This is a genomic window from Kitasatospora sp. NPDC001603, from assembly GCF_040298365.1.
Classification (GTDB): domain Bacteria; phylum Actinomycetota; class Actinomycetes; order Streptomycetales; family Streptomycetaceae; genus Kitasatospora.
Map to the genome: position 1 here is coordinate 1 of NZ_JBEPAA010000026.1, position 103,874 is coordinate 103,874.

Consider the following 103,874-nt stretch of genomic DNA (forward strand, 5'->3'; position numbering starts at 1 on the left):
GACGAGATCGCCCAGGTCACCCGGCTTGCCACAGCCCAGCTCAACGCACGTGCCCGTCCCTGGATATGGGGCCGTCCAGCTCCGCCAATCCGACAACTACGACGCCGCTACGTATACCTGCTTTGAGGAACGTAGCACTAGTATTGATTTTCAGCCACTCGCGCCCTACGCTCTGGCCGCCTTCTCCCCCGGGACCCCCCGTTCCCGTCCCGGGGCCGGGGCGCCGCACCACGCCCCGCCCTTCGGCCGGTGACGTGCCGCCCGGGTCCGCTCGAATTCCGGCGTACGGAGATCAACCTGCCGGACACGGACGGCGGGACGGGCTTACCACAGGTCTTTCCATCGACCGTCGCGCCGGCCTTCCGGTCGGCCGGGCACAGCGGGTCGCGCCGCCGGGCGCGGCCGCCGCGGGCCGGTCGGGGTCAGCTCCGGACGCGGCTGACCCGCCCCTCGTCCCAGACCGGTTCGTCGGCCTCGACCACCCGGCCGTCCGCCCGGAAGACCAGGAAGCGGCTGAACACCCGGGCGAACCAGCGGTCGTGGGTGACCGCCACCACCGTCCCGGTGAACGCCGCCAGGGCCTCCTCCAGCGCCTCGGCCGAGATGAGGTCGAGGTTGTCGGTCGGCTCGTCCAGCAGCAGCAGCGTCGCCCCGGCCAGCTCCAGCAACAGGATCTGGAACCGCGCCTGCTGGCCGCCCGACAGGGTCTCGAAGTTCTGCCGGCCCGCGCCCGCCAGCCCGTACCGGCTCAGGGCCGACATCGCGCGCTCCAGGTCCAGCCCGGGGCGGTCGCCCTCGCCGGCGCCCAGGATCTCGGCCGGCGTCCGGCCGGCCCACTCCGGGTGCCGGTGCGTCTGGGCGAACAGCCCGGGCCGCACCCGTGCGCCCAGCCGGCACTCGCCGGTGTGCGCCACCGTACCGGCCGCCTCCCCGCCGGCCTCGTCCAGCAGGCGCAGGAAGTGGCTCTTCCCGGACCCGTTCGACCCGAGCACGCAGACCCGGTCCCCGAAGAACACCTCCAGGTCGAACGGCCTCATCAGGCCGCTGAGTTCGAGCCCCTGGCAGGTGATCGCCCGGACGCCCGTCCGGCCGCCGCGCAGGTCCGGCGCGACCCGCTGGCGGCGCGGCGGCGCGGGCGGCGGCCCGGCCTCCTCGAACTTCGCCAGCCTGGTCTGCGCGGCGTGGTAGCGCGAGGCCATCTCGTCGCTGATCGAGGACTGCTGACGCAGCGTCCGGACCAGCTCCTTGAGCTGCTCGTGCTTCTCGCTCCAGCGCTGCCGCACCTCGGCCGCGCGCTGCCAGCGGGCCTCGCGGGCCTCGGCCCAGGTGGCGAACCCGCCGCCGTGCGTCCAGGCCGTGCCGCCCTCCAGGGTGACCACCTGGCCGGCCGTGCGGCTCAGCACCTCCCGGTCGTGGGTGATCAGCAGCACGCCCTGCCGGGTCTGGGCGAGCTGCTCCTCCAGCCAGCGCTTGCCGGGCACGTCGAGGTAGTTGTCCGGCTCGTCCAGCAGCAGCAGTTCGGCCGGGCCCCGGAGCAGCGCCTCCAGGACGAGCCGCTTCTGCTCGCCGCCGGACAGCGTCGCCACCTCGCGGTACTGGGCCACCTGGAAGGGCGTGCCGAGCGCGGCGACCGTCACGGTGTCCCAGAGCACCTCGTAGTCGTAGCCCCCGGCCTCGCCCCAGTCCACCAGCGCCTGCGCGTAGCGGAGTTGGGTGGGCTCGTCGTCGGCCTCCATCATCGCGAGCTCGGCCGCGTCGAGGGCGGCGGCCGAGGCCCGCAGCGGCGGTGGCGCGACGGTGAGCAGGAGGTCCCGGACCGTCCGGTCGTCGCGCAGGCTGCCGATGAACTGCGGCATCACCGCGACCGCGCCCTGGCTGCGGAACGACCCCCGCTGCGCGGGGATCTCTCCCGCGAGTATGCGCAGCAGGGTGGTCTTGCCCGCGCCGTTGTCGCCGATGAGCGCGACGGTTTCGCCCGCCGGTACACGGAACGAGACGTCGTGGAAGAGCTCGCGACCGTCGGCGAGAACATGACCGAGACTGGCGGCTTCGAGGTAGCCCATGCGCGGATTGTAGCGGCCGGACACTCGGTGGGCGATCCATTTTCGGTGCCGCTCCGGAGCGGGCACGGCCGCCCTGGTGGATCATCAACTCCCGTTCATCGGATCATCGTTAGTCGCTCGATCGCGCAATTCACTCGCAAGTCGGAATGCCGGATAAAGGCCTTGTGCCATTCCGTGATCTGCGGAACGGTTGTACCCGAAGGAAGCGGAACCGCAGGGCGGGCGTGATCTCCCTCCGACGTTCCCCGTGTTCGTCCGCGCCGCCGCGCTCCTTCCGATTCCGACCCTGCCGGCCCTGCCAGGAAGGCGAGAGATATCCCATGCCGTCCGATCTCGCTTCGCACTCCGACCACCACAGCTCGCGGTCCGGTCCGGCCACCGTCGCACTCGTCGGCGCGGAATTCGGCTGGGGCAGCTCGGGGAAGCTCAGTGCCGTGCTCTCCGCCCTGCGGGACCGGCCCACCCCTCCCCTGCGGTTCGTCGGGCTGGCCTCGGGGCTGGGCCGCCCGCTGCTCGCCGAGCACGCGGTGGACGCCTGGCACGACCTGCCCGCCGATCCCGGGCGACTGGCCCCGGCCGTCGAGGAGTTCGTGCGGTCCCAGGGGGTGCGGGCCGCCGTGGTCGTACTGGACGGCGCCGCCGCGACGGCCCTGCTGGCGGCCGGGGTGCCCACGGTGTTCGTCGACAGCCTGCCCTTCCTCTGGTCCGAGGGCGACCGGGCCGCGCTGCCGCTGGACGCCACGGTGTACTGCGCGCAGAAGAGCGTCGAGCTGCCGCCCGAGTGCCTGGACGTGCTGGCCGACGCCCGGGCGCTGCGCTGGGTCGAGGCGGTCATCGCCGGGCCCCGCGGCCCGGATCCGGCGACCGGCCACCGCCGCGCCGGCCCCCGCCGCCCGTACCGGAGGGCGCTGGTCAGCCTGGGCGGGCTGCGCGCGCCGACGCTCGGCGATCCGGAGCACTACCCGCGCCTGGTCGTCCCCGCCGCCCTGGAGGCCCTCGCCGCCCACGGGGTCGAGGAGGTGCACATCGCCGGCAACCTGCCCGCCGAGCTGGCGGGCCGGCTGGTCGACGAGTCGGTCGCCCCGCCCCGGACGACCACCGGCCCGCTCGGCCACGGCGCCTTCCTGGAACGGCTGGCCGACAGTGACGTCCTGCTGACCTCGCCCGGGCTGACCACCCTGCTGGAGGCGGGCGGCCTGCGCGTCCCCACCGTCTGCCTGCCGCCGCAGAACCTCAGCCAGATCTTCAACGGCCGCTACCACGGCCAGGCGCTCGGGGCCCCGTTGCGGGTGCTCTGGCCCAAGGACGTGCTCGTCGAGGAGGAGGCGCTGGCGCTGCGCTCCGAGGGCGAGGACCACGCGCTGGAGCTGATCTACGACTCGATCGGGCGGGCCGCGCTCGGCGACGACCGCCCGGCCGTCCGCCACGCCCTGCGCGACGGCGTCCTGGCGGCGCTGCGCCGGTCCACCGCGGTCGACGACTGGGGCGCGCTCACCACCGCGGTCGGCACCGGCGGAGCGGTCCAGGTGGCCGACGCCCTGCTCGGCGTCCTGGCCGCACCGGACCGGCCCGTCTGACCGCCCGTCCCGGGCGCACCGCCCGTCACCCGCCCCGCCTGTCCCGTGAGTCGTCTGGAAGGTCCCCCCTCCGTGCGTGCACGTGATCGCTACCTCTTCATCCGGATCCTGGAAGCCTGCAACGCCGACTGCTTCATGTGCGAGTTCGCACTCTCCCGCGACACCTTCCGCTTCTCCCGCGAGGACTTCGACGACCTGCTGCCCAAGGCCCGGGCGGCCGGCGTGGGCTACGTCCGGTTCACCGGCGGCGAGCCGCTGATGCACCCGCACGTGGTGGAGCTGGTCCGCTCGGGCGCCGCCGCCGGGATGAGGATGTCCCTCATCACCAACGGGTCGCTGCTGCCCCGGATGGCCGCCCCGCTGGCCGCGGCCGGCCTGGCGCAGGTGATCGTCAGCCTGGACGGCTCCTCGGGCGCCACCCACGACGTCTACCGGCGCTCGCCCGGGATGTTCGACAGCGGGCTCGCCGGTCTGCGCGCCGCCGCGGAACTCGGCGTGCTGCCCCGGGTCAACACCGTCGTCGGGCCGCACAACTACACCGAGATGCCCGCACTGCAGGAGGTCCTGACCGGGGCGGGGGTGCGCCAGTGGGAGCTGTCCGCCCTCAAGCTCGACCGCAGCATCACCTACCCCGACGCCGACCACGTCCGCAGCGTCTGCGATCCGGTCTACGACGCCGATCCGGCCGCGCTGCTCGTCCCGATGGGCAAGCGCTTCTACGGCGACACCCCGCAGGAGCAGGAGCGGTACTTCGCCGACTCCGTCACCCCGCGCGCGGCCGAACCGCTCTGCCACGTCGCGGACGACGTCATCTACGTCGACGGCAAGTACGGGCGGATGTACGCGTGCAGCTGCATCCCGCACCGGGAGGGCGACGACGGGCCGGGTGGCGCCCCGCTGCGGGAGCAGGGGGTGATCCAGCTGGACACCCCGGTCTTCCGGGCCCACGCCGAGTGGTTCCGCGAACGCGGTCCCGCGGTGTGCAACGGGTGTTCCACCACCGCCGCCGGATACAGCGACGACGTGGCGCGGCTGGGGGCGGTGGGCCCGTGGCACTACTGAGCTCCGGTCGGCAGGCTCCGGCCGCACCCGACCGACCGGCACCCCTGGACACCGGCACCGACCCGGTCACGCCCGCCCGGCGCGCGCCCGACCGCCCGGATTCGGCGGCGGCCCAGGGCTCGCCGCACGGCCCCCGCGTGCTGCTGAGCGCCCGGCCGGACCAGCTGGACTCGACGCTCGCCCTGCGGCGGGTGGCCGCCCACCTCGGCGACCTCCGTCCGGTCGGCGCCGAGGACGTCGATCCTCCGCCGGTCGCCGCACTGGTCTGCGACGACGTGGCGAGGACGAAGCACCTGCTGGGCCTGGGCGTGCCGGTGGTGCACCTGATCTCGGGCCACCCGGCCGCCGGGGTGCCGACCGAGCGCCTGCCGACCGGCACCCCGGCGGCCGACAGCCCGGCGGCCGACAGCCCGGAGACCGACGCGCCACCGGAGCACGCCCTGGGGCGGGTCCACCGGCCCGGGTGGCTGCCGGCGGCCGGGCCCGCCGGCCGGGGCGTCCGGCCCACCGGAGTGCTCGCGCCGCAGCGCACCGGCCGGAGCCGGTCCCGCTCGGGCACCCTGCTGCTGCTCTCGCTCTGGCGCGTCCCCGCCGCCGAGGCGGCGGCCTTCGCCGAGGCGGCGCTGCCCGCCCTGGTGGCGGCCGCGCTGCACCGCACCGGGAGCTGCACCGTGGTCGCCGACACCGGGCTCGACCTGCTGCGATCCGCACTGGGCGGCCTCACCGGGCGTCCGGGCCTGCGGCTGGGCCGGGCCGCCGAGGCCGACCCGGACGCGCTGCACGCCGAGGCCGCCGTGTTCCTGGCCTCCCCGGTGCTCGGGGCGCTCGCCCTCGCCCAGGCGCGGCGGGCACCGCTGGCCCTGCTACCGGCGCTCGGACCCGCCCAGCGCGCGCTGGCCGAGCAGCTCGCCGGCGTCCTGCCCCTGCCCTCGGCCGAGGATCCCGCGGATCCGGGCCTGTGGGCGCAGTCCGGCGCCGGCGGCGCACCCGCCGCGGGCCCGTGGCACCTGCTCGACCCGGCCCTGGACGACCTGCGCGGCGCCCAGCGGGTCGCCCGCACGCTGCGCCAACTCGCGCTGGCTCCGCTGTGAGCCGCCGCCCGCCCCGATCCGCGCACCGATCCGCGCACCGATCCGCGCCCCGGACCCCACCCGGGCCCCGGCCCCGTCCTGATCCCCACACCCAGTCCGGCCGCCGGTCCGGCCCCACCCGTCCCGGCCACCTCCACAGCCCCACCCTCAGCACCCTCAGCACCACCCTCACACCCGTCGACCGCGTCGTACTGGAGCCGCCATGTCCGACACCCTTCGCGAACCCACGGCTGTCACCCGCCCCGAACTGATCCGTCCCAGGGTCCCGGAGAGCGACTGGGACGACTGGCGCTGGCACATGCGTCGGCGCATCACCACCCTCGACAAGGCCCGTCAGTGGATCAACCCGAGCCCCGACGAGGAGAAGGCCATCGCCGGGGTGGCGGGCAAGTACCGCTGGAGCGTCACCCCGTACTACGCCTCGCTGATGGACCCGGACGATCCCAGCTGCCCGGTCCGGCAGCAGGCGGTGCCCGCGCTCGGCGAGCTGATGGAGTTCCCCGGCGCCGAGGTCGACCCGGTCGGTGACACCTTCTACCGCAAGACCAACCGGGTGGTGCACAAGTACCCGGACCGGGTGATCATGCTGATCACCGAGGCGTGCCCGGTCTACTGCCGCCACTGCACCCGCAAGTTCCACACGACCGACGTCGACGGCACCTACTTCCGCGACGACGAGGGCGGTTCCTACGACGAGGACCTCCGCTACATCGCCGACCACCCCGAGATCCGGGACGTCCTGCTGACCGGCGGCGACCCGCTCTCCTACCAGGACGGCAAGCTGGAAGAGATCATCGCCGGTCTGCGGGCGATCCCCAGCGTGGAGATCATCCGGATCGGCAGCCGGTTCCCCGTGCTGCTGCCCCAGCGGATCACCGACGACCTCTGCGCGATGCTCGCCAAGTACCACCCGGTCTGGCTGAACACCCACTTCAACCACCCGAAGGAGATCACCCCGGAGGCCGCGGCGGCCGTCGACCGCCTGCTGCGGCACGGGATCCCGGTCGGGAACCAGACGGTGCTGCTGCGCGGGATCAACGACGACGTCGCCACCATGCGCACGCTGATGACCGAGCTGCTGCGGATCCGGGTCCGGCCGTACTACCTGTACCACTGCGACAACGTCACCGGGGTCTCGCACTTCATGACGTCCGTCGAGAAGGGCTGGGAGATCATGGCCGGCCTGCAGGGCCACATCACCGGGTTCGGCGTCCCCCAGTACGTCCTCACCACGAAGATCGGCAAGATCCCCATCCCGCCGCCCTCCTACACCCAGATCCCCGAAGGCCTGCTGCTCCGCAACCACCGAGGCCAGGAGATGGTCGTCGACGGTTCCGCGCAGCCGATCACGGAGTCGGACACCGCATGAGCTCACTCGACAAGCGGCTCGGGCAGCGCTTCCTGCCCTACGGCGCGAACTACCTCGACTGGTCCGACATGTCGGAGCTGCGGAAGGTGATCGAGCACCAGGTCCTCTTCCGCTACCAGACCGAGACCGAGAGCATGGCCTCCCGGCTGGAGCGGACGGCGGCCGAGCGGCTGGGCGCGGGCCACGCGCTGGCCGTCCACAACTGCACGGAGGCGCTGCGGCTCGCGCTGATCTCCACCCGCCCCGCCGTCGGGGACCTCGTGTACATCCCCGCGGTCACCTTCGTCGCGGTGGCCGGCGCGGTGCTGTCCTGCGGCCTGATCCCGGTACTCGTCGACGCCGACGACTCGCTCTCGATGGACCCGACGCTGGTGCCGCCCGACGCGCAGCGGGTGGTCGTCGCCCACATGGAGGGCACCGTCGCCCCGCTGCCGGCCGGGGTGCCGTACCTCGTCGAGGACTGCGCGCAGTCGCTCGGCGCCCGCTTCCCCGACGGCCGGCAGGTCGGCACGGCGGGATACGCCGGGACGTTCAGCTTCCACCACAACAAGGTCCTCACCTCGGGCGAGGGCGGCCTGCTCGTCACCAACGACGAGGGCGCCTGGTCGACCATGCGCTGCTACCACGACCACGGCTCGGCCCGGGTGCCGGGCCACTACCCGACGTGGAACCAGGACGCCCACTTCGGTGAGAACTTCGTGACCAGCGAGCAGGTCGCGGCCGTCCAGTGCCAGCAGTTCCGGCACCTCGACGAGCTGCTCGCGGGGCTGGAGCGGATGTACGCCATCGCGATGGGCGAGCTGCCCGACCGGCCCGACCTGGAGGTCCGGCCGCGGGCCGCCGGCGACGTCAAGGTCAGTCTGCGGTTCCGCTGCGAGAGCCGGGAGTTGCGGGACGCCGCGGTGGCGGCGCTCAGCGCCGCCGGCATCGCCAACTGGACGCTCGGGAAGTACCTGCTGCCCGACCACCCGGTGCTCACCGGCCGCCGTTCGCTCTACCGCGACGGCTTCCCGTGGAACCACGCCCCCGACGCCCCCCTGGCCCTCAGCCACGACGGCTTCGCCCGGACCAGGGACGTCCTGGACCGCACGCTGTGCGTACCGCTCTCCCCGGAACTGCCCGAGGAGGAGCAGGCCCTCGCGGCCAAGGCCGTCCGCCAGGTGCTGGAGTCGGTGTGAACGACACCGAGGTGCTGCTGATGGTGGACGACCGGCCGTCCTCCTTCACCCGCTACGCCGCCCGGGAACTGGCCGACCGGCTGGTCCTGCTGCGGTTCGCCGAGACGCGCCAGGACCTCTCGGAGGACTACCTCCTCGAAACCGCGCACCTGCCGGCCTTCTGGGTGCGCGAGGGCGCGGCGCCGGCCCAGGAGGCGCAGCGGTACCGGCAGTGGGCGGCGGGGCTGCCGGTACCGCCCACGCGGTTCTGCAACCCGTCGGAGCCCCGGCAGGCGGTGGCCCAGCGGTTCGCGGCGCTCGCCGGCCTCCCGCACCTGACGGAGCAGCAGGTGACCCTGGTCCGGGACAAGGCCGTCATGAAGGAGCGCTTCCGGCAACTCGGGCTGCGGACAGCGGAGTTCGCCCGGGTACGGTCGGGCGCCGAGATCGGGCGGTTCGCCGACCGGCACGGCTGGCCGGTGGTGCTCAAACCGGTGGACTCGTTCGCCTGCGTGGACACCTACCGGCTGGCCGGGCCGGGCGACCTCGCCGGGATCGACCTCGGCGCCCGGCGCTGGATGGTCGAGGAGCACCTCGGCGGCACCGAGTGGGAGGTGTGCGCGATCGTGCTCGGCGGCGAGGTGCTGGACGCCTGGCCGAGCGCGATGCCCTGCCGCCCGCTGGACATCGTCGACGGCGCGATGAACGCCAACATCAGCGTCGGCACCGGCGACGGGCCGGCGGTCGACGTGCGGGCGCTGGTCCAGCGCGTCATCACCGGGATGGGCATCGACCACGGGTACGCCCACATGGAGTTCTTCCTGATCGACGGCGAGGTGTACGCGGGCGAGATCGGTGTCCGGTTGGCGGGCTGCGAGATCCCCGCCAACCACGGGCACGCGTACGGCTTCGACGTGTTCGGCGCGACGCTGGCGGTCTACCTCGGCCGCCGGCCGGAGCTCGACTACCGCGAGCGCCGCTGCGCGGGCGACCTGCTGCTGCCGCTGCCCGGGTCCGGGACGATCCGGCGGATCACCTCCCGGGAGGAGCTCCTGGGCCTGCCCGGGGTGGTCGACGCGGTCCTCAAGGTCGGTGCCGGTGACCGGGTGGCGGCCCGCCGGGCCTCGCACAACGCCTCGGGGTACGCCCATGTCGTGGGAGGGTCGGTCGCGGAGGTGGAGACCCGGATGCGCGAGGTGCTCGACCGGTTCACCATCGAGGTGGTACCGGCCCGGGAGGCCGATGCCGTCCCCAGCTGACCCCCGCCGGGCCGGCCGCCCGCGCAGCGGCCCGGCGCCCGACTCCGCCGCCCCGTACGGTTGTTGAACGGAGACCGACCGCGTGACCCTCCCCCCCGGCGGCCTGCCCCGTCGCTTCCTCGACCTGCTCACCCGACCCCTGGTGGCCGGGCCGGCCTGGTGGAGCGTGGTCTCCAGGCTGCCGGTCTACCTGATGTCGCTGGCCCTCGTCCTGACGGTCCGTGAGCAGGGCGGCGGCTACGCCCAGGCCGGCCTGGTGGCCGCGCTGTACACGCTGGGGATGGCGCTCGGCAGTCCGCTGATCGCCCGCCACCTCGACCGGCGCGGACGGGCGGCGGTGCTGACCGCGACCGCCCTCGCGTACCCGGCGGCGCTCACCGTGCTGGTGTGGTTCACCCACCCCGGTGGCTGGGCCCAGCCCGCCGCGGCGGTCGTCGCCGGGGCGGTGCTGCCGCCGGCGAACGCCTGCATGCGCTCGCTCTGGGCGCGGCTGCCGCTGCGGGAGGAGGAACGCGAGACGGCCTACCTCTGGGAGGCCCTGCTGACCGAGGTGCTGGTGATCAGCGCGCCACTGATGCTGGCGGCGCTGATGCTGGTCGGCTCCGCGGGCCTGGCGCTCACCACGGTCGCGGTGATCGGCGGCCTCGGCACGCTGGGGCTCGCGCACACCCGGCTGCCGGTCGGTACCGAAGCCGCCGTCACCGAAGCCGCCGTCACCGGAGGCCGCGGCCCCGAAGCGCCCGGTACCGAAGGCCCCGGCGCCGCCGGCACCCGTGCCGACGGCGCCGGCACGGCCCACCATGACACCGGCCCGTCCCGGTCCCCGGCCGCCGGGGGACCCGCCGACCGGAGTGACCCGCGCCGGCTGCTGGGCCCCCTGCGGGAGCCGGCGCTGCTGGCGCTGACCGCCGTGATGGCCCTGTCCGCGGTGCCCATCGGCCTGCTGACCCTGGCCATCCCGGCCTTCGTCGACCGGCACGGGGCTCCCGGCGGCGCCGGCGTGGTCTACGCGTGCTGGGGGGTCGGCAGCGCCGTGGGCGCCCTCTGGCTCGGCCGCTCGCAGTCCGAGGTGGCGCCGCAGACGCGCTTCCCCCGGCTACTGCTGGCCTACGCCCTCGGGACGGGTCTGACCCTGCTCGCCGGTTCCCAGCTCGGCCTCGCCCTGGCGCTGGCCGTGGGGAGCGCACCCATCGCGCTGGTCTCCGCCACCGAGATGACCCTGGTGAGCACAATCGCCGACGGCCGGTCCCTGGCCGAGGCGTTCACCTGGGCCTCGCTCGCCACCGTTCTCGGTGACGCGCTGGGCCAGCAGGCCGGCGGGCTGCTGATGGACCCGCTCGGGCCGCGCGCGGTGTTCGCCGTGGCGACCGGCACCGCCCTGGCGGCCGCCGCACTGGCCTTCGCCTGCCGGGGGTTGCTGACCCGGCGGGCGGCGCCGATGGTGGAGTGCGCGGTATGACCGCCGGACCCGCCGGCCGCGGCCCCCCGGCCGCCCGCGCAGCGGTCCGCCGGTCCGCCGGCCCGTCGCACCCGCCGTCCCATCCGTCCTTCCCACGCCCCAGAGGTGGTCCACCATGAACGCCGCCCCCGCCGACCAACGGCCCGACCGACGGCCCGACCGACGGCCCGACCTGCCCGGTCCGGCCGCCCTGTTCCGCACCGTCACCCGGCACCAGTTACCGCGAGCCGTGCGGGAGTTCCTGGACTCCCCGCAGCTCCTGCCGGTGCCGGTGCCCACCGACGACCGCGCCGACCTGGCGCAGAGCGTCGAGCTCGCCGGCCGGCTGTACGGCGGCCGGCGGCAGCCGCACCCGCTCGACTTCGGGATCGTCCTCGGCGCGGCCGAGCTGCCCGAGGGGCTCGCCGAGCTGGCCCGACCGCTCGCCCGGACATGGGTGGCCGAGGAGGAGTTGGCGGACGTCGCGTCGTTCCGGGCGCGGCACAGCGGTTCGCTGCTGCTCGTCGGCCGCTACGACCGGCTCACCCTCGACCCCGTCCGGGACCTGCTGCTGGACACCTACCGCGGCCGACGCCACGGGCTGACGCTGCTGAGCGGCCGGGACGACGCCTCGGTCGGCTGGAACATCGCCAAGCAGTACGCCGAACCGGCCCTCGACGTCGACGCGCTGGGCCTGTTCACCGACACCGACCGGCCGCCCCGGCTGCCCGGGGTCCAGGTCTTCGACGACCGCGACTTCGAGCGCGAGGACATCCAGGCCCGGATCCTCGGCACCCGGTGGCGGCGGGTGGCCTTCCAGGGGCACGGCAAGGACGACAGCGTCAACCTCGGCGAGTTCACCATCTGCGGCCTCAACGGCACGGCCGCGGCCGTGCCCGGGCTGCTCGGCCCGCGCTGCGCCTACGGACTGCCCTGCTACAAGCCCGAGGACAAGCTCGTCCCGCTCAACCGGGTGGAGGCCGTGGAGCTGGTGCTCAGCGCGTGCAACAGCGGCCCGCTCGCGGACCTCGCGCTGTACGACCCCAAGTACCAGCTGCTGCTGAACGCGCTCGACGGCCCGGCCCGCACGGTGGTCTCGGCCGTGTCGGTGCACGACTCCGACCGGCCGGAGAACGTCGCCTGGATGCACGGCGCCCTGGTCGGCGCGGACTCCGTCGACACCCTCAACGCCAGCCTGGCCGGCTCGCACCCGTACCCGGCGTTCATGCGCTTCGGGCTGCCGGCGGCGCCGGAGGACACCCCGCCGCCGCCCGCCCCGGCGGACCACCGCCCCGACCCGCTGCTGCTCACCGTGGGCGCCCGGCTCACCGCCTACCTCGGCTCGGAGCTGCTGCCGCACAACCACCCGCTGCGGCCCCGGCTGACCAGGCTCGCCCGGAAGGTCGACCTCTGGGTGGCGCGGCCGACCCATCTCGCCGACCAGTCGCCCGAGCAGATCCACGGCTCGCTGACGGCCGACCTGCAGTCCCTCGACCACGTGATCACCGAACAGGTCGCGGCCAACCCCGAGCACGAACTGATGAACTACCCCGCGCACTTCGGTGACCGCAGCAGCCTGGACCCGCAGGTGCGCGAGGTCACCTGCCACTGCGGCCGCCCCGCCCAGGAGTTCACCCGGCGCGGCCTGCTCCCGCACATCCTGGACACCACCTGCGCCGTCTGCATGCGCTGCGGCGACGTCACCTTCCGGCTCCCGGACTCCCCCGCGCTGCTCGCCCACGCCCCCGACGAGGTCGAGCAGGGCGGGGTGCTGGAGATCCGGGCCGTGGTCACCGCGGCCCGGAGCGGCCCCGTCCGCCTCGGCCTCTTCGTCCCGAGCTACCTGCGCGAGGACACCACGGTCGAGCCGGTCACCACCCGGCTCCGGCTGACCGGCGGCCGGCCCGAGGAGGTGGGGTTCCGTGTGCGGTTCGCCGCCGACACCGCCCCGCAGGCCTACTACTTCACGGTGTTCGCCGTGCAGGACCTCGCCGTCTCGACGGCCCGGCGCCACTTCGGGGTCGTCCCCCGCAGCGCCTGACCCACCGCACAACGCAAGGAGAACCATGGAGAGCCAGACCAAGCCGGCGATCGAACTGATCGAGCAGAACGGCGAGGTGACCCTCAGCATCGGCGGCGAGCAGGCCATGCAGGCCTGGGAGCGGGACCTGATGTGGGCCAGCGCGGACATGCTCTGCGAGTACGGCCAGGACTTCTACGAGGTGGGGCTGGGCCTCGGCCTGTCCGCGCTGCGGATCGCGGGCAACCCGGCGACCCGCCGGCACACCGTGCTGGAGCTCTTCGACGAGGTCGAGGACCTCTTCCGGGCCCGCCACCCCGAGCTGCCCGGCAACCTCACCATCGAGCGCGGCAACTTCTTCCAGCGGATCTTCGAGCTGCCGTCCGAGAGCATCGACGGGATGTTCTTCGACCCCGCCCTCGACATGGACGTCTGGACCGACGCCGAGCTGTGGGCCAGGACCATGCCCGAGGTCGTCCGGGTGCTGCGCCCCGGCGGAGTGTTCATCCCCTTCTTCAGCACCAAGCCGGAGCTGCGCTGGCAGTACCTGCCGCACTTCCGCTCGATCCGGGTCGAGCGGCACCCCTTCGTCGCCTACGACACCACCGAGTACACCCACGGCGGCACCAGCGGTGACGCCTTCATCCAGTGCTTCCTCAAGGACTGACCGGTCCACCGCTCCCCCTCGGCCGGTCCGGCCCGTGACCGCCCCGCCGGCCGGCCCCCACCCACCCCGCGCACCGGCGCTGTTCCGGAGGTACCTCCCCCATGAGCATCACCCTGACCAACGGCTCCCGCCCCGACCTGGGCATCCGGTCGGTGTTCCTCGCCGGCCCGTTCATCCAGCTCCTGGACCCGGAGACCGGAGAGATGTCCGCCGAGTCGCGGGCCCCGTTCGACATCCTGATCAAGCACTTCGAGTCGCAGGGGCTCGCCGTTCACAACGCCCACCGCCGCGAGGCCTGGGGGGCGGAGCTGATGCGGCCGGAGCAGTGCACGAAGCTCGACCAGGACGAGATCCGCAAGGCCGACGTGTTCGTCGCCCTGCCCGGCCACCCGGCCTCGCCGGGCACCCACATCGAGATCGGCTGGGCCAGCGCCTTCGACAAGCCGATCGTGCTGCTGCTGGAGCGCGACCGGGAGTACACCTTCCTGGTCCAGGGCCTGCACACGGTGGCCTCGGTGGAGTACGTGGTTCACACGGACCTCGCCGCCGGCCTGGCGGCCGTCGACCGGGCGGTCGACCTGGCGGTACTGCGGCAGCGGGAGGGCAGCGGCGCCCGGTGACCGTCCTCCGACCGACTCCCGGTCCCGTCCCGTCCCGCCCCCCGGGCCGGGACGGGACCCGTCCGGCCGTGCCGCCGCACCGCCCGGCCGGACGGCCGCCGTCCGCCGGCGCCCCGGGCCCGTCCGTGGGGCCGTTCGCAGACCCGTCCCCAGACCCGTCCCCGGGCCCGTCCCTGGGCCACGGCTCCCGGGCGGCCCCCGCGGGCCGCCCACCGGGCCGGCCGCCGGGCCGGCTGCTGGCCGCGCTGCTCGCCTGCCTGGCGCTGGTCGCCACCGCGACGGGCTTCGCCCCGCCCGGCCGGGAGCGGTCCGCCGAACCGGCCGGCACACCGGCGGCGGCCGCCTACACCGTCGCGCTGACCGGGGACTCCTCGGGCGCCCGCTGGACCGGCCACGAGCGGGTGAGCTTCACCAATGTCTCGGCGCAGCCCCTCCCCGAGGTCCACCTGCGGCTGTGGGGCAACGCCCACGGGGGCTGCCCGGCGCCGGCCGTCACCGTGACGCGCCTGGTCGGGGGCACCGCGGCCACCCTGTCGGCCGACTGCACGGTGCTGCGGGTCGCCCTGCCGGCCCCGCTGCGCCCCGGGGGGCGCCACAGCATCGGCTTCGACCTCGAGCTCAGGGCACCGGAACTCGCGGACAAGGCCGGGCGGTTCGGGCGGCACGGGGCGTACAGCCACTTCGGCAACGCCCTGCCGGTGCTCGCCGTGCGGGACGCCGACGGCTGGCACCTCGACCCGTTCACCGACACCGGGGAGTCCTTCTACGCGCTGGCCGCCGACTTCACCGTGGTGCTCGACCACCCGGCGGCCCTAGGGGTCCCGGCCTCCGGAAGCTCGGCCGACGGCCCGGGCGCCGCCGGACGGACCGTGACCACGGCGACGGCCCGGCAGGTGCGTGACTTCGCCTGGTCCGCGGGCCCGTTCGAGAGGAGTTCCGCGGTCTCGGCCGGCGGGGTCAGGGTCGCCGTGCACGCGGTGGCCGGAGTCGGCGCGGCGGACGCCCGGACCATGCTCGACGTCGCCGTGTCCGCGCTGGACACGCACGCCCGCGCCTTCGGCGGCTACCCGTACGCGGAGCTGGACGTCGTGCTGGACGACGACCTCTGGTTCAGCGGCATGGAGTACCCGGGCTTCGTCCTGGACCGGGTGAAGACGACCGCCCTCGTCCACGAGATCGCGCACCAGTGGTGGTACGGCATCGTGGGCGACGACCAGTACCACCAGCCCTGGCTGGACGAGTCCTTCGCCGAGTACGCCACCGACCTCGCCCTCGGCCGGGACGGCGCGGACTGCTGGAGCCGCGTCGCCTGGTCCGCCCCCGAGGAGCGGATCACCAACGGCATGGCCTACTGGGACGAGCACCCCGACCGGTACGGGGTGGTGGTCTACGACTACGGCGCCTGCGCGCTGCACGACCTGCGGCGGCTGATCGGCGCGGACGCGATGGCCCGCCTGCTCCGCGGCTACACCCGCGCGCACTGGTACGGCGTGAGCGGCACCCCCGCGTTCCTGGCCGCCGCCGGGGCCGCCGCTACGGAGGACCTGGCCCCGTTCTGGGCGGCGCACCGGATCGGCGCCTGAACGGCCCCGGCGCTCCGGAGCCGCTCAAGCAGGAGCCCGGGACCGCTCGGCAGGAGCCCGGAGCCGCTCAAGCAGGAGCCCGGAGCCGCTCGGCAGAAGCCCGGGCCGCGCCCGGGCTCCTGCCCGGCCACGGTCAGGAGACCAGGCTCTGCTCCTCCAGCTCCGTCAGCGTCACGGTGCACAGGCCGCCGCGCTCGGCCTTCACGTTCGTCACCTTGAGCTGGGTGCCCGGCAGCAGGATGAACTCCTCCTCGCCGGTGAACGCGGAGTAGCGCTGGATGCCCGCGGCCCGGACGGGGAGCACCTCGAACAGCGTCCGCCTGCCCCGGCTGCCGAGGAACCCCTTCGCCACGCCGAGCTCCGAGGTGCAGGAGGAGACGCCCCACCAGGTGACGGTCCGTCCGAGCGGGTACTGGGCGCGCAGGTCCAGCGAGACCCCGCGCCAGAGCGGCTCGGTGCGGGCCGGGAGCTGCGACACCGCCGAGAACAGCAGCCGCAGGTACGGGAGGTACGGCACGACCCGGCTCCGGTCCGGTGCGCGCAGGATGGCGTTGATCTCCCGGTAGAACGCGGACTCGCAGGTGTAGAGGTAGAGCGCCGAGATGGCCTCGGCGGAGAGCCCGCCGGCCGCCGCCTCCTCCGCCCGCCCGCGGCCGAAGGCGTGCGACCGCTCGACGTGCCGGTCCAGACCGGACAGCAGCGCGGCCACCGGGGCGACGGCCTCGCGGAAGTCCATCAGCGGGGTGTCGAACACCCCGGTGATCGCGGGCAGGACGAGCCCCTCGTCCTTGACGCTCGCGAGCCGCTCCAGGTAGAGCTGGTGCAGCTCCATCGTGGAGGTGATGAACGCGCCCATGCGTTCGGCGAGATCGCCGCCCACCCCGCCGCCCTGCGCCGCGCCCTCGTTCCACCCCTTGGCCGGCAGCCAGTCGATCCCCTCGGCGCCCAGCGAGGCGAGCGCCGCGTTCACCATGGCGAAGTGGTCGCCGTCGCAGAAGATGTCGCCCTGCGCGGCCGGGTTGGCGTGGTCGATGTGCCGGACCTCGACCCCGGGGTACTTCTGCTGGAGCCGGAGCACGACCTTCTTCAGGCTGCGGGCGTGCGCGCCCCACCACGCGAAGACGACGCCCCGGTCCTCCTCGTCCTCGGCGTCCTGCTTGGCCCGGAGGATCTCCTCGACGATCCGCTCGGCGACCGGGCGCCAGAACGCGGTGTGCCGGTCGGTCGCCGTCGACCCGTCGCTGCTCGCGGTGAGTGCCGCGTTCAGCAGCAGCACGCCCTGGGTGAGCATCGCCTGGAACCACTCCGGCGGCTGCACGGTGTCCTGTTCCTTCAGCAGCCCGCGTATGTCGGCGATCGGCGTCTTCTTGGGGATGCCGTGCTTCCACATCGCCGCCGCCTTGATGATGCAGCGGATGCTGACCACCCGGCCGAACTGGCTGTCCTTCCAGTCGTGGAAGGTGTTGTCGAACATGGCGATGCCGGTGGCGCTCTCCGGCCGCGGGTAGGGGTTCTGGCCGAAGACGACGACCTTCCACTTGTGCGGCGCGTTGGGCTTGAGCGCCTGGAAGGTCAGCTCGCGGACGGGGACGACCTCCGGGCCGCGCCCCGGGCCGATGAACGCGGCCGCGTCCGGCTGGGCCTCGATGACCGGCTTCAGCAGCGGAAGCCACGGTTCGCCGCCGCCCTTGAAGAGCTCCGCGAGCGCCAGCGGGTCGCTCGGGTCGCTCGGGTCGGTCGGGGCGGACGGCGCGGGGGCGTGGGCATCGCTCATGGTGGTGTGACTCCGTACAGCCGTGGTTCGGCGGACGTGACGGGGCGGCCGGACGGACCACCGCCGGGTGCCGGCGGTCGTTCGATGAGGGCCCGTCACCTCTGCGGCGGACTCCACTGTTGTACCTGCCCGGTCCGACAGTCGGCCGTCCGGTCCCGCCCGGCCCGCCTCCGCGCACCGCCGGTGCGGCACGCACCCGTTGTCGCCCTGTCAGTGGTCGGCGATAGCGTCGTCACCAGTTCGAGGAACCGTGTCCCGAAGGGGAGTGGAGCATGACCACCGATCGCCCGCAGACGCCGCTCAGGGTCGTGTTGACCGACATCAACGCGCCGGTCGTGGAGGCCTGGCGAGCCGCGTTCGCCGACACTCCGGAGATCGAGATCCGCCAGGGGTCGATCCTCGACGAGGTCGTCGACGCCTGGGTCAGCCCGACCAACTCGCGCGGCCGGATGGACGGCGGGGTCGACGCGGCCGTCAAGCGGCACCTGGGCGCCGGCATCCAGTTGCGCGTGCAGCGGGCGATCCGGGACCGCTTCGCCGGGGCGCTGCCGGTCGGGAGCGCGGTGTGCGTGCCCTCCGGCGCCACGAATCCGAAATTCCTGATCTCCGCTCCGACCATGCAGGAGTCCTCGCAGAACGTGAGCGAGACCCTGAACGTGGCCCTGGCCTGCGCCGCCGCCTTCCAGGCCGTCCACCGGCAGAACACGGCGGCGCCGGGCAGCATCCGCTCGGTCGCCCTGGTCGGCATGGGCGCCCGGACCGGCCGGGTACCGGCCCGCGTCTGCGCCAACCTGATGTGGACGGGTTACACCCTGTTCAACGACCACGCCTTCGAGGACGACGACGACCTGCGCGCCACCATCACCGCACAGCTCCACGACCTGGAGAGCGCGCCCCCCGCGCAGCGGATACGCATCACCCCGCCCGCCCGCCGCACCGGCCGCCGCTGACGGGGGCGCCCGGCTCCCCTGCACCCTCCGTGACGACGAGCGCCCGGACGGGCCGCCGGGCCGGCCCGGTCCGCCCCGCCGCGCTCGCGGAGTCCGGCCGACCCCGGCAGGCTGGAAGGGGGGACCGAATGGCGTCGCACCGTTCAGGAGGAGCCATGGACGCGGCCGAGCTGACCGGGACCTACACCTACCGGAGCTTCCTGGAGCTGCCGGACCCGGTCCAGGACTTCAACAGACTGCGGTTCGCGCAGTTGGAGCTGAGACTGACGGCCGCGCCGGACGGCACCGTCAGCGGCCTGCTGGTCTTCCCGGCGCCGCCGGGCACCGAGGCCGAGGCCATGGTCATGACCGGCCAGGTGTCGGGCTCCTCGCCGGTGGCCTTCACCCTCACCGGCAAGGGCCGGCCCGGCACCCCGATCTCGGACTTCCACTACGACTACGACGGCATCATCCTGCACCACTGGGACACGGGGGTGAACCAGCGGACCACCCTCGCCGGCACCGTCCTGCGCGCCGAGCCCCACGGCACCGGCGAGAACCTGGCCCCGGCCGGCCAGACCGCCGGCTTCCTCGCGGTCAAGCGCAACGCCTGACCCTCCTCGGCCGGGTCCGGCAGGACCTGCCCCCACCACGGCCGGACCGATCTGCCACCGGCCCCCGCCGTTCGAGGGCCGCTCATCCAACTCCCTCCGCCCACAAGACAACTGAATGACCGCCAGTCATGCTCATGCTCGCAGGAGCTGTCCAGGCGCAGGCCCTACTATCGGTGGCGACACACGACTGACGCCGCGTCGGCGAGTCGTCCACCGTCACGCCTGCCCCACCAGCCACCCCTGCAAGGGAGCACCGTATGCCCCGGAGCCGGAAGCTCCATCGCCTCAGCAATCCCGACACCAGCGAGCGGCACGCCCAGCGGATGCTGTTCCGCCACCTCCGCGACGACACCAACGCGAACCGCGGCCGGATGGCCAAGCGGGTGCGCGAGCTCCAGCTTCTCCTGGCGATGGACCCGGTCGAGTTCGAGCAGCTGATAGCCCGGCTGATGGAGGCCATGGGCATGAAGGTCGAGCTCACCGCCCGCTCGCGGGACGGCGGGGTGGACGTGCGCGGGATCGACACGGATCCCTTCCGCGGCGGAAACGTGATCGTGCAGGTCAAGCGGTACCGGGACACCGTCACGCCGTCGGCCGTGCGGGACCTCTACGGCACGCTCCAGCACGACCGGGCCGCGACGAAGGGCGTCCTGGTCACCACCAGCCGGTTCGGCCCGAGCTCGCACCAGTTCGTGGCGGGCAAGCCCATCACCCTGATCAACGGCGCCGAACTGGTCGGCCTGCTCAAGCACCACGGTTTCCACGAGGTGTTCGCGGCCGCGCACCACGACTGCGCCGATGAGGGTGCCGGTGACCAGGGCGGCGACGGCCTGTCCGGGATCGAGCTGGCCACCGAGCCCGCCCGGCTCCTCCTGCACTGGACCGGCGAGGAGGAGTACGACATCGCCGCCCTGGTGTGCCAGGGGAACAGGGCGCTGTCGGACGAGCACCTGGTCTTCTACAACAACGCGTCCACGCCGGACGGTTCGGTCCGGCTGGTGACCGGCTACGGCGACGCGAACGCCTGTCTGATGGTGGACTTCGACGCGCTCCCCGCCGACGCCGACCGGCTCGTCATCGTCGCCGCGGCCGACACCGCGAACCGTCCGAGCGCCACCATGGCCGGGTTCGCCGGACCGGCGCTGATCCTCGAAGCCGGCGCCGACCAGGCCCCGGCCGTCGTGCACCTGGCCGACGGCGCCGAGACCAACACCGCGATGCGCCTGGGCCGCTTCGACCGCGACACCGTCGGGAACTGGGACTTCACCCCCGCCCTCGCCGGCTACCAGGGAGGACTGCACCAGGCCGTCGTCGCCTACGGCCTGGAGGTCGAGGACGCGTAGCCCCCGCCCGCCTCCGCCCCCGCCTCCGGCGTCACGCCGACAGGTGGGCCTGGGCCACCAGGGCCGCGACCAGGGCCGCCGTGGCCAGCAGGAGGAGGGCCGCCGTCCAGGGGCGGCGGGCCCAGGCGGCCACGGCCGCCAGGACGAGGACGGTGGCCGTCTCGTAGCCGATGAAGTCGCCGTCCCGCCGGTGCAGGCGGCGGATCGCCTCCTGCCCGGCCGGGCCGTCGTACGACCGGGCCCAGCCCTCCATGCCGGAGTCGAAGAGCCGGGCGACGAGCGCCCCGGCGACGAGCAGCAGCAGGAGGAGGCCCAGGGCCACATCGGCCCCGGTGCCGGTGCGCGCGGGCCGCCGCAGGCGCCCGGGGCGGGAGGGGGTCTCGTCCATCCGGCGATTCTGCCAAGCCGCCCGGCCGGATTCCTGAGTACCCGTACTCATCTCCGGGCGCGGGCGGGATCATGGCCGGATCCGCCGGGCGGGGCTGCCGCGACGGGCATCGTTTCCCTACGCTCAACCGTCATGCGTATACCCGCCCCCGCACTGAGGCGCGTGCGCCTCATCGCCGTCATCGCCCTGTTCCTCGGCCTGCTGGGCTTCGGCCACCCGGCCTCCGCCGCCGAGCCCCCGCCGTCGTTCACCCTGAGCGTGGACCACCCCGTCGTGACTCCCGGCCAGGTCGGCACGCTGACCGTGACCTTCACCAATCACCAGTCCAGTGACGTGCGGTTCCTCTACGTGACGACCTACGCCTCCGAACAGACCTCACCGACCCCGGCCGGCTCGCGTCCGGAGTTCGTCTCCTGCACCGGTGACGCCAGCGCGTGCGGGTTCGAGCAGACCCAGTCGTACTTCAACATGACCGCCCCCGTCGTGCCCATCGCCCCTGGCGAGAGCCGCAGCGTGCGGCTCGCCTACCGGTTCACCCCCGAGTCCGACTGCCACAGCCCCTCCGTCGTCGCCTTCGGCGTCCTCTACTTCTACTACGAGTACGCGCAGGGCACGCAGACCTACGAGGGCAGGCAGTGGATCGAGGCGGGCGGCAGCCCGACCATCGCCATGACCTGCCCGGCCGCCGCGTAGCACGGACGCCGCGTAGCACGGACGCGCCCCCGGGGGCGGACCCGAGTCGGGTCCGCCCCCGGGGGCGCGGGCGGGGTCAGGGCCGGATCGCGGACCAGGTCGCGGGCAGCGGGTCGAACCAGCCGATGACGCGGCCGCCGGGGTCGTGAACCGACCGGGTGTTCGCGACGGGCGCGACGTACAGGTCGTCGACCCGGCGGGCCAGGGCGGCGACGGCGACCTGGAGCTGCATCCGGGCGAGGGCGGCGCCCGGGCAGTGGTGGGTTCCCATGCCGAAGCCGAGGTGGGCGTTCTCGCCGCGCCCGATGTCGAAGCTGTCCGGGTCGGTGAACGCGCGCTCGTCCCGGTTGGCCGCGCAGAGCGCTCCCACCGCGACCTCGCCGCGGCGGATCAGCGTGCCGCCGACCTCGATGTCCTCTGAGGCGTAGCGGGGGAAGGTCGAGGTGCTGTGGAACGGCGTGAAGCGGATCAGTTCCTCGACGGCGGAGGGTACGAGGTCCGGGCGGTGGCGCAGCCGCTCCAGCTCGGAGCGGTGGTGCATCAGCGCGCGGACGAAATTGGACAGCATCAGGACGGTGTTCTGGAGCCCGGGCAGGAGCAACCGCAGTGCGGCTGTGACCAGTTGGCGGTCGGAGAGCCGCTCCTCGCCCTCGCCGCGGGCCCGGATCATGGCGCTCAGCAGGTCGTCGGCGCTCCGCCCGGCCGGGTCGCGGGCGGCGATCAGCTCCGCCAGCCGGCGGGCGAGGGCGCGCCGGTCCTCGTGGTCCGCCCCGGACGGGGGCGACGCGGTGGTGGCCGCTCCCAGCAGCCTGGCCCGCACCCCGGGGCGTTCCCCGGCGGGTATGTCGAGCAGTTCACAAAGGACTTCGGCGGCAAGGGGTTTGACGAATCCGGCCATCAGATCGGTGGTCGCCCGGGCACCGGGCGGCCCGCCAGGGTCGAGCCGGCCCAGCCGGTCCAGCAGCTCGTCGGCGGTCTTCTCGGCCGCCCCGCGAAGCCGCTCGATCTGCCGGGGCTTGAGGCCGCCCCTGGTCACCCTGGTCACCTGCGCGGAGGTCGGCGCCGGCTCCCGCCCGGGTGCTGCCGCCGTGTTCGCGCCGGTGGCGGCGACCGGGCAGCGCGCGGCCGCGTCGGCGGCCGGACCGGCTCCGTCGGGCGGGGTCGCCGGGTCGGCCGGCGGGGTCAGCCCGAAGCGGCTGTCGGTCAGGATCCGGCGGACGTCGGCGTACCGGGAGCAGAGCCACGCCGGACCGAGGTCCCTGACCTCGACCCGGCCGAGCCCCTCGGTGTCCCGCAGGCCGGCGTAGCGTTGGTCGAGGTCGAGGAGGTGGGGCTCCCCGAAGGGGTAGCGAAGCACCTCCGGTGCGGATTCGGGGTGAGTCACCGTTCGTTCCTTCCTGCGACGCGACGGGCTCGGGCGGCGTGCGTGAGGCGTGCGTGAGGTGCGCGGACCGCGGGCGTTCAGGAGCGCGGCGCGACCTGCCAGCCGAAGCCGTCGTCGTCGCCCGAGGCCCCGCGGCTCCCGGCGGCCGGGGCGGCGGCGGTCGCCGCGAGGCGGGCGGGCGACCGCCGCATGTCCGAACCGGCCTTGGTACCAGCGAAGTTGCTCATGGTCCTGCCTCCGGGGGGGGTGCGGCATGGGTGTCGGAAACCTGTATACAGGGGCTTTCCGGGCTGGTCAGCAGATTGCACCGGCCTCGGGCCGACATGGCAGGGACAGTCCGTCCGGGCGCCGGGAGGCCGGTTCAGGCCAGGCCTTCGGGGGTGCAGGAAGTGACCACTACCGCCCGCTCCGACCCGGGCCACAGCATGGGACCAGTCAGCAGCCCGCTGACGACCACCAGCCGAAGGAGACTGCGATGTCCGCGTTCGAGGAGCTTGAGGAACTGGTCAACACGATGGCTGCCGCCGAGCCGGCCGAGGTCGACGAGGACGGCCTCGGCGACGTGGCGTGGAAGGTCTCGTACTCGACCTTCTACAACAACTAGCAGTGCCGGCAGGGGCACTCGCCGCACCGCGCCGGAGGATCTCCTCCGGCCGGGCGACGGGTGCCCCTGCCTCGTCCGCCGCACCGTACCCCTACCGTCCGTGCGCGATGTGCGCCTGCGGATCCGCCCGGCGGGTCCCCGTCGATCCGAGGAGCTCGACCATGAACTTCGTCATTCCGGACGAGAAGGTCCAGCAGGGCGTCAAGGTCCTGCTGGACGACTACGTCCTCGTCAACAGCACCGACACCTTCGTCATCACCTACACCCCGGACAGCCGCGACCCGGCGGCCTGGCTGGCGCTCGCGCTCCGGCACCGGGGCTTCACGGCGCCGATCGTCCCGATGCGCAAGCTGGAGGACCCGGAGTTCGCCGGGCGCCTGGAGGCGGTGCTCCCCGACCCGGAGACGCTGCCGGGCCGTCTGGTGATCCTCACCCTGGAGCGCGACACCATGTCGCACTTCAACGTCTTCGAGAACGCGATGCGGAGGTTCGGCGGCGACCGCACGATGATCCTGCGGATCATCAGCGCCTCCACCGCGTTCTTCACCAAGTCCCTCAACCTGGCGCCGGCGCAGCTGACCCGGTTCAACGCGACGCTGCTGGAGCGGGTGAAGCCGGCCCGCAAGGTGCGGGTCACCAGCCGGGGCGGCACCGACCTGACGATCGAGCTGGACGCGGACAAGTACCACTGGATCAGCAACCGGGGCGTCTGGCGGCCCGGCGGCTTCACCATCCTGCCGGCCGGCGAGGTCGCGACGTACCCGGTCACGGTCGACGGCGTGCTGGTCGCGGACGGCGCGTTCAACGCCAACATCATCACCCCGCTGAACGCCAGCCTGGCGGCCAATCCGGTCCGGGTGGAGATCGAGAACGGCCAGGCCATCTCCCTGACCTGCGCCGACCCGGAGCTCGACGCGATGTTCCAGCTCTGCCTGAACAGCCCCTACGGCCGCAACGTCGGGGAGTTCGGCCTGGGCACCAACCGGGGCATCGACGAGTTCATCACCGCCAACTCGCACATCAACGAGCGGCGTTGCGGTGTCCACCTGGGCTTCGGCCAGCACAACCAGCGGGTCAGCAAGGTCCCGTACATCGCGGACGTCCACCTCGACCTGATCACCGCCGGCGCGCTGGTCTGGGTCGACGACGATCCGGAGCCGATCGACCTGGAGACCTTCACCGCGACCGACGCGGAGCACCCGGCGGACGCCCTGGACGAGGACATCACCGGCGACTGCTGCGGCCTGGGCTACGGCCAGCTCGAAGGCCTGGCCGCGTGCGTCGTCCCCGGCAGCCCGGTGCGGGTCCAGCGATGACGGCGGCGAACGGCACCGCCACGGTCGCCCCCGCGCCCGCCGCCGGAGCGTCCGCCGAGGTCTCCGCCGAGGACTTCGCCCGGCGCGGCTACGTGATCCTGCGCGGCGTCCTGGACGCCCCGGAGGTCGAGCGCGCCCGGGCCCTGTGCTCCGGCTACCTCACGGGCACCGGCTCGCAGGAGATGCTCACCAGCGACTTCCTCGCCGACGACTTCCTGGCCGGCATCGTGCTGCGCGAGCGCGTGGTGCGCGCCGCCAAGGAACTGCTGGGCGAGGACCACCCCGTGCTGTACCCGAACTGCACGGCGCGCAAGAACGTGTACGTCCCCTGGCACGTCGACGCGACCTTCGTCGGACCGACCGCCTCGTACGTCTGGGAGCCCGGGTTCGCCCACGTCCAGTGCGGGCTGTACCTCCAGGACAACGACCCGGTCGGCGGCGGCGGCATCGACGTGGTGCGCGCCTCGCACCTGATGTCCTTCGACGGATACGGCACCACCGAACCGGAGTTCGACATCCCGGCGCGGACGGTGGGCGAGTCGGATCTCCGCGAACGCGTCGATACCCGAGCGGGCGACGTCGTGATGTGGAACGCTCGTCTGATGCACACCAGCACCACCGTCCTGCGGGACCCGGGCCGGGAGAAGTTCGGGGTCTTCTTCAGCTACGCCCGGCCCCATGTGCGCGACAACCACCGCTTCCTGAGCCAGATCGCCGTGGACTCGATGCGGACGATGAACGGCGTCTCCCGGCTGATCCCCCGGCTGGCCGAGATCGCCCGGATGCGCTACCCGGAGAGCTTCCCGGCCTGGTTCGCCCAGGGAGCCACCGACGCGGGCGTCCGCATCCCCACGCTCTGAGAGGACCGGCGTGAAAGGACGAGCGACGTGACGACGACGGCACTGGCCGGCGGGGGTGAGCAGACCGCGGACCCGCCGGTCTTCCCCGACCGGCCGTTCCGGGCCCTGTGGGCCGCGACCGGTCTCTCCCAGGTCGGTTCGGCGGTCAGCAACGTCACCATCCCGATGTGCGCGGCGGTCACGCTGGGCGCCTCGGCCCTGGAGATGACCTCGCTGGCGGTGGTCGAGGTGCTGCCGTCGCTGCTGATCAGGCTCCCGGCGGCGGCGTGGTCCGACGGGCTGCGCCGTCCGCGCGCGCCGATGATGGCGGCCTGCAACCTGGTGCAGGCCGCCATCATGGGGTCCGTACCGCTGCTCTGGTGGCTCGGGGCGCTGCACATCGTGCTGCTGCTGGCGCTGACCGCGGTGGCCTCGGCGGCGCTCGGGGTGTACTCCGCGCTGTCCAGTCCGCTGCTGGTGCAGATCGTCCCGAAGGCGAACCTGGTGGAGGCCAACGGGAAGATCTCGGCGACCCGCAGCGTCGCGGACATCAGCGGGCCCGCGCTCGGCGGCGCCCTGCTCGCCCGGGTCGCGGCGCCGTACGTGGTGCTGGTCGACGCGCTCTCCTTCCTGGCCTCCGCGGCCCTGCTCACCCGGGTCCGGCCCGCGAGTGCCGACACCGGGCCGGCCGACGCGGTGGCCGGTGGGCCCGCGGGCTCCGCCGAACCCACCGGAACCGCCGAAGGCGCCGTGCCCGCCGAGCCCGTGAAGACCGCGAAGACCGCGAAGACCTCCACGACCTGGAAGCAGCGGCTCGGCGCCGCCGCCAACGTCCGCCTCGCCCTCGCGATGGGCCGGCAGTCCGGGGTCCGGGCGGTGGTCACGGTGTCCTTCGTCAACGGGGTCACCCAGCCGGTGCTCGTGCTCTTCCTCGTGCACGCCGTGCACATGGGCCCGTCGCTGATCGGCTCGCTGCTGGCACTCGGCGCGGTCGGCGGGGTGACCGGCGGCATGCTCGTCGGCCGCGCGCAGAAGCGGTTCGGGTCGGGCCGCACGCTCGCCCTGGGCACCGCCGTCAGCCTGCTCTCGCTGGCCCTGCTGCCGTTCGCCTCCGCCGGGCCGAGCGCGATGGCCGGGCTGGTGCTGCTGGAACTCGCGGGCAGCTTCGGGGGGACGCTACTGATCGCCAGTGTCTTCGGCAGCCTGCAGGCCGCGGCGCCGAAGGACCGGATCGCCCAGGTGATGGCGATGGCCTTCGTGCTGTTGCAGGCCGCCAGCCTGATCGGGGTGCCGGTCGGCGGCGCCCTGGCCGTCGCCTTCGGGACGCGGTGGGCGATGATCGCCGCGTTCGCGGTGATGGCCGCCGCACTGGGCCCGCAACTCGTCCGCTGGGCCCTGACCCGGTGGGCCCCGGATCCGCCCGTCATCCTCTGACGGTCCTTCGGGAGCCGGCCCCCGCCCGGGGGCCGGCTCCGGGGGCCGGGCCCTGAACTCCGGCCCCCGGTACCGGTCCGGCCGCCCACCCACCGCGGTTCCGGTTCCTCGGAGCCGCGGTGACCGCGCGGCGGAACCGGCCCGGGACCGGCTCGCAACGACGTACGTGAAGGGGTCGGCGTGAGAACGCGACGCGTGAGGTCTGACCAGCCGGCCGGAAGGGGTCCGGGGCGCGACGGCGCCCGAGCCCCCCGGACCGGACCGCACGCCCCGGCCGGGAGCGGGTCCACCCATGTACTTGACCAAGACCACGGTTGACACCCCGGGCGCCGCGCCGCAGTCCGCGCGCGAGCTGCACCGGCACCTGCTGTGCAGCAGGGCCGGTACCGACTGCCTCCAGCACGCGCGGATCGACGTGCACGAGGGCTTCGTGGTGTTCAACCTCTATGTGCAGGCCCGCGACCTGCTGGACGCGGCGCGGGTGGCCGAGCAGCTCTGCTGCCGGACCATGGCCGGCGCCGGAACCTGCCCGAGCTGGGCCGTCCGCTCCACCGAGGTGGGGCCCTGAGGCCGCCGGGGACCGCGTTACTCCAGGTCGTCCGGGGTGATCCAGGCCCGCGAGACGGCCTGGGCGCCGGCCTGGAACCTGCTGCGCGCACCGAGCCTGGTGTGCAGGTCCGAGGCGACCCGGCGGGCCGTGCGGACCGAGACGCCCAGCTGCCGGGCGATCGCCTCGTCGGTCAGCCCCGCGGCCAGCAGCCTGAGCACCTGGCGCTCCTGGCCGGAGAGCCCGACGTCGTCGCGCCGGCGCGCGGCGCCGAGCACGGTCGCGGACCGCCAGACCGAGTTGAACAGCGCGGTGAGGGCCGTGATGATCCCGACGCTGGAGATCACGACCGCCGCGGTGCCCTGCTCGTCGGCCGTGTCGAGCGGCACCACGGCCACCCGCCGGTCGACGATCAGCATCCGCAGGGGCAGCGACGCGGTGGTGCGCACCTCGCTGCCGAGCCCGCTGAGCCACTGGGCGTACTCCAGCGTCGGCCGGTGGTTGCGGACACTGTCCTGGTAGACCGTGCGCAACCGCACCCCGCGGTCGATCGCCTCGGCGTCCAGCGCCCGGCTGGCGTTGATGTTCTCCTCCGACTGGGCGCCGCCCGGCATGAAGGAGCTGGCCTCCCACTCGCAGCTGCGCGCGAGCTCGCTCAGCCGGTCGCGGATCGCCTCGATGCCGGACAGCCGCTCGATGCCCGGCTCGGTCTCGGCCGGGCGGCTCTCCGCGCGCTCGGCCAGCAGGGTGGACAGCGCGGCCGTCCCCTCCTCGATCTGCTGGTGCCGGCGGGCCATCTCGGCCTGCTGACGGGCCACCAGCGCCGAGAGTCCGATCTCCGGCCGGACGGCTCTTGGCCCGGGCCGGCCCGGGAACACCTGGAGCAGCGAGATGCCGGTGAGCTCGTCGAGCGCGACCCGGATCTGGGCGTGGTCCACGTCGAGCCGGCGGGCGAGGACGTCGAGGCTCTCGTCCGGGTGCTGGAGCATCGCGAGGTACACGGACTCGGCGAGGCTGCTCAGCCCAAGCCCTTCGAACATTGACCACTCCCTCCAGGGCTCGTCCGACCGTCCCGCCGGGACGCGGGTCGACCGTCCCGGCGGGGCGCGAATTCCGGACATGCCCTGACTCGGTCCGGCGGCTGACGTCGGCGCACAACCCCTGCTCTCGACGTGCACGCACTGAGTCCGGCAATTGACTTTCACAGACTGGCACTTGACGTGGCCACCCACAAGTGAGCCTGCGACAGCAGGCCGACGGCGGCGGCGCCGGCGGCCGGTGCGCCCCCCGCCGCGCCCGCCCCGGGACGGCCCGGCCCGGCGGCCCGTCCGGCATCGTCGCGGGTCAGCGGCGCTCCGGGGGCGGTCCTCGGCCGGGCCCGGGGCGGGCCGGTGGCGGGCCCGAACGCCCGGTGGCAGGTTCCGGCCGGGCCGCGGCGCACCGGCACGGGCTCCGGCGCACTCACTCCGGCACCGGCGCACGGCCACGCGCCCGGCGCCCTGTCGTACCACCCTCGGCCGCCGGTCCCGGCCGGCGGTGGTCACCACCGCGTTTCCGGCCTCCGCGCGGTGCGGTCCCCGCGTGCTTCCAGCCCTGCGCGCTTCGGTCCCCCGCCCGACCGCCGGCCGGTACGGCTACCGGGGCGCGGCGCCGCGCCGGGCCACCAGATGGAAGAGCCGGGCGAACCCGCGGTAGGGATCGCGCAGTCCGGCCTGCCACTCCAGCTCGCAGAGGTCCGCGAACTCCTCCGGTGACGGCTCGTCACGGCGGTGGTCGGAGAAGACCCGCACGCCGAACCACTCCACCGCCGGAGCGCCGAGCCCGGCCAGCCGCCGGCCGAGGTCCTGCGGGGTGTCCGGCCGGGTCGGCAGGTACTGCCCGCCCCGCTCGCCGGACTCCAGCAGGGTCGCCAGCGCGCCCCGCCAGTCGCCCTGGAGCCCGTCGCGCATCGCCTGGGAGTCGCGGTTCACGGTGAGCAGCGAGAGCAGGCCGCCGGGCGCGGCCAGCCGGACCAGCGCGTCCAGCATCGGGCCCGGGTCGGTGAGGTAGAGCAGGACGCTGTGGCAGCAGACCAGGTCGAAGCCCGTCCCGACCAGGTCGGGCGCCGCTTCGCCCAGCCCCTGGACCAGGGTCACCCGCCGGCCGACCTCGGGGGGCTCCGCGGCGACCAGGTCGGCGGCGGCCCGCAGCAGGGTCTCGTCGTTGTCCACCACGGTCACCTCGTGCCCGGCCCGCGCCAGGAGGACCGCCTGCCGGCCGAAGCCGCCGCCGATGTCGACCACCCGGCAGGGGCGCCGCGGCAGGTGCCGGGCCAGCGCGCGGGTGACCAGGTCGAACCGGACCTCGCCGCGGATGCTCCGGGCGTGGTCGAGGTAGGCGTCGGCCCGCGCCTGCGCGGAGTCCGTCCAGAGGTTCCGCTCCGGCCAGGCGGCGGGTTTCGTCATCGGGGGTCGGTCCCTTCCTGGATGCCGTCGTGGGGCGGGCGCCGCGGGACCTCGGCCGGCCGGTCCCGGTGAGGCGCCGCGCAGCCAGTGTGCGGCGCCCGACGGGCCGTTGTCCCGGGCCGGCCGGTGGCCGAAACCTGCACCGGCATGAACCGGCCCGTTCCGCCCGGTCCGGCCGCTTCCGCCCGGCCGGGCCCGGCCGGAAACCGCCCCGGACGCCGGTTCCGGGCGGCAGCAACCGACCACTTGCGCAACGCGCACCGGGCCCCGCCCCGCGCCCCCGCCGGCCCCGACCGCGCCCCCGCCCCCGACCGCCCTCAGGACTGCTGCGCCGCCAGCGCGCAGAGCTCGGACCGGTTCGGCAGCCCGGTCTTGGCGATCAGACTGGCGACGTGCTTCTCGACGGTGCGCGGCGAGATGTAGAGCCGGGCGGCGATGTCCTTGTTGCTGAGCCGGTCGGCCAGCAGCTGGAAGATCTCGTACTCACGGACCGTCATGCCCTTGAGCCGCAGCTGCGCCGGGATCCGGTTGCTGCCGGTGCGGTGCTGGCGGACGGGCGCGCCGATGGCCCGGAGCAGCGTCCGGCAGGCGCCGACGACGGCGGTGGCGGAGGTCTCCCGGAAGTGGTGCTCGGCCTCCCGGAGCCATCCCTCCGGGTCGCCCCAGCCCAGGGCGTGCGCCTCCTCGGCGATCAGCCGCTGTCCGAGGTGGCGGGCGGTGGGGTAGGGCGCACCGACCTCCTGGGCGAGCTGGGCGGCCCGGCCGGCCGCCTCGGGATCGCCCTCGCGGCCGAGCAGCACGGCGTCGGCGAGCAGGACGAAGTGCCGGTTCCACCGCATCCGGCCGGCCGAGCTGGCAGCCACCCGGTCGAGGCGGCCGCGGTCGAGGCGGCCGTCCAGCAGGTCGAGCAGCAGGCCGAGGCCGTGCCGGCCGCCGAGGTGGAAGGTGCTCGGGTTCTCGGCCTCCAGGGCCTGGAGGCCGGCCATGTCCCGGGCGGCCCGGTCCCGGTCCTCCTCCAGGAGGGCGCAGAACACCCGGGCCAGCCCGAGGGCGAGCGGCTCCTCGGGCGAGCCGCTGCCGCCCCAGCGGCCGAACTCGGTGAGCGACTCCTCCATGGCGGCCCGGTCGCCCTGATGGGCCGCCAGGACGGAGCGGGTCATCAGCAGGTAGCGGGCGACCGGGGTCAGCCGCAGCCGGGCCGCCATGGTCAGCGCCTCGTCGCCCAGCACCCGGGCCTCGGCGAACCGGCCGCAGAGCACGTCGTGCAGGGCGAGGATGCCGTCGAGGGTGTAGACGACGGTGACGGCGCCCAGGCGGCGGGCCTCGGTCCGGGCCTCGTCCAGGGTGGCGGTGCCGCCGTCGGCCAGCCAGCGGCTGCCGCCGAGCCGGGTGAGCGCGTACATCCGCTGGAGCGGCAGGCTGTGCCGCTCGGCGGTGTTCATGGCCCGTTCCAGGTAGGTGACCGCCTCGGCCGGATCGCGCTCGCGGGCGACGACGCCCAGCAGCTCCCAGGCCTGGCAGGCGACCAGCGGCTGGTCGTGCTTCTCGGCGGTGGCGATCGCGGCGCGGGCCAGCCGTTCGGCCCGCTGGGTGCGGTCCTGGCCGGGGGTGTCGAGGCACAGGTAGGCCTCCACCACGTCGGTCAGCGCGGTGTGCGCCTCGTCCGGGTCCGGTCCGAGCAGGGCGCGGGCCCGCTCGATCTGGTTGTTGCCGTCGGCCCAGCGGCCCGCCATGTAGGCCACCTGTGCGAGCCGGGTGTGCAGGGCCGCCAGCCGGGGCGCGCCCAGACCGGCGCCGACCAGCTCCCGCAGGCTGCTCGCGAGGCTGAGCGCGCGGGTCAGCTCGCCGGTCTCGGCGAGGGCGGGCAGCAGGGCCTCCAGGGCCTCGGCGCGGGCGGCCGAGTCGGTGCCCCCGGCCAGCAGGGTCTCGGCCCGGTCGAGCAGGGTGACCGCGGAGCCGACCGTGCCGTTGGCGAGGGCGCGGCGGCCGGCCTCGGTGAACAGCCGGCCGGCCCGGACGGGGTCGCCGGCGTCGGCGCGCAGGGTCGCGGCCAGCGGGCACCAGTCGCCCTGGAGGTCGGGGTGGAGGGCCTCGATCGCGTCGGCGGCCTGGTGGGACAGGGCGGCCCGGGCGGTCGGGGTGAGCTGGGCGAGCAGCGCCTCGGCGGTCAGCGGGTGCTGGAAGGCGTACCAGTCGGGGGCGGGCTCGTCGGCCGCGACCAGCCGGGCGGTGACGCCGGCGTGCAGGTGGCTGAGCAGGCTGCGGTCGTCGGCACCGGTCATCAGCTGGAGCACCGACAGGGGGAAGCGCCGGCCGAGCACGGCGGCGGCGGAGAGCAGGGTCTGCCCCTGCGGGCCGAGTTCGTCGATGCGGTGGATGGCGCCTTCGAGGAGCGCCCTCGGCACGTTGCGGCGCAGGTTCCCGGCCACCCGCCAGGCGGTGTTCTCGCGGACCAGCGCGCCGCCGGTGACGGCGCCCTGGAGGAGTTCCTCGACCAGGAACGGGATGCCGGCGCTGTCCTCCCGGATCTGCGTCAGCACTTCGGCGGGCACCAGGCCCGGCTCGGTGTCCAGGCAGGAGGCGATCAGGCGGTTCACCTCGTCGTCGTCCAGCGGCGCCAGTCGGAAGACCGTTCCGCTGCGGCGGCGCCCGGCCGACTCGGCGAGCAGGAGTGCTTCGCCCGGTTCCGACCGGACGGTCGCCACCAGCATGACCGGCTGCTGTTCGAGGTTGTCGACGAGGTACTCGACGACGGCCAGCGTCTCGGTGTCGGCGTCGTGCAGGTCCTCCAGGACCAGCAGGCAGCCCTGGTCGCGGCCCGCGGAGGAGAGCAGCCGCAGGACGGCCTCGGCGAGCACCACGGTCGATCCCTGGTCCGGGGTGCCGGTGCTCCAGTCCGGGATGAGCCGGCCGAGCACCGGGCGGTAGGGGCCGAGGCTCGCTTCGTCCGGGGTCTCCCCGCCGCGTGAGAGCGGCATCAGCGCCTCGGTGAGCGGCCGGAGCGGCACCATCGGTCCGATGGTGCTGCTCCGGCCCCGCAGGACGCGGACTCCTGCGTCGACCGCCTCGCCGATCAGCTCGGCGACCAGTCGCGACTTACCGATTCCGCCCTCGCCGACCAGGAATGTGGTACAGCCGCGCGAGCGGCGGAGATCCCGCAGTGATTCGCCGAGTCCGGCGACTTCGGCATCACGGCCGATGAGATGGGCTGCCCGCACACGCATAGCCCCGGATAGTAGTCGCTCTCCCCGCGGAGCGTCGTGCTCATGTTCGGATCGGCCCTACGTGAGTGCAGGTCAGAACGGCACCGAGACAGTGGTGGTGATGGAGCCGAGGCCCACGACCACGCCGCTGCCGAGGCTCATTCCGGCCAGGGCCCGGGTCCGGGCGCAGGCCCCGTTCCGGCGGACCAGGCGGATCTCGCCGGCCGGGTCCGGGGTGGTCGCGGCCTGGTTCGTGGCCTCGCTGCGGACAGCACCGTTGTACAGGGAGTGGGACATGGGGCTTTCCTTTCCATTCGGGAAGCGGTGCGTGGTGATAAGTGGCGCTGTTCTCTGCTGTCTTGTTTTCGTTTCAGGTGGTCTTGTGCTATTCGGTCCTGTTTGGTTCTCTTCGGTTCTCTTCGGTTCTCTTCGGTTCTCTTCGGTTCTCTTCGGTTCTCTTTGGTTCTCTTCGGTTCTCTTCGGTTCTCTTCAGATGGTCGAAGGGGCCGGTGGGGGGCCGGGGGCCGCGTCCAGCAGCAGGACGGAGGGCACGGTGTCGGCGAAGCCCAGCCGGAGCAGCGCGTAGCCGATCCCGGAGAGCCCGGTGAGCAGCCCCGGCGTCGGCACCTGTCCGGGGGTCCCGCAGCGGGGTCCCCAGTCGTGGAGCTGCCCGAGGACCGTTCCGGCCCGGCCGGTCAGGCTGTCGCGCGCGCCGCGGTGGCCGCGCTCGGCGAGCGCCGCCAGCGCCTCCGCGGTGCCCAGCTCTCCGTGGCAGAGGCTGAGGTCCGCCACCGGCGGCTGTCCGGTGAGCCGGTGCACGGCGTCCCGCAGCGGGCTGTCGGGCTGCTCGGCGCACAGGCCCGCGTCGGCCGCCGCCAGCACGGTGCCGGCCGTCCCGGAGCACCAGCCGCCGGTGAGCCGGTCCGCCGCCAGGGCGGCGGTCAGCCGGGCCCGGCCGGCGGCGGCGAACCGCGCGCCGCGCGGGCCGCCGGTGAACCGGGCGTGCCGGGTGAGCGCCCAGCCGATCCCGGCCTCCCCGAAGGCGAAGCCGACCCGGTCCGGCGCCGCGGCGCCGAGCGGACCGGGCGGCGGCAGGCCGAGCAGCCGCTCGGCGATCCGGTCCGCGAGCTCGGCGGCCCGCTCCAGCCCGCGCTCGCGGTGCACCGCGTGCAGGGCCGCGAGCGCCCCGGCCAGGCCCGCCGAGACGCCGGGCCGGGCCTCCTCGTCGAGCGCTGCCACGGCCAGCGCGTCCAGGGCGGCCGGCAGGCAGTCGGCGAGGCCCTCGTCGACCAGGCCGGCCAGCCGGGCGAGGGAGTAGCAGAGGCCGCCCAGGCCCTCGAAGCCGCCCGGGCCCACCGCCAGGCTCAGCTCCGGGTCGGCGGCGGCCGCGGCGACGAGATCGGGCAGCGGGGCGACCGCCGCCCGGGCCAGACCGGTGTGGCGGGCGGAGCCGGTCAGCGCGCCGAGCTGGGCCAGGAACAGCGCCACCCCGCAGTAGCCCTGGGCCAGCCCGGCGCCCATCGGCAGCACCGTCCAGTGCTCGTCGACGGCCTCCAGGCCGATCCAGTTGACCCGCCCGTGGCCGCTCACGGAGCGGCCGGCGATCTCGTCGGCGATCCCGGAGGCGGCGGCGAGCAGCGCGGACGGCTCCGGGACGGCGGCGGGCGAGGGGCGGGTGCGCCCGCCCGCCCGGTGCCGGGGGCCGGTGGCGTCCGGGCCGACGGAGGCCAGCGTGGCCGAAATGATCCACTCCTGGTCGTGGCGGTCGACGGTGTTCATGCCGTCGAGCTTCGCCCGCGCGGTGGCGAGGCCGGAGGTGTCCAGGACGCCGGGCACCGGGCTCCCGTCCGAGGCGAACACCGCGGGCTCGCCGGGCCGGTGGAAGAAGACCGGGACGTCGCCGTCCCACAGGTCGGCGATCTCGTGCTCGATCAGGGCCTGCCGGGCCGGGTCGCCCTGCGATTCGGCCCAGAGCACCGCGAACAGGGCGTCGCGGTCGAGCCCGTCGCCCAGCAGCTGCGGGTGGGTCGCCTCGGCCAGCAGGGTGGCGTAGAGCATCGTCGGGCGGATCACAAGGCGGCCGACGGCCGCCGCCCCGGTGGCCAGCAGCCCGGCCGGGTCGGCGAGTTCGGCCCGGTGCCGGACGACGGCGTCGTACCCGGCGCGGAACCCGGCCAGCGTCGCGGAGAGCCGGTCCGCGCTGCCGGCTCCCGGCACGACGCCGTACGGCCGGTTCTTGGCACCGGTGAACGGCGCCCCGCGGCGCACCAGGCGCATCTCGTCGGTGCCGGTGTCCTCCCAGACCATCCGGGTGTTGGGGAACTCCCCGCCCGGCGCGGCGCCGAGGGCGGAGACGTCGACCGCGCCCAGCTCGCCGACCAGCAGCTGGGGCAGCAGGCAGGTGCGGTGCACCGAGGCGGCGTGCGCCGCGGCCGCCGGGTCCGGCAGGGTGGTGCTCCCCTCACCGAGGACGGGGTGCAGCAGCGTCTCCACGTCGACGAGCACCGGCTGGTCGCCGTGCGCGAGGAGGTTCTCGCAGTGCAGGTCCACCCCTTCGAGGGTGTAGGCGAGGGCGAGCAGGGCGCCCTGGCGGCGGTGGAACCGGTCGATCTCGACCAGCGAGCGGCAGGGCCGGTGCTCGATGAACTCCAGCCAGCCGTAGCCGTCCCCGCCGACCCAGCGCGGGGTGCGCGGCGCCAGGCCCGGCACCTTGGCGTCCAGCCAGTCCGTCATGGCGTCCAGGAGCGCGTGCTGGCCGATCGGCCGGGGCTTGTACACCGCGGTGGCGCCGGCGGCGAACCGCAGCACCGCCACCGACCGGCCCTGCTGGTGGAGGTCCCCGCGGCCCAGCTCGACGGCGGCCAGCGGGCCCTGGTCCCGGCCGTCGAACAGCCCCGCGGTGAGCGCCGGCCGGTCAGCGGCGAGCCGGGTCAGCAGCTCCGCGCCGGAGCGGGCGGTGTGACGGGACGTCCGGGCCATCAGCCGGGCGAGCACCGGGTAGCGGGTGAACAGCCGGGCCAGTCCGGCCCGGGTGCCGGTGCGGGCCGCGAAGTCGGCGAACCGGTCCGCGCCGGTGGCGCCGGCCAGGCCGCCCGCGTCCCGGGCGGCGGCGAGTTCCACGACCAGTGTCCGGGCCGCCTCGCCGGCGAGGCGCTCGGCCAGCCAGCGCGCGTACGCCGGGGCGAACACCGCCAGGTCGGCCGGCTCGGCGCCGCCCGCCAGCGCCCGCGCGGTCAGCTCGGCGGTGGCGGCCGCCACCAGCGGGCGCAGCAGCGGGGCGAACACCGTCGCCCCCTCGCCCGCTTCGAGCGGCACGCCCCCGGGGCGCTCCGGCGCGCCGGCGACGGCCCGCTCCGCGAAGACCGCCCACGACGGCTTGGCCAGCCGGCCGGCCAGGCGCTCCGGCGCCTCGGCGGCGAGCGCCGCGGCCAGCCCCGGGTCGACGCCCAGCCGGGCCAGCCGGGCGGCCTCGCAGGCCTGCTCGACCGCCGAGCGGGTGCGTGCCCCGGCCGTCGGGCCCGCCGCCGACGCCACCGGCGGGTGCGGGGCCGACAGCCGTTCGCGCAGCGTCGCGGCCGGCGCCCACCAGGAGGGCGCCGGCCCTGAGGCCCGGGAAGCGGTGTCGGTTGTGGTCACGTCCGCCACCCTTCCAGCGGCACGACCCTCCGTACAGGGGAGCACCACCCGTAGATTTCGCCGCGCACTACCCAGACGCCGTACCCGGCGTGCCCCAGCTTTGCGCGCCCGGGTGGTCGGACGGGTCGCGGGGGCGGGCGCCGGGTCGGCCCCGGGGGCCGCCGGGACCGCGCGGAGCTGCGGCGGAGCAGGCCCGTGGCCACCCGCGGCGCCGCCCCGCCGCCCCCGGTCGCGGCGGGGCGGCGGCGGGTGCGGCCGGGGGCGGGGGTCCGCGGTCGCACGGGCGCGCGCCGCCCCCGGTGGGCGGCGGCGGGCCGCCCCCACCCTTCGGGCCCGCCGCCCCGTACCGGACGGACCGGGACGATTCGCCGGCGGATCCGGACGGGGCGCCCGGCGCCGTCCGCGCGACGGGGGCCGTCCGGACCGGCCCCGGCGCCCCCCGCGGCGGGGAATGCGGGTGATCGCGCCCCATGCGGCAGGGCGCACCGGAAGCGAAGACTCCTCGCCGAGAGGCTCACCCCGCTGACCGAGGAGTGCACATGGGCAACCCCCTGCCGCTTTGTGTCGTGGCCCTGGACCCGGTGCTGGAAGCCGGCGCCGTCAGCGCGCTGTCCGGCAACCCGGACATCGCCCTGGTCCAGCCCGAGGAGAAGGCCGATGTCGCCGTCGTCCTGGTCGACCGGGTGGACCGTCAGGAGCTCGACCTGGTGACCGCGACGCGCACCGGACCGCACCGGCCCGCCGTCGTCGTGATCGCCGCCGACCTGTCCCCGGCCGAGGCCGCGGACGCCATCAACGCCGGGGCCCGCGGCCTGCTGCGCCGGCGCGAGGTCAACGCCGACCGGCTGGCCCGGACGGTGCTCACCGTGGCCGGCGGCGACTGCACGGTGCCGCCCGACCTGATAGACGGGCTCCTCGACCACGGCACCGACCTCGACCCGCACCCCGGTGCCCGCGGCCACGGCCCCGGCTGGGGCCTGGACGAACGGGAGCGCGCCGTCCTGCGGCTGGTGGCCGACGGCCACGAGACCGACGAGATCGCCCGGGCGCTCTGCTACTCCGCACGGACCGTCACCACCGTGGTCCGCGACATCACCCAGCGGTTCCGGCTGCGCAACCGCGCCCACGCGGTGGCCTACGCCCTGCGGGCGGGTCTGCTGTGAGCGCCCTCGCCCTCGCCACCAGGCCCGAGACCGAGCGGCGGCCCGCCACCGCCCTGCGCGTCCACCTCGGCCCGGCGGGCGGGCCGGCCCGCGAGAAGGTGGCCGCCAACCTGCGCCGGGCCGGCATCGAACTCGCGGCCGGCCACTCCGGGGCCACCGTCCGGGTGGCCGCCGGGCCGACGCCCGGCGCCGCGCTGGACGGCTGGCCGGAGCCCGACGGCCGCCCGCTGCTGCTGGTCGCCGACACCTTCACGGCCGACGGGGTCCGGCGGGCCGTCCGGGCCGGGGCGGTGGCCATGCTGCAGTCCACCGAGGCCACCCCGGAACGCCTGCTCACCGCCGTCCGCTGCGCCCGGCACGGCGAGGGCCGGATGCCCTACGGCGTCCTGGTCGGCCTGCTCGGCCCGGCGGAGGACGGCGCGCCCGCCCCGCGCCGGCCCGCTCCCGACTCCCCGCTGACGGCCCGGCAGACCGCCGTGCTCGGCCTGGTCGCCGAGGGCCACGGGAACGCGGCCATCGCCCGCGAACTCTCCTGCTCCGAGCACACCGTGAAGAACGTCATCTACGACCTGATGGCCCGGCTCCAGGTCCGCAACCGGGCCCACGCGGTGGCCCACGCCGTCCGCACCGGGCTGATCTGACCCGGCGCCGCCCCGGCCCGCCGCGGCCGGAGCCGCCGAACAGAGACATTGACGCAGCAAAAGCGGCGCCCCGCGCTGCCGCTCCTTCCCTACTCCCCCGCCGCACCCGACCGGCAAGCTCCGGTTGTGCCCCGACCACCCGGGGCGCGCGACGTTCTGACTACCCCTTGGAGGTGAGCCGGTGGACCGCGGTGACGTCCGGACGACATCGTTCTCGCAGCAACGGCTGTGGTTCCTCGACCAGCTGCGGCCCGGTACGGCGGATCATCTGCTGCCGCTGGCCCTGCGCCTGCGCGGCGGCGTCGACGCCGCCGCCCTCGCCGCCGCCCTGACCGCCGTGGTCGCCCGGCACGAGGTGCTGCGCACCCGGTACGCGGCCGCCGACGGCGAGCCGGTGGCCCGGGTGGCGCCCGCCGTCGAGGTCCCGCTGGAGACCGTCGAGGCGCCCGCCCCCGGCGAGGCCGGCATCACCGCCGTCCTCGACCTGGTGCTGCACCGGCCGATCGAGCTGACCACCGCGCCGCCGCTGCGGGCCACCCTGGCCCGGCTCGCGGCCGACGACCACCTGCTGGTCGTCGTGGTGCACCACATCGCCTTCGACTTCTCCTCCTGGAACGTCTTCACCCGCGAGCTGGCGGCCGCCTACCGCGCGGCGACCACCGGCGGCCCCGACGGCCTGCCGGACCTCCCGCTCCAGTACGCCGACTTCGCGGCCCGCCAGCACGAGCGCACCACCGGACCCCGGCTCGCCCGGCAGCTCGGCTACTGGGGCTCCCGGCTGGCCGGACTGCCGCCCCTGGAGCTGCCCACCGACCGCGCCCGGCCCGCCGAGTGGGACGGCGCCGCCGCGGTGGCCCGGTTCACCCTCCCCGCCGAGCTGGTGGCACGCGCCGACCGGCTGGCCCGGTCCCGGCGCGCCACCCGGTTCATGGTGCTGCTGGCCGCCTTCCAGGCGCAGCTGGGCCGGTACAGCGGGCAGAGCGACTTCGCCGTCGGCACCCCGGTCGCCGGCCGGGGCCAGGCCGCCACCCGGGACCTCATCGGCCCGTTCGTCAACACCGTGGTGCTGCGCGCCGACCTGTCGGGCCGGCCCAGCTTCGGCGAGCTGGTGGACCGGGTCCGCAGCGGCTCCCTCGCCGACCTCTCGCACGCCGAGACGCCGTTCGAACGCGTCGTCACCGAGCTGGCCCCGGACCGCGACCTCAGCCGCAACCCGCTCTTCCAGGTCTCCTTCCTGACCCTCGACTCCCAGGCCGAACCGCCCGCGCTGCCCGGCCTGGACGTCGAGCTGGTGCCCACCCCCGTCGCCGGGACGCCGTTCGACCTGGCGCTGGACCTGCTCGGCCGCCCCGACGGCAGCCTGGGCCTGCGCCTGCAGTACGCCACCGCGCTGTTCGCCCCCGAGACGGCGGCCCGCCTCACCGAGGACTACGTCGGGCTGCTGCGCGAGGTGCTCGCCGCCCCGGACGAACCGCTGGCCCTCGCCACCGCCCGGCTGGCGCCGCTGCCCTCCGGCGAGCGCCGCCGCCGGCTCGCGCTCGGCCTCGGCGCCGCCCGCGAGGTGCCCTCCCCCACCGTCACCGACCTCTTCGAGCGGCAGGCCCGCAGCACCCCGGACGCCGTCGCCGTCCGCTCCACGGACGGCGAGCTGAGCTACGCCGGACTCGACGCCCGGGCCGACCGCCTGGCGCACCGGCTGCGCGGCCTCGGCGTCGCCCGCGGCGTCCGGGTCGGCGTCCTGCTGGAGCGCGGCACCGGCCTGCTCACCGCGTTGCTCGCCGTCCTCAAGGCGGACGGCGTCTACGTCCCGCTCGACCCGATGCACCCGGTGAAGCGGATCGGCTACCTGGTCGAGGACACCGGGGCGGCCGTGGTGGTCACCACCGGCGCGCTGGCCGGCCGGGTGGCGGACACCGCCGCGACCACCCTGCTGCTCGACGGCGACGGCCCGCAGGCCGGCCCGGTGACCCGGCCGGACCGGCTCGACCGGACCACCGGCCAGGACGACCTCGCCTACGTCTTCCACACCTCCGGCTCGACCGGCATGCCCAAGGGCGTGCAGATCCCGCACCGGGCGCTGACCAACTTCCTCCGGTCGATGGCCGCCCGGCTGGAGCTGCCGCCGCACGCCACCGTCCTCGGACTGACCACCGCCTCCTTCGACCCCTCGATGCTGGAACTCTGCCTGCCGCTGCTCACCGGCGCCCGGCTGGTGCTCGCCGACACCGAGCAGGCCCGCGACCCCGAGCGGCTGATCCGCCTGATCGGCGAAGCCCGCCCGCACGTCGTCCAGGCCACCCCCTCGATGCTGCGAATGCTGACCGACACCGGCTGGCTGCCCGCTCCCGGCCTCACCGTGCTCTCCGGCGGCGAGAAGCTGCACACCGAGCTGGCCGCGACGCTCGCCGCCGGCGGCGCCCCGGTGTGGGACCTCTACGGGCCGACCGAGGCCACCATCTGGACCAGCGTGGCCCGCCACGGCGCCGACGGACAGGTGCTGACCTGGGCCGCGGTGGACAACACCAGCGTCCGGGTGCTCGACGACCGGCTGGAGCCGGTGGCCGAGGGCGGCACCGGGCAGGTCTGCATCGGCGGCGACGGCCTCGCCTGGGGCTACCGCGGGCGGCCCGGCCAGACCGCCGGCGCCTTCCTCCCCGACCCGCACGCCACCGTCCCCGGCGGCCGGCTCTACACCACCGGCGACCTCGGCCGGCTGCGCCCGGACGGCTCGCTGGAGATCCTCGGCCGCAGCGACCACCAGGTGAAGATCCGCGGCCACCGGATCGAACCGGGCGAGATCGAGGCCGCGCTGCTCGCCCTGGACGGCGTGCGCTCCGCCGTCGTCCACCCGACCCCGGACGGCTCCGGCGGCCGCCAGCTCACCGCCTACCTGGTCGCGGAGGACGCCGAACGGCCGCCCACCGGCGAGGAGCTGCGCGCCGCCCTGCTCGACTCGCTGCCGCACCACCTCGTCCCGGCCGCGTTCGTGCTGCTGGACGCCATCCCGACCGCGGTCAGCGGCAAGGTCGACCGGCACGCGCTGCCGGTGCCGGAGCCCCGCACGGCCGCCGCCGCCTCCGCCGCCCCGCGCACCGCGCGGGAGCGGGCCGTCGCCGCGGTCTGGGAGGAGGTCCTCGGCAGCACCGGGATCGGCGCCCACGACGACTTCTTCCGGCTCGGCGGGCACTCGCTGCTCGCCACCCGGGTGGCCGTACGGCTGCGCGCCGCCCTCGGGGTGGACGTGCCGGTGCGGGCGCTCTTCGACCACCCCACCGTCGCCGCCCTCGCCGCGGCCCTGGACGGCTACCCGCGGACGGCCGCGGACGGCCCGCTGCCCCGGCTGACCGCCCGCCCGCGCGGGGACCGCGCGACCGCGGGCCGCTGACCCCTCCTTACCCTCCTCGCCCCAAGGAACCCCCATGACCACCGCCACCACCACCGACACCTCCGTCTTCGAGAAGCTCGAATCCGAGGTGCGGTCGTACTGCCGCACCTTCCCCGTGGTGTTCGAGCGCGCCAAGGGCGCGCTGCTGCACACCGACGACGGCCGGGCCTTCATCGACTTCTTCTGCGGCGCCGGCAGCCTCAACTACGGGCACAACGACGACGCGGTCAAGCAGCGCGTCCTGGACTACCTCGCCGCCGACGGCGTGATGCACGGCCTGGACATGCACACCGTCGCGAAGCGCGAGTTCCTCACCCGCTTCAACGAGATCGTCCTGCAGCCGCGCGGGCTCGACTTCAAGGTGCAGTTCACCGGCCCGACCGGCACCGACGCGGTGGAGGCGGCCCTCAAGCTGGCCCGCCGGGCCACCGGCCGCACCGGGCTGACCGCCTTCACCGGCGCCTACCACGGCATGTCGCGCGGCTCGCTGGAGGTCACCGGCAGCCGCCGCGCCCGCCGGGCCGGCGCGGTGAGCGGCGGCGACGTCACCTTCGTGCCCTTCGAGGACGGCCCGCTCGGCCCGTTCGACTCGATCGACCTGATCGAGCGGCTCTGGGCCGACCCGTCCTCGGGCACCGAGCCGCCGGCGGCGGTCGTCGTCGAGCCGGTGCAGATGGAGGGCGGCGTCTACCCGGCGAGCCGGGAGTGGCTGCGCCGCCTGCGCGGCGTCACCGAGCAGTACGGCGTGCTGCTGATCCTCGACGAGATCCAGTCCGGCTGCGGCCGCACCGGCACCTTCTTCGGCTTCGAGGACGCCGGGATCGTGCCGGACATCGTCACCGTCTCCAAGTCGCTCAGCGGCTACGGGCTGCCGCTCTCGCTCACGCTGTTCCGCCGCGAGCTGGACCTGTGGCAGCCCGGCGAGCACACCGGTACCTTCCGCGGCAACCAGCTGGCCTTCGTCGCGGCCACCGCCGCCTGCGAGTTCTGGCAGCAGGACGCCTTCCTGACCGGACTGGAGCGGAACTCGGCCCGGCTCGACCGGTTCCGGACGGAGCTCGCCGCGCTGGACCCGGAGCTGGTGCTGCGCGGCCGGGGCATGGTGCTCGGCATCGACACCGCCCCGGCGGGCGGCGCCGACCGCGCCGAGCGGGTCCAGCGGTACGCCTTCGACCACGGCCTGATCATCGAGCGCTGCGGCCGGCACGACGAGGTCCTCAAGGTGATGCCCCCGCTGACCATCGCGCCCGAGCTGCTGGACGAGGGCCTCGGCGTCCTGCACGACGCCCTGCGCGCCAACTGACGGTCCGCCACCCGAGCCACCGAGCACCCGAGGAGGAACCCCCGATGCCCCGACCGCCCCGCCGCCACCTGGTCTCCCTGGACGACCTCTCCGACCGCGAGCTGCGCTGGATCGCGTACCGCGGCGCCCAGTACGCCGCCGGCGCGTGCGAGAGCGCCCGGCCGCTCTCCGACGCCGTCGTCGGCGTGCTGTTCCGCAAGACCTCCACCCGCACCCGCACGGCGTTCTCCGCCGGCGCGCTGCGGCTCGGCGCCCGGCTGATCACCTACGGTCCCGACGACCTCCAGGAGAACACCGGCGAGACCACCGAGGACACCGCCGAGGTGCTCTCCCGGATGCTCGACGTGCTGGTGGCGCGCACCGCCGGCAGCACCGAGGAACTCCGCGCCTACGCCGCCCAGCAGCGGATGTCCGTCGTCAACGCGATGAGCGCCGCCGAGCACCCCACCCAGGCGCTCACCGACCTCACCACCATGCTCGGCCACTTCGGGCGGATCGAGGGACTGCGGGTGCTCTACGCCGGGGAGGGCAACAACACCGCCTCGGCGCTCGCCCTCGCGCTCGCCCGCTTCCCCGGCGCCGAGCTGCACCTGCGGACCCCGGCCGGCTACGGGCTCGACCCGGCCTACCTCGACCGCGCCCGCACCCTCGCCAAGGAGGCCGGCGCCCTGGTCGAGGAGCGGCACGACATGGCCGACCTGCCGGAGGCCGACGTCGTCTACACCACGCGCTGGCAGACCACCGGCACGGCCAAGGCCGACCCCGACTGGCGGCGCGACTTCGAGCCGTTCCGGGTCGACTCATCCGTGCTCGCGGCCTGCCCCGGCGCCGTCTTCATGCACGACCTGCCGGCGCACCGCGGCGACGAGGTGACCGGCGACGTGCTGGACGGCCCCGCGAGCATCGCGTTCCAGCAGGCCGAGAACAAGTACCACAGCGCCCGCGCGGTCCTGGAGTGGTGCCTCGGCGGCATCCCGGCCGAACAGGCCTGACGGCCGGTCGGTTACCGGCGGACGACCCGGCGCACGTTTCCCAGGGAGGTAGCTCAGCAATGTCCGACACCATACGAATGCCCGGCGGTGGGTGGCGCCTGTGGCCGCACTTCGCACTCCGCGGGCCGGGCTTCCCCGCCGCCGGGGTGCTCCGGCTGGCGCCGGAGGGCCTGGCGACGGCCGCCGACAAGTTCACCCCCGGCGAGGTACCGGCGAAGGCCGACTGGGAGGCCTTCGAGGAGGCCTTCACCGCGGCCGCCGTGCAGACCGCGCGGGACCTCCAGGAGATCGCCGCCTCGGGACCGTTCCGGGCCGCGGTGGCCTGGCAGAACCGGGCGGTGCTGGGCACCGGCATCAAGTCGTTCCTCGACTGGACGCCGTCCGCCGAGGGCCGCACCAGCATGCCGCGCCAGCGCGAGGAACTGGTCGCCCACTACTGGCAGCGGTTCTGCGTCAAGAACGACACCATCGGCTTCTTCGGCCCGGTCGGCTGGGGCACCTTCGACACCGACCGGCGCGGCGTCGAGGTCCACCCCGGCACCGGCCTGGTCGCCGACTCCCAGGTGTACTTCTCCAGCTGGTCGATGGACGCGCTGGCCAAGGCGATCGACCGGGACCCCCGGGTCCGCGACTGGACGCCGCCGCGCCCGGTGCCGTTCGTCCGGGCCGCCGAGGGCACCGTGCTGGTGCCCGGCCGCCCGCCGCTGCCGGTCTCCGAGGCCGCGCTCGCCGTCTTCCGGCTCTGCGACGGCCGCCGGACCCCGGCCGGGATCGCCGAACTGGCCGGCCGGGAGCTCGGCCGGCCGCTGCCCGCCGCGGAGGTCACCGCCGCGCTGGAGTGGCTGGTCGCCCGCCGGCTGGTGCTGTGGAAGCTCGACGTCCCGGCCGGCACCTACCCGGAGCGGGAACTGCGGGCGATGCTCGACCGCATCGGCGACGCCGAGGTGCGCGAACCCGCGCTGGCCCGGCTGGCGGTCCTCGAAGAGGGCCGCGACCGGGTGCAGCGGGCCGGCACCGACCCCGAGGAGCTGACCGCCGCCCTCGCCGCGCTGGAGGGCGCCTTCGCCGAGATCACCGAGGTCGCGGCGGTCCGCGAGAAGGGCGCCCGGACGGCGCCCAACCGCGCCCTGGTCTACTCCGACACCCGCCGCTCAGCCACCGCCACCGTGGGCACCGCCGTCCTGGAACAGCTCGCCCCGCTGGAGCTGTGCATGACCGCCGCCCGCTGGATGACCAACCGGTACGCGGAGGCGGTCGGCGAGCGCATCCGCACCGCCTACCGCGCCCTGCGCGAGCGCGGCGGCGGCGGCCCGGTCGACCTCGGCTCGCTCTGGTTCGCCTGCCTGCCCGCCCCGCACCCGGAGTCGATCGCCGACATCGACCGGATCCAGGCCGACCTGCGCGAGCGCTGGCGGCGGATCATCGACGCGCCGGACGGCGCCCGGCGGGTCCACCTCGCCGCCGCGGACATCGCCGAGCAGGTCCACGAGGCGTTCCCGGAGGGCGGCCGGGGCTGGTCGCTCAGCCGGTACATCAGCCCCGACCTGATGATCATCGCCGAGGACCTCGACGCCGTCGGGCGCGGCGAGTTCGAGCTCGTGATCGGCGAGCTGCACGTCGCGATGAACACCCTCGGGCAGTCCCTCTTCGTCCACCAGCACCCGGACCGCGAGCAGCTGATCGACGAGACCAGCCGCGACTTCCCCGGCCCGCGCCTGCTCCCGATGCTGCCCAAGGAGCTGCCGCTCAAGTGGTCCGCCCGCAGCCGGCAGGCGCTCGGACGGCCGCAGGACCACTACGTCGCCCTCACCGACCACACCTCCGACCCGCACCGCCCGCGCACCGTGCGCTCCGGCGACGTCCTGGTGGAGGAGCGCGACGACCGGCTGGCCGCCGTGCTGCCCGACGGCTCCGAGTTCGAACTGCTCGACGTCTTCTGCCACGCGCTCACCAACCGGGTGATGGACCGCTTCACCCTGCGCTCGGACGGCGACCACTCGCCGCGGATCACCATCGACTCCACCGTGGTCGCCCGGGAGACCTGGCGCTTCGCCGGAGCCGCCCTGGACTTCGCGGACGAGAAGTCCGAGGCCCGGCGGTTCGTCCGGGCCCGGCAGTGGCGGGACGCCCACGAGCTGCCCCGCTTCGTCTTCGTGGTCTCCCCCACCGAGCCCCGGCCGTTCTTCGTCGACTTCGACAGCCCGGTCTACGTCACCATCCTCGCCAAGGCCGCCCGCCGGCTCGCCCGCAAGGACCCGGACGCCCGACTGACCGTCAGCGAGATGCTCCCCACGCCCGAACAGGCCTGGCTCACCGACGACCAGGGGCAGCGCTACACCTCCGAACTGCGCCTCGTCGCCGTCGACCGGACCACCGGGACGGAGGAACCGGCATGAGCACCCCCGCCGGGGCCACCTTCGTCGACGCCATCCGGGCGCACGCCGACCGCGCACCGCAGGCCCCCGCCCTGCTGACCCCCGGCGGACCGGTCGGCTACGGCGAACTCGCCGAGCGGATCGACCGGCTGGCCGCCCACCTGGCCGCCCACGGCCTCGGGCCGGAACGGGTCTGCGCGGTGGCGCTGCCACCCGGCGCCGACGCCGTGGTGGCGATCGCCGCGGTCGTCCGCACCGGCGGGGCGTTCCTCGCCCTGGACACCGAACTGCCCGACGGGCGGCTCGCCGCGCTCGCCGCCGGCGGCGCGGCGGCGCACCTGCTCACCACCGCGGCCCTGGCCGACCGGCTCGGCCCGCTCGTCGGCGCGCCCGCCCTGCTGCTCGACCGGCTGCCCGCCGACCCGCCGGCCGCCCCCGCGTTCCCCGCCCCGCACCCGCGTTCGCTCGCGTACGTCAGCCACACCTCCGGCTCGACCGGAGCGCCCAACCCGGTGCTGATCGAGCACCACGGCCTCGGCACCTACCTGCGCGCCGTCGCCCGCGACAACCACCTCGGCCCCGGCACCGTCACCCTCCAACTCGCCCCGCCCGGCTACGACGCCTCGATCCGGGACACCTTCGCCCCGCTGACCGCCGGCGGCTGCGTCGTCCTCGTCGACCGCTCGCGCCTGCTGCGCGCCGAGGCCTTCGCCGACACCGTCGCCGAGTACGGCGTCGACACCGTCCTCAGCACCACCCCGTCCTTCCTGACCTTCCTCTCCCAGCACCCGCGCGCCGCCGAACGGCTGCGCTCCCTGCGGCTGCTCTGCTCCAGCGGCGAGTCGCTGCGCCCGTTCCTCGCCGCCGGCGGCCGCGCCCTGGTCGGCGGCCGGCTGGTCAACCAGTACGGGCCCACCGAGTGCACCATGACCTCCACCCGCTACGAGGTGCCGACCGACCCGGACACCGCCACCGACACCGTCGGCACCCCGATCGAGGGCACCGTCGTACGGCTGCTCGACCCGCGGGGCCGCGAAGTCCCGGGCGGCCAGGTCGGCGAGGTGCACATCGGCGGCGCCGGGGTGGCCCGCGGCTACGGCGGACTGCCCGGCCTGACGGCCGACCGCTTCCCGCCCGACCCGCACGGCCCGCCCGGCACCCGGCTGTACCGGACCGGCGACCTCGCCCGGCGCGGCCCCGACGGCACCCTCGACTACCTCGGCCGCGCGGACCGCCAGCTCAAGATCCGCGGCCACCGGGTCGACCCGGCCGAGATCGAGGGCGCCCTGCTCACCCACCCCGACGTCACCGGCGCCGTGGTGACCGCCGAGACCGACGACCGGGGCCGGACCTGGCTCGACGCCCACGTCACCGGCCCGCTCGCCGCCACCCCCGACGCCCGGCTGCGCGCCCACCTCGCGCTCACCCTGCCGCCGCACATGATGCCCCGGCGCTTCACCCGGCTGGAGCGGCTGCCCGTGACGCACAGCGGCAAGACCGACCGCCGCGCCCTGCGCGCGCCCGTGCCGGAGGCCGTCGCGTGACGGCCGCCGACACCCGCCCGCTGACCGGTCTCGCCACCGGCACCGGCCTGCCCGGGCCGGCCGACGTCCTGGCCGCCGCCGAGCGGATCGCCCCGCACGTGCGGCACACCCCGCTGCTGCGCCACGACACCCTGCCCGGCCTGCTCGTCAAGGCCGAACACCTGCAGCACAGCGGGTCGTTCAAGCTGCGCGGCGCGGCCAACGCGATGCTCGCGCTCGGCGCCGACGAGGTGGTCGCCGGCTCCTCCGGCAACCACGGCATCGCGGTGGCCACCCTGGGCCGGATGCTCGGCGTCCGGGTCACCGTGGTGATGGCCGCCGGCGCCGCCGAGGCCAAGGAGCGGGCGATCCGGGCGCTCGGCGGCCGGGTCCTGCGGGTGCCCGGCGGCGTCGCCGAACGCGACCGCCACGCCAGGGACCTCGCCGCCCGCACCGGCGCCGCGCTGGTGCCCTCCTCCGACCACGGACTCGTGATCGCCGGTCAGGGCACCGTCGGCCTGGAGGTGTTCCGGGACGCCCCCGACCTCGAATCGATCTTCGTCCCGGTCGGCGGCGGCGGCCTGCTGGCCGGCGTCCTGCTGGCGGCCGCCCGGCTGCCGAGGCCGGTGCGCGTCATCGGCGTGGAGCCCGACCGGGCCCGCCGCTACGCCCGCTCGATGGCCGCCGGCGAACCGGTCGAGCTGCCGCCCAGCGACACCGTCGCGGACGGGCTGCGCGGCCAGCGGCCCGGTGAGCTGACCTTCCCGATCGTCCGGCGGCGGGTCGACGACCTGATCGGCGTCGACGACGCGGCGGTGCTGCGCGCCATGGACCTGCTGCACCGCGCCGGCATCGCCGCCGAACCCAGCGGCGCCGCCGCGCTGGCCGGCGCGCTGGGCTCCGGCGCCCTGCGGCCCGGCGCGGCGGGCCGCACCGCGGTCGTCGTCTCCGGCGGCAACTCCGCCGCCGTGCTGGCCGCCGCCGCGGCGCGCTGAGCGCCCCGCGCCCCTCCCGTTCCCCGTACACCCCACCCCTTCGGAAGGACCCACCATGACCACCATCGACACCGCCGAACTCGCCGGGCAGATCGCCGGCTTCTACCGCGAGACGCTCGGCGACGACAGCCTGGACACCGACAGCGACTTCTTCGAGGCCGGCGGCGACTCGCTCGCCGCCTTCCAGATCGTCGACCGGCTCCAGGAGCTGGTCGGCGCCGAGATCGCCGTAGCCCTGGTCTTCACCTACCCGTCCCCCGCGGAGCTCGCGGAGGTCGTCGTCGACGACCTGTCCCTCGCTCCCGCCTCGGCCTAGGGGGCACCGGCATGCACGAGGAATCCGTCTCCCTGAGCGGCCGGTGGCGGCTGTGGGACCAGGTCGCGGTGCGCGGCCCGGGGTTCCCGGCCGATGGGGTGCTCCGGCTGGCGCCGGAGGGCCTGGCGGCGGCCGCGGACAAGTTCGGCGCCCGGGACAAGCTCTCCGGGGCCGCCTGGCAGGCCTTCGAGGAGGAGTTCACGCAGGCCGCCGCCCGGGCGGCGGAGAACGCGCAGGAGATCGCCGCCTCCGGGTCGTTCCGCGCGGCGGTCGCCTGGCAGAACCGCGGGGTGCTGGACTCGGCGATCCGGCCGTTCCTCAACTGGTCGCCCGCGACCGAGGGCCGGACCTTCAAGCAGCGCCAGCGCGAGGAACTGGTCGCCCACTACTGGCAGCGGTTCTGCGTCAAGAACGACACCATCGGCTTCTTCGGCCCGGTCGGCTGGGGCGCCTTCGACCCCGACCGGCCCGGCATCACCATGGACCCGGGCACCGGGCTGATCGCCTCCTCGGAGGTCTTCTGGTCCAGCTGGTCGATGGACGCGCTGGCCCGCGCGATCGGCGCCGACCCGGCGGTACGCGTCTGGACGGCGCCCCGCCGGGTGCCCTTCGTCCGGCTGGAGGAGGACGCGGTACGCGTCCCCGGCCGCCCGCCGCGCCCGGTGGAGCCGGAGACGCTGCGGGTGCTGCGGCTCTGCGACGGCACCCGCACCGCCCACGCCATCCAGCAGGAGACCGGCCCGGGGACCGACGTCCCGGCGCTCCTCGACGAGCTGGTCCGGCGGCGCTGGATCACCTGGCAGCTCGACCTCCCCGCCGACATCCGGCCGGACCGCCGGCTCCGGACCGCCCTGGAGCGGATCGGCGAGCCCGCCGTGCGCGCCGAGGCGCTCGCCCGGCTCGACGAGCTGGAGCGCGCCGGCGAGGCCGTCCGGGCCGCGGCCGACGACCCCGAGCGCCTGGTGGCCGCCCTCACCGAGGTCGAGCAGACCTTCCAGCGGGTGACCGACGCGGCCGCCAAGCGCGAGAAGAGCGGCACCACGGCGCCCGGTCGCGCGGTGGTCTACCAGGACTGCCGGCGTGCGGCCCACGTGACGCTCGGCAGCCGGGTGCTGGAGGCGCTCGCCCCGCTCGAACTGCTGATGGACGGCGCCGCCTGGCTCGCCGCCGCGCTGGCCGCCCGGGTGTCGGAGCGGGTCGCCGCGGTGTACGGGAAGCTACGCGCCGAAACCGACGCCGACCGCCCGGTGGACCTCGCCACCTTCTGGTTCGCCTGCATGCCCGTGCTGCACGGCGCGGCGGGGGCCGACGCCGCCGAGCTGCAGGCCGAGTTCGAGCACCGCTGGCAGCGGATCCTGCCGTCCACGGAGGGCGTGCGCCGGGTCAACGTCGCGGGCGCCGACCTCGCCGACCTCGCCGACCGGGTCGCGGAGGCCTTCGGGCCGGCCGGCGCCGCGGGCTGGACCGCCGCCCGGTACATCAGCCCGGACATGATGATCGCGGCGGAGGACACCGCGGCGATCGACCGCGGTGAGTTCGAACTCGCCCTCGGCGAGCTGCACCTGGCCTCGAACACGCTCGGCAACGAGCTGTTCGTCAACCAGCACCCGGACCGCCGGGAGCTGTTCGACCGGACCGACAGCGACCACCCGGCGCCGCGGCTGATGCCGCTGCTGCCGAAGGAGCACAAGGCCCGGCTCTCCGCCCGGATCCGGCACGCGCTGGTCCGCCCGCAGGACTACCAGGTCGCCCTGCTCGACAACACGGCCGACCCGCACCGCGACCGGACGGCGCCGAGCGCCGACGCCGTGGTGGAGCAGCGGGACGGCCGGCTGACCGTGGTACTGCCGGACGGCGCCGTGTTCCCGGCCGTCGAGGTCTTCTCGCACGTGCTGACCACCCTGGTGATGGACCGCTTCCGGCTGCTGCCGGAGGCCGACCACTCCCCCCGGATCACCATCGACAAGATGGTGGTGGCCCGGGAGACCTGGCGGTTCGTCGGCTCCACGCTGGACTTCGCGGACGAGAAGACCGAGCCGCGCCGGTTCGTCCGGGCCCGGCACTGGCAGGACGCGAACGAGCTGCCCCGCTTCGTCTTCGTGGTCTCCCCCACCGAACCGCGGCCGTTCTTCGTCGACTTCGACAGCCCGGTCTACGTCAACATCCTCGCCAAGGCCGCCCGCCGGCTGGCCCGCAAGGACCCGGACGCCCGCCTGACCGTCACCGAGATGTTCCCCACGCCCGAACAGGCCTGGCTCACCGACGACCAGGGCCGCCGCTACACCTCCGAACTGCGCCTCGTCGCGGTGACCGACTGACCCACCCGCACCACCCAAGCACCACCGACCCGGGCCGGGCTCCCCCAGGAGCCCGGCCCGGGTCGGTGGTGTGCCCGGCCGACGCGGGGCACCGCGCGGCCGTCCCACGCGGGCTGTCGGGAACCGGGGCGGGGTGTACCCGGCCCGGCCCCCTGGGGCCGGCTCCCGGAGCGCCGGGGACTGGGCTCCCGGGACTGGGCGCCCGGGGCCGGGCGACGGGGGCGGGACCTCACCCCGGTGGAGCGACCGCGGCGGCGGCCCACCCCGCCCCGCGCCAGCGGGCGGAGGCCGTCCGGGCCCGGCCCGGACACGGCGAAACCGCGAGGGCGGGGGCGCTGTGCGCGCCCCCGCCCTCGCGGTGGTTCCCCTCCTCCACCGGCTCAGCCGGTGGTCGGCCCGCCGTCGGCGAGGATCGCGGTGATGGTCTCGGCCAGGCGGCCGAGGTGGGGCGGCTTCATGACGCCGAAGTGGTCGCCGGGGATCCGGTGGAGGGCGACGTCGCCGGTGAGCTCCTGCCAGCGGGTCAGGTACTCCCCGAAGTCCTGCCCGGAGGCCACCTCGTGCTTGCCGTCGGCGAGTTCGTCGCTGGCGATCAGGTGCAGCCGCCCGGGATAGGGGCGGTGACGGTAAGTCAGGCACATCTCCATGACCTCGCGCCACATCCGGGCGGAGGGCAGCCAGACCTCGCCGGCGCCGTGTTCCGGCAGCACGATCCCGACCTCGGGGTCGACGTCGTCCACCAGGTGTTCGAGCAACGCCAGGGTCTCCCCGCGGAGCGCCGAGGTGTCCTGCCCGGCCGGGGCGGCGGCCAGCTCGCTCAGCTTCGCCACGCAGCTCTCGATCAGCCGGTACTCCTTCCACAGCTCGGGCCGCTCGTGGTTGTCCAGCCCCGGGTCGAGCAGGAGGAAGGTGACCTCCTCGCCCTCGGCGGTGAGCCGGTGGGCCAGCTCGCTGGCGATGCCGCTGCCGCCGCACCAGCCGAACAACCGGTACGGGCCCTGCGGGGCGGCGGCCCGCAGTTCGGCCAGGTAGCGCTCGGCCATCTGCTCGGTGGAGGGGACGGGCTGCCCGTTCTCGGTCTGGAGGCCGGGCCAGGCGAAGGCCGCGACCGGCTGGTCCGGGTCGAGGTACGGCACCAGCGGGCGGTACCAGTGGGCGCTGCCGCCGCCGGGGTGCACGCAGAACAGGGGCGGCCTGCCGCCTTCCCGGCGGAGCCAGACCAGCGCCTCCACCGGCTCGCCGGCCGCCGCCGCGTCGACGGCCGCCGCCAGCCCGGCGACGGTCGGGTCCGCCACGAACGAGCGCACGGTCAGGTCGATGCCGTGCCGTTCGCGCAGCAGGGCGGTGATGCGCAGGATCGCCAGCGAGTGGCCGCCGAGGAGGTAGAAGTCGTCGTCCACCCCGACCTGTTCGAGGCCGAGCACCTCGGCCCAGACCTCGGCGACGGCCCGCTCGGTGGCGGTGCGCGGCGCCGCGGAGCCGGCGGTCGGCGCGGGCCCGGAGGGCTCCGGGAGCGCGGCGCGGTCGATCTTGCCGTGGGCGGTGAGCGGGAGCGCGGGCAGTTCCACCCAGGCTCCGGGGACGAGGTAGTCGGGCACCCGCCGCCGGAGCTGCTCGCGCAGCACGGCGACGTCCAGCGGGCCGGTCCCGGGCTCCGGGACGACGTAGCCGACCAGGCGCTTCTGGCCGTCCGGTCCGGGGTGCACGGCCGCCGCGGCCGCCCGGACCGGCGCGAGGCCGCCGATCATGGCCTCCACCTCGGCGAGTTCCACCCGGTGGCCGCGGATCTTCACCTGGTTGTCGCGACGGCCGACGAAGGACAGCGTCCCGTCGGGGTCGCGGCGGACGATGTCCCCGGTCCGGTAGAAGCGGGCGCCGGGGAGCTCGCCGGACGGGTCCGGCACGAAGCGGTCCGCGGTGAGGTCGGGGCGGCCGAGGTAGCCGCGGGCGAGCCCGGGGCCGCCGACCAGCAGTTCACCGGCCACGCCGAACGGCACCGGGTCGAGGTGGTCGTCGACCACCAGGACGCGGGTGTCGGTGATCGGCACGCCGATCGGCACCCCCCGGTCGGCGTCGGCCCCGGTCACCCCGCGCAGCGCCGTGCTGAAGGTGGTGCACTCGGTGGGTCCGTAGCCGTTGGTGAGCGCGACGCCGTGGCCGAGGGCGGTGCGCACGTGCGCGGGCGAGAGGGCGTCGCCGCCGGCCAGCACCTGCCGCACCCCGGCCAGCGCGGCCGGCTCGGTCTCCACCATGTGCTGGAACAGGCCGGCGGTGAGCCAGAGCAGCGTGACCCGGTGCCGGCGGAGCACCTCGGCCAGTTCGGCGGCGGTGGTCGCCCCGGGCGGGCAGACCGCCAGGCGGGCACCGTTGCCCAGCGCCCCCCAGACCTCCAGGGTGGAGGCGTCGAAGGCGAGCGGCGCGTGCAGCAGCAGCACCTGGCCGGGGTCGAGGTCGGCGTAGTTGGGGTCGTGCACCAGCCGGACCACGGCCCGGTGGGTGACCTGGACGCCCTTGGGCCGGCCGGTGGAGCCGGAGGTGTAGGTGACGTAGGCCAGGTTGTCGGGGTGGGTGCCCGCCTCGACCGGGGTCTCCGGCAGGACGGCGAGGCCGGTCCAGGCCGCGTCCAGCGGGACGCAGCGCAGGTCGGCGATCCGCGCGAGGCGGTCGGTGTCCTCCGGCCGGCAGATCACCACGTCGGCGCGGACGTCGTCCAGCACGAAGCCGATCCGGGCGTCCGGGTAGGCGGGGTCGAGCGGGACGTAGTAGCCGCCGGCCTTGAGCACGCCGAGCATGGCCAGCACCGCCTCGACGCCGCGGTCCAGGCAGATCGCGACCGGCGTCTCCGGGCCGACGCCCAGCCCGCGCAGCAGGTGGGCCAGCTGGTTGCTGCCGGTGTCCACCTCCCGGTAGGTGAGGCTCCGTTCGGCGTCCTCCAGGGCGATCGCGTCCGGGTCGGAGCGCTCCGCGACCAGCTCGGGCACGCAGACCTCGGGCAGCGGGCGGGTGGCGGGGGCGGTCGCGGCCGGGCGGTCCAGGCCGGGGGCCCGGAAGGCCTGCGGGTCGGCGTCGGCGTCCTCGGCCATCGCGGTGAGCACGGCGATGAAGGTCTCCCCGATCGCCGCGAGCCGCTCCCGGCCGACCCAGCCGGGGCGGCAGGTCATCCGCAGCTCGCCGGGGAAGGTCCAGACGTCGAAGGTGAACTCGTTCGGGCTGTGGTCGGTGACGGTGCCGATGTCCGACCGGTGCTCGTCGAGCACGTGGAAGTCCAGGTAGGCGAAGACCACCTCGACCAGTGGCTCGCCGCCGCCCCACTCGCGCTGCATCGCGGGCAGCGGGTAGCGGCGGTGCGGCCACAGGGCCAGCTCCTCGGCGAACACCGAGCGCACCAGCTCGCGCCAGCTCGGCGCCCGCAGGTCCACGGCGAACGGCACCGTGTTGAGGTACATGCCGCGGACCCGGTCGCCGCCCGGCAGTTCGGGCCGGCCGTTGGTCACCGCCCCGGCGAGGAACCGGCGCTGGCCGCTGAGCAGGCCGAGCACCTTCAGGTGGGCGGTGTAGAGGACGGTCTTGAGCGAGCTCTGGGTGTCGGCGGCGAGCCGGCGCAGCTTCGGCTCCAGCGCCGCCCAGGGCAGCCGCACCTCGGTGGCGGGCAGGTGCGCCTCGGCCGGGGCGGTGTCGGCGGGCAGCCGCAGCCGGTCGTGGCCGGTGATCCGGCCGCGCCAGAACTCCCGGTCCGCCGGGGAGGCCAGGGCGCGCTTCTCCAGCTGGATGAAGTCGGCGTAGCGGACCTCCGGCGGCGCCGCGGCGGGGGCGCCGGTGCCGGCGGCCAGCTCCCGGTAGGCGGCGCGCAGTTCGCCGATGACGGAGTGGTGGCTCCAGCCGTCCAGGATGGCGTGGCACTCGACGTGGGTCAGCAGCCACTCCCGGTCGCCGACCAGGTGGGCGTGGTAGCGCAGCAGCGGGGCGCGTCCGACGTCGAACGGGGTGCGCTGGGCCTCGGCACGGAAGCGCCGGACGGCGGCCTGCTGCTCCTCGGCCGGCAGGTGGCGCAGGTCGTCCACGCCGATCTCCAGGTGCAGGTCGTCCGCCGCGTGCACCAGCTGGAGCGGTTCGGAGTACCCGGAGAGGTCGAAGGAGGTGCGCAGGATCTCGTGCCGCTCGATCAGCAGCCGGACCGCGCCGTTCAGCGCCTCGGCGGAGAACGGGCCGTCGTCGACGATCTGGAAGGTGCTGGCGTTCTGGTAGGTGTTGCGCTCGGGGTCGGCCAGCATCTCGTAGACCATGCCGACCTGGACCTGGCCCATCGGGTAGGCGTCGGCCAGGCCCTCGGGGAGGCACTCGCGGTCGGCCGGGTCGAGCAGCTCGAAGCGACCCACCAGGGCGGTCTCGGCCGGCTCGGCGGCCGGCCGGTCGGCCGCCAGCGGGGCCAGCTCCGCGACGGTCTGGCGGGCGAAGACGTCCTGGACGGAGAGGGCGAGCCCCTGGTCGCGCAGCGCGCCGACGGCCCGGATGGCGCGCATCGAGTCGCCGCCGAGCTGGAAGAAGCCGTCGTGCACGCCGACCTTGTCGACGCCGAGGGCGGCGGCGAAGGCGTCCGCGAGGGTCTGTTCGAGGGCGCTGCGCGGGGCGACGAACGCGCCGACCAGCTCGGAGCGGGTCCGGTCGGGCGCGGGCAGCGCCTTGCGGTCGGTCTTGCCGCTGGGGGTCAGGGGCAGCGTCTCGAGCGTCGTCCAGTGCACCGGGCGCATGTGCTCCGGCAGCCGTCCGCGCAGGTGCTCGCGGGCCGCCTCGACGTCGGCCCCGGCCGGGACCAGGTAGCCGACCAGCTGGTCGTCGTGGACGGCGACGGCCGCGGCGGCGACGCCGGGGGCCTGCGCCAGGACCGCCTCGATCTCGCCGAGTTCGACCCGCTGGCCGCGGATCTTCACCTGGTGGTCGAGCCGGCCGAGGTACTCGATCTCTCCGTTCGCCCGGTACCGGGCGAGGTCGCCGGTGCGGTAGAGCCGGCCGCCGGGCTCGGTGGCGAAGGGGTCGGGCACGAAGCGGTCGGCGGTGAGCTCCGCCCGGTTCAGGTAGCCGCGGGCCAACTGGACCCCGCCGAGCAGGAGTTCGCCCGGCACGCCGATCGGCTGCGGGCGCAGCGCGGCGTCCACGACGTAGGTGCGGGTGTTGGAGATCGGGCGGCCGATGGTGACCGGCCGGCCCGGCTCGCAGCGGATCGCGGTGACGTCGACGGCGGCCTCGGTGGGCCCGTACAGGTTGTGCAGTTCGCAGCCGATCCGCTCGTGCACGGCGGTGACCAGCTCGGCGGGCAGTGCCTCGCCGCTGCACACCATGCGGCGCAGCGAGGGCAGCGGCGGCAGCGGCTCGGCGAGGAAGGCCCGCAGCATCGACGGTACGAAGTGCAGGGTGGTGATCCGCTCGGTGCCGATCAGGTCGGCGAGGTAGGCCGGGTCGCGGTGGCCGCCGGGGCGGGCCAGGACCAGGGTCGCGCCGGTGATCAGCGGCCAGAAGAACTCCCAGACCGAGACGTCGAAGCTGTACGGGGTCTTCTGCAGCACCCGGTCGTCGGCGTCGAGCCCGTAGGCCTCCTGCATCCAGTGCAGCCGGTTGACGATGGCCCGGTGCTCGACCAGCACGCCCTTGGGGCGGCCGGTCGAACCCGAGGTGTAGATCAGGTAGGCCGGGTGCTCGGGCGCCGCCGCGAAGACCGGGTCGTGCCCCCAGCCGCCGGGCAGTTCGGCGGTGATGTCCACCAGGTGCGGGGCGCCGCCGGTCACCAGCGGGGTGAGCCCCGGGTCGGTGACCACGGCGAGGGCGCCGGAGTCGGCCAGCATGAAGGCGAGCCGGTCCGCCGGGTAGTCGGGGTCGAGCGGCAGGTACGCGCCGCCGGCCTTGAGCACCGCGAGCAGCGCGACCACCAGGTCGGCGCCGCGGTGCAGGCAGACGCCGACCACCGACTCGGGGCCGACGCCGAGCCGGCGCAGGTGGTGGGCGAGCTGGTTGGCCCGGACGTCCAGCTCGCGGTAGCTGAGCTCGGCGCCCTCGAACCGCAGGGCGGTGGCGTTCGGGGTGCGGGCGACCTGCGCCTCGAACAGCAGCGGCAGGGTGCCGGTGGGGTAGCCGCGGCCGGTGGCGTTCCAGCTGAGCAGCTGGCGCTCGCGCTCCTCCCGGGGGAGGATCTCCAGCTCGTCCAGCGGGGTGTCGGGCGCCGCGACGGCGTGCTCCAGCAGCTGGGCGAACTGGGCGGCGAACCGCTCGGCCGTCGCCCGGTCGAACAGCGCGGAGGCGTAGTTGACGCCGCCCGCGAGCGAGCCGTCCGGCTGGGCGGCCAGGCCGACGGTGAGGTCGAACTTGGCGGTGCTCTCGCCGACCGGCAGCCGCTCGACGGTCAGGCCGCCCATGGCCGCGGGCGTGGAGGCGCCGGCGGCGTCCTGCCACAGCAGCATGGAGGAGAACAGCGGTGTGCGGGCGGGGTCGCGCTCGGGCGCCAGCTCCTCGACCAGGCGCTCGAACGGCACCTCCTGGTGGCCGTACGCGTCCAGGGCGGTCTCCCGGACCTGGGACAGCAGCTCGGCGAAGGTCCGCGGGCCGGCCAGGTCGACCCGGAGCACCAGGGTGTTGAGGAAGAGGCCGACGACGTCCTGCACCTCGGCGCGGTCGCGCCCGGCGACCGGGGAGCCGACGGCGACGTCGCGCTGCCCGCTCCAGCGGCCGAGCAGGACGGCGTGGGCGGCCAGCAGGGCCATGAAGGGGGTGGCGCCGTGGTCCCGGGCCAGCGCCGTCAGCCGACCGGCGGTCGCGGCCGGGACGACCAGCGGCACCAGGGCGCCGGCCGCGTCGCGCACCGGCGGGCGGGGCCGGTCGGTGGGCAGCTCCAGCGGCGCCAGGCCGGCCAGCCGCTCGTTCCAGTGGTCGAGGCGGCGCCGCAGCGCCCCGTCGGAGAGCCGCTCGCGCTGCCAGACGGCGTAGTCGGCGTACTGGAGCGGCAGGTCCGGGGTGCGGGCCGGGCGCCCGGCGACGGCGTCGTCGTAGCGCTCGGCGAGTTCGCCGACCAGGAGGTCCTCGGACCAGCCGTCGCAGGCGATGTGGTGGACGGTCAGCAGGACGACGTGCTCCCGCGGGGCGAGCCGGGCCAGGACGGCGGACAGCACCGGGCCCTCGGCGAGGTCCACCGGACGGCGGGCGCCGGTGGCGAGGGCGGCCAGCCGGGCGTCGGCGGCGGCCCGGTCCAGGGTGCTCAGGTCCTCCTCGGTGAGCGGCACGCCGCTCGGCGCGTCGACCACCTGGACGGGTTCGCCGTCGACCACCGGGTACCTGGTCCGCAGGACTTCGTGGCGGTGCTGGATCCCGTCGAGCGCGGTCCGCAGCGCGGCCCGGTCGAGGGGGCCGGTCAGCCGCAGCGAGGCCGTCACCAGGTACTCGGTGCTGCCGGGCTGGAGCCGGTCGAGGATCCAGAGGCGGCGCTGGGCGAAGGAGAGCGGCAGCGGGCCGCCGCGCGGTGCCCGGCCGATGCCCTCGGCCGGGGCGGTGCCCGCCCGGCCGGCGAGGCGCCGGCGCAGCAGCTCCTGCCGCAGCCGGGTGCGGTCCGTGGTGTCGGTCATCGGTGCCCCTCCTCGGCGAGCAGGCCCGCCACTTCCTCGTCGGTGAGCGCGGTGATCTCGGCCTCGACGGCGTCGGTCACCGCCTCGGTGAGCCGGGCCACCGTGGTGGCCTCGAACAGCAGGCGCAGCGGCAGCTCGACGGCGAACGTCTCGCGGAGCCGGGCCAGGACCCGGGTGGCCAGCAGCGAGTGGCCGCCCAGGGCGAAGAAGTCGTCCTGGACGCCGATCCGCTCGACGCCCAGCACCTCGCCCCAGATCGCGGCGACCGCCTCCTCGGCGGGGTCGCGCGGGGCCAGGTGCTCGCGGGCCCCGCCGGCCAGGGCGGCGGAGGCGTCGGGCAGTGCCTTGCGGTCGACCTTCTTGCTGGCGGTCAGCGGGAGCGCGTCGAGCGGCACCCACAGCGCGGGGATCATGTACTCGGGGAGCAGCGCCCGCAGGTGGCCGCGGAGTTCGGCCACGTCGGGCATCGGGCTGCCGGGCCGGGCCACCAGGTAGGCGGCCAGCCGGCGTTCGCCGGGGGCGGTCTCCGGGGCGGTCACCACCGCCTCCTGGAGGGCGGGGTGGCGGGCCAGCGCCGCCTCGATCTCGCCGAGTTCGATGCGCAGGCCGCGGACCTTGACCTGCTGGTCGATCCGGCCGAGGAACTCGATGGTGCCGTCCGGCCGGTGGCGGGCGAGGTCGCCGGTCCGGTAGAGGCGCCCGCCCGGCTCGCCGCCGAAGGGGTCGGGCACGAAGCGCTCGGCGGTCAGCTCCGGGCGGCGGTGGTAGCCGCGGGCCAGCCGGACGCCGCCCAGGTACAGCTCGCCGGGGACGCCGACCGGGACGGGCCGCTGGTCGGCGTCGAGGATGTGCGCGCGGGTGCCGGGGACGGGCCGCCCGAGCGGCAGGGCCGAGGCCTCGTCGCCCTCCGCCGGCACCTCGGAGACGGGGTGCAGCAGGCAGGTGACGGTGGCCTCGGTCGGGCCGTAGTTGCACAGGAAGCGGGCGGGCAGGCCGGTCTGCGCCCAGCGCCGCGCGTCCAGGCCGGTGACCACGTCGCTGCCGACGTTCATCAGCTTGAGCCCGCTCAGCAGGTGCAGGTCGGGGGACTCCAGGACGGCCCGGTAGTAGGACGGCGTGATCTCGACGACGGTGACGCCGTGCTCGGCGAGCCGGACCGGCAGCTCGGCCGGGGTCCAGAACACCGGGTCGGCGACCACGATGGTGGCGCCCGCGACCAGGGTGGCCGCGATCTGGTCCATCGCCACGTCGAAGGTGAGCGCGGAGAGCAGGACCACCCGCTCGCCGGGGGCGATGCCGTACTGGTCGGCGATCACCCGGCAGTGGTGGGCGTAGGAGCGGTGCTCGATCATGACGCCCTTGGGGCGGCCGGTCGAGCCGGAGGTGTAGATGACGTAGGCGAGGTTCTCCGGCCGGATCAGGACCGGCTCGGCCTCGGCGGCGGCGCTGTCGGTTCCGGCGGCGGTCCCGTCGTCGGGGTGGGTCCCGTCGTCGCTCCCGTCGGCGAGCACCACCCGGTGGGAGCCGGTCACCCGGTCGGCGAAGGCCCCGGTGGTGACCACGAGTTCCGGGCCGGCGTCGGCGAGCATGAACTCCAGCCGCTCGGCCGGGTGCTGCGGGTCGAACGGCACGTACGAGCCGCCGGCCTTCAGCACCGCGAGCAGCACCACGACCGCTTCGACGCCGCGCTCCAGGAGGGAGCCGACGACCGTCTCCGAGGTGACCCCGAGGGCGCGCAGCCGGGCCGCGAACCGGTCGGCCCGCGCGTCGAGTTCGGCGTAGCTCAGCCGCTGGTCGCCGAAGACCACGGCGACCGCGTCCGGGGTGCGCCGGGCCTGCCGGGCGAAGAGCTCGGGCACGCAGAGCCCGTGCTCCTCGACCGGGTCGAGCTCGGCGGCCCGCCCGCCGGCCGGGTCGGCCCAGCGGGTGAGGACGGTGTGCCGCTCCTCGTCGGTGAGCATGCCGAGGTCGCCGATCCGGGCCCCGGGGGCGGCGGTGACGCTGCCGATCAGGGTCAGGTAGTGGCCGGCCATCCGTTCGACGGTCGCCCGGTCGAAGAGCGCGGTCGCGTACTCGAACCAGCAGTACATCCGGCCGCCGCGTTCCTTGACGGTCACGGTGAGGTCGAACTTGGCGATCTCCAGGCCGGCCCGGACCGGCTCCACGGCGGCCGCGCCGAGCCGGGCGGGGACGCCGGCCAGGTGCTGGTGCTCGAACATGACCTGGAAGAGCGGGTTGCGGGAGAGGTCCCGCTCCGGGCGCAGCGCGTCGACCAGGTGCTCGAACGGCACGTCCTGGTGGGCGAAGGCGTCGAGCACCGAGCCGCGGACGTGGTCCAGCAGGTCCGGGAAGGCCGGGTTGCCGGCCAGGTCGTTGCGGATCACCAGGTTGTTGGTGAAGAACCCGACGAGGTCCTCGGTCTCCTGGCGGGTCCGCCCGGCGACGGGGGTGCCGACCGCGAGGTCGTCGAGGCCGGTGTAGCGGTGCAGCATCACCTGGAAGACGGCGAGCAGCACCATGAACGGGGTCGCGCCGTGCCGGCCGGCCAGCTCGGTGACGGCCCGGCCGACCTCCGGCGCCACCTCGACGACCACGTTGGCGCCGCGCGAGTCGCGGACGGCCGAGCGGAGCCGGTCGGTGGGCAGCTCGACCGGCGTCAGGCCGCCCAGGCGGTCGCGCCAGTAGGCGAGCTGGTGGTCCAGCCGGCCGGCGTCCTGCTGCTCGCGCTGCCAGACGGCGAAGTCCGCGTACTGGACCGGCTCGGGGGCCGGCAGGGCGGGCGCGTCCTCGGTGAAGGACCGGTAGGCGAGGTCGAGTTCGCGCAGGTAGACGTTGGTCGACCAGGCGTCGAACGCGATGTGGTGCAGGGTGAGGACGAGCAGGTGGTCCTCGGGGGCGGTGCGGATCAGGGTCGCCCGCAGCGGGTGGCCCTGGGCCAGGTCGAACGGGGAGCGGGCCAGCTCGTCGACCAGGGCGCGGGCCCCTGCCTCGGCGTCCGGCCCGGCCGACAGGTCGGTCAGGGTGAAGTCGACCGGCCCGGCGGGGTCGACGACCTGGACGGGGTCGCCGCCCTCGGAGCGGTAGCGGGTGCGCAGCACCTCGTGCCGGGCGGAGAGCGCGTCCAGCGCGCCGCGCAGCGCCGCGGTGTCGAGCGGGCCGGTCAGCCGCAGCGCCAGCGGGACGACGTACTCGTGGCTCCCGGGCTCCAGCTGGTCGAGGAACCACATCCGCTGCTGGCCGAAGGAGAGCGGCAGCGGGCGGTCCCGGCCGACGGGGCGGACGGCGTCCGCCGCGGTGTCGGGGCCGGTAGCCGAGGCGCCGTCGATCCGGGCGGCCAGCCCGGCGACGGTCGGCGCGTGGAACAGCTCGCCGACCGTCAGCTCGATGCCGAACGCGCGCCGCAGCCGCAGCACCAGCTTGATCGCGAGCAGCGAGTAGCCGCCGAGCAGGAAGAAGTCGTCGTGCGCGCCGACCCGTTCGACGTCCAGCACCTCGGCCATCAGTGCGGCGACGGTCCGCTCGGCGTCGGTGCGCGGGGCCTCCCAGGCCCGCGCGGCCGGGCGCTCCTGCTCGGCGGCGGGCAGCCGGCGGCGGTCCACCTTGCCGTTGGGCGTGAGCGGCAGCTCGTCGAGCTCGACCACGGCGGACGGCACCATGGCCTCCGGCAGCGCGGCGGCCAGCCGGGCGCGCAGCCCGTCCGGCTCGATCCGCGCCCCGGCGGCGGCCACCACGTAGGCGGTCAACCGGGTGTCGCCGGTGCCGGACCGGTGGGCGGCCACCACGGCGGCGGCCACCGACGGGTCGCTCGCCAGCAGCGCCTCGATCTCGCCGGGCTCGATCCGCACGCCGCCGATCTTGACCTGGTCGTCGACGCGTCCGACGTACTCCAGCGCGCCGTCCGCGCGGCGGCGCACCAGGTCGCCGGTGCGGTAGCGGCGGGCGCCGGGCACGGCGGCGAACGGGTCCGGGACGAACCGGTCGGCGGTGAGGTCGCCGCGGCCGGCGTAGCCGCGGGCCAGACCGATGCCGCCGACGCAGAGTTCGCCGACCACGCCGACCGGCACCAGACGGTCCTCGGCGTCCACCACGTAGGTGCGCACATTGGGCAGCGGCAGGCCGATCGGCACCTGCTCGCCGGGCTCGGCCGGGTCGTAGGGCCAGGCGGTGGAGTCGATCGCGCACTCGGTGGGGCCGTAGGTGTTGACCACCTCGACGTCGACGATCCGGCGCAGCCGGGCGCAGAGTTCGGCGGGCAGCGGCTCGCCCGCCGAGCAGACCACGCGCAGCGCGTCGCAGTCGGCCAGGGCCGGTTCGTCGAGCAGCAGGCGCAGCATCGAGGGCACGCCCTGGAGCACGGTGACGCGGTGCTCGGCGACGGCGCGGGCCATCACCGCCGGGTCGCGGTGGGCGTCGTGCGGGCCGGTGACCACGGTGGCGCCGCAGACCAGCGGGGAGAGGAACTCCCAGACCGCGGCGTCGAAGCCGATGGTGGTCTTCTGCAGCACCCGGTCACCGGGGCCGAGGCCGTAGCGCTCCACGGACCAGAGCACCCGGTTGCGGATCGCGGCCTCCGGGACGACGACGCCCTTGGGCCGGCCGGTGGAGCCGGAGGTGTACATCATGTACGCGGCCTCGGCGCCGGTGACGCCGGCGGGTTCGAGGTCCGCCGACGGCGCCCCCGCCGGGTCCTCGCCGCCCTCGCCGCCCTCGCGGTCGAGGACGAGTGTGTTCGGGTGCGGCGGCAGCTGGCCGAGCAGGGACTCCTCGGTGACCAGCAGGCCCACCCCGGCGTCGGCGACCAGGTGGGCCAGCCGCTCGGCCGGCTGCTCCGGGGCCAGCGGCACGTAGACGCCGCCCGCGGTCAGCACCGCGAGCAGGGTGGCGACCAGGTCGGTACCGCGGTGCAGGGCGACGCCGACGGCGCTCTCCCGGCCGACGCCGCGCGAGCGCAGCACCCCGGCGAGCCGCCGGACCCGGTCGGCGAGAGCGGCGTAGTCGGTCCGCCGCGCGCCGGACACCACGGCGACCGCGTCCGGGGTGGCCAGTGCCTGGGCGAAGAACAGTTCGGCCAGCGACTGCCGCGGGCGCCCGGTCTCGGTGCGGTTCCAGCGGGCGAGGTCGGCCAGCTCCGCGTCGGGGACGGTCTCCAGCGTGTGGGCGGGGGCCGCCGGCCGCTCGGCGATGCCCGCCAGCAGCCGCAGCAGGCTCGCCGCCATCCGCTCGATCCGGGCCCGGTCGAAGAGCGCGGTCGGGTAGATCAGCCGGGCCGCGAACGAGCCGTCGGGGAGCTCGGACAGGTGCAGCGAGAGGTCGAACGCGGAGTGCTCGGTGGCCGCCTCGACCTTGCTCACGTCGAGCCCGGGCAGCCGCAGCGGGCGGCGCTCGGCGTTGTGCAGCGCGAAGCCGACCTGGAACACCGGGTTGCGGGAGAGGTCGCGCTCGGGGGCGAGGTCGGCGACCACCCAGCCGAACGGCACGTCCTGGTGCTCGTAGGCGTCCAGGGTGGTCTCGCGGACCCGCGCCAGCAGGTCGAGGAAGGATCCCCGACCGGACAGGTCGGTCCGCAGCACCAGCGTGTTGAGGAACATGCCGACCAGCGGCTCCAGGGCCACCTCGTCGCGGTCCGAGACCGAGACGCCGACGGCCACGTCGCGGGCGCCGGACCAGCGGGCGAGCAGCAGCTGGAACGCGGCCAGGTGCACCATGAACGGGGTCGCGCCGCCGTCCCGGCCGAGCGCGGCCAACCGCTGCGCGAGCTCCGCCGGCACGGTGAACGGGACGCTGTCGCCGGCCGGGTCCCACTGCGCCGGGCGGCGGCGGTCGGTGGGCAGCTCCAGCGGTTCCAGGCCGGCCAGCCGCTCCCGCCAGTAGCCGCGCCGCCGCTCGGCCCGCTCGGGGGTGGCGGCCCAGGTGTCGCGCTGCCACTGCGCGAAGTCGGCGTACTGCACCGGGACGGGCTCCAGCGGCGACGGCCGCCCGGCCGCGAAGGCGTCGCAGAGCTCGTGCAGCTCGCGCGCCAGGATGCCCCAGGACCAGCCGTCGAAGGCGATGTGGTGGACGGTCACCAGCAGGACGGCCTCGTCCTCGGCGAACCGGGCCAGGGTCAGCCGCCAGGGGGCCCGGGCGCGCAGGTCGATCGGGGCGCGCAGCTCGGCGGCGTGCAGCTCGCGCACCCGCGCCTCGCGGCCGTCCGCCGGCACCCCGGTCAGGTCCAGCACGGCGAGCGGCACGGGGCCGGGCTCGTCGACGTACTGCACCCCGGTGCCGCCCTCGGTGCCGTAGCGCGAGCGCAGCACCTCGTGCCGCGCCGCGACCTCGGTGAACGCGGCCTCCAGCACCGGCAGGTCGAGCGGGCCGCGGATCCGGAACGCCTCGCACATCAGGTACTCGGTGGAGGCGCCGGAGCGCAGCTGGTCCAGGAACCACAGCTGCTCCTGGGCGTAGGAGAGCGGGAGTCCGCTGTCACCGGTGGGCATCGGACGCCTCCAGGAGCGAGTCGGGGCTGACGGCGGCCGAGTACGGCTCGGCCATGGCCACGGCGATCCGGCGCGGGCCGGTGAACGGCTCGCGGGCGTGCGCCGACAGCATGTTGTCCACCAGCAGGACGTCGTCCCGCTGCCAGTCGAAGCGGCGCCACTCGGCGCGGTAGCAGGCGCGCAGGTGCGCGATGACCTCGTCCGGCACCGGCCGGCCGTCGCCGTAGTAGGTGTTGGTCGGCAGCTGGGAGTCGTCGTACATCTCGCGCAGCGCCGAACTCACCTCCTCGCCGAGCGTGGTCACGTGGAAGAAGGTGAGGTGGTTGAACCAGACCGTCTCGCCGGTCACCGGGTGGCGGTGCACCGCCCGGCGGCGGGCGCGGGTGCGCAGGCCGTCGGCGGTCCACTCGGTGGCGACGCCGTTGCGGGCGCAGTAGGCGTCGACCTCGGCGCGGTCGGAGGTGTTGAAGGCCTGCTGCCACGGCACGCCGAAGCCGTCCGAGAAGTTGCGCACCACCATCCAGCCGCGGGCGGCGAACTCCTCGCGGACGGCGGGGTCGATCGCCTCGTACACCCGGCGGGTGTCGGCGAGCGGGGTGGCGCCGAGCGTCTCCGGCGGCTCGACGCAGTGGAAGAACAGGGTCATCGGCCAGTCGGCCTGGTAGGAGTTCTCGTTGTGGAGGAAGATCTCCTCGCTCGGCGGGTAGTCGGTCGAGGTGTACACCTGCCCCTTGATGGTGCTGCGCGGCGAGGACCGCTCGGCGTAGGCCAGGGGCGAGCCGGACACCGCCCGCACCGCCGCCTCGAACCCGTCCACCCCGCCGACGCCGAACCCGCGCAGCAGGACCGCGCCGTGTTCGAGCAGCCGGCCGCGGACGAACGGTCGGGCGGCCGAGAGGTACTCGGCCAGGGGCATGCCGGGAGTGTCGGCCGGCACCGTCAGGGGGAGGACGGAGCCCGCGCCGTTCTCCCGGGGTCGGTCCGCCGGCGCGGGCCGTATGGAGGGGTTCGCAGTCATGCGCCTCAGCGTCGTCGCCCGGCGGCCGCTCCCCGGAGAGAACAACCGGCAGTCACGGCGGCAGGCTTGGCGTCGCGGTGACTGCGCCTCCTTCTCTGCAGCCGGACCGGGCCGGTGCGGCAGGCTCGCTGGCGCCGCCACCGGTCACGTGAGGTGCGTGACGCGGCAGTTCACCCGAGGGAGGCCAGTCGTGGCCGAGGAAGACACCGACGACCGCACCTACCGCGTCGTCCTCAACGACGAGGAGCAGTACTCCGTCTGGCCCGCCGACCGGGACCTCCCGCTCGGCTGGTACGCGGAGGGCACCGAGGGCACCAGGGCCGACTGCCTGACCCACATCGGCACCGTCTGGACCGACATGCGGCCGCTCAGTCTGCGCCGCCAGATGGAGCGGGCGGCCGGCTAGCGGCCGGTCCGGCCCCGCGAGGTGTGTGACAGATGACCAGCCCCGACACGCGGGCTCCGGCGGACGAGCAGACCCGGCCGCCGGACCCGCCCGATCCACCCGCTCCGGCGGACGCGGCCGATCCACCCGGCCCGGCGGACGCGGCCGGGACGGAAGCCGTGGTCCCGCTGCACCGCAACCGCGACTTCCTGCTGCTGTGGGGCGGCTCGGCCGTCTCCCTGCTCGGCTCGACCGCGACCACCATCGCCTACCCGCTGCTGGTCCTCGCCCTCACCGGCTCGCCGTTCGACGCCGGGCTCGCCGGCTTCGTCGCGCTGCTGCCCGCGCTGCTGCTCCAGCTGCCGGCCGGCGCCCTGGTGGACCGCTGGCCGCGCCGGCGGCTGATGATCTGGTGCGACGCGCTGCGCGCGCTCGGCGCGGCGGTCATCGCCGGCGCGGCGGCGCTCGACCTGCTCAGCCTCCCGCTGGTGCTGGTGGTGGGGTTCACCGAGGGCGCGCTCACCGTCTTCCACGGCCTCGCCGCGCACGCGGCCGTCCCCAACGTCGTGGCACCGGGCCAGCTGTCGCTGGCACTGTCCCGCAACGAGGCGCGCGGGCGGGGCGCCGTGATGCTCGGCACGCCGCTCGGCGGCATCCTGTTCGGGCTCGGCCGGGCCGTGCCGTTCGTCGCCGACGCGCTGACCTACCTGGTCTCGCTGACCGGTCTGCTGTTCATCCGCAAGGAGTTCGAGGCCGAGCGGTCCGCCGGCACCGGCACCATGCGCGAGCAGGTCCGGGAGGGCCTGGGGTGGCTCTGGAAGCACCCCTTCCTGCGCACCACCACCCTGCTGGTGGCCGGCAGCAACCTGATGTTCCGGGCGCTGTTCCTGGTCGCCATCGTGCTGGCCACCGACGTCGGCGCGTCCTCGGCCGGGGTCGGCCTGATGGTCGGGGTCGCCGGCGCCGGCGGGCTCGCCGGCTCGCTGGCCGCGCCCTGGTTCGCCCGCCGCCTGGGCCTCAGCGCCCTGGTGATCGCGGCGAACTGGGCCTGGGCCGTGCTGATGGTGGTGATCGCCGTCAGCCGCGACCCGTTCACGCTCGCCGCCGCCTACGCGGCGATGTGGTTCGTCGGGCCGCTGTGGAACGTGGCGCTCGGCAGCTACCAGCTGGGCATCACCCCCGACCGGCTGCGCGGCCGGGTGCTCGCGGCGATGAGCACGCTGTCCAACGGGGCCCTGCCGATCGGCTCGCTGCTCGGCGGCCTGCTGCTCGACTCGGCCGGCGCGCGGACCGCCGCGGTGGCCCTGGCGGGCTGGATGGTGCTGCTCGCCGTCGCCGCCTCGGTCGCCCGCACGGTGCGCACCGTGCCCGGCCCGGCGAACCCGTGACCCGGCGGCGCCACCCCCGCCGCCGTACCGCTCCGCCGGCGGCCCTCGCCCCGGCCGCTCCCCGGTCCCCGCGCTCCCCCGCGGCCACACCCCCGGCCCCGGCGGCGACGGCCGGACCACCCCTCGATCCAGTGCTGACAGGAGGAACTAGCGTGTTCCGCACCATGCTCGGGCCGCGCCCCGATCCGACGGGGCGAGGCCATCATGCCGGCACCTGACGACCGGCCGGCCGGCGTCCTCGGCACGATCGGCGGCACCCCGCTGGTCGAACTCGCCAAGCTCGCCCCGGGCCGACACTTCACCACCTACGCCAAGCTGGAGGCGTTCAACCCCGGCGGCAGCATGAAGGACCGCTCGGCGCTGGAGATGCTCCGCGAACGGATCCGCACCGGCGCGCTGGTGCCCGGCCGCTCCGTGGTCGTCGAATCCAGCTCCGGCAACCTCGGGATCGGACTCGCCCAGGTCTGCTCCTACTACGGGCTCCGGTTCATCTGCGTGGTGGACCCGCGCACCAACCGCCAGAACATCGCCATCATGCGGGCGCTCGGCGCCGAGGTGGAGGTGGTCCAGGAGACCGACCCGGTGACCGGCGAGTACCTGCCGGTCCGGATCCGCCGGATCAGCGAGCTGACCGCCCGCATCCCCGGCGCCTACTGGCCCAACCAGTACGCCAACCCGCTGAACCCCCAGGCGCACCGGCGGACGATGCGCGAGATCCTGGACGCCGTCCCCGGCGGGATCGACTACCTGTTCTGCGCGACGAGTTCCTGCGGGACCCTGCGCGGCTGCGCGGAGCAGGTCCGCGAACTGCGCCTGCCGGTGACCGTGGTCGCGGTGGACGCCAGGGGCAGCGCCATCTTCGGCGGCGTCCCGACCTCCCGGCTGATCCCCGGCCACGGCGCGGCCGTCCGGCCCGCGCTCTACCGCGACGGCCTCGCCGACGAGGTCGTCCACGTGACCGACCTCGAATGCGTGGTCGGCTGCCGCCGGCTCGCCGGCCGCGAGGCCATCCTGGCCGGCGGCTCGTCCGGCGCGCTGGTGGCGGCGATCGACCTGATGGCCGACCGCATCCCCGCCGGCTCGCGCTGCGCGGTCGTCCTGCCCGACCGCGGCGAGCGGTACCTCGACACGATCTACAACGACGAATGGGTCGCCCGCCACTTCGGCGACGTGTCCCACCTGTGGAAGGAGAAGGAGTACGCGATGAAGGTGGCACCATGCTGATCCTCGGAGCAGGGGAGGTCCGGCAGGTCCTCGACGGTGCCGAGAGCGAGGTCGTCGCGGCCGTCCGCCGCGCCTACGTCCTGCACGACCGGGGCCGCACAGCCCTGCCGCACTCGGTGTTCCTCCGCTTTCCCGACGACCCGCGCAACCGGATCATCGGACTGCCCGCCTACCTCGGCGAGGACGTCCCGGTGGCGGGCATCAAGTGGATCTCCTCCTTCCCCGGCAACACCGCCGCCGGTCGGGAGCGCGCCTCCGCCGCGGTGATCCTCAACTCCATGGCCACCGGGCACCCGGAGGCCCTGCTGGAGGGCTCGCTGATCTCGGCCCGGCGGACGGCGGCCAGCGCCGCCCTCGCCGCGTCCGTCCTCACCTCGGAGACCCCCGAGACCGGAGCCACCCTGATCGGCTGCGGCGTGATCGGCTTCGAGATCCTGAACTACCTCCGGGCCGTCCTGCCGGACCTCGGCACCGTCACCGTGTTCGACCTCGACCGGTCCCGCGCGGAGGCCTTCGCCGCCCGCTGCGAGGCCCGCTGGCCCGGGCTCAAGACGGCCGTCGCCGAGACGGCCGAGGACGCGATGGCCGCCCACCGGCTGGTCTGCCTGGCCACCACCGCCGGGACCCCGCACCTGACCACCGAGGCCTGCCGGCCGGGCACCCTGGTGCTGCACGTGTCCCTGCGCGACCTGACCGCCGAGAGCATCCTGGGCGCGGTCAACGTGGTCGACGACGCCGACCACGTCTGCCGGGAGCGGACGTCCCTGCACCTGGCCGAGGAGCTGGTCGGCAACCGGGACTTCATCTCCACCTCGCTCGGCGCCGTGCTCCGCGCCGACGAGCCGTACCGGCGCACCGAGGACGGCGTCACCGTCTTCTCGCCGTTCGGGCTCGGCGCGCTCGACCTCGCCCTGGCGGGCCTGGTCCACCGGCAGGCACGCGAGCGCGGGCTGGGCACCCGGGTGGCGGGATTCCTGCCGGAGGGCGCCGGAGCCGCCGCCGGGTGACGCCACCGGCGCCGCCGGGGCCCCGGGACCGCCGCTCGGCCGGCGGCGGCCCGGGGCCCGGGGCCCGGGCGGGGCCCGGGCGCGGGCGGGCCCCGGCGGTGGGGCGCGCCGCGGGACACCCGGGGGTGCGCCCCACCGGCCGGAAACCGGGTCGTCGCAGGTCAGAGCCGTGGGCCGGTACGATGATCCCTCACCTATCGGGGGGTCAGATGAGCCAGCCGGACGTTCCGGCCCTGGGACCGCTGCTGCGCGCGCACCGCCACGCCGCCGGGCTGACCCTGGAGGAACTGGCGGAGGGTTCGGGCGTCAGCGCCCGCGCCATCGGCGACATGGAGCGCGGCCACAGCCGCGGCCCCCAGGCCCGCACCGTCCAGGCCCTCGCCACCGCCCTGGGGCTCGCCCCGGCCGCCACCGGGACGCTGCTGGGCGCGGCCCGCGCCGGCCGGCGACGGCACCCGGCCGCCGAGGCCACCGGGCTCTGCGACCTGCCGCCCGCGGTACCCGACTTCACCGGCCGCGAGACCGAGACCGACTGGCTCGCCCGGACCGCCGGCGCCCCGGCCGGTCCACCGGTCTCGATCGTCTCCGGCGCGCCCGGACTGGGCAAGACCGCGCTCGTCGTGCACGCCGGGGCGCGGCTGGCCGACCGGTTCGCCGACGGCTGCTTCTTCGTCGACCTGCGCGGCCTGGACGCCGAGCCGGTCACCCCGCACGACGCCCTGGGCCGCCTGCTGCGGGCGCTGGGCGTCCGCGAACGCGACCTGCCCGGCGAGACCGACGAGCGCCGAGGGCTCTACCGCCGGCTGATGCGGGAGCGGGAGGCCCTCGTCGTCCTGGACAACGCCGCCCACGAGGCCCAGGTCCGCGCGCTGCTGCCCGGCCCCGGCGCGGGCCGGCTCTGGGTGACCAGCCGCCGCACGCTCGCCGGGATCGAACACGCCCGCCGGCTCGTCCTGGCGCCGCTGCCCGCCGGCGCCGCCACCGCGCTGCTCGGCGCGATCCTCGCCCAGCGCGAGGACGAGCCGGCGGGCGGGTCCGCCCCGGCGGCGCTGGCGCGGATCGCGGAGCTGTGCGGACACCTCCCGCTGGCGCTGCGCATCGCCGGGAACCGGCTGCTCAGCCGACCCGCCTGGAGCGCCGACGGCCTCGCCGAACGGCTCGGGGACGAGGACCTCCGGCTGCGCCGCCTGACCGCCGGGGACCTGCGCATCCGCTCGGCGTTCCGGCTCTCCTACGAACAGCTGGCCGAGCCGGTGCGACGCCTCTTCCGCCGGCTCGCGCTCGTCCCGGGGCCGGACTTCGACACCGGCGCCGGCGCCGCCCTCACCGGTCTGCGGCCGGACGCGGTCGAGGAGATGCTCGACGAACTCCTCGACCTCGGCCTGCTCGGGCACACCGCCGGCGACCGGCTGCTCTTCCACGACCTGCTGCGGCTGTACGCGCGCGAGCGGCTCCACGAGGAGGAGACCCCGCAGGACGTCGCCGCCGCCGAGGCGGCGCTGTACCGCTGGCTGCTCGACGCGGCCGCGGAGGCCGGGCAGTGGTTCCAGCCCGGACCGCCGCCGGCCGGCCGCGCGGCGGCACCCGTCGGCTTCGGCTCGGCGCGGGCCGCGCAGGCCTGGCTGGAGGCCGAGAGCGCCAACTGGCTGGCCGCACTGCGCGCCGCGGCCGCGGCCGGCCGGCACACCGACGTCGTCCGGACCGCGGAGTCCATGCACTGGTTCTCCGACCGCTGGACCAACTGGGGCCACTGGCCCACCGTCTTCGGACTGTCCCGCACGGCGGCGCACGCCCTGGGTGACGACGTCCTCGCGGCCACCCACGCCAACTACCTGGCCTGGGCGGTGCACTACTGCTCGCACCAGCCCCGCGAATCGGCCGCCATCGCGGAACAGGCGGCCGAACTCGCCCGCCGCGGCGGGGACGTCACCCAGGAGGCGTGGGCGCACTTCTACGCGGCGGCGGCCGCCAACCGGCTGGGCGAGCCCGCCGACGCCGTCCCCCGGGCCCGGCGGTCGGCCGAACTCTTCGCGGCGGCGGGCGACCGCGAGGGCCGCCCCCAGGCCCTGCTGGCCCTGGCCTCGGCCCAGGCCGGCACCGGCGGCCACGCGGACGCGGTGGCCACCACCGACACCATCCTCGCCCTGCTCGCCGACCCGGCCACCGCACCCGCCGCGCACATCGGCGACTTCACCCGGACCAACGCCCTGTCCCAGCAGGGCGGCGCCCTGCTCGCCCTCGGCCGCGCCCAGGAGGCCGAGCGCACCTACGCCGAAGCCCGCACCGTGGGCGCCCGCGTCGCCGTCCCCCTCCTCCAGGCCATCGCCGCCCTCGGCCAGGCCCAGGCCCTGGCCACCCTCGGCCACCACGACCGCGCCCTCACCGCCGCCCGCGAAGCCAGAACCTTCGCCGAATCCGCCGCCGACCCCACCCGCCTCACCGAAGCCACCCAACTGGAAGCCACCCTGACGGCCACGAAGGGCTGACCCGGGCGCGGCGCCGACGGAGCCGGACTCGTTCCTGCCCGAGCGTCTCGGGACGACCCTCAGGTGTCCGGCTACCGGCTCGGGGCCTGGTGCGCGGTCCGCAGTGGTCGATCGGAGCGCCACCCGGCGAACGAGCCGTCGCGGGAACGTACGCCCTCAAGGTCGCCTTCGAACAGCACTGCGGCCTCCGCCCTGCGTGCCGGAGGATCGGCCAGATAGCTGTTGCCGTGATCCCAGGTCCGAAGCTCACCCGGGAGCGCTTCGTACCAGGCCAGGCCACGGACATTGCAGTTCCTGCACAGGAGCCCCCGCACACACCGCCCGCACGACGACTGTCCGGGGCAGCATCGGTGGTCGTGATCGATGTGCCACCAGGACGGGCCCTCCATCGACGAGTCGCCCCCCAAGCGGTGGCACAGCGGGCAGGTATCGTCCTGTGCTCTCAGGATCGCGTTCACCCGGGCGAGCGTCAGCTTGTGCCGACGCGCCTGCCGGATCGCGTTGCGGCACCTCTGACATGTCTTCCCGCGGGGGCCCGCATCGATCCGCCACAGCGTGTCCGCGCACACTTCGCAGGGGTCGCCCAGGGTTTCGACCCATGCGTAGAACTCCTCGTCGGTTTCCCAGTCCACCGGAGCAGGTTAGAGAGCATCACTGACAGTCCCGGGACCGTGACAGCCGCCGTCCTGACCACGCTGGACTGCGACTGCTCCGCACCCGACCTCCGCGCCTGTGCGCCTGTGCGCCGGCCGCTCTCGGCGACGCCGCGGTCAGGTGTCGGCCAGGCCCTGTTGGATGGCCGGCACCGCGAGGCGGACGCGGTTCGGGCTGCCGGTCTTGGTCATCAGGTTCGCCACGTGGGTCTTCACCGTCGTGACGCCGATGTGCGTCCGGTCGGCGATGTCGTTGTTGGAGAGTCCTGCGGCGACCAGACGGAGGACTTCCTGTTCCCGGTCGGTGAAGTGGGCTGCCTCGTGCCGTCGTTCGCCCTGGTTTTGCCCGGCCGACGAGGCCCTGGCCACCACCCGGCGCAGCACGCTGGGGCTGTACGGGCTGTCGCCGGCGGCCGCGCGGCGAACGGCGTACAGGGCCGTGACCGGTGAGGCGTCGGCCGGGCGTCCGCGCCCGGCCGACGCCGGGGAGCCGCTCACTCCGCCACCCCTCCCGGGCTCAGCACGGGAGGGCCGGGTGGGTGGCGGGGTCGTGGGCGGTGGACTGCCAGGCACGGGGGGTGAGGCCGTAGGTGGTGCGGAAGACGCGGCTGAAGTGGCTGGTGCTGACGAAGCCCCAGCGGCCGGCGACGGCGGCCACGGTGGCGGGGCGGCCCGACGGGCGGGCCAGGTCGCGGCGGCACATCTCCAGGCGGCGCCGCTGGATCCAGCGGCCCACGGTCACGCCCTCGTACTGGAAGAGCTTGTGCAGGTAGCGCACCGAGAAGTGGTGGGCGGCCGCGATCCCCTCCGGGGAGAGCCCGGGGTCGGGGAGCCGGCGCAGGATGTACTCCTTCGTCCGGGCGATCGTGGCCAGGACCTCCTCGGGCACCGGTCCGGCCGCCCGCCGGCGGTGCTCGTGGGCGAGGACGGTGAGCAGGTCCACTGCCGTGCCGGCGAGCCGGGCGGCCACCTGCGGCTCCGGTGCGACCCCGGGGCGGGCCAGCCGGTCCAGGTAGGCGGCCACCAGCGCGGCCGTCCCGGTGTCCGAGCGGAAGGCCGTGCCGGACAGCTCCCGCAGGTCCTCCTCGGCCACTCCGGCCGCTGCCCGGGGCCAGTGGAAGGCCGTGCCGGAGAAGGCCTCCGACACCTCCAGGACGACCGGGCGGCCGGTCCGGGCGACGGCGAACTCGCCCGGCCGCAGGGGCACCCCGTGACCGTCCAGGAGCAGCGCGGCCGTGCCGTGCCGCGGCAGCACCAGGGTGATGTGGTCGCCGCGGCCGCACAGCACCACGCTGCGGCCCTGCGCGGCCGGCCACGGACCGGCGACGATCGAGGAGACCCGCAGCGGGCCGAGCCGGTGGCCGGCGATGCTCGCGGCGAAGGGGACGCGGCCGGACGGGACGGGGACGGACGGGACGGGGACGGGGACGAGGACGGGCATCGGTACTCCTGCGACGGCCGCCGGGGTGGTCCCGGGCGGCCGGGTGCTGGCACGGGGTGAGGGGAGGGCGCGGGCGACGCGGCCCGCCCTCCCATCCCAGCCGGTCGGACGGCGGGTGACCAGGAAGAACAGCAGGAGGAACTGCGCGGTCGCCGGTGCCGCACGAGCCCCCGTTCTGCCCCGAACCGGCCCGGCTACCAGCGGCGGCCGGCCTACCAGGAGTGGCGGTGCAGGGCGAGGTGGAGGGTGTCCACGGCCTGGATGAGGGCGGAGCGGGCCGAGTCGGTGCGGCAGTGCGAGTCGAGCAGGACGAAGCCGTGCACCACGCCCTGGTAGCGGGTGGCCACCACCGGCACCCCGGCCCGGCGCAGCCGGGCCGCGTAGGCCTCGCCCTCGTCCCGCAGCACGTCGGCCTCGGCGGTGATCACCAGCGCCGGTGGGAGCCCGGCGAGTTCCTCCAGTCCGGCGCGCAGCGGGGCCGCCAGGGACTGCCCCCGGCCGGCCGGGTCGGGCAGGTAGGCGTCCCAGAACCGGCGCATGTCCGCCCGGTGGAGGAAGTACCCGTCGGCGAAGGCACGGTAGGAGGGGGTGTCGAAGTCCGCGTCGGTCACCGGGCAGATCAGCACCTGGTGGAGCAGCTCGGGGCCGCCGCGCCGGCGCAGGAGCAGGGTGAGCGCCGCGACCAGGTTGGCGCCCGCGGAGTCGCCGGCGGCGGCGATCCGGCTCCCGTCCAGCCCGATCTCGTGGCCGTGCGCGGCGATCCAGCGGGCGACGGCGTAGCACTGCTCGACGGCGACCGGGAACCGCTCGGCGGGCGGGCGCCCGTAGTCGACGAGGACCACGGCGGCGTCCGCGCCCACGGCGAACTCCCGCAGCAGGTGGCGGTAGCTGTCGGCGTCGCCCAGCGCCCAGCCGAGGCCGTGCAGGAAGAGGACCACCGGGGTCGGCCGGGCGGCGTCGACCGGGCGGATCACCTGGATCCGGACGTGACCGGCCGGTGTCGGCAGCGCAAGCCGGGTGGCGACGGTGTCCCGGTGTCCGTCCGACGGGTGGGGCCCGGCCAGGAAGGCGAGGTCGAGGGGCTCCGGCGCGCTCCCGCCGGGCGGCGCCGCCGTCCGAACGCGGCGGGCGTGGGCGCGGGCGGCCAGGAAGTCCTGGAGGCCGTCGTCCAGGATCGGGCCCGGGGCCTCGGGGGTGGTGCTCTCGGACACTGGTGTGCTGCTCCTGGCGTAGCGGCCGGGTCGGACCGGCTCCCGCGGGTGGGCGTCGCCCCGCCCGGGTGGTCGTGGGCTCGCCCGGCGCCGCGGCGGGCGGCGTGCCGGCGCCGCGGGTCCGGGCACGGCGGCGAGCCGGGGGTACTGCCACCGTGCCCGGAGAGCGTGCCGGCCGGGGCCCTGGGCGCCCGGCCGGCACGTCGTCACCTTAGGGACCGGCCGGGCCCGGAACCGTACCCGGAGCGCACCGGAAGCCGCCCCTCCGTGCACGGCGGTCAGCCAGTCCCGCGCACCGCTCCGCGCACGGCGGTCAGCCGGCCGTGCGCGCCTCCTCCGTACACCGCGCCCGCCACTCGCGCGGGGACGTCCCGTACGCGGCCCGGAAGGCCCGGCTGAAGTGCGCGGGGTTGACGAACCCCCAGCGCTGGGCGACCGCCGAGACGGTCGGCGCGCTGCGGCTGCGCCGGCCGAGCTCCCGGGCGCACTCCTCCAGCCGGCGCCGCTGGATCAGCCGGCCCACCGTCACGCCTTCGTTCTCGAAGAGCCGGTGCAGGTAGCGCACCGAGATGCGGTGGGCGTCGGCGATGCCCTGCGGGGTCAGCCCCGGATCGCCGAGGTGGCGGTCGATGTGGGCGCGGACCAGCCGGACGAGGTGGGCGCCGGCCTCGTCGGGGCCGGCGGCCGGGCGCCCCGCCAGCTCGCCGACCAGGGTGAGGAACAGGTCGGCGACGCTGCCCGCCAGGAGGTCCCCGACGGCGGACGGGTAGCTGGGCGCGGCGTCGGCGAGGGTGTCGAGGAAGGGCAGCAGGACCGCCCCGAGGCTCTCCCGCGAGGTGACGCCCCGCCCGGTCACCCGGCGGATGTCGGCCTCCGGCACACCGAGCAGCCGGTGCGGCAGGTGGAACACGTGGGAGCGGAAGCGCTGCGGGTAGTCGACCGAGTAGGGGCGTGCGGTGTCGTACAGCACGAGGTCGCCGGGCGCGACCTCGGCCCGGCGGCCGTCCTGGGTCAGCACGGCGTGGCCGGACACCTGGACGCCCACCGCCACCTGGGCCTCCGCCCCGGCCGAGCGCGCGATCAGGCCCGGCGTCCGGGACAGCCGGGTGGCGTCCGCCTCCAGCGTGGACACCCGCAGGCTGCCCAGCCGGTGCGACTCCAGCCGGCCGTCGAACGGGCCGTCGGCGAGCGGCACCACCTCCACCGGCGCCAGGGCGTACGAGACCGCCCGGCCCCAGTGCCCCGCCTTCTCCCCGTCCGGCACCGCGGCGGTTGTGACCCGCAGGTTCACCTGGCTGCCCCTCTCTGTCAACGTTCCCGGCCGAAGCCGCGCACGACCAGCCTGCGGCAGGGAGCGGATGAGTGCCTAGGTCATCTGACTGTCGTTCTGGTGAGCCGGGCGCCCGGGCGCGCTGGGGCACGGCTCCCCCGGCCGGCGGCCCTCCCGGCGGGGTCGGCCGTTCGTTCCGTCCGCACCGGCGGGCGGCACCCGGCGGGCCTGGGTCGCCGGGCAGGGTCAAGGCTCACCGGCCGTCAGCCGTGCTCGCGCCCGCCCGGGAACGCCCGCACGCCCCGGACCTGCGCCGATGCGCCGGTCCGGGGCGTGCGGGGGCCGCGGGGGTGGTGGGGTGGCCGCCCGGGGCGGGCCACCCCGCCGGATCAGGCGTCGGATCAGGTGCCGAGGAACTCCAGCAGGTCCTTGGTGAACGCGGCCTCGTAGGCCCCGACCAGGCCGTGCGGGGCGCCCGGGTAGACCTTGAGGACGCCCTGGGAGAGCAGCTCGACGCTCTTCTCGGCGGAGGCGGCGATCGGCACGATCTGGTCGTCGTCGCCGTGGGCGACCAGGACCGGGATGTCGATCTTCTTGAGGTCCTCGGTGAAGTCGGTCTCCGAGAACGCCTCGACGCAGTCGAGGGCGCCCTTGAGGCCGGCCTGCATGCCCTGCAGCCAGAACTCGCGGCGCTTGCCCTCGGAGACCTCGGCGCCCGGCCGGTTGAAGCCGAAGAAGGCCTCGCTGAGGTCGTAGTAGAACTGCGAGCGGTCGGCCGCGACGCCGGCCCGGATGCCGTCGAAGGCCTCGATCGGGGTGCCCTCGGGGTTGTCCTCGGTGCGCAGCATCAGCGGCGGCACGGCGCCGAGCAGGACGGCCTTGCGCACCCGGTCGCTGCCGTGCCGGCCGAGGTAGCGGGCGACCTCGCCGCCGCCGGTGGAGTGGCCGACCAGGACGGCCTCGGTGAGGTCGAGCCGCTCCATCAGCTCGGCCAGGTCGTCCGCGTACCGGTCCATGTGGTTGCCGTCCCAGGTCTGCTCGGACCGGCCGTGCCCGCGCCGGTCGTGGGCGACGACCCGGTAGCCGGCCTCGGCGACGGCGACGGCGAGGCCGTCCCAGGCGTCGGCGTTCAGCGGCCAGCCGTGCGAGAGGACGACGGGGCGACCGGTGCCCCAGTCCTTGTAGAACTTCTGCGAGCCGTCGGAGAGCGTGATGGTGGGCATGAGGAGCCTTTCGGAAGGGGTGTCACGGCCGGCCCGGAGCGCCCGGGCCGGAGCGCCCGGGCCGGGGGGGCGGCCACGGGGCCGGCCCGGCCTCCGCGCGGAACACCGGCAACGCTAGGACGCCCTCGGGCCGAGCGGTGCTCCCTCCCTGCACAGCCCTTGCCCACGCGCGCACCGCCCGTTTCCCGGACCGCCCGGGGCGCTCCGGGCCGGCCCGGGACCGCCCGGCCGGTCTCCGCATACCGGACAGTCAACTACCGCATCGAACACGGCCTTTCACGTCAACGGACCATCCGTCCAGGGCTATTGACTAAGAATCCAACAGTGGCGATTCTCATCGCACCGAGTACGCGGGACATGACAGTCGCCCGGCGCGGAACAATCAAACACCCCGCGCCGGCGGGTCGTTCGTCCCCGTCGTCCCTGCATCGACGACACGAATGGTGGCCGATGAAACCCCCACAGCCCCACCCTCATCCGCACCGCAGGCGCAGAACCGTCACGGCCCTGGCCGCGCTCCTCACCCTCCTCTCCCTGCTGTTCGCGGCCCCCGCGCCGGGAGCCTCGGGCGGGACGGGCTGGTGGAACCCGGTCGCCCGGCCCGCGCCGGACTCGCAGATCGGCGTCACCGGTGAGCCGTTCCGCGGGACCGACGCCCAGGGCAAGGTCCGCGGCTTCGTCGACGCGCACGACCACCTGATGTCCAACGAGGCCTTCGGCGGCCGTCTCCTGTGCGGGAAGACGTTCTCCGAGGCCGGGATCGCGGACGCGCTCAAGGACTGTCCCGAGCACTACCCCGACGGCTCGCTGGCGGTCTTCGACATGATCACCAAGGGTGGCGACGGCAAGCACGACCCGGTCGGCTGGCCCACCTTCAAGGACTGGCCGGCCCACGACTCGCTGACCCACGAGCAGAACTACTACGCCTGGGTCGAGCGGGCCTGGCGCGGCGGCCAGCGGGTGCTGGTCGACGACCTGGTCACCAACGGGGTGATCTGCTCGGTCTACTTCTTCAAGGACCGCGGCTGCGACGAGATGGACTCCATCCGCCTCCAGGCGCAGAAGACGTACGACCTGCAGGCCTACATCGACCGGATGTACGGCGGAACGGGCAAGGGCTGGTTCCGGATCGTCACCGACAGCACGCAGGCCCGCCAGGTCGTCGCGCAGGGCAAGCTCGCCGTCGTGCTCGGCGTGGAGACCTCCGAGCCGTTCGGCTGCAAGCAGATCCTGGACGTCGCCCAGTGCGGCAAGGCCGACATCGACCGCGGCCTGGACGAGCTGTACGGCCTGGGCGTGCGCAGCATGTTCCTGTGCCACAAGTTCGACAACGCGCTGTGCGGGGTCCGCTTCGACGAGGGCGCCCTCGGCACGGCGATCAACGCCGGCCAGTTCCTGTCCACCGGCACCTTCTGGACCACCGAGCAGTGCGCCGGGCCGCAGCACGACAACCCCATCGGCCTCGCCGCGGCACCGGAGGCCGAGAAGCTGCTGCCGCCGGGGGTGACCGTGCCGGCGTACGCGGCGGGCGCCCAGTGCAACTCCCGCGGCCTCACCGACCTCGGTGAGTACGCCGTGCGCGGGATGATGCAGCGCAAGATGATGCTGGAAGTCGACCACATGAGCGTCAAGGCGGCCGACCGCGCCTTCGACATCCTGGAGTCCGCGTCCTACCCGGGCGTGATCTCCTCGCACAGCTGGATGGACCTCGACTGGACCGAGCGCGTCTACAAGCTCGGCGGCTTCGTCGCCCAGTACATGAACGGCGCCGAGGCGTTCAGCGCGGAGGCGAAGCGCACCGACGCGCTGCGCGACAAGTACGGGGTGGGCTACGGCTACGGCACCGACATGAACGGCCTCGGCGGCTGGCCCGCGCCGCCCGGCGCGAACGCCCCGCACCCGGTCCAGTACCCGTTCCGCACCACCGACGGCGGCTCGCTCGTCGACCGGCAGACCACCGGCGAGCGGACCTGGGACTACAACACGGACGGCGCCGCGCACTACGGCCTCGTGCCGGACTGGCTGGAGGAGATCCGGCTGGTCGGCGGGCAGGGCGTGGTGGACGACCTGTTCCGGGGCGCCGAGTCCTACCTGACCACCTGGGGCAGCACCGAACAGCACCGGGCCGGCACCAACCTGGCCGCCGGCGCCCCGGCCACGGCCGCGTCCACCGAATGGAACCCGTTCGTCAGCTACGCGGCCGGCCGGGCCGTGGACGGCGACGGCGGCACCCGCTGGGCCAGCGACTGGAACGACGACCAGTGGCTGCGGCTCGACCTCGGGTCCACCACCCTGGTCGGACGCGTCACGCTGGACTGGGAACGCGCCTACGGGAAGGCGTACCGCATCGAGGTGTCCACCGACGGGGCCGCCTGGACGTCGGTGTGGTCCACCACCACGGGGGCGGGCGGGCTGGAGACCGCGCGGTTCACCGGCGTCCCGGCCCGGTACGTCCGCGTCCACGGGGTCCAGCGCGGCACCAGCTGGGGCTACTCGCTCCACGAGGTCGGGGTCTACAGCACCTGACGGACGGCACGTGCGCGGCTTCGCGGCCCCGGGCGGTCGCCCGGGGCCGCGGGGCGTGCGCGGCGCTCAGTTCCGGCGGGTGTGCGGCATCAGGTAGACGTCCACCGCGACCTGGCGCTCGGGGTGCGCCGAGGGGAACGAGGAGAACTCCAGGTAGTACGGCAGCGGCGGGCGCTCGGTGCGCTGCATCCCCTTGGTGGCGGCGCTGACCGCCAGGTGCATGTAGGTGAACGGGATCAGCTCGGGCGGTCCGACGTGACGCATCGCCAATCCTGTTGAAGCCGGAACGACTTGGACGCCCATCCCGTCCCGGGTCTGCGGGTCGAAGCGGTCCGAGACCGGCACGCAGATGTCGTGCCGGGTCCGGGCGCCGATGAAGAAGTCCGGGTCGTCGTAGGAGACGCCCAACGCCTTGGAGCGGGCCGGGCAGTGGCCGTGGGTGGTGAGCCAGCCGCGCAGCCGCTCCCAGGCGGTGTCGGCGCTGTCGATCGGTCCGAGGTGGGAGTAGAACGCGACCCGGCGCTGCGGGATCGCGGCCGGCCGGATGTCCGAACCGGCCGCACCGGCGGTCGGCCAGGCGGTGTTCTGCGGGTTGGTGCGCAGGTCGGTGGGACATATCCCGTACGCGGACCGGAACGCGCGGGTGAAGGCCGCGTGCGAGTTGTAGCCGGCGCTGACCGCGATGTCGATGATGGTGCGGTCCCCGTAGACCAGCCGGTAGGCCGCCAGGGAGAGCCGGAGCCTGCGGACGTAGCGGTGGATCGGCTCGCCGACCTGGTGCCGGAAGACCCGGCGCAGGTAGTCGGGCGAGGTGTTGGTGGCCATCGCCAGCTCCTCCAGCGAGACGGCGGCCTCACCGTCCCTGACCTGGGCCACGATGTGGGGGATGGCCCGGCGCAGACGCTCGTCGTGGCTGCTCAGCGTGTCGATCTTCATAGCAGACTGAAGCCCTCCGCTTCTCGGGTCCCTCGGGCGGGGTCCGACGGGCGACCGGAGCCGAGCCCGGGCCTGTTGGAGCCGACGCCTGACCGACCGATGGCATGACAATCGATCGCACCTCAATGCCTACCTGCGCGGTCACCCCCCGTGCGCGCCAGGGTCAGACGTCCAGATCCACCTCGCCCCGTGGTGTGTCCGGTGGACGGACGCCGCCCTGACAGCGGCTCCCGGGGACGGGCGAAGACGGGCCCCGACGGGCACCTGGCCCTGACGGGGATTCTCACGATGCTAGGGGGGGCGTCCATGGCTGTCCAGCGGGCCGCAGCCGGTGCACGGAGGTGCGCCACGGCGGCCACGGGAGGTCAGGGGTCCGTACCCGGGTGTGCCGACGCCTCAGGACACCGGCTGGCGCAGGATGGTACGGCGTCGCTCGGGGGCCGTCCTGGTCGGGTCCGAGAGGTAGATCTCGTGGTGCCGGCCGGCCTCGCGCAGCCCCTCGGTGTGCAGGTAGTCGTGCAGCAGCTTCACCGTCCGCGGCTCGGTCTCGTACGGGCCCTGGTGCAGCACCTGGACGCAGCGGCCCTCGGTGAAGGACTCCCGGCGCAGCCGGCCGACCGCCTCGGCCCCGGCCTTCCCCTCCGCCTTCCCTTCCGCCTTGGCCTCCACCTTGGCCTCCGCCTTGGCGAGCGCGGCGGCGAGTTGCGCGTCGGTGTAGGGGACGGGCTGGCGGATCAGCAGGGTCCACCGCCAGCCGGCCCGGGCGCCGGGGCCGTAGGAGTCGGCGGAGACGGCGTCGAAGTGCGGGTCGTCGCTGTGCCAGAGCCCTTCCAGCGGCATCACCGCGTAGTCCGTCCCGGTGTCGGCCCGGACGGCGAACTTCAGGGCGTAGGAGACCGCGTACAGCGCGGCGATGGCGGGCCCGAACTCGGGGCTCTGCTGCGGGTCGCCGGTCCCGTCGAGGGCCAGGAAGGCGAACTCGGGGACGTCGAGCGGTTGCGGGACGGCCTTCGCGCGGTACAGCTCGCCGCCCAGCTTGCGGTGGTCGGTCTTCTCGGCTTTCTTCCCGGGCTGCTCTGCCTTCCCGGCCTGCGCGGTCTTCTTCTCGGCCCTCTGCTCGGTCTTGTTCTCGGCCTTGCCGGTGGTACCCATGGTGCACAACTCCCGTACGACTGCGGATCGGGGCGCCCGGGGCGCCGGTGGAACAGGGCGACCGGTAGCCCCCGCAGGGGCGAACGAGACGGCGCGACGACGGTCACCGCGCGTCCGGTCGCACGGTCCGGGCCGCCGCCCCGCCGCCGGTCCGGGCTCCTGACCCGGGCTTCGCCCAGGAGCGGGCCGGTCCGGGACCGCTTTTCCACCGTTGCGGTCAAGTACTCCCCCGGCAACCGATCCAAAGCTTGACTGAGCCGGTCAACAACGCTCCTACCGCTTCTCACCCGGTCGTTTCGCTGCGAGAACTGACGTGCGCGGTTCCCCCATCCGGATGACGAGAGGGATGCATCGTGACTCCAGCCGCCCAGTGGACCCCCGTGCCGGTGCCGGCCGCAGCGGACCCCCATGAGGTCCCGTCGCACTGGTTCAACCTCGTCCCCAGCCTGCCCGGCCCCGTCCCGCCGCCCCGCGAGCCCGAGGGCGCCGAGCACGACGCCTGGGGCTCCCGGCTCGCCCTGCAGCAGCGGATCCGGCTCGACGCCGTCCGCGCCCAGGACGGTGCCACCGAACCCTTCCTGGCCATCCCGGAGCGGGTGCGCGAGGAGCTGGCGTCGATCGGACGCCCCACCCCGCTGCTGCGGGCCCGGGCCCTGGAGCGCTACCTGGAGACCCCGGCCCGGATCTACCTCAAGCGCGAGGACGTGCTGCCCACCGGCAGCTTCAAGCTCAACTCGGCCATCGCCCAGGCCCACTACGCGGCCGAGCAGGGCGTCGACACGCTGGTCACCGAGACCGGCGCCGGCCAGTGGGGCCACGCGGTGGCCTGGGCCGCCCGCCGCTTCGGCCTCAGGGCCGTCATCTACTGGGCCGGCGTCTCGGCCCGCCAGAAGCCCGGCCGCCGGGCGCTGATCGAGATGCTCGGCGCCGAGGTGCACGCCTCCCCCAGCGAGCGGACGCCGGTCGGCAAGGCGCTGCTGCGCGACGGCCGGCACCTGCTGGGCTCGCTCGGCACCGCGATCGGCGAGGCGATCAGCCACGCCGCGCTGCACCCGGAGACCCGCTACATCTCCGGCAGCAACCTGGCCCACGTACTGATCCACCAGACCGTCATCGGCCAGGAGACCAAGGCCCAGCTGGCCGCCCTCGGCGAGCGGCCGGACGCGCTGGTGGCCTGCGTCGGCGGCGGCAGCAACCTGGGCGGCTTCATGGGCCCCTACCTCGCCGAGAAGGCGGAGCGCGGCGACGACCTGCTGCTGCTCGGCGCGGAGTCCGCGAGCGCCCCCCGGCTGACCCGGGGCACGCTGCGCTACGACCACGCCGACCCGGAGGGCGTCACCCCGCTCGGCAAGTCGTACACCCTCGGCCGGGACTACGAGCTGCCGGAGACCCACGTCGGCGGTCTGCGCCAGCACAGCGGCTCGCCGCTGATCGGCGTGCTGCGCGGCGAGGGGCTGCTGGACGCGGTCGCGTACAAGGAGACGGACGTCTTCGAGACCGGGCGGCTGGTGCTCTCCACCGAGGGGATGCTGATCGCGCCGGAGTCCTGCCACGCCCTGCGCGCGGCCGTGGACCGGGCCGTCCTGGCCCGCGAGACCGGGCGGGCCGAGGTGATCGTCGCCTGCGTCAGCGGCAACGGGCTGCTCGACCTCGACGGCTACCTCGCGCACCGCTGACCACCGGCGCCCCGCGCCCACCACAGGCACCCGTCACCGGGCCCTCCGCCGGGCCCCGCACCACCGCCCGCGCACGCCGGGAGCGTGCCACCGCGTACCCGGGGCCGCGCGCACCACCGGGGGCACCACCCCCGCGCACGACCGAGGTCACGGCACCACCCGCACCGGCACCGCCCGGGCGAGGCGCGCGCACCCCAGGACCACCCGTTCCGACACCACCCGTTCCGACACCCTGCACGAAAGGACCGACGTGTCCGACGGAACCATCATCGAGCTGTCCAGCGGGACCAGCCCAAGCTGCCCGTACTATCTCGGCGAGTCCATCGGCGACCGGCTGCCCGAGTACCTCGGCCGGCACGCCTTCGACGAGTTCTACCTGGTCACCAGCCAGCCGCTGTACGAGCTGTTCGGCCGGGACCTCGCCAACCGGCTCGGCCGGGCCGGCGTCGCCGTCAACCTGATCACCGTGGCCGAGGGCGAGGGCGTCAAGGGCTGGCCCGAGCTCACCGACCTCTGCGAACGGCTGGTGGCCGCCGGGGCCACCAAGGACTCGATCGTCGGCGCGCTCGGCGGCGGCATGATCAGCAACCTGGCCGGACTGGCCGCCGCCATGGTCTACCGGGGCCTGCGCTTCGTCGAGATCCCGACCACCATGCTGAACCTCACCGACGGCACCCTCAGCAACAAGCAGGCGATCAACGGCGCCCTCGGCAAGAACCAGTTCGGCGTCTACCACGCGCCGCTGTTCATCTGGGCCGACGTGGCGATGCTGCGCAGCGAGCCGGAGCGCCAGCACCGCAGCGCGCTGGTGGAGGCGCTGAAGAACGGCCTGGTCAACGACGCCGCGTGGGTCGACCGGATGGAGGGCCTGCTGGCCGGCGGTGTGGCGGGCATCCGGGACGACCTGCTCGGGGTCTGCCACGAGGTGGTCCGCAGCAAGCTGGGCATCCTGGCGCAGGACCCGGGCGAGCGCGGCGCCGGCATCATCCTGGAGTACGGCCACACCGTGGGGCACGCCGTGGAGTTCCTCTCCGGGGGCGCGCTGCTGCACGGCGAGGCGGTCGGCATCGGGATGTGCGCCGCGGCCCGGCTGGGCATCCGGCTCGGGATCACCGCCCCGGAGGTGCTGGCGCGCCAGGAGCACCTGCTGGGCACCCTGATCGGCAGTCCGACCACGGTGCCCCGGGAGTTCACCCCGGAGCGGATCGTCGAGGTCATCCTCAGCGACAACAAGCGCCGGGCGGGCAGCGCGGTGCGGTTCGTGCTGGTGCCCGAGGTCGGCCGGGTGCACATCGTCGACGGCGACCACGAGACGCCGGTGCCCGAGCCGCTGCTGAAGAGCGTCCTCGCCGAGGCCTGACCGCCCCGTACGCGCCAGGCACCGCGCGCACACCCCCGACCGCCGGCCCAGCAGGGCCGGACGGCCCGTTCGGCCTCCCGAAGGAGTCATCCATGAACGACGCGCATTCGCCGGAGATCGCCGAGACGGTCTACCGGCTCGACGGCCCGCTGCGCTGGGCGCTCGGCGAGGTGCAGGACCTGCTGCGCTCCGTCGGCGCCGCGCCCGGCCAGCAGGTGGTCGACGTCGGCGCGGGCACCGGCTACGCGGCCGTGCCCGCCGCCCGGCTGGTCGGGCCGGAGGGTTCGGTGCACTGCGTCGACGGCAGCCCGGAGCTGCTGGAGGTGCTCGCCGGCCGGGCCGCCCGCGAGGGCGTGGCCGACCGGGTGACCCGCACCGTGAGCCCGGTGGTCCCGCTGCCCGTCGCCGACGCCGCCGCCGACCTGGTGATCTCCACCTACGTCCTGCACGAGCTGGCCGACGACGCGCCCGCCGCGATCGCCGAGATGTACCGGGTGCTGCGCCCCGGCGGGCGGGTGGCGCTGGCGGACTACCGCAAGACCGCCGACAAGGAGCGCAACCGGGAGATCGAGGCCTGGTACGCCCGCCAGCCCGACGGCGCCGGTCCCGAGGAGGTGCACCTGCGCTTCACCCTCAACGAGCTGGAGGAGATGCTGCGCGCCGCCGGCTTCCAGCGGATCGAGCTGCGCACCTGGCACGACTTCCACGTGCACGCCACCGCGGAGAAGTGACCGGCCCACCCGGGCACCGGAGCCCCGGCGCGGCACGCGCCGACGCGGTCGCGCACCAGCACCCGGCGACCGGCCGGCCAGGACCCGCCGGTCACCGTCGTCACCACCGTCACCAGCCAGAAGGAGAACTGTCGTGGTCAAGCTTGCCTACAACGCCAACGGCCTGCGGACGATCTCGGTGGAGCGGGCGATCGAGGCGGTCGCCGACGCCGGCTACGAGGGGATCGAACTCTCGCTCCACCCGGCCCACCTGGACCCGTTCGCCTTCGGCCCCGCCGAGGCCGCGCCGATCCGCAAGGCCCTGGAGCGCACCGGCCTGACGGCCTGCTGCCTGGCCGCGGGCGCCGACAACCTGCTCGGCGAGGAGCGCTTCGAGCCCTCGCTGATCCACCCCACCGCCGAGGGCCGGGCCCGCCGCGTCGACCTCGTCCTGCGGTCGGTCCGGATCGCCGACGAACTCGGCATCCCCTACGTCAACTTCGCCACCGGCAAGCGCAAGCCCGAGGTGACCGAGGAGCAGGCCCGGCAGTGGCTGGACGAGGGCGTCCGGCAGGTGCTGGACGGCCCGGGCACCGCGGTGCTGGCGATGGAGCCCGAGCCGGAGTTCTTCCTGGAGAGCAACGACGGGGTCGCCCGGCTGGCCGACGCGCTGGCCTCGGACCGCTTCGCGCTCGCCCAGGACCTCGGCCACTGCCGCGTGGTGGAGGAGGACTACCTCGCCTCGGTGGAGCGGAACCTGCCCTACACGAAGATCATCCAGGTCGAGGACATCAAGGGCCGGGTGCACCACCACGAGATCCCCGGGGACGGCGACATCGACTTCGCCGGCTTCTTCTCGGTGCTGGGGCGCGGCGGCTACGACGGCTACGTCAGCGTGGAGCTGTACAACCACGCCGACCGCTACGAGCACGCGCTGCGCCGCAGCCGCGAGGTGCTGACCGCCGCGATCGCCGCCGCCGCGCAGGGCTGAGCCCGTCGTGCCCGCCGACCGCCCCGGCCCGCCGCCGCCCCCGCCGCCGCTCGCCCCCCGGGCCCTGCACGGGACCGGACTGACGCCGCTGTTCGACCACCACATCCACACCGACCTGCGCAACGCGGACGACTACGAGCTGATGGCCGTCAGCGGGGTGCTCACCGCGCTCGCCCCGTGCTCCGCCTCGCTGGAGGCCCGGGACTCCGGCAGCGCCTTCGCCGCCCGCTTCGAGCGGCTCGCCGGAGCCGAGACCGCCCGGGCCGCCGCGTACGGGATCGACCTGCACGTGGCGCTCGCGGTGCACGCGGCCGACATGGCGGGGCTGCGCGGCGCGCTGGCCGGGATCGAGGTGCTGGAGCGGTACCTGGACCACCCGAGGGTCCGGGCGCTGGGCGAGGTGTCGCTGCGCGGCGGCGGCCCGGACGAGGTCGAGGTGCTGGAGCGGCAGCTGAAGCTGGCGTCGGCGCGCGCGCTGCCGGTGCTGGTCGAGTCGCCGCCCGCGCTGCCGGCCTTCCGGGAGATGCTGGCGCCGCTGGCGGGCGCGGTGGAACGGGCCGGCATCGACCCGGCCACGATCGCCCTGCTCGACCTGGACGAGCAGCGGATCGACCTGCTGGCCGAGCACCCGGCGCTGCGCGGGCTCGGCGGGTACGGGATCGCCGTCGCCCCGCGCCAGGACGCGCTGTTCCAGGTCCGCGAGAAGCAGTCGCACCGCGAGGTGCTCGGCCTGCTGGACCGGTTCGGCCCGGAGCGGCTGATGCTCAACACCGGCCTGCACTTCGGCTCGGCCGACCCGCTGGGTCTGGCCAGGACGGTGCACCGGCTCCGACTCCATGGTGTCCCCGAGCAGATCGTGAGGGCTCTCGCTCATGGCAACGCTGCCCAGTTCTTCGCCGTCCCCCACCGGGTCCCCGCCGCCGGGTGAGCCGGCCGGCGCCCGCCCGCACGGGCTGCCCGACCGGGGCGTCCCCGTCGAGCGGGTGCTGGCCGAGCTGGCCGGGCTCTGCGCGGACGACCACGACTACCGGGACGGCACCGTCTTCAACTCGATCTGCTCGACGCCGCTGCCGGTGGCCGAGCAGGTGTTCGCCGCCCACCAGCAGTCCAACATGGGCGACAACCGGATCTTCCCCTCGCTGCCCCGCGCCGAGGCCGAGGTGACGGCCATGCTGGCCGACCTGATGGACGGCCCCGGAGCCGCCGGGGTGGCCACCTCGGGCGGCACCGAGGCCAACCTGCTGGCGGTGCTCGCCGCGCTCCGGCACCACCGGGCCCGCTTCGGGGCCGGTGCGCCGGCCCGGGTCCTGATGGGCGACAGCGCGCACTTCTCCTTCGACAAGATCGCCGCGCTGCTGGCGGTCGAGGTCGTCCGCGTCCCCTCCGACGAGCGGCTGCGGGTCGACACCGGGCGGCTGCTGCCGCTGGTGACCCCGGAGACCGCGCTGGTGGTGGCCACCGCCGGCAGCTCCGAGTCCGGCGCCGTGGACGACGTACCGGCGATCGCCGCGCACGCCTCGGCGCTCGGCGTGCCGGTGCACGTGGACGCCGCCACCGGCGGGTTCCTGGCGCCGTTCGCCCGCGAGCTGGGCGACGACCTGCCGGCGATCGGCTTCGGCGTCGACGGCGTCAGCTCCATCACCCTGGACCCGCACAAGTACGGCGGCGCGCCGATCCCCGCGGGCCACGTGCTCTTCCGCGACCCCGGGGCGCCGGACGCGCTGCGCACCTCCTCGCACTACCGGGGCACCCTCGACCACCACGCCCTGCTCGGCACCCGGCCCGGCGGCGCCCTGCTGGCCACCTGGGCGGCGCTGCGCGCCGAGGGCCGCAGCGGCTACCGGGCCTCGGTCGCCGGGCTCTGGGAGCGCCGGGCGCTGCTGGTGCGGCTGCTCACCGAGGCCGGTTTCGAGGTCGCCCCGCGGCCCGAGCTCACCGTGGTGACGGTCCGCCACCCGAGCCCGGAGAAGCTGGTCGACGCCCTGGAGGAGCGCGGCCTGATCGCCTCGGTGGCCCGCCGGCTGGGCCTGCTGCGGCTGGTCGTGCACTGGCACCAGAGCGAGCGGCAACTGCGCGGCCTGGTCACCGCGCTGGCCGAGGTCGACGGGGGCCGGCCGTGAAGATCCTCTTCGTGTCGATCAACAAGCTGAAGTCCTTCCGGCCGGTCCTGCCGATCGGCATGGTCACCATCGCCACCCAGGCGCGGGCGGCCGGGTACCAGGTCGAGACGCTGGACCTGATGTGGGAGGAGGAGGACGAGCCGGTCGTCCGGGCCGCGGTCCGCGCCTTCAAGCCCGACGTGGTGGGGATCTCGATCCGCAACGTCGACTCGCAGAGCATGCTGGAGCCGGTCGTCTACACCCCGCTCGCCCGCGAGGTGGCCGACTGGTCGCGCGACGAACTGCCCGGCGTCACCGTGCTGCTGGGCGGTCCGGGGTTCTCCACCGTCCCCGAGGACCTGATGGACTTCGTCCGGGCCGACTACGGGATCACCGGTTTCGCCGAGGAGTCCGTCCAGCCGCTGCTGGACCACCTGGCCCGGGGCGAGGAACCGCTGGACGTGCCCGGGGTGATCCGCCCGCGCGAGGGCGGCGGCTACCACCGGCGCGACGCCGTCTTCCGGATCGACTACCGCAAGGCGGCCCGCCCCGACCCGGCCCTGTACGACCAGCGCTACTTCAGCTACTCGTACGAGACCCACGACCGCAGCCTCAAGGTGCCGGCGACCATCCAGACCAAGAAGGGCTGCGTGCTGGAGTGCGTCTTCTGCAGCAACTTCCTGGTGGACGGCACCGGCGTGAAGTTCGACGAGGTCTCCCGGGTGGCCGACGAGGTGGAGCGGCTTCGCGACGAGGGCCTGGAGGTCCTGGAGATCGTCGACGGGGTCTTCAACCTACCGCTCAACTACTCGCTGGAGGTGCTGCGGGAGTTCGTCCGCCGGGGCATCGAGATGCCGTGGTCCTGCATGGTCAACCCGGGCAACGTGACCTCCGAACTGGTCGACCTGATGGTCCGCACCGGCTGCTACTACGTCGAGTTCGGCACCGACTCGGCGTGTGACCGGATCCTGCGCGGGCTGAAGAAGAACTTCCGCCAGCGCCAGATCATCGAGTCGCACCGCAAGTTCGTCGAGGCCGGCATCCGGGTCGAGCACTGCCTGTTCATCGGCAGCCCCGGCGACGACCGGGACTCGGTCCGCGAGACCTTCGACGTGATGGAGCAGCTCGTCCCGCCCGCCACGCCCGACGTGCACGCCTTCTGGACGCTCGGCCTGCGGGTCTGCCGGGGCACCGCCCTGCACACCACCGCCGTCGCCGAAGGCATGATCACCGGAACGGAGCGATTCATCGTGCCCAAGTACTACTGCTCCCGCGCGGTCATCGAGGACGCCGCCGTCCTCGACGAGATCCAGGCGCGGGTGCTCGCCAACGACAACTGGTACCTGTGGTGGGGGCTCAACTCGATCAGCCTGCGCGAGCGCATCACCATGGCCCGCGCGGAGAGCGAGCGGATCGAGGCCGAGCTGAACGACCACCTGCCGCCGCTCCCGGCGGCCGGGGACGGTGCCCGGTGAGCGCCGGGGCGGACCTGCGGCTGACCGGCCCCGGCCGGCTCACCGTCGACGAGGCGAAGCCGCCGACCGCGCCGCTCGGCCCGGACGAGGTCCTGGTCGAGGTCGACCGGGTCACCCTGTGCGGCAGCGACCAGGCGCTGTACGACGGCGCCTACGGCGGCCCGAGCAGCTACCCGCTGCGCTTCGGCCACGAGTGGTCCGGCCTGGTGGTCGACACCGGGAGCAACGGCCGCGCGCTGCTGGGCCAGTGGGTCACCGGCGACTGCTCGCGCTGGTGCGGGGACTGCCCGCGCTGCGGCACCGACCGCAACGTCTGCACCCGGATCGAGAAGTTCGGCCTCACCGTCGACGGCTTCTCGACCCGGCTGCGGACCGTGGACCGCCGCTACCTCTACCCCGACACGCACGGCCTGGGCCCCGGCCTGCTGGCGCTCTCCGAGTTCTTCGCCGTCGCCGCCCAGGGCCTGCGGCGGATCGACCCGCGCCCCGACGAGCGGATCCTGGTGATCGGCGCCGGCGCCCTCGGCCTGGCGAGCTACCTGCTGCTCACCGGGGCGTACGGGGCGGGCGGGGTGGAGCTGCTGGAGGCGGACCCGGTGAAGGCCGCCGCCGTCACCGCGCTGCTGCCGAGCGCCCGGGTCCGCACCGCCGCGCCCGAGCCCGACGCCGCCGCGCGGTCCGCCGGCGGGTACGCCGCCCTGACCGCCGCCGCCCGGTACGACCTGACCGTGGACTGCTCCAGCGGCGCCGACGGCCTCGCCACCGCGCTGGCCTGCGCCGTCCCCCGCGGCCGGGTGCTCTGCTTCGGGCTGCGCCGCAGCGCCGCGCTCCGCACCGACCTGCTGGTGGCCAACGCACTGACCCTGGTCGGCTCGATCGGCGGCACCGGCGGCTTCCACCGCGCCCAGGAGTTCCTGGCCGGCCACCGCGAGGAGGCCGGGCTGCTGGTCACCCACCGCCTGCCGGCCGAACGGGCGGCGGAGGCCTTCACGCTCGACCCCCGCACCCGGATCAAGACCCAGCTGATGTTTGGAGAGGATGCCCGGTGACCACCGCCGACCGCCCCCCGCACCTGCGCTATCCGGAGATCCGGGAGGCCGCGCTGGCCGACCTGGCCGCGTTCGAGAAGCTCAGCCCCGACCAGGTGCCCGACCACCAGTTCGCGCTGCTGCGCCGCCAGCTGGACCACGCCTTCGCCAACTCGCCGTTCTACCGGGAGCGCTGGGCCGGGCGGTACGGCGCTCTGCGGCCCACCAGTGCCGAGGAGCTGCGGACCCTGCCCTTCACCACCAAGGCCGAGCTGCGCGGCGCCTACCCGTTCGGCCTGCTGGCCGTCGGCCGGGAGGAGCTGATCCGCTACGGCGAGTCCACCGGCACCACCGGCAGCCCCACCTCCTCGATGATCACCTACGAGGACTGGATCCGCGGCAACGTCGCGGTCGAGCAGTCCGTCGGCCACGTGCTCGGCCCCGGCGACCTCGTCTTCATCGCCATCCCCTACGAACTCGCCTTCGCCTCCTACGACCTGGACCGGGCGCTGGAGCAGAACGGCGCGGCCGTGGTGCCGGTCGGCACGCTCAGCCTGGTCTGCCCGTTCGAGCGGATGGTCGAGATGATGTGGACCGTCCGCCCGACCGCCCTGGTCTGCACGCCCAGCCGGGCGCTGCGCCTCTACGACATGCTGAAGGACACCGGGCGCGACCCGGGCGAGATCGGGCTGAAGACCTTCCTCTACGTCGGCGAGACCTGCTCCCCCGCCAAGCTGGAGAAGATCGCCGCGCTCTGGGGCGTCCGGCTCTCCAACGCCTACGGCTCGACCGAGACCAACTCGCTCGGCCTGGTCTGCGAGCGGGGCAGCCTGCACCTCACCGAGGACCGGCACCTGTTCGAGGTGATCGACCCGGAGACCACCGCACCCGTCCCCGACGGCACCGCCGGCGAACTGGTCATCACCGCCCTGGCCGGCCGGGCCATGCCACTGCTGCGCTACCGCAGCGGGGACTTCGTCACCGTCTCCGCCGAGCCCTGCGCCTGCGGCAGCCCGCGCCGGGTGCTCTCGCACCACGGCCGGGTCAGCGAGCAGCTGACCGTCGGCGGGCAGCGGATCAACAAGCTGGCGCTGGAGCAGACCGTGCTCGCCACCGAGGGCGCCGGCCTCTACTGGGCGGCCGGCGTCTCCGGGGACCACCTGGAGATCCGGGTCGAGGCCGAGGTCGAGGACCCGGCGGCGCTCTGCGCGGCCGTCGCCGAGCGGGTCACCGCGGAGTTCGCGGTGCCCGCCTCGGTCGCCCCGATCGACCGCGCCCAGGTGCGGCGGGCGATGGACCGGATGCTCAAGCCCGGCAGCCTCACCATCGAGGACCTGGAGGCGGTCTCATGACCCTCGGCCTGCGCCCGGGCAACCCCGCCGAACCCCGGCACAACGACCCCGGCACGATCGCCGTGGTCGGCCTCGGCCGGCTCGGCTCGGTGCTGGCCGACCGGCTGGCCGAGCGCTTCCCGGTGCTGCTCAACGACAGCGACCCCGCGGTCGCCCGGCGGGTCGCCGCCGAGCTGTCGCTGCCCGACATGGACCAGCGCGAGATCCTCTCCGCCGCCGACACCGTGCTGCTCTGCGTCCCGCCGCAGGAGACCGCGGCCGCGCTGCGCCGGCTCGCCGCGCTGACCGAACAGGTCGGCCGCCGGGCGCTGTTCGTCAACATGGCGACCAGCGTGCCCACCGAGGACCTGCCGGACCTCGGCGTGGAGGTGGTCGGCCTCAAGCCGGTCTGCCAGTTCACCGCCGTGGCCCTCGGCCTCAAGACCGTCCTGGTCACCTCCGCACCGCGCCGGATCGGCCTGCTGCGGACCCTCGCCGCCGACCTCGGCGAGGTGGTGCTCGGACCGGAGGCGTGCGTCGGACCGGCCAACCGCGCGGCCACCAAGGCCGCCCTGCGCGCCTGCGCCGAACTGGCCGCCGAACTGACCGGCCGCGGTCTGCCCACCGACATCGTGCGGGCGGCGATCCGCAACGTCTTCGTCGGGACGGCGCTGGACTACCCGCCCTCGGACGCCAACCCCTACACCCGCTCGGTGCTGGAGGAGATCGCCGCCGAGGCCGCCGAGGCCGCCGGCGCCGCGCCGCCCGCCGCCGACCGGGCACCGGCCGGGCCGCGGGCCGCCGTCCGGCCACCGACCGTCCTGCCACCGACCGTCCTGCCGCCCACCGACCTCGTCCCGCCGGACGCGCTCGGCTGGGCCGCCTGGGCCGAGCGCCCCGTCACCCCGGGAGGACCCGCATGACCACCACCCCGCCGGACGTCCCGCACGGCGGCGCGCACTGCGAGACCGCGTCGATGCGCAAGCAGCTGGCCGCGCACGACCTGCCGATCAGCGAGGCGATGCTGTTCGGCGTGGCCGGCGGCATCAACTTCATGCACATGCCCGCCCCGCCCGGCGGACGCGGCTTCACCGGCGGCCGCAACGGCCCGTTCCCCGAGTTCACCCGGCGGATGGCGGCCGGCGTCGGCCTCGACCTGGAGGTCGCCGTCACCGACGACCCCGAGCGCGCCTGGGGCGACCTGCTGGCCGAACTCGACCTCGGCCGCCCGGCGGTGGTCTACGCGGACCTCTTCCACCTGCCGTACTTCCAGGCCACCCGGCACTTCGGCGGCCACGCGATCGTCGTCGTCGGCCACGACCGGGACGACGACACCGTCACCGTCTCGGACCGCCCGGCCCGCGCGCAGACCCTGACCACGGCCGAACTCGCCACCGCCCGGGCCTCCGGCCACCAGCCCTTCCCGCCCCGGCACGCCCTGCTGCGCGCCGACTGGAAGGCCGCCCGGTACCCCACCGAGGACGACATCCGCCAGGGCATCCGCTGGTCCTGCCGCGCGATGCTGCACCCGCCCGTGCCCAGCTTCGGGCTGCGCGGCCTCGACTCCTACGGCGCCGGTCTGCGGCACCTGCTGCTCAGCGACACCCCCGCCGCCGCCGTGGTGGACGAACTCGCCGGCGCCTACGTCGACTTCGAACTGGCCGGCACCGGAGGGAACGCCTTCCGCAACCTGTTCCGGACCTTCCTGACCGAAGCCGCCGAGCTCACCGGGGACCACCGGCTGGCCGACGCCGCCCTGCTCTGCGCCGACAGCGCCGGGCGCTGGGAGCGGGTCATCGCCCTGCTGCTGCCCGACTGGACGCCTGCGTTCACCGAACTCGGCGCCGCCTACCGGGCTCGGGAGGCCGAGCTGCTGGACGGCGGCGCCGCCGCCCTCGCCCGGGCCGCCCTGCTCGGCGAGCGGCTGCCCGACCTGCGGGCCGCCGCGGCCGCCGGGCTCGCCCCGGTCCGCGAGCGCCTCGCCGGGGAGCTGCGGGCCGCCCTGGCCGCCGTCGCCGAGACCGAGCGGGAGCTGTTCGCCCTGCTGAGGGAGGTGTGAGCGGGGTGACCACCGGCCTGCTGCCGGCCGTCCGGACGCCGACCCGCCACCGGCTCTCCGACGAGGCCGACCGCCTGGCGTACGACCGGTACGTGGCCGCCCGCAACCAGTACAAGGAAGAGTTCCTCGACCTGCTGGAGAGCGCGTGCACGGACGGCCCGGTGCTGGAGGTCGGCCCCGGCTACGGCGGGTTCGCCGCCCTGCTGCTGGCCCGCCGCCCGGTCGACCTGCGGGTGCTCTGCACCGACCCGGGCGCCGTCGCCCCGCTGCGCGAGCGGCTCGGCGCGGCGGTGCCGGTCGACCACTGGCCGGCCGGCAGCCCGCTGCCGGCCCCCCTCGCCGGGCGCCACCCGCTGGTCTACAGCGTGCACGCGCTCGGGGAGTGCACCGACCCCACCGCCCTGCTCCGCGGGGCGGCGCGGGCCCTGGCCCCCGGCGGCCGGCTGCTGGTCAACGACCTGCGCCGGGACCCGGACCCGTTCATCCTCGAATACACCCTGCGCGAGATGGCCGCCGACGACTCGCCCGACGGCCAGTACCGCTTGCGCACCTACCTGGACTCCCTGCGCGGCGCCTGGACCGGCGCCGAACTGCGTCAACTGCTCGACGCCGCGGGGATGGCCGACTGGGCGGTCGGCCCGGACGGCCCGATGGCACTCACCGTCGAGCACCACCGCGCCACCTGACGACCGGAGAGGCACATGACCCAAGAAGCGATCACCCGGAACTTCCTCGACACCCCCAGCTTCTGGCGCGACTACCCGGAGCGGGACATCGAGTTCGTCCGCTGGTACCCGTGCGACGTCAAGCCGCTGTCGGCGGACCAGATCTACGCCACCCGGGAGAAGTTCCCGAAGACCACGTCGTTCTACGTGCACATCCCGTTCTGCAACCAGGTCTGCACCAGCTGCCCGTACAACAAGTTCTCCACCCGCAACACCCTCACCCAGCGCTACATCCAGGCGCTCAAGCGGGAGATCGACCTCTACTCGCAGCTGCCGCACGTCCGGGACACCGTCTTCACCTCCGGCTACTTCGGCGGCGGCACGCCCACCACGCTGCGCGCCGAGGAGCTCGACGACCTGCTGGGCTACATGAAGCAGCGGCTCAACTTCAGCCCGGACTGCTCGGTCACCATCGAGTCCACCCCCGTCGACGTCGACCAGCAGAAGCTGGACGTGCTGCTCAAGCACGGCGTCAACCGGATGAGCCTGGGCGTCCAGACCTTCCACGACCCGCTGCTGCGCTACCTCGGCCGGGCCCGGGCGCACACCGGCGAGTCCGCCACCCGCACCATCGAGCTGATCGACCGCAGCGGCCTGGAGAACCTCTGCATCGACTACATGATCGGCATCCCCGGCCAGACCCCCGAGCTGTGGGCGCAGGACATCCGCACCCTGATGGACCTCCCGGTGACGTCCTTCTCGGTCTACAACTACGCGGTCATGCCCGGCTCGGAGGTGTTCTTCGCGCTGCAGAGCGGCGCCACGCCGCCCTGCCCGAGCACCCGCGAGGCCGACGAGATGTACCAGTACCTGCACACCACGCTGATGGACGCGGGCTACCTGGCGCTCACCTACAACGACTTCATCGAGCCGATGCGGCCCGAGTGGGAGGCGGCCGGGGTCAAGACGTACCCGGTGGTGAAGGACGGCAGCAAGCCGTACCGCGGCCTGGAGACGGACACCTTCTACCTGACCGACCACCTGTCCCAGATCTGGGGCCGGTGCGGGGACATGGTGGCCATCGGCTCGGGCGCCTACGGGTACCTGAACAACCACATGTACCTCAACGAACCGGACATCGAGTCGTACATCAGCCGGTGCAACGAGGGCCGGCTGCCGGTGGTGATGGGCGCCTACACCGACGAGCACGAGCAGCGCTGCCGCAGCCTCGTCCTGGGGCTGAAGCTGCTGCGGGTCAAGCGCTCGGTCTACCGCGAGCGGCACGGCGTCGACCCGTACGAGTACTTCAAGGACAAGATCGACGACCTGGTGGCCAAGGGGCTGCTGGAGGTCGACGCCGACGCGATCCAGGTCACCTACCCGAAGGGCTGGTACTACATCGACAACATCTCCAAGAGCTTCTACTCGGACGCCAACTACCGGCTCCCGCAGCCGACCTCGGCGAGCACCGAGATCCTCAAGTGGCAGATCGACCGCACCGACGGCCGGAAGGGGCTCCCCCTTGTCCAGTTCTGAGACCACCGCGCGCCGCTCCCGCCGGGGGCGGATCTTCGACCTCGCCGAGCGGGCCCCGCAGGGCGACCCGTTCGAGACCGCCGAGGAGTGCCGCGCCTACGACCGCAGCGTGCGCACCTCGATGATCATCCCGATGCAGCACATGATGAAGCTGATCGGGCCGGACTGCGGTCCGGACAAGGACGTCCTGGAGATCGGCTGCGCCAGCGGGCTGCTGTCGCTGCGCCTGGCCGCCCAGCACCGCGACTCCACCTTCACCGGGCTGGACAGCAACGACGCCTTCCTGGAGGTCGCCCGGGAGAACACCATCTTCGCCAACCTGGTCTCCTACGGCGGCGACTTCGCCTGCGACTGGGCCCGGTACAGCCGGCTGCCGTACCCGGACGACAGCTTCGACGTGGTGTTCAGCTTCTGCGCGATCAACCGGTGGGACAAGCCCGCCCGGATCCTGCCCGAGCTGGCCCGGGTCTGCCGCCCCGGCGGCGCCGTCCTGCTGTACGACCTGGCCCGGGACGCCGACGAGGGCATGGTCTCGTTCGTGCTGCAGTACGCCGGCGGTGACGCCAACGCGTTCATGACCTCGCTGCGGGCCTCGTACTCCACCGAGGAGATGCGCGAGCTGCTCGACCAGGTCGGCCTGAACGACTGGAGCGTCACCAAGGAAGGCATCAACCTGGTGGTCTCCTCCCGCGCCAGGGACACCGGGTACACGGTCGGCGAGCCCGGCATCTACGAGCGGATCTTCGACTGACGGTCCCCGTCCCCAGGTCCGGGTGGGGTGCCCGCCGCCGCGGCGGGCACCCCACCCGGACCACCCCCGGACCACCCCGCCCGCGCCACCGCCCGTCCCCGGAAGGAGCACGACCATGCCCACCGCCGATCTTCGCCGGTACCGGGTCGGCGTCGTCCAGCTGTCCGTCGCCACCAACCGCCGTGCGGAGAACCTGGCGCGGGCCGAGAAGCTGGTGCGCGCCGCGGCCGACGACGACTGCCGGCTCGTCGTCCTGCCCGAGGTGTTCGCCACCGCGCTCAACCTGCCGAAGAGCCACGAGATCGCCGAGCCGGTGCCCGGGCCGCTCACCGAGTGGCTGGCCGGCCTGGCCCGCGAACTCGGCGTCTGGATCGCCGCCGGCGTGCTGGAGCGCGCCGGGGACGACGTGCACAGCACCGCCGTCCTGCTGGACGACACCGGGGAGCTCGTCGGCACCGCGCGGCGCACCATGGTCTACGACCTGGAGGCGCACTTCATCACGGGCCGCACCGGCGCCCGCGTCTTCCCGACCCCGCTCGGCCGGATCGGCTTCGCGCTCGGCTACGACGTGCAGTTCCCGGAGGTGCTGCGCGGCCTGTTCGCCGACTCGGCGGAGATCATCGTGGCCCCCTCCGTCCTGCTGCGGCCGTTCGCCGAGCCGGTGCGGCAGATGCTGCTCGCCCGGGCCGCCGAGAACTGCGCCTACGTGCTGTTCGCCAGCGCGACCGGCGAGAACACCCTCGCCGGGCTCACCTACATGGGCCGCAGCGCGATCCTGCGCAGCCCGCTGGCGATCGGCGCCTACTCGCGGGACTTCCGCAAGCAGCAGCCGGTGCTCGCCGAGGCCGACCGCGAGGAGGTGCTGCTGACCGCCGACCTGGACCTGCACGAGCTGCGCCGGATGCGCGAGGCGGCGCCGTTCGCCGCCGACTTCCGCCGCTCGCCGCTCGGCCTGGCGCTGACCGCCGCCACCCACCCGGACGGGCCGCTGCCCGACTGGGCCGCCGCGGCCCTCGCCCCGCACACCGCACCGCATGCCGCTTCGGACACCCCGGACGCCCCGACCCCGGAAGCCCCCGGCGCCCCGGCGGCCCCGGACACCTCGGCGGCCCCGGACACCTCGTTCGCCTCGGATGGAGCCTGACCAGATGACCGTCGAACGCTCGCTCGCCACCAGCCGGCCCCGGGTCGCGCTGATCCAGTCCTTCTGGGACCCGGACCCGGAAGTCAACCTGGCCCGTACCCTCGCCCTGCTGGACACCGTCCAGGACGTCGAACTGATCATCCTGCCGGAGTTCTTCCTCGGCCCGCCCTTCTACTTCCCCGGCCGCGCCCACCTCAAGGGCGTGATCGACCAGCCGGTACCGGGCCCGCTCTTCGACCAGCTCGCCGAGGTGGCCCGCACCAAGGGCTGCTACCTGCTCTGCGGCACCGTCGTGGAGCGGGAGGGCGACCGGTACTACAACACCTCCGTCCTGCTGGACGACCAGGGCCGGATCGCCGCCAAGGCCCGCAAGACCCACCGGTTCGCCGCCGAGATGGTCACCGTCTCGCCCAGCGACGAACTGGTCATCGTGGACACGCCGTTCGGCCGCCTGGGGATCTGCGTCTGCTCCGACTTCTGGATCCCCGAGGTGCCGCGGACGCTGGCGATGCGCGGCGCCGAGATCATCGCGGTGCCGGGGGCGGCGCTGCGCGGCAACATCCAGATCACCCGGCCGTGCATCCAGGCCAACTCCTCCTTCAACGTCTGCTACACCCTGCTGGCCAGCGCGGTCGGCGAGGTGACCGGCGAGCGCGCCGGACGGACCGTCACCATCTCGGTGGCCGGCCACAGCACCGTCGCCTCGCCCGAGCACCTGGTCGGCTCGCTGGACGAGGAGGAGGGCGTGCTGATCGCCGAGCTCGACCTGGACCGGGTGCGCGAACTGCGGGAGGTCGACCTGTCCTTCCGCAAGAGCCTCTACTTCTGCCTGCACGGCCGTCGGCCCGAGCTGTACCAGGACCTGCTGAAGCCGTACGCCGGCCACCAGGACCTGGAGACCCTCATCACGGACTACCTCACCGCCCGACGGAGCTGATTCGCCATGGCACCCAGCCTGCTGTACCCCGCCGCCGACCACCTGCCCACCGGTGCCGACCGCGAGCCCGCCCTGAAGGAGGTCCTCGACTGGGCCGACCGGGCGGCCGCCACCAACACCGCCGACGCACTGCTCGCCTTCTTCGGCCAGCCGCTGGACCCGCGCACCCTGCGGCTGACCGGCCTGCACCACGTCGCCGTCTACCTGGGCGACTACCGCACCGAGGAGGAGTACGAGGCCTGGCTGGAGACCGTCCGGTCCCACCCGGGACTCGGCCGGGTGTCCGCCGGCCCCTCGCACATCGCGCCCCGGGTGCACGGCACCCCCGGGCACTGGATCAACCTGACCACCGAACGCGGCACCGAGGTCGAGTTCTTCACCTGCCGCGCCTACGGGGCCTGGGCCGACGAGCCGCCGGAGCGCAAGCGGGCGCTGATGTCCCACCTCGGACTCAGCGTCGACACCCCGGACCACGTCCGCCGGGTGCTGGACTACCTGGCCGGCTTCGACAGCGTCGAGGTGCTGGCCTACGCCCCCGAGGACGAACTCGGCCACACCTACGGACACCTGCTGCGCACCGACACCGACCGGGTGCTGGAGCTGGTGCACGCCGGACGGAGCCAGGCATGAGCGAGCGGAGCGAGGTCATCATCCAGTGCCGCGCGTTCCGCGAAGCGGCCACCGAGCGAAGCGAGGCGGGCGCATGAGCGGGTTCCCGGTACCGGCCCGGCTGCCGGAGAACGTGCCCGGGCGGTTCTACGTCAACGCGGAGTGCACCGACTGCGACACCTGCCGCTGCATCGCCCCGGACTCCTTCGTCCGCAACGACAAGGCCGGCTACACCTTCGTCGCCCGCCAGCCGGCCGACGAGGACGAGGAGGAGCTGGTGTACGAGGCGATGGACTGCTGCCCGGCCGACGCCATCTGCGAGGACGAGTGAGCGCCCGTCCGCCGGGGCCGAGGATCCTCGGCCTCGGCGGCTCGCTGCGCCCCGGCTCGACCAGCCAGCTGCTGCTGCGCCGCGCCCTCGCCGTCCTGGACGCCGACGGCTGCCGGACCTCCCTGCTGGACCTGCGCGAGCTGGACCTGCCGTTCTGCAACGGCGACAAGCAGGACCCGTGGCCGAGCCGCCCGGACGTCAAGCTGCTGCGCGAGGAGTTCCGCGCCGCCGACGGCGTCATCCTGGCCGGGCCGGAGTACCACGGGACCATCGGCGGGGCCCTGAAGAACGCCCTGGACCTGCTGGACTTCGAACACGTCGAGGGGAAGGTCTTCGGGGCGATCTGCGCGCTCGGCGGGCGCAACAACTCCAACGCGCTCAACCACCTGCGCCTGGTGGCCCGCTGGTACCGGGCCTGGATGGTGCCCGAGCAGGTCGCCGTACCGCAGGCCCGCGGCGCGCTGCCGGGCGGCGAGCCGGCCGATCCCGAGCTCGGGGCGCGGGTGGACGAGCTGGCCCGCAGCGTGGCCCGGGCGGCGGCGCTGCTGCGGCCCGGGGCGGCCGGTCCGGCCGTCGTCGGGTCGGTCCGGCCGGGACCGGCCGTCCCGGAAGAAGTTCCGAACGTGTCCAGGACAGTCAAACGCGGGAGCTGACCCGTTGGTAGCGTCACCCCTGTGAATAAGACGCACACATTGGGTGCGCATTTCCAGGGGGCCGGAGAATGGTTCCCGGTGCACCCCAGACCACTTCTCGTGATCAGTCTCCGCCATCCGTCCAACGGAACTCCGCGGGAGGCGACCTGGCTTCGCCTCACCGCCTTTCTGTTCAATCGCGGGATTTCCGACGACCGCACCGTCGGTATCGAAGTCCTGTACGACGATCCGGAGTCCACGGCGCCCGACCGGCGGCGTTTCGACGCCTGCCTGTCGGTGCCCCGGGACCGGGTCGCCGGGCTGTCCCTGCTCGATCCCCGCCGGGACAGCCTGGGCATCCGCGTGCTGCCCGTCCTGAGCGAACGGCTGATGCTCTGGCGGGGGGGGGGGGGGGGCCCCCCCCCCCCCCCCCGCACCCCCCCCCCCCCAACCCCCCCCCCCCCACCACCACCGG

General features: G+C 74.8%; 76 protein-coding genes. 55 read left to right on the forward strand and 21 right to left on the reverse strand.

All coding sequences use genetic code 11. The annotated features are described in order from the left end of the window. Nucleotides 1–422: 422 nt before the first annotated feature. Nucleotides 423–2,063, reverse strand: a complete 1,641-nt coding sequence (locus tag ABT263_RS18080; RefSeq protein ID WP_352291368.1) for an ATP-binding cassette domain-containing protein — start codon at nucleotides 2,061–2,063, stop codon at nucleotides 423–425. 320 nt (nucleotides 2,064–2,383) lie between these two features. Between ABT263_RS18080 and ABT263_RS18085 the strand changes: the two genes are divergently transcribed. The 11 genes from ABT263_RS18085 to ABT263_RS18135 all read left to right on the forward strand — a co-directional run bounded on the left by ABT263_RS18085 (nucleotide 2,384) and on the right by ABT263_RS18135 (nucleotide 15,906). After that, on the forward strand, nucleotides 2,384–3,640 hold the full coding sequence (locus ABT263_RS18085; protein WP_352291369.1) for a hydroxymethylcytosylglucuronate/cytosylglucuronate synthase: 1,257 nt from the start codon (nucleotides 2,384–2,386) through the stop codon (nucleotides 3,638–3,640). A gap of 72 nt (nucleotides 3,641–3,712) precedes the next feature. Further along, nucleotides 3,713–4,702, forward strand: a complete 990-nt coding sequence (blsE, locus tag ABT263_RS18090) for a cytosylglucuronate decarboxylase (RefSeq protein WP_352291370.1) — start codon at nucleotides 3,713–3,715, stop codon at nucleotides 4,700–4,702. After that, nucleotides 4,690–5,793 (forward strand): CGA synthase-related protein, encoded by a 1,104-nt coding sequence (blsF, locus tag ABT263_RS18095; RefSeq protein ID WP_352291371.1) that lies wholly within the window; start codon nucleotides 4,690–4,692, stop codon nucleotides 5,791–5,793. Before blsE ends, blsF begins: the two co-directional genes overlap by 13 nt. Nucleotides 5,794–5,995: 202 nt before the next feature. Then, nucleotides 5,996–7,162, forward strand: coding sequence for an arginine 2,3-aminomutase (blsG, locus tag ABT263_RS18100; RefSeq protein WP_329486280.1), 1,167 nt, complete (start codon nucleotides 5,996–5,998; stop codon nucleotides 7,160–7,162). Then, entirely contained in the window at nucleotides 7,159–8,340 is a 1,182-nt protein-coding gene (locus tag ABT263_RS18105) for a DegT/DnrJ/EryC1/StrS family aminotransferase (RefSeq protein ID WP_352291372.1), read from the forward strand. The genes blsG and ABT263_RS18105 overlap by 4 nt, the downstream gene beginning before the upstream one ends. Further along, nucleotides 8,337–9,578 carry an ATP-grasp domain-containing protein gene (locus ABT263_RS18110; RefSeq protein WP_352291373.1) on the forward strand — a complete coding sequence of 414 codons (1,242 nt, stop codon included), beginning with the start codon at nucleotides 8,337–8,339 and terminating at the stop codon, nucleotides 9,576–9,578. The genes ABT263_RS18105 and ABT263_RS18110 overlap by 4 nt, the downstream gene beginning before the upstream one ends. 82 nt (nucleotides 9,579–9,660) lie before the next feature. Further along, nucleotides 9,661–11,037, forward strand: coding sequence for an MFS transporter (locus tag ABT263_RS18115; protein ID WP_352291374.1), 1,377 nt, complete (start codon nucleotides 9,661–9,663; stop codon nucleotides 11,035–11,037). A 115-nt stretch (nucleotides 11,038–11,152) separates the two neighbouring features. Next, complete coding sequence (locus ABT263_RS18120; RefSeq protein ID WP_352291375.1) at nucleotides 11,153–13,057, forward strand: hypothetical protein; 1,905 nt, start codon at nucleotides 11,153–11,155, stop codon at nucleotides 13,055–13,057. Nucleotides 13,058–13,082: 25 nt separating this feature from the next. Continuing rightward, nucleotides 13,083–13,703, forward strand: coding sequence for a class I SAM-dependent methyltransferase (locus ABT263_RS18125; protein ID WP_352291376.1), 621 nt, complete (start codon nucleotides 13,083–13,085; stop codon nucleotides 13,701–13,703). Between the two features lie 101 nt (nucleotides 13,704–13,804). Beyond that, the gene (locus ABT263_RS18130; protein WP_329486286.1) at nucleotides 13,805–14,323 is read left to right on the forward strand and encodes a nucleoside 2-deoxyribosyltransferase; all 519 of its coding nucleotides are present in this window, start codon (nucleotides 13,805–13,807) and stop codon (nucleotides 14,321–14,323) included. Nucleotides 14,324–14,448: 125 nt separating this feature from the next. Further along, on the forward strand, nucleotides 14,449–15,906 hold the full coding sequence (locus ABT263_RS18135) for a M1 family metallopeptidase (RefSeq protein WP_352291377.1): 1,458 nt from the start codon (nucleotides 14,449–14,451) through the stop codon (nucleotides 15,904–15,906). 133 nt (nucleotides 15,907–16,039) lie between these two features. On the opposite strand, the gene ABT263_RS18140 is transcribed toward ABT263_RS18135, so the two are convergent. Then, the gene (locus ABT263_RS18140) at nucleotides 16,040–17,680 is read right to left on the reverse strand and encodes an ADP-ribosyltransferase domain-containing protein (RefSeq protein WP_352291378.1); all 1,641 of its coding nucleotides are present in this window, start codon (nucleotides 17,678–17,680) and stop codon (nucleotides 16,040–16,042) included. A gap of 272 nt (nucleotides 17,681–17,952) precedes the next feature. Here ABT263_RS18140 and ABT263_RS18145 point away from each other — a divergent pair, with 272 nt between their 5' ends. From ABT263_RS18145 to ABT263_RS18155, 3 genes are all read left to right on the forward strand, one after another. Beyond that, nucleotides 17,953–18,630 carry a macro domain-containing protein gene (locus ABT263_RS18145; RefSeq protein WP_352291379.1) on the forward strand — a complete coding sequence of 226 codons (678 nt, stop codon included), beginning with the start codon at nucleotides 17,953–17,955 and terminating at the stop codon, nucleotides 18,628–18,630. Nucleotides 18,631–18,785: 155 nt separating this feature from the next. Further along, complete coding sequence (locus tag ABT263_RS18150) at nucleotides 18,786–19,223, forward strand: hypothetical protein (protein ID WP_329486290.1); 438 nt, start codon at nucleotides 18,786–18,788, stop codon at nucleotides 19,221–19,223. 257 nt (nucleotides 19,224–19,480) lie between these two features. Further along, nucleotides 19,481–20,566 carry a restriction endonuclease gene (locus tag ABT263_RS18155; protein WP_352291380.1) on the forward strand — a complete coding sequence of 362 codons (1,086 nt, stop codon included), beginning with the start codon at nucleotides 19,481–19,483 and terminating at the stop codon, nucleotides 20,564–20,566. A 31-nt stretch (nucleotides 20,567–20,597) separates the two neighbouring features. Here ABT263_RS18155 and ABT263_RS18160 read toward each other — a convergent pair whose 3' ends face one another. After that, entirely contained in the window at nucleotides 20,598–20,954 is a 357-nt protein-coding gene (locus tag ABT263_RS18160; RefSeq protein WP_352291381.1) for a DUF6234 family protein, read from the reverse strand. A gap of 132 nt (nucleotides 20,955–21,086) precedes the next feature. On the opposite strand from ABT263_RS18160, the gene ABT263_RS18165 reads away from it, so the two are divergent. Further along, nucleotides 21,087–21,647 (forward strand): hypothetical protein, encoded by a 561-nt coding sequence (locus ABT263_RS18165; RefSeq protein WP_352291382.1) that lies wholly within the window; start codon nucleotides 21,087–21,089, stop codon nucleotides 21,645–21,647. Between the two features lie 76 nt (nucleotides 21,648–21,723). Here ABT263_RS18165 and ABT263_RS18170 read toward each other — a convergent pair whose 3' ends face one another. Together ABT263_RS18170 and ABT263_RS18175 are read right to left on the reverse strand one after the other, a co-directional pair. Next, nucleotides 21,724–23,031, reverse strand: coding sequence for a cytochrome P450 (locus tag ABT263_RS18170; RefSeq protein ID WP_352291383.1), 1,308 nt, complete (start codon nucleotides 23,029–23,031; stop codon nucleotides 21,724–21,726). Nucleotides 23,032–23,108: 77 nt separating this feature from the next. Next, nucleotides 23,109–23,258, reverse strand: coding sequence for a hypothetical protein (locus ABT263_RS18175; RefSeq protein WP_352291384.1), 150 nt, complete (start codon nucleotides 23,256–23,258; stop codon nucleotides 23,109–23,111). Nucleotides 23,259–23,506: 248 nt separating this feature from the next. On the opposite strand from ABT263_RS18175, the gene ABT263_RS18180 reads away from it, so the two are divergent. The 5 genes from ABT263_RS18180 (at nucleotide 23,507) to ABT263_RS18200 (ending at nucleotide 27,792) form a co-directional block, all read left to right on the forward strand. Next, nucleotides 23,507–23,635: a hypothetical protein gene (locus ABT263_RS18180; protein WP_329486296.1), complete on the forward strand. Its 129-nt coding sequence runs from the start codon at nucleotides 23,507–23,509 to the stop codon at nucleotides 23,633–23,635. Between the two features lie 161 nt (nucleotides 23,636–23,796). Continuing rightward, nucleotides 23,797–24,951, forward strand: coding sequence for a 2,5-dihydroxypyridine 5,6-dioxygenase NicX family protein (locus tag ABT263_RS18185; RefSeq protein ID WP_352291385.1), 1,155 nt, complete (start codon nucleotides 23,797–23,799; stop codon nucleotides 24,949–24,951). Next, entirely contained in the window at nucleotides 24,948–25,811 is an 864-nt protein-coding gene (locus tag ABT263_RS18190; RefSeq protein WP_352291386.1) for a phytanoyl-CoA dioxygenase family protein, read from the forward strand. The genes ABT263_RS18185 and ABT263_RS18190 overlap by 4 nt, the downstream gene beginning before the upstream one ends. 27 nt (nucleotides 25,812–25,838) lie before the next feature. Next, the gene (locus tag ABT263_RS18195; RefSeq protein ID WP_352291387.1) at nucleotides 25,839–27,224 is read left to right on the forward strand and encodes an MFS transporter; all 1,386 of its coding nucleotides are present in this window, start codon (nucleotides 25,839–25,841) and stop codon (nucleotides 27,222–27,224) included. 292 nt (nucleotides 27,225–27,516) lie between these two features. Further along, complete coding sequence (locus ABT263_RS18200; RefSeq protein ID WP_329486300.1) at nucleotides 27,517–27,792, forward strand: hypothetical protein; 276 nt, start codon at nucleotides 27,517–27,519, stop codon at nucleotides 27,790–27,792. A gap of 17 nt (nucleotides 27,793–27,809) precedes the next feature. Here ABT263_RS18200 and ABT263_RS18205 read toward each other — a convergent pair whose 3' ends face one another. The 5 genes from ABT263_RS18205 to ABT263_RS18225 form a co-directional block, all read right to left on the reverse strand. After that, the gene (locus ABT263_RS18205) at nucleotides 27,810–28,811 is read right to left on the reverse strand and encodes a LuxR C-terminal-related transcriptional regulator (RefSeq protein WP_352291388.1); all 1,002 of its coding nucleotides are present in this window, start codon (nucleotides 28,809–28,811) and stop codon (nucleotides 27,810–27,812) included. Between the two features lie 594 nt (nucleotides 28,812–29,405). Continuing rightward, complete coding sequence (locus ABT263_RS18210; RefSeq protein ID WP_352291389.1) at nucleotides 29,406–30,215, reverse strand: methyltransferase; 810 nt, start codon at nucleotides 30,213–30,215, stop codon at nucleotides 29,406–29,408. Nucleotides 30,216–30,532: 317 nt separating this feature from the next. Next, entirely contained in the window at nucleotides 30,533–33,439 is a 2,907-nt protein-coding gene (locus ABT263_RS18215; protein WP_352291390.1) for a helix-turn-helix transcriptional regulator, read from the reverse strand. Nucleotides 33,440–33,511: 72 nt separating this feature from the next. Continuing rightward, complete coding sequence (locus ABT263_RS18220) at nucleotides 33,512–33,715, reverse strand: hypothetical protein (protein ID WP_329486304.1); 204 nt, start codon at nucleotides 33,713–33,715, stop codon at nucleotides 33,512–33,514. A 192-nt stretch (nucleotides 33,716–33,907) separates the two neighbouring features. Continuing rightward, nucleotides 33,908–37,054, reverse strand: a complete 3,147-nt coding sequence (locus ABT263_RS18225) for a type 2 lanthipeptide synthetase LanM (protein WP_352291391.1) — start codon at nucleotides 37,052–37,054, stop codon at nucleotides 33,908–33,910. A gap of 539 nt (nucleotides 37,055–37,593) precedes the next feature. Here ABT263_RS18225 and ABT263_RS18230 point away from each other — a divergent pair. The 10 genes from ABT263_RS18230 (at nucleotide 37,594) to ABT263_RS18275 (ending at nucleotide 52,065) form a co-directional block, all read left to right on the forward strand. Continuing rightward, a complete protein-coding gene (locus tag ABT263_RS18230) occupies nucleotides 37,594–38,217 on the forward strand; it encodes a helix-turn-helix transcriptional regulator (protein ID WP_329486306.1) in 624 nt (207 codons plus the stop codon). Then, entirely contained in the window at nucleotides 38,214–38,858 is a 645-nt protein-coding gene (locus ABT263_RS18235; protein ID WP_352291392.1) for a response regulator transcription factor, read from the forward strand. Before ABT263_RS18230 ends, ABT263_RS18235 begins: the two co-directional genes overlap by 4 nt. A 181-nt stretch (nucleotides 38,859–39,039) precedes the next feature. Further along, entirely contained in the window at nucleotides 39,040–42,243 is a 3,204-nt protein-coding gene (locus ABT263_RS18240; RefSeq protein WP_352291393.1) for a non-ribosomal peptide synthetase, read from the forward strand. A 34-nt stretch (nucleotides 42,244–42,277) separates the two neighbouring features. Continuing rightward, the gene (ectB, locus tag ABT263_RS18245; RefSeq protein WP_352291394.1) at nucleotides 42,278–43,546 is read left to right on the forward strand and encodes a diaminobutyrate--2-oxoglutarate transaminase; all 1,269 of its coding nucleotides are present in this window, start codon (nucleotides 42,278–42,280) and stop codon (nucleotides 43,544–43,546) included. Between the two features lie 44 nt (nucleotides 43,547–43,590). After that, on the forward strand, nucleotides 43,591–44,538 hold the full coding sequence (locus tag ABT263_RS18250; protein WP_352291395.1) for an ornithine carbamoyltransferase: 948 nt from the start codon (nucleotides 43,591–43,593) through the stop codon (nucleotides 44,536–44,538). Between the two features lie 59 nt (nucleotides 44,539–44,597). Beyond that, on the forward strand, nucleotides 44,598–46,934 hold the full coding sequence (locus ABT263_RS18255) for a lantibiotic dehydratase (RefSeq protein WP_352291396.1): 2,337 nt from the start codon (nucleotides 44,598–44,600) through the stop codon (nucleotides 46,932–46,934). Continuing rightward, on the forward strand, nucleotides 46,931–48,457 hold the full coding sequence (locus ABT263_RS18260; protein ID WP_352291397.1) for an amino acid adenylation domain-containing protein: 1,527 nt from the start codon (nucleotides 46,931–46,933) through the stop codon (nucleotides 48,455–48,457). Before ABT263_RS18255 ends, ABT263_RS18260 begins: the two co-directional genes overlap by 4 nt. After that, nucleotides 48,454–49,431 carry a threonine ammonia-lyase gene (locus ABT263_RS18265; protein ID WP_352291398.1) on the forward strand — a complete coding sequence of 326 codons (978 nt, stop codon included), beginning with the start codon at nucleotides 48,454–48,456 and terminating at the stop codon, nucleotides 49,429–49,431. Before ABT263_RS18260 ends, ABT263_RS18265 begins: the two co-directional genes overlap by 4 nt. Nucleotides 49,432–49,486: 55 nt before the next feature. Then, nucleotides 49,487–49,747, forward strand: a complete 261-nt coding sequence (locus tag ABT263_RS18270; RefSeq protein ID WP_329486317.1) for a phosphopantetheine-binding protein — start codon at nucleotides 49,487–49,489, stop codon at nucleotides 49,745–49,747. A gap of 11 nt (nucleotides 49,748–49,758) precedes the next feature. Continuing rightward, on the forward strand, nucleotides 49,759–52,065 hold the full coding sequence (locus tag ABT263_RS18275; RefSeq protein WP_352291399.1) for a lantibiotic dehydratase: 2,307 nt from the start codon (nucleotides 49,759–49,761) through the stop codon (nucleotides 52,063–52,065). A gap of 380 nt (nucleotides 52,066–52,445) precedes the next feature. Here the strand turns inward: ABT263_RS18275 and ABT263_RS18280 are convergent, their stop codons facing one another. The 3 genes from ABT263_RS18280 to ABT263_RS18290 are packed head-to-tail and all read right to left on the reverse strand — an operon-like array spanning nucleotide 52,446 to nucleotide 67,061. Further along, nucleotides 52,446–59,669, reverse strand: coding sequence for a non-ribosomal peptide synthetase (locus ABT263_RS18280; RefSeq protein ID WP_352291400.1), 7,224 nt, complete (start codon nucleotides 59,667–59,669; stop codon nucleotides 52,446–52,448). Beyond that, on the reverse strand, nucleotides 59,666–66,145 hold the full coding sequence (locus ABT263_RS18285) for a non-ribosomal peptide synthetase (RefSeq protein ID WP_352291401.1): 6,480 nt from the start codon (nucleotides 66,143–66,145) through the stop codon (nucleotides 59,666–59,668). Before ABT263_RS18285 ends, ABT263_RS18280 begins: the two co-directional genes overlap by 4 nt. Beyond that, complete coding sequence (locus tag ABT263_RS18290; protein ID WP_380389387.1) at nucleotides 66,132–67,061, reverse strand: TauD/TfdA family dioxygenase; 930 nt, start codon at nucleotides 67,059–67,061, stop codon at nucleotides 66,132–66,134. Before ABT263_RS18290 ends, ABT263_RS18285 begins: the two co-directional genes overlap by 14 nt. Before the next feature lie 292 nt (nucleotides 67,062–67,353). Between ABT263_RS18290 and ABT263_RS18295 the strand changes: the two genes are divergently transcribed. The 5 genes from ABT263_RS18295 to ABT263_RS18315 all read left to right on the forward strand — a co-directional run bounded on the left by ABT263_RS18295 (nucleotide 67,354) and on the right by ABT263_RS18315 (nucleotide 73,653). Further along, entirely contained in the window at nucleotides 67,354–67,569 is a 216-nt protein-coding gene (locus tag ABT263_RS18295) for an MbtH family protein (protein ID WP_329486323.1), read from the forward strand. 32 nt (nucleotides 67,570–67,601) lie between these two features. Beyond that, entirely contained in the window at nucleotides 67,602–68,936 is a 1,335-nt protein-coding gene (locus ABT263_RS18300) for an MFS transporter (RefSeq protein WP_329486326.1), read from the forward strand. Nucleotides 68,937–69,140: 204 nt separating this feature from the next. Next, nucleotides 69,141–70,160 carry a 2,3-diaminopropionate biosynthesis protein SbnA gene (sbnA, locus tag ABT263_RS18305; RefSeq protein ID WP_329486327.1) on the forward strand — a complete coding sequence of 340 codons (1,020 nt, stop codon included), beginning with the start codon at nucleotides 69,141–69,143 and terminating at the stop codon, nucleotides 70,158–70,160. Beyond that, nucleotides 70,154–71,167: a 2,3-diaminopropionate biosynthesis protein SbnB gene (gene sbnB, locus ABT263_RS18310; protein ID WP_329486328.1), complete on the forward strand. Its 1,014-nt coding sequence runs from the start codon at nucleotides 70,154–70,156 to the stop codon at nucleotides 71,165–71,167. Before sbnA ends, sbnB begins: the two co-directional genes overlap by 7 nt. A 209-nt stretch (nucleotides 71,168–71,376) precedes the next feature. Then, nucleotides 71,377–73,653 (forward strand): ATP-binding protein, encoded by a 2,277-nt coding sequence (locus tag ABT263_RS18315; protein WP_352291403.1) that lies wholly within the window; start codon nucleotides 71,377–71,379, stop codon nucleotides 73,651–73,653. A gap of 71 nt (nucleotides 73,654–73,724) precedes the next feature. On the opposite strand, the gene ABT263_RS18320 is transcribed toward ABT263_RS18315, so the two are convergent. The 6 genes from ABT263_RS18320 to ABT263_RS18345 all read right to left on the reverse strand — a co-directional run bounded on the left by ABT263_RS18320 (nucleotide 73,725) and on the right by ABT263_RS18345 (nucleotide 79,451). After that, nucleotides 73,725–74,285, reverse strand: a complete 561-nt coding sequence (locus ABT263_RS18320; RefSeq protein WP_352291404.1) for an endonuclease domain-containing protein — start codon at nucleotides 74,283–74,285, stop codon at nucleotides 73,725–73,727. A gap of 138 nt (nucleotides 74,286–74,423) precedes the next feature. Beyond that, a complete protein-coding gene (locus ABT263_RS18325; RefSeq protein WP_352291405.1) occupies nucleotides 74,424–74,804 on the reverse strand; it encodes a response regulator transcription factor in 381 nt (126 codons plus the stop codon). A 19-nt stretch (nucleotides 74,805–74,823) separates the two neighbouring features. Further along, nucleotides 74,824–75,747, reverse strand: a complete 924-nt coding sequence (locus tag ABT263_RS18330; protein WP_352291406.1) for a helix-turn-helix domain-containing protein — start codon at nucleotides 75,745–75,747, stop codon at nucleotides 74,824–74,826. A 212-nt stretch (nucleotides 75,748–75,959) separates the two neighbouring features. After that, entirely contained in the window at nucleotides 75,960–76,958 is a 999-nt protein-coding gene (locus tag ABT263_RS18335; protein WP_352291407.1) for an alpha/beta hydrolase, read from the reverse strand. Between the two features lie 313 nt (nucleotides 76,959–77,271). Continuing rightward, entirely contained in the window at nucleotides 77,272–78,249 is a 978-nt protein-coding gene (locus ABT263_RS18340) for an AraC-like ligand-binding domain-containing protein (RefSeq protein ID WP_352291408.1), read from the reverse strand. 380 nt (nucleotides 78,250–78,629) lie between these two features. After that, nucleotides 78,630–79,451 carry an alpha/beta fold hydrolase gene (locus ABT263_RS18345; RefSeq protein ID WP_352291409.1) on the reverse strand — a complete coding sequence of 274 codons (822 nt, stop codon included), beginning with the start codon at nucleotides 79,449–79,451 and terminating at the stop codon, nucleotides 78,630–78,632. Between the two features lie 450 nt (nucleotides 79,452–79,901). On the opposite strand from ABT263_RS18345, the gene ABT263_RS18350 reads away from it, so the two are divergent. Continuing rightward, nucleotides 79,902–81,977, forward strand: coding sequence for a galactose-binding domain-containing protein (locus ABT263_RS18350; RefSeq protein WP_352291410.1), 2,076 nt, complete (start codon nucleotides 79,902–79,904; stop codon nucleotides 81,975–81,977). 66 nt (nucleotides 81,978–82,043) lie between these two features. Here ABT263_RS18350 and ABT263_RS18355 read toward each other — a convergent pair whose 3' ends face one another. Both ABT263_RS18355 and ABT263_RS18360 read right to left on the reverse strand, forming a co-directional pair. Then, on the reverse strand, nucleotides 82,044–82,913 hold the full coding sequence (locus ABT263_RS18355; RefSeq protein ID WP_329486337.1) for an AraC family transcriptional regulator: 870 nt from the start codon (nucleotides 82,911–82,913) through the stop codon (nucleotides 82,044–82,046). A gap of 396 nt (nucleotides 82,914–83,309) precedes the next feature. Next, on the reverse strand, nucleotides 83,310–84,065 hold the full coding sequence (locus ABT263_RS18360) for a GyrI-like domain-containing protein (protein ID WP_352291411.1): 756 nt from the start codon (nucleotides 84,063–84,065) through the stop codon (nucleotides 83,310–83,312). Between the two features lie 353 nt (nucleotides 84,066–84,418). On the opposite strand from ABT263_RS18360, the gene ABT263_RS18365 reads away from it, so the two are divergent. From ABT263_RS18365 to ABT263_RS18455, 19 genes are all read left to right on the forward strand, one after another. Continuing rightward, a complete protein-coding gene (locus ABT263_RS18365; RefSeq protein WP_352291412.1) occupies nucleotides 84,419–85,741 on the forward strand; it encodes a TrpB-like pyridoxal phosphate-dependent enzyme in 1,323 nt (440 codons plus the stop codon). A gap of 250 nt (nucleotides 85,742–85,991) precedes the next feature. After that, nucleotides 85,992–87,101, forward strand: coding sequence for a 2-deoxy-scyllo-inosose synthase (locus ABT263_RS18370; RefSeq protein WP_352291413.1), 1,110 nt, complete (start codon nucleotides 85,992–85,994; stop codon nucleotides 87,099–87,101). 92 nt (nucleotides 87,102–87,193) lie between these two features. Further along, complete coding sequence (locus ABT263_RS18375; protein WP_329486341.1) at nucleotides 87,194–87,832, forward strand: class I SAM-dependent methyltransferase; 639 nt, start codon at nucleotides 87,194–87,196, stop codon at nucleotides 87,830–87,832. Between the two features lie 133 nt (nucleotides 87,833–87,965). Then, nucleotides 87,966–88,802 (forward strand): sugar phosphate isomerase/epimerase family protein, encoded by an 837-nt coding sequence (locus tag ABT263_RS18380; RefSeq protein WP_352291414.1) that lies wholly within the window; start codon nucleotides 87,966–87,968, stop codon nucleotides 88,800–88,802. A gap of 7 nt (nucleotides 88,803–88,809) precedes the next feature. Continuing rightward, nucleotides 88,810–89,730, forward strand: a complete 921-nt coding sequence (locus ABT263_RS18385; protein WP_329486343.1) for a TatD family hydrolase — start codon at nucleotides 88,810–88,812, stop codon at nucleotides 89,728–89,730. Continuing rightward, nucleotides 89,675–90,922: a tyrosine decarboxylase MfnA gene (mfnA, locus tag ABT263_RS18390; RefSeq protein ID WP_352291415.1), complete on the forward strand. Its 1,248-nt coding sequence runs from the start codon at nucleotides 89,675–89,677 to the stop codon at nucleotides 90,920–90,922. Before ABT263_RS18385 ends, mfnA begins: the two co-directional genes overlap by 56 nt. After that, nucleotides 90,919–92,376, forward strand: coding sequence for a B12-binding domain-containing radical SAM protein (locus ABT263_RS18395; protein ID WP_352291416.1), 1,458 nt, complete (start codon nucleotides 90,919–90,921; stop codon nucleotides 92,374–92,376). The genes mfnA and ABT263_RS18395 overlap by 4 nt, the downstream gene beginning before the upstream one ends. Further along, entirely contained in the window at nucleotides 92,373–93,425 is a 1,053-nt protein-coding gene (locus tag ABT263_RS18400; RefSeq protein WP_329486346.1) for a zinc-dependent alcohol dehydrogenase, read from the forward strand. Before ABT263_RS18395 ends, ABT263_RS18400 begins: the two co-directional genes overlap by 4 nt. Beyond that, nucleotides 93,422–94,756, forward strand: a complete 1,335-nt coding sequence (locus ABT263_RS18405; protein WP_352291417.1) for a phenylacetate--CoA ligase family protein — start codon at nucleotides 93,422–93,424, stop codon at nucleotides 94,754–94,756. Before ABT263_RS18400 ends, ABT263_RS18405 begins: the two co-directional genes overlap by 4 nt. Next, nucleotides 94,753–95,658, forward strand: coding sequence for an NAD(P)-binding domain-containing protein (locus ABT263_RS18410; protein WP_352291418.1), 906 nt, complete (start codon nucleotides 94,753–94,755; stop codon nucleotides 95,656–95,658). Before ABT263_RS18405 ends, ABT263_RS18410 begins: the two co-directional genes overlap by 4 nt. Continuing rightward, nucleotides 95,655–96,794 (forward strand): BtrH N-terminal domain-containing protein, encoded by a 1,140-nt coding sequence (locus tag ABT263_RS18415; protein ID WP_352291419.1) that lies wholly within the window; start codon nucleotides 95,655–95,657, stop codon nucleotides 96,792–96,794. The genes ABT263_RS18410 and ABT263_RS18415 overlap by 4 nt, the downstream gene beginning before the upstream one ends. Before the next feature lie 5 nt (nucleotides 96,795–96,799). Continuing rightward, nucleotides 96,800–97,480: a class I SAM-dependent methyltransferase gene (locus ABT263_RS18420; protein WP_352291420.1), complete on the forward strand. Its 681-nt coding sequence runs from the start codon at nucleotides 96,800–96,802 to the stop codon at nucleotides 97,478–97,480. Nucleotides 97,481–97,495: 15 nt separating this feature from the next. Next, complete coding sequence (locus ABT263_RS18425) at nucleotides 97,496–98,995, forward strand: coproporphyrinogen-III oxidase family protein (protein ID WP_352291421.1); 1,500 nt, start codon at nucleotides 97,496–97,498, stop codon at nucleotides 98,993–98,995. Next, nucleotides 98,982–99,746, forward strand: a complete 765-nt coding sequence (locus ABT263_RS18430; protein WP_329486352.1) for a class I SAM-dependent methyltransferase — start codon at nucleotides 98,982–98,984, stop codon at nucleotides 99,744–99,746. The genes ABT263_RS18425 and ABT263_RS18430 overlap by 14 nt, the downstream gene beginning before the upstream one ends. A gap of 115 nt (nucleotides 99,747–99,861) precedes the next feature. Continuing rightward, complete coding sequence (locus tag ABT263_RS18435; RefSeq protein ID WP_352291422.1) at nucleotides 99,862–100,890, forward strand: carbon-nitrogen hydrolase family protein; 1,029 nt, start codon at nucleotides 99,862–99,864, stop codon at nucleotides 100,888–100,890. 4 nt (nucleotides 100,891–100,894) lie between these two features. Then, on the forward strand, nucleotides 100,895–101,827 hold the full coding sequence (locus ABT263_RS18440; protein WP_352291423.1) for a carbon-nitrogen hydrolase family protein: 933 nt from the start codon (nucleotides 100,895–100,897) through the stop codon (nucleotides 101,825–101,827). Nucleotides 101,828–101,833: 6 nt separating this feature from the next. Further along, nucleotides 101,834–102,457, forward strand: a complete 624-nt coding sequence (locus ABT263_RS18445) for a hypothetical protein (protein ID WP_329486356.1) — start codon at nucleotides 101,834–101,836, stop codon at nucleotides 102,455–102,457. A gap of 73 nt (nucleotides 102,458–102,530) precedes the next feature. Continuing rightward, nucleotides 102,531–102,767 carry a ferredoxin gene (locus tag ABT263_RS18450; protein ID WP_329486357.1) on the forward strand — a complete coding sequence of 79 codons (237 nt, stop codon included), beginning with the start codon at nucleotides 102,531–102,533 and terminating at the stop codon, nucleotides 102,765–102,767. After that, nucleotides 102,764–103,420, forward strand: a complete 657-nt coding sequence (locus tag ABT263_RS18455; protein WP_352291424.1) for an NADPH-dependent FMN reductase — start codon at nucleotides 102,764–102,766, stop codon at nucleotides 103,418–103,420. The genes ABT263_RS18450 and ABT263_RS18455 overlap by 4 nt, the downstream gene beginning before the upstream one ends. The last annotated feature ends 454 nt before the right edge of the window (nucleotides 103,421–103,874 follow it).

Excerpts from the sequence above, each read along its gene's own strand:
- sbnB (WP_329486328.1), top strand. The coding sequence starts at position 70,154 with ATGCTGATCCTCGGAGCAGGGGAGGTCCGGCAGGTCCTCGACGGTGCC.
- ABT263_RS18185 (WP_352291385.1), top strand. The coding sequence starts at position 23,797 with ATGAACTTCGTCATTCCGGACGAGAAGGTCCAGCAGGGCGTCAAGGTC.
- ABT263_RS18270 (WP_329486317.1), top strand. The coding sequence starts at position 49,487 with ATGACCACCATCGACACCGCCGAACTCGCCGGGCAGATCGCCGGCTTC.
- ABT263_RS18220 (WP_329486304.1), bottom strand. The coding sequence starts at position 33,715 with ATGTCCCACTCCCTGTACAACGGTGCTGTCCGCAGCGAGGCCACGAAC.
- ABT263_RS18375 (WP_329486341.1), top strand. The coding sequence starts at position 87,194 with ATGAACGACGCGCATTCGCCGGAGATCGCCGAGACGGTCTACCGGCTC.
- ABT263_RS18285 (WP_352291401.1), bottom strand. The coding sequence starts at position 66,145 with ATGCCCACCGGTGACAGCGGACTCCCGCTCTCCTACGCCCAGGAGCAG.
- sbnA (WP_329486327.1), top strand. The coding sequence starts at position 69,141 with ATGCCGGCACCTGACGACCGGCCGGCCGGCGTCCTCGGCACGATCGGC.
- ABT263_RS18155 (WP_352291380.1), top strand. The coding sequence starts at position 19,481 with ATGCCCCGGAGCCGGAAGCTCCATCGCCTCAGCAATCCCGACACCAGC.
- ABT263_RS18230 (WP_329486306.1), top strand. The coding sequence starts at position 37,594 with ATGGGCAACCCCCTGCCGCTTTGTGTCGTGGCCCTGGACCCGGTGCTG.
- ABT263_RS18080 (WP_352291368.1), bottom strand. The coding sequence starts at position 2,063 with ATGGGCTACCTCGAAGCCGCCAGTCTCGGTCATGTTCTCGCCGACGGT.
- ABT263_RS18250 (WP_352291395.1), top strand. The coding sequence starts at position 43,591 with ATGCCCCGACCGCCCCGCCGCCACCTGGTCTCCCTGGACGACCTCTCC.
- ABT263_RS18350 (WP_352291410.1), top strand. The coding sequence starts at position 79,902 with ATGAAACCCCCACAGCCCCACCCTCATCCGCACCGCAGGCGCAGAACC.
- ABT263_RS18140 (WP_352291378.1), bottom strand. The coding sequence starts at position 17,680 with ATGAGCGATGCCCACGCCCCCGCGCCGTCCGCCCCGACCGACCCGAGC.
- ABT263_RS18440 (WP_352291423.1), top strand. The coding sequence starts at position 100,895 with ATGACCGTCGAACGCTCGCTCGCCACCAGCCGGCCCCGGGTCGCGCTG.
- blsG (WP_329486280.1), top strand. The coding sequence starts at position 5,996 with ATGTCCGACACCCTTCGCGAACCCACGGCTGTCACCCGCCCCGAACTG.
- ABT263_RS18275 (WP_352291399.1), top strand. The coding sequence starts at position 49,759 with ATGCACGAGGAATCCGTCTCCCTGAGCGGCCGGTGGCGGCTGTGGGAC.
- ABT263_RS18190 (WP_352291386.1), top strand. The coding sequence starts at position 24,948 with ATGACGGCGGCGAACGGCACCGCCACGGTCGCCCCCGCGCCCGCCGCC.
- ectB (WP_352291394.1), top strand. The coding sequence starts at position 42,278 with ATGACCACCGCCACCACCACCGACACCTCCGTCTTCGAGAAGCTCGAA.
- ABT263_RS18255 (WP_352291396.1), top strand. The coding sequence starts at position 44,598 with ATGTCCGACACCATACGAATGCCCGGCGGTGGGTGGCGCCTGTGGCCG.
- ABT263_RS18120 (WP_352291375.1), top strand. The coding sequence starts at position 11,153 with ATGAACGCCGCCCCCGCCGACCAACGGCCCGACCGACGGCCCGACCGA.
- ABT263_RS18200 (WP_329486300.1), top strand. The coding sequence starts at position 27,517 with ATGTACTTGACCAAGACCACGGTTGACACCCCGGGCGCCGCGCCGCAG.
- ABT263_RS18205 (WP_352291388.1), bottom strand. The coding sequence starts at position 28,811 with ATGTTCGAAGGGCTTGGGCTGAGCAGCCTCGCCGAGTCCGTGTACCTC.
- ABT263_RS18180 (WP_329486296.1), top strand. The coding sequence starts at position 23,507 with ATGTCCGCGTTCGAGGAGCTTGAGGAACTGGTCAACACGATGGCTGCC.
- ABT263_RS18210 (WP_352291389.1), bottom strand. The coding sequence starts at position 30,215 with ATGACGAAACCCGCCGCCTGGCCGGAGCGGAACCTCTGGACGGACTCC.
- ABT263_RS18165 (WP_352291382.1), top strand. The coding sequence starts at position 21,087 with ATGCGTATACCCGCCCCCGCACTGAGGCGCGTGCGCCTCATCGCCGTC.
- ABT263_RS18330 (WP_352291406.1), bottom strand. The coding sequence starts at position 75,747 with ATGCCCGTCCTCGTCCCCGTCCCCGTCCCGTCCGTCCCCGTCCCGTCC.
- ABT263_RS18410 (WP_352291418.1), top strand. The coding sequence starts at position 94,753 with ATGACCCTCGGCCTGCGCCCGGGCAACCCCGCCGAACCCCGGCACAAC.
- ABT263_RS18280 (WP_352291400.1), bottom strand. The coding sequence starts at position 59,669 with ATGACCGACACCACGGACCGCACCCGGCTGCGGCAGGAGCTGCTGCGC.
- mfnA (WP_352291415.1), top strand. The coding sequence starts at position 89,675 with ATGGCAACGCTGCCCAGTTCTTCGCCGTCCCCCACCGGGTCCCCGCCG.
- ABT263_RS18130 (WP_329486286.1), top strand. The coding sequence starts at position 13,805 with ATGAGCATCACCCTGACCAACGGCTCCCGCCCCGACCTGGGCATCCGG.
- ABT263_RS18150 (WP_329486290.1), top strand. The coding sequence starts at position 18,786 with ATGGACGCGGCCGAGCTGACCGGGACCTACACCTACCGGAGCTTCCTG.
- ABT263_RS18315 (WP_352291403.1), top strand. The coding sequence starts at position 71,377 with ATGAGCCAGCCGGACGTTCCGGCCCTGGGACCGCTGCTGCGCGCGCAC.
- ABT263_RS18175 (WP_352291384.1), bottom strand. The coding sequence starts at position 23,258 with ATGAGCAACTTCGCTGGTACCAAGGCCGGTTCGGACATGCGGCGGTCG.
- ABT263_RS18355 (WP_329486337.1), bottom strand. The coding sequence starts at position 82,913 with ATGAAGATCGACACGCTGAGCAGCCACGACGAGCGTCTGCGCCGGGCC.
- ABT263_RS18360 (WP_352291411.1), bottom strand. The coding sequence starts at position 84,065 with ATGGGTACCACCGGCAAGGCCGAGAACAAGACCGAGCAGAGGGCCGAG.
- ABT263_RS18160 (WP_352291381.1), bottom strand. The coding sequence starts at position 20,954 with ATGGACGAGACCCCCTCCCGCCCCGGGCGCCTGCGGCGGCCCGCGCGC.
- ABT263_RS18415 (WP_352291419.1), top strand. The coding sequence starts at position 95,655 with ATGACCACCACCCCGCCGGACGTCCCGCACGGCGGCGCGCACTGCGAG.
- ABT263_RS18215 (WP_352291390.1), bottom strand. The coding sequence starts at position 33,439 with ATGCGTGTGCGGGCAGCCCATCTCATCGGCCGTGATGCCGAAGTCGCC.
- ABT263_RS18125 (WP_352291376.1), top strand. The coding sequence starts at position 13,083 with ATGGAGAGCCAGACCAAGCCGGCGATCGAACTGATCGAGCAGAACGGC.
- ABT263_RS18450 (WP_329486357.1), top strand. The coding sequence starts at position 102,531 with ATGAGCGGGTTCCCGGTACCGGCCCGGCTGCCGGAGAACGTGCCCGGG.
- ABT263_RS18445 (WP_329486356.1), top strand. The coding sequence starts at position 101,834 with ATGGCACCCAGCCTGCTGTACCCCGCCGCCGACCACCTGCCCACCGGT.
- ABT263_RS18085 (WP_352291369.1), top strand. The coding sequence starts at position 2,384 with ATGCCGTCCGATCTCGCTTCGCACTCCGACCACCACAGCTCGCGGTCC.
- ABT263_RS18145 (WP_352291379.1), top strand. The coding sequence starts at position 17,953 with ATGACCACCGATCGCCCGCAGACGCCGCTCAGGGTCGTGTTGACCGAC.
- ABT263_RS18300 (WP_329486326.1), top strand. The coding sequence starts at position 67,602 with ATGACCAGCCCCGACACGCGGGCTCCGGCGGACGAGCAGACCCGGCCG.
- ABT263_RS18260 (WP_352291397.1), top strand. The coding sequence starts at position 46,931 with ATGAGCACCCCCGCCGGGGCCACCTTCGTCGACGCCATCCGGGCGCAC.
- ABT263_RS18105 (WP_352291372.1), top strand. The coding sequence starts at position 7,159 with ATGAGCTCACTCGACAAGCGGCTCGGGCAGCGCTTCCTGCCCTACGGC.
- ABT263_RS18345 (WP_352291409.1), bottom strand. The coding sequence starts at position 79,451 with ATGCCCACCATCACGCTCTCCGACGGCTCGCAGAAGTTCTACAAGGAC.
- ABT263_RS18435 (WP_352291422.1), top strand. The coding sequence starts at position 99,862 with ATGCCCACCGCCGATCTTCGCCGGTACCGGGTCGGCGTCGTCCAGCTG.
- ABT263_RS18425 (WP_352291421.1), top strand. The coding sequence starts at position 97,496 with ATGACCCAAGAAGCGATCACCCGGAACTTCCTCGACACCCCCAGCTTC.
- ABT263_RS18290 (WP_380389387.1), bottom strand. The coding sequence starts at position 67,061 with ATGCCCCTGGCCGAGTACCTCTCGGCCGCCCGACCGTTCGTCCGCGGC.